92 protein-coding genes (1 of these 92 only partly in view) are annotated in these 115,343 nt (G+C 44.3%); 46 read left to right on the top strand and 46 right to left on the bottom strand.

All coding sequences use genetic code 11. The features are described from left to right. A protein-coding gene (locus A136_RS05645) for a TrkH family potassium uptake protein (protein ID WP_017061741.1) crosses the window boundary here: on the top strand, positions 1–295 show its 3' end. The gene continues 1,073 nt to the left of window position 1, outside the view; the window shows 295 of its 1,368 coding nt (coding positions 1,074–1,368); the start codon falls outside the window, past its left edge; the stop codon is at positions 293–295. Positions 296–393: 98 nt separating this feature from the next. Here A136_RS05645 and msrB read toward each other — a convergent pair whose 3' ends face one another. After that, complete coding sequence (gene msrB / locus A136_RS05640) at positions 394–1,536, bottom strand: peptide-methionine (R)-S-oxide reductase MsrB (protein ID WP_017064825.1); 1,143 nt, start codon at positions 1,534–1,536, stop codon at positions 394–396. A 200-nt stretch (positions 1,537–1,736) separates the two neighbouring features. Here msrB and A136_RS05635 point away from each other — a divergent pair, with 200 nt between their 5' ends. Further along, positions 1,737–2,135: an OsmC family protein gene (locus A136_RS05635; RefSeq protein WP_017064824.1), complete on the top strand. Its 399-nt coding sequence runs from the start codon at positions 1,737–1,739 to the stop codon at positions 2,133–2,135. Positions 2,136–2,301: 166 nt separating this feature from the next. Here the strand turns inward: A136_RS05635 and A136_RS05630 are convergent, their stop codons facing one another. The 4 genes from A136_RS05630 to phnW form a co-directional block, all read right to left on the bottom strand. Next, positions 2,302–3,372: an OmpA family protein gene (locus A136_RS05630; RefSeq protein WP_017064823.1), complete on the bottom strand. Its 1,071-nt coding sequence runs from the start codon at positions 3,370–3,372 to the stop codon at positions 2,302–2,304. A 440-nt stretch (positions 3,373–3,812) separates the two neighbouring features. Further along, complete coding sequence (gene phnX / locus A136_RS05625) at positions 3,813–4,631, bottom strand: phosphonoacetaldehyde hydrolase (protein WP_017064822.1); 819 nt, start codon at positions 4,629–4,631, stop codon at positions 3,813–3,815. A 92-nt stretch (positions 4,632–4,723) separates the two neighbouring features. After that, positions 4,724–6,145, bottom strand: a complete 1,422-nt coding sequence (locus A136_RS05620) for an aspartate aminotransferase family protein (RefSeq protein WP_017064821.1) — start codon at positions 6,143–6,145, stop codon at positions 4,724–4,726. Further along, positions 6,145–7,248: a 2-aminoethylphosphonate--pyruvate transaminase gene (phnW, locus tag A136_RS05615; protein WP_017064820.1), complete on the bottom strand. Its 1,104-nt coding sequence runs from the start codon at positions 7,246–7,248 to the stop codon at positions 6,145–6,147. Before phnW ends, A136_RS05620 begins: the two co-directional genes overlap by 1 nt. A gap of 366 nt (positions 7,249–7,614) precedes the next feature. Between phnW and A136_RS05610 the strand changes: the two genes are divergently transcribed. The 6 genes from A136_RS05610 (at position 7,615) to A136_RS05585 (ending at position 15,064) form a co-directional block, all read left to right on the top strand. Continuing rightward, a complete protein-coding gene (locus A136_RS05610) occupies positions 7,615–8,625 on the top strand; it encodes a putative 2-aminoethylphosphonate ABC transporter substrate-binding protein (protein WP_032546872.1) in 1,011 nt (336 codons plus the stop codon). A gap of 136 nt (positions 8,626–8,761) precedes the next feature. Next, a complete protein-coding gene (locus A136_RS05605; RefSeq protein WP_017064818.1) occupies positions 8,762–10,183 on the top strand; it encodes an FAD-dependent oxidoreductase in 1,422 nt (473 codons plus the stop codon). A 227-nt stretch (positions 10,184–10,410) separates the two neighbouring features. Next, entirely contained in the window at positions 10,411–11,520 is a 1,110-nt protein-coding gene (locus tag A136_RS05600; RefSeq protein WP_017064817.1) for a putative 2-aminoethylphosphonate ABC transporter ATP-binding protein, read from the top strand. A gap of 21 nt (positions 11,521–11,541) precedes the next feature. Beyond that, positions 11,542–13,251 carry a putative 2-aminoethylphosphonate ABC transporter permease subunit gene (locus A136_RS05595; RefSeq protein WP_017064816.1) on the top strand — a complete coding sequence of 570 codons (1,710 nt, stop codon included), beginning with the start codon at positions 11,542–11,544 and terminating at the stop codon, positions 13,249–13,251. Between the two features lie 68 nt (positions 13,252–13,319). After that, positions 13,320–14,024, top strand: a complete 705-nt coding sequence (phnR, locus tag A136_RS05590) for a phosphonate utilization transcriptional regulator PhnR (protein ID WP_017064815.1) — start codon at positions 13,320–13,322, stop codon at positions 14,022–14,024. A 137-nt stretch (positions 14,025–14,161) separates the two neighbouring features. After that, positions 14,162–15,064: a multidrug transporter gene (locus A136_RS05585; RefSeq protein ID WP_017064814.1), complete on the top strand. Its 903-nt coding sequence runs from the start codon at positions 14,162–14,164 to the stop codon at positions 15,062–15,064. Positions 15,065–15,198: 134 nt separating this feature from the next. Here the strand turns inward: A136_RS05585 and A136_RS05580 are convergent, their stop codons facing one another. The 3 genes from A136_RS05580 to A136_RS05570 all read right to left on the bottom strand — a co-directional run bounded on the left by A136_RS05580 (position 15,199) and on the right by A136_RS05570 (position 19,477). Next, positions 15,199–15,981, bottom strand: coding sequence for a siderophore-interacting protein (locus A136_RS05580; RefSeq protein WP_017064813.1), 783 nt, complete (start codon positions 15,979–15,981; stop codon positions 15,199–15,201). A 200-nt stretch (positions 15,982–16,181) separates the two neighbouring features. After that, positions 16,182–17,660 carry an MFS transporter gene (locus A136_RS05575; protein WP_069601584.1) on the bottom strand — a complete coding sequence of 493 codons (1,479 nt, stop codon included), beginning with the start codon at positions 17,658–17,660 and terminating at the stop codon, positions 16,182–16,184. Between the two features lie 446 nt (positions 17,661–18,106). Then, positions 18,107–19,477 (bottom strand): L-serine ammonia-lyase, encoded by a 1,371-nt coding sequence (locus A136_RS05570; protein WP_017068616.1) that lies wholly within the window; start codon positions 19,475–19,477, stop codon positions 18,107–18,109. A gap of 356 nt (positions 19,478–19,833) precedes the next feature. Between A136_RS05570 and A136_RS05565 the strand changes: the two genes are divergently transcribed. Continuing rightward, positions 19,834–20,712, top strand: coding sequence for a YdcF family protein (locus tag A136_RS05565; RefSeq protein WP_017064809.1), 879 nt, complete (start codon positions 19,834–19,836; stop codon positions 20,710–20,712). A gap of 4 nt (positions 20,713–20,716) precedes the next feature. On the opposite strand, the gene A136_RS23110 is transcribed toward A136_RS05565, so the two are convergent. Then, complete coding sequence (locus A136_RS23110) at positions 20,717–20,839, bottom strand: hypothetical protein (RefSeq protein WP_017059520.1); 123 nt, start codon at positions 20,837–20,839, stop codon at positions 20,717–20,719. A 38-nt stretch (positions 20,840–20,877) separates the two neighbouring features. Further along, entirely contained in the window at positions 20,878–21,138 is a 261-nt protein-coding gene (locus tag A136_RS05560; protein WP_017059521.1) for a putative hemolysin, read from the bottom strand. A gap of 302 nt (positions 21,139–21,440) precedes the next feature. Here A136_RS05560 and A136_RS05555 point away from each other — a divergent pair, with 302 nt between their 5' ends. From A136_RS05555 to A136_RS05510, 10 genes are all read left to right on the top strand, one after another. After that, a complete protein-coding gene (locus A136_RS05555) occupies positions 21,441–21,959 on the top strand; it encodes an NUDIX hydrolase (protein ID WP_017059522.1) in 519 nt (172 codons plus the stop codon). Between the two features lie 228 nt (positions 21,960–22,187). Beyond that, on the top strand, positions 22,188–23,951 hold the full coding sequence (locus tag A136_RS05550) for an ABC transporter ATP-binding protein (protein WP_017064808.1): 1,764 nt from the start codon (positions 22,188–22,190) through the stop codon (positions 23,949–23,951). Beyond that, complete coding sequence (locus A136_RS05545; protein WP_017064807.1) at positions 23,945–25,729, top strand: ABC transporter ATP-binding protein; 1,785 nt, start codon at positions 23,945–23,947, stop codon at positions 25,727–25,729. The genes A136_RS05550 and A136_RS05545 overlap by 7 nt, the downstream gene beginning before the upstream one ends. Before the next feature lie 235 nt (positions 25,730–25,964). Continuing rightward, complete coding sequence (locus A136_RS05540) at positions 25,965–26,231, top strand: hypothetical protein (RefSeq protein WP_017059525.1); 267 nt, start codon at positions 25,965–25,967, stop codon at positions 26,229–26,231. A 116-nt stretch (positions 26,232–26,347) separates the two neighbouring features. Further along, positions 26,348–26,782, top strand: coding sequence for a hypothetical protein (locus A136_RS05535; protein ID WP_017064806.1), 435 nt, complete (start codon positions 26,348–26,350; stop codon positions 26,780–26,782). A 509-nt stretch (positions 26,783–27,291) separates the two neighbouring features. After that, the gene (locus A136_RS05530; RefSeq protein ID WP_017064805.1) at positions 27,292–28,578 is read left to right on the top strand and encodes a sodium:alanine symporter family protein; all 1,287 of its coding nucleotides are present in this window, start codon (positions 27,292–27,294) and stop codon (positions 28,576–28,578) included. Between the two features lie 27 nt (positions 28,579–28,605). After that, a complete protein-coding gene (locus tag A136_RS05525) occupies positions 28,606–30,306 on the top strand; it encodes an FAD-dependent oxidoreductase (protein WP_017064804.1) in 1,701 nt (566 codons plus the stop codon). A gap of 67 nt (positions 30,307–30,373) precedes the next feature. Next, complete coding sequence (locus tag A136_RS05520; RefSeq protein WP_017064803.1) at positions 30,374–31,630, top strand: YeeE/YedE family protein; 1,257 nt, start codon at positions 30,374–30,376, stop codon at positions 31,628–31,630. A gap of 265 nt (positions 31,631–31,895) precedes the next feature. Then, positions 31,896–32,735, top strand: a complete 840-nt coding sequence (locus A136_RS05515; protein WP_017064802.1) for a tetratricopeptide repeat protein — start codon at positions 31,896–31,898, stop codon at positions 32,733–32,735. A gap of 161 nt (positions 32,736–32,896) precedes the next feature. Then, positions 32,897–34,153, top strand: a complete 1,257-nt coding sequence (locus tag A136_RS05510; protein ID WP_017064801.1) for a peptidoglycan DD-metalloendopeptidase family protein — start codon at positions 32,897–32,899, stop codon at positions 34,151–34,153. A gap of 147 nt (positions 34,154–34,300) precedes the next feature. Here A136_RS05510 and A136_RS05505 read toward each other — a convergent pair whose 3' ends face one another. Next, positions 34,301–34,621, bottom strand: a complete 321-nt coding sequence (locus A136_RS05505) for a heavy metal-binding domain-containing protein (protein ID WP_004730185.1) — start codon at positions 34,619–34,621, stop codon at positions 34,301–34,303. Between the two features lie 36 nt (positions 34,622–34,657). Beyond that, positions 34,658–35,605 (bottom strand): LysR substrate-binding domain-containing protein, encoded by a 948-nt coding sequence (locus A136_RS05500; protein ID WP_017064800.1) that lies wholly within the window; start codon positions 35,603–35,605, stop codon positions 34,658–34,660. A 91-nt stretch (positions 35,606–35,696) separates the two neighbouring features. Between A136_RS05500 and A136_RS05495 the strand changes: the two genes are divergently transcribed. Continuing rightward, positions 35,697–36,722: a DMT family transporter gene (locus A136_RS05495; RefSeq protein ID WP_017059531.1), complete on the top strand. Its 1,026-nt coding sequence runs from the start codon at positions 35,697–35,699 to the stop codon at positions 36,720–36,722. Between the two features lie 42 nt (positions 36,723–36,764). Here the strand turns inward: A136_RS05495 and A136_RS05490 are convergent, their stop codons facing one another. Next, complete coding sequence (locus A136_RS05490) at positions 36,765–39,788, bottom strand: HD domain-containing phosphohydrolase (RefSeq protein ID WP_029235257.1); 3,024 nt, start codon at positions 39,786–39,788, stop codon at positions 36,765–36,767. A gap of 321 nt (positions 39,789–40,109) precedes the next feature. On the opposite strand from A136_RS05490, the gene A136_RS05485 reads away from it, so the two are divergent. The 4 genes from A136_RS05485 (at position 40,110) to A136_RS05470 (ending at position 43,698) form a co-directional block, all read left to right on the top strand. Further along, complete coding sequence (locus tag A136_RS05485) at positions 40,110–40,856, top strand: phosphatase (RefSeq protein ID WP_017059533.1); 747 nt, start codon at positions 40,110–40,112, stop codon at positions 40,854–40,856. 144 nt (positions 40,857–41,000) lie between these two features. Continuing rightward, positions 41,001–41,396 carry a cytochrome b562 gene (locus A136_RS05480; protein WP_017059534.1) on the top strand — a complete coding sequence of 132 codons (396 nt, stop codon included), beginning with the start codon at positions 41,001–41,003 and terminating at the stop codon, positions 41,394–41,396. A 301-nt stretch (positions 41,397–41,697) separates the two neighbouring features. Continuing rightward, entirely contained in the window at positions 41,698–42,048 is a 351-nt protein-coding gene (locus A136_RS05475) for a hypothetical protein (protein WP_017064798.1), read from the top strand. Positions 42,049–42,159: 111 nt separating this feature from the next. Then, positions 42,160–43,698 carry a PepSY-associated TM helix domain-containing protein gene (locus tag A136_RS05470; RefSeq protein WP_017064797.1) on the top strand — a complete coding sequence of 513 codons (1,539 nt, stop codon included), beginning with the start codon at positions 42,160–42,162 and terminating at the stop codon, positions 43,696–43,698. 244 nt (positions 43,699–43,942) lie between these two features. Here the strand turns inward: A136_RS05470 and A136_RS05465 are convergent, their stop codons facing one another. Further along, the gene (locus tag A136_RS05465; RefSeq protein ID WP_017064796.1) at positions 43,943–44,131 is read right to left on the bottom strand and encodes a hypothetical protein; all 189 of its coding nucleotides are present in this window, start codon (positions 44,129–44,131) and stop codon (positions 43,943–43,945) included. Positions 44,132–44,289: 158 nt separating this feature from the next. Between A136_RS05465 and A136_RS05460 the strand changes: the two genes are divergently transcribed. After that, a complete protein-coding gene (locus A136_RS05460) occupies positions 44,290–45,117 on the top strand; it encodes a LysR family transcriptional regulator (RefSeq protein WP_017064795.1) in 828 nt (275 codons plus the stop codon). Between the two features lie 49 nt (positions 45,118–45,166). Here A136_RS05460 and A136_RS05455 read toward each other — a convergent pair whose 3' ends face one another. Further along, positions 45,167–46,099, bottom strand: a complete 933-nt coding sequence (locus tag A136_RS05455; RefSeq protein WP_017064794.1) for a LysR family transcriptional regulator — start codon at positions 46,097–46,099, stop codon at positions 45,167–45,169. 455 nt (positions 46,100–46,554) lie between these two features. Between A136_RS05455 and A136_RS05450 the strand changes: the two genes are divergently transcribed. Both A136_RS05450 and tdh read left to right on the top strand, forming a co-directional pair. Next, a complete protein-coding gene (locus A136_RS05450) occupies positions 46,555–47,748 on the top strand; it encodes a glycine C-acetyltransferase (RefSeq protein ID WP_017064793.1) in 1,194 nt (397 codons plus the stop codon). 110 nt (positions 47,749–47,858) lie between these two features. Continuing rightward, positions 47,859–48,890, top strand: a complete 1,032-nt coding sequence (gene tdh / locus A136_RS05445; protein WP_017059546.1) for an L-threonine 3-dehydrogenase — start codon at positions 47,859–47,861, stop codon at positions 48,888–48,890. 128 nt (positions 48,891–49,018) lie between these two features. On the opposite strand, the gene A136_RS05440 is transcribed toward tdh, so the two are convergent. From A136_RS05440 to A136_RS05430, 3 genes are all read right to left on the bottom strand, one after another. After that, positions 49,019–50,245: a DUF819 domain-containing protein gene (locus A136_RS05440; protein ID WP_017064792.1), complete on the bottom strand. Its 1,227-nt coding sequence runs from the start codon at positions 50,243–50,245 to the stop codon at positions 49,019–49,021. A 541-nt stretch (positions 50,246–50,786) separates the two neighbouring features. After that, entirely contained in the window at positions 50,787–52,709 is a 1,923-nt protein-coding gene (locus tag A136_RS05435; RefSeq protein WP_017064791.1) for a monovalent cation:proton antiporter-2 (CPA2) family protein, read from the bottom strand. Then, the gene (locus tag A136_RS05430; protein ID WP_010428887.1) at positions 52,709–53,326 is read right to left on the bottom strand and encodes an NAD(P)H-dependent oxidoreductase; all 618 of its coding nucleotides are present in this window, start codon (positions 53,324–53,326) and stop codon (positions 52,709–52,711) included. The genes A136_RS05435 and A136_RS05430 overlap by 1 nt, the downstream gene beginning before the upstream one ends. Before the next feature lie 306 nt (positions 53,327–53,632). Here A136_RS05430 and A136_RS05425 point away from each other — a divergent pair, with 306 nt between their 5' ends. Further along, positions 53,633–54,709, top strand: coding sequence for a threonine aldolase family protein (locus A136_RS05425; protein ID WP_017064790.1), 1,077 nt, complete (start codon positions 53,633–53,635; stop codon positions 54,707–54,709). A 102-nt stretch (positions 54,710–54,811) separates the two neighbouring features. Here the strand turns inward: A136_RS05425 and A136_RS23105 are convergent, their stop codons facing one another. Next, positions 54,812–54,937: a hypothetical protein gene (locus A136_RS23105; protein ID WP_017060906.1), complete on the bottom strand. Its 126-nt coding sequence runs from the start codon at positions 54,935–54,937 to the stop codon at positions 54,812–54,814. A gap of 247 nt (positions 54,938–55,184) precedes the next feature. Here A136_RS23105 and A136_RS05420 point away from each other — a divergent pair, with 247 nt between their 5' ends. Then, positions 55,185–55,619, top strand: coding sequence for a YccF domain-containing protein (locus A136_RS05420; protein ID WP_004730224.1), 435 nt, complete (start codon positions 55,185–55,187; stop codon positions 55,617–55,619). A gap of 104 nt (positions 55,620–55,723) precedes the next feature. Here the strand turns inward: A136_RS05420 and A136_RS05415 are convergent, their stop codons facing one another. The 3 genes from A136_RS05415 to A136_RS22800 form a co-directional block, all read right to left on the bottom strand. After that, on the bottom strand, positions 55,724–56,647 hold the full coding sequence (locus tag A136_RS05415) for a hypothetical protein (RefSeq protein WP_029235256.1): 924 nt from the start codon (positions 56,645–56,647) through the stop codon (positions 55,724–55,726). 195 nt (positions 56,648–56,842) lie between these two features. After that, the gene (yiaY, locus tag A136_RS05410; RefSeq protein ID WP_017064788.1) at positions 56,843–57,991 is read right to left on the bottom strand and encodes an L-threonine dehydrogenase; all 1,149 of its coding nucleotides are present in this window, start codon (positions 57,989–57,991) and stop codon (positions 56,843–56,845) included. A gap of 260 nt (positions 57,992–58,251) precedes the next feature. Then, positions 58,252–58,404: a hypothetical protein gene (locus tag A136_RS22800; protein ID WP_017060903.1), complete on the bottom strand. Its 153-nt coding sequence runs from the start codon at positions 58,402–58,404 to the stop codon at positions 58,252–58,254. 213 nt (positions 58,405–58,617) lie between these two features. Here A136_RS22800 and yjjG point away from each other — a divergent pair, with 213 nt between their 5' ends. Further along, entirely contained in the window at positions 58,618–59,292 is a 675-nt protein-coding gene (yjjG, locus tag A136_RS05405) for a pyrimidine 5'-nucleotidase (RefSeq protein ID WP_017060902.1), read from the top strand. A 173-nt stretch (positions 59,293–59,465) separates the two neighbouring features. Continuing rightward, the gene (yddG, locus tag A136_RS05400) at positions 59,466–60,398 is read left to right on the top strand and encodes an aromatic amino acid DMT transporter YddG (RefSeq protein WP_017064787.1); all 933 of its coding nucleotides are present in this window, start codon (positions 59,466–59,468) and stop codon (positions 60,396–60,398) included. A 47-nt stretch (positions 60,399–60,445) separates the two neighbouring features. Here yddG and A136_RS05395 read toward each other — a convergent pair whose 3' ends face one another. Then, positions 60,446–61,342, bottom strand: a complete 897-nt coding sequence (locus A136_RS05395) for a cation diffusion facilitator family transporter (RefSeq protein ID WP_017064786.1) — start codon at positions 61,340–61,342, stop codon at positions 60,446–60,448. Between the two features lie 288 nt (positions 61,343–61,630). On the opposite strand from A136_RS05395, the gene A136_RS05390 reads away from it, so the two are divergent. Continuing rightward, on the top strand, positions 61,631–61,981 hold the full coding sequence (locus tag A136_RS05390) for a hypothetical protein (protein WP_017060899.1): 351 nt from the start codon (positions 61,631–61,633) through the stop codon (positions 61,979–61,981). Between the two features lie 57 nt (positions 61,982–62,038). On the opposite strand, the gene A136_RS05385 is transcribed toward A136_RS05390, so the two are convergent. After that, entirely contained in the window at positions 62,039–62,917 is an 879-nt protein-coding gene (locus A136_RS05385; RefSeq protein ID WP_016797108.1) for a LysR family transcriptional regulator, read from the bottom strand. A 161-nt stretch (positions 62,918–63,078) separates the two neighbouring features. On the opposite strand from A136_RS05385, the gene A136_RS05380 reads away from it, so the two are divergent. The 3 genes from A136_RS05380 to A136_RS05370 all read left to right on the top strand — a co-directional run bounded on the left by A136_RS05380 (position 63,079) and on the right by A136_RS05370 (position 66,540). Further along, the gene (locus tag A136_RS05380; protein ID WP_017064785.1) at positions 63,079–63,678 is read left to right on the top strand and encodes a class I SAM-dependent DNA methyltransferase; all 600 of its coding nucleotides are present in this window, start codon (positions 63,079–63,081) and stop codon (positions 63,676–63,678) included. Between the two features lie 338 nt (positions 63,679–64,016). Further along, a complete protein-coding gene (locus A136_RS05375) occupies positions 64,017–65,582 on the top strand; it encodes a YjjI family glycine radical enzyme (RefSeq protein WP_017064784.1) in 1,566 nt (521 codons plus the stop codon). 43 nt (positions 65,583–65,625) lie between these two features. Then, positions 65,626–66,540 carry a YjjW family glycine radical enzyme activase gene (locus A136_RS05370; protein WP_029235255.1) on the top strand — a complete coding sequence of 305 codons (915 nt, stop codon included), beginning with the start codon at positions 65,626–65,628 and terminating at the stop codon, positions 66,538–66,540. A gap of 75 nt (positions 66,541–66,615) precedes the next feature. On the opposite strand, the gene A136_RS05365 is transcribed toward A136_RS05370, so the two are convergent. The 5 genes from A136_RS05365 to yccS form a co-directional block, all read right to left on the bottom strand. Continuing rightward, positions 66,616–67,527, bottom strand: coding sequence for a LysR family transcriptional regulator (locus A136_RS05365; protein WP_017060895.1), 912 nt, complete (start codon positions 67,525–67,527; stop codon positions 66,616–66,618). 75 nt (positions 67,528–67,602) lie between these two features. Continuing rightward, the gene (locus tag A136_RS05360; RefSeq protein ID WP_029235254.1) at positions 67,603–68,865 is read right to left on the bottom strand and encodes a hydroxymethylglutaryl-CoA reductase; all 1,263 of its coding nucleotides are present in this window, start codon (positions 68,863–68,865) and stop codon (positions 67,603–67,605) included. A gap of 161 nt (positions 68,866–69,026) precedes the next feature. After that, positions 69,027–69,347 carry a hypothetical protein gene (locus A136_RS05355; RefSeq protein ID WP_017064781.1) on the bottom strand — a complete coding sequence of 107 codons (321 nt, stop codon included), beginning with the start codon at positions 69,345–69,347 and terminating at the stop codon, positions 69,027–69,029. Positions 69,348–69,468: 121 nt separating this feature from the next. Next, on the bottom strand, positions 69,469–69,654 hold the full coding sequence (locus A136_RS05350; RefSeq protein ID WP_017064780.1) for a hypothetical protein: 186 nt from the start codon (positions 69,652–69,654) through the stop codon (positions 69,469–69,471). 332 nt (positions 69,655–69,986) lie between these two features. Then, positions 69,987–72,170 (bottom strand): YccS family putative transporter, encoded by a 2,184-nt coding sequence (gene yccS / locus A136_RS05345; RefSeq protein WP_017060891.1) that lies wholly within the window; start codon positions 72,168–72,170, stop codon positions 69,987–69,989. A 177-nt stretch (positions 72,171–72,347) separates the two neighbouring features. Here yccS and helD point away from each other — a divergent pair, with 177 nt between their 5' ends. Both helD and A136_RS05335 read left to right on the top strand, forming a co-directional pair. Further along, entirely contained in the window at positions 72,348–74,423 is a 2,076-nt protein-coding gene (helD, locus tag A136_RS05340; RefSeq protein WP_017064779.1) for a DNA helicase IV, read from the top strand. An 87-nt stretch (positions 74,424–74,510) separates the two neighbouring features. Then, positions 74,511–74,861 carry a VOC family protein gene (locus A136_RS05335; protein WP_017060889.1) on the top strand — a complete coding sequence of 117 codons (351 nt, stop codon included), beginning with the start codon at positions 74,511–74,513 and terminating at the stop codon, positions 74,859–74,861. Between the two features lie 117 nt (positions 74,862–74,978). Here the strand turns inward: A136_RS05335 and A136_RS05330 are convergent, their stop codons facing one another. Together A136_RS05330 and torT are read right to left on the bottom strand one after the other, a co-directional pair. Continuing rightward, the gene (locus A136_RS05330) at positions 74,979–75,434 is read right to left on the bottom strand and encodes a methylglyoxal synthase (RefSeq protein WP_017064778.1); all 456 of its coding nucleotides are present in this window, start codon (positions 75,432–75,434) and stop codon (positions 74,979–74,981) included. 60 nt (positions 75,435–75,494) lie between these two features. Continuing rightward, the gene (gene torT / locus A136_RS05325) at positions 75,495–76,523 is read right to left on the bottom strand and encodes a TMAO reductase system periplasmic protein TorT (RefSeq protein WP_029235253.1); all 1,029 of its coding nucleotides are present in this window, start codon (positions 76,521–76,523) and stop codon (positions 75,495–75,497) included. A 92-nt stretch (positions 76,524–76,615) separates the two neighbouring features. Here torT and torS point away from each other — a divergent pair, with 92 nt between their 5' ends. Beyond that, positions 76,616–79,621 carry a TMAO reductase system sensor histidine kinase/response regulator TorS gene (torS, locus tag A136_RS05320; RefSeq protein ID WP_017060885.1) on the top strand — a complete coding sequence of 1,002 codons (3,006 nt, stop codon included), beginning with the start codon at positions 76,616–76,618 and terminating at the stop codon, positions 79,619–79,621. 135 nt (positions 79,622–79,756) lie between these two features. On the opposite strand, the gene A136_RS05315 is transcribed toward torS, so the two are convergent. Genes A136_RS05315 through A136_RS05305 form a run of 3 tightly spaced genes read right to left on the bottom strand, consistent with a single transcriptional unit; the run spans position 79,757 to position 83,797 of the window. Further along, entirely contained in the window at positions 79,757–81,337 is a 1,581-nt protein-coding gene (locus A136_RS05315) for a hydantoinase/oxoprolinase N-terminal domain-containing protein (protein ID WP_017064777.1), read from the bottom strand. 4 nt (positions 81,338–81,341) lie between these two features. Then, complete coding sequence (locus tag A136_RS05310) at positions 81,342–82,466, bottom strand: DUF917 domain-containing protein (protein ID WP_017064776.1); 1,125 nt, start codon at positions 82,464–82,466, stop codon at positions 81,342–81,344. Positions 82,467–82,471: 5 nt separating this feature from the next. Beyond that, on the bottom strand, positions 82,472–83,797 hold the full coding sequence (locus A136_RS05305; RefSeq protein WP_017064775.1) for a cytosine permease: 1,326 nt from the start codon (positions 83,795–83,797) through the stop codon (positions 82,472–82,474). 93 nt (positions 83,798–83,890) lie between these two features. Here A136_RS05305 and A136_RS05300 point away from each other — a divergent pair, with 93 nt between their 5' ends. Continuing rightward, positions 83,891–84,829 (top strand): LysR family transcriptional regulator, encoded by a 939-nt coding sequence (locus tag A136_RS05300; protein WP_017064774.1) that lies wholly within the window; start codon positions 83,891–83,893, stop codon positions 84,827–84,829. Between the two features lie 101 nt (positions 84,830–84,930). On the opposite strand, the gene A136_RS05295 is transcribed toward A136_RS05300, so the two are convergent. From A136_RS05295 to A136_RS05285, 3 genes are all read right to left on the bottom strand, one after another. Beyond that, positions 84,931–87,285 (bottom strand): fatty acid cis/trans isomerase, encoded by a 2,355-nt coding sequence (locus A136_RS05295; RefSeq protein ID WP_017064773.1) that lies wholly within the window; start codon positions 87,283–87,285, stop codon positions 84,931–84,933. Between the two features lie 229 nt (positions 87,286–87,514). Beyond that, positions 87,515–89,179, bottom strand: a complete 1,665-nt coding sequence (locus A136_RS05290; protein WP_017064772.1) for a VRR-NUC domain-containing protein — start codon at positions 89,177–89,179, stop codon at positions 87,515–87,517. A gap of 57 nt (positions 89,180–89,236) precedes the next feature. Then, complete coding sequence (locus A136_RS05285) at positions 89,237–90,475, bottom strand: L-lactate MFS transporter (RefSeq protein ID WP_017064771.1); 1,239 nt, start codon at positions 90,473–90,475, stop codon at positions 89,237–89,239. A gap of 594 nt (positions 90,476–91,069) precedes the next feature. On the opposite strand from A136_RS05285, the gene A136_RS05280 reads away from it, so the two are divergent. Continuing rightward, entirely contained in the window at positions 91,070–91,450 is a 381-nt protein-coding gene (locus A136_RS05280; protein WP_017064770.1) for a hypothetical protein, read from the top strand. 180 nt (positions 91,451–91,630) lie between these two features. Here the strand turns inward: A136_RS05280 and A136_RS05275 are convergent, their stop codons facing one another. Next, a complete protein-coding gene (locus A136_RS05275) occupies positions 91,631–91,975 on the bottom strand; it encodes a YajD family HNH nuclease (RefSeq protein ID WP_017064769.1) in 345 nt (114 codons plus the stop codon). Between the two features lie 284 nt (positions 91,976–92,259). Here A136_RS05275 and yghU point away from each other — a divergent pair, with 284 nt between their 5' ends. The 3 genes from yghU (at position 92,260) to A136_RS05260 (ending at position 98,327) form a co-directional block, all read left to right on the top strand. Next, the gene (yghU, locus tag A136_RS05270) at positions 92,260–93,117 is read left to right on the top strand and encodes a glutathione-dependent disulfide-bond oxidoreductase (protein ID WP_017064768.1); all 858 of its coding nucleotides are present in this window, start codon (positions 92,260–92,262) and stop codon (positions 93,115–93,117) included. Positions 93,118–93,389: 272 nt separating this feature from the next. Further along, the gene (locus tag A136_RS05265) at positions 93,390–97,874 is read left to right on the top strand and encodes an SslE/AcfD family lipoprotein zinc metalloprotease (protein WP_017064767.1); all 4,485 of its coding nucleotides are present in this window, start codon (positions 93,390–93,392) and stop codon (positions 97,872–97,874) included. A 129-nt stretch (positions 97,875–98,003) separates the two neighbouring features. After that, positions 98,004–98,327 (top strand): DOPA 4,5-dioxygenase family protein, encoded by a 324-nt coding sequence (locus A136_RS05260; protein WP_017064766.1) that lies wholly within the window; start codon positions 98,004–98,006, stop codon positions 98,325–98,327. A gap of 165 nt (positions 98,328–98,492) precedes the next feature. On the opposite strand, the gene fruA is transcribed toward A136_RS05260, so the two are convergent. The 3 genes from fruA to fruB are packed head-to-tail and all read right to left on the bottom strand — an operon-like array spanning position 98,493 to position 102,371. Beyond that, entirely contained in the window at positions 98,493–100,235 is a 1,743-nt protein-coding gene (gene fruA, locus A136_RS05255; protein ID WP_017064765.1) for a PTS fructose transporter subunit IIBC, read from the bottom strand. Between the two features lie 15 nt (positions 100,236–100,250). Beyond that, positions 100,251–101,228, bottom strand: coding sequence for a 1-phosphofructokinase (gene pfkB, locus A136_RS05250; protein ID WP_017060871.1), 978 nt, complete (start codon positions 101,226–101,228; stop codon positions 100,251–100,253). Positions 101,229–101,237: 9 nt separating this feature from the next. Next, positions 101,238–102,371 (bottom strand): fused PTS fructose transporter subunit IIA/HPr protein, encoded by a 1,134-nt coding sequence (gene fruB, locus A136_RS05245; RefSeq protein WP_017064764.1) that lies wholly within the window; start codon positions 102,369–102,371, stop codon positions 101,238–101,240. A gap of 372 nt (positions 102,372–102,743) precedes the next feature. On the opposite strand from fruB, the gene cra reads away from it, so the two are divergent. Then, positions 102,744–103,748, top strand: a complete 1,005-nt coding sequence (gene cra, locus A136_RS05240; RefSeq protein ID WP_029235252.1) for a catabolite repressor/activator — start codon at positions 102,744–102,746, stop codon at positions 103,746–103,748. 56 nt (positions 103,749–103,804) lie between these two features. Here the strand turns inward: cra and A136_RS05235 are convergent, their stop codons facing one another. The 4 genes from A136_RS05235 to nirB all read right to left on the bottom strand — a co-directional run bounded on the left by A136_RS05235 (position 103,805) and on the right by nirB (position 110,361). Further along, positions 103,805–105,595 (bottom strand): bifunctional protein-serine/threonine kinase/phosphatase, encoded by a 1,791-nt coding sequence (locus A136_RS05235; protein WP_017064761.1) that lies wholly within the window; start codon positions 105,593–105,595, stop codon positions 103,805–103,807. 167 nt (positions 105,596–105,762) lie between these two features. Continuing rightward, a complete protein-coding gene (locus A136_RS05230) occupies positions 105,763–107,232 on the bottom strand; it encodes a NarK family nitrate/nitrite MFS transporter (protein WP_017064760.1) in 1,470 nt (489 codons plus the stop codon). Positions 107,233–107,375: 143 nt separating this feature from the next. Beyond that, a complete protein-coding gene (gene nirD / locus A136_RS05225) occupies positions 107,376–107,720 on the bottom strand; it encodes a nitrite reductase small subunit NirD (protein WP_017064759.1) in 345 nt (114 codons plus the stop codon). Between the two features lie 58 nt (positions 107,721–107,778). Beyond that, the gene (gene nirB / locus A136_RS05220) at positions 107,779–110,361 is read right to left on the bottom strand and encodes a nitrite reductase large subunit NirB (RefSeq protein WP_017064758.1); all 2,583 of its coding nucleotides are present in this window, start codon (positions 110,359–110,361) and stop codon (positions 107,779–107,781) included. Between the two features lie 472 nt (positions 110,362–110,833). Here nirB and A136_RS05210 point away from each other — a divergent pair, with 472 nt between their 5' ends. Continuing rightward, complete coding sequence (locus A136_RS05210) at positions 110,834–113,431, top strand: molybdopterin oxidoreductase family protein (RefSeq protein WP_032546871.1); 2,598 nt, start codon at positions 110,834–110,836, stop codon at positions 113,429–113,431. Between the two features lie 241 nt (positions 113,432–113,672). Beyond that, the gene (locus A136_RS05205; RefSeq protein ID WP_017064755.1) at positions 113,673–114,608 is read left to right on the top strand and encodes a hypothetical protein; all 936 of its coding nucleotides are present in this window, start codon (positions 113,673–113,675) and stop codon (positions 114,606–114,608) included. Positions 114,609–114,955: 347 nt separating this feature from the next. Here A136_RS05205 and A136_RS05200 read toward each other — a convergent pair. Next, positions 114,956–115,343, bottom strand: a 388-nt coding sequence (locus tag A136_RS05200) for an IS110 family transposase (RefSeq protein ID WP_017064754.1), incomplete at its 5' end; no start/stop codon positions are given.

Here is a 115,343-nt window from a genome sequence, read left to right as displayed (position 1 = left end):
AACAAAGTCATTGGCCATTATTGTGGTAAGTGGGGCGTTATTAACCACCGCGATGTTTTTGTTAATGCTTACTGAAAAGGCAGCGTTTGATCGAGTCATGTTTGAGGTGATTTCAGCCTTTGCAACGGTTGGCTTAACCGCTGGCTTAACCGCGAACCTGACTGAGCCAGGTAAATACATCATGATTGTTGTTATGGTGATTGGACGTATCGGTCCTTTGACCTTGGCTTATATGCTAGCTCGCCCAGAACCTTCCTTGTTGAAATATCCAGAAGACACGGTGTTGACTGGTTAATTAGGTTCACGGGCTGATAAATAAAGCTCTGTAAATAAAAACAAAGCCAGCGATATGCTGGCTTTGTTGTTATAGGCTGTTCGTTAAATGCTGAATGCTTAGCCCTCAAACATCTCAACGTATTCCTCATAGCCTTCTTCTGCTAATTTATCCGCTGGGATAAAGCGCATTGCGGCTGAGTTCATGCAGTAACGTAACCCTGTTGGTTTTGGACCATCTTTAAATACATGTCCCAAGTGAGAATCACCAAACTTACTGCGAACCTCTGTTCTTGGGTAAAGCAGTTTGTAGTCAGTAGTTGTGACGACATAAGCCTCGCTGATTGGCTGTGTAAAGCTCGGCCAGCCTGTGCCTGACTTGTATTTGTCTTTTGAAGAGAACAATGGCTCCCCAGTTACGATATCAACGTAAATACCTTCTTGCTTGTTATCCCAGTATTTGTTGTCAAATGGGCGCTCAGTAGCGTCTTCTTGCGTTACATCGTATTGAAGTGCTGTAAGCTTCGCTTTGATCTCTGCATCAGACGGTTTTACGTATGTTTTAGCATTCGCTGTCGCATTCTTACTGTCGATTATCTGACGTAGTGTTTTAGGGTTGTCCTTTCTATCATCACCGAAGATCTTATCTAGGTACTGATCGCGGCCAGAAGCATAGCGGTAGTAGTTATAACGAACCTTACTCTTCTTGTAATAATCTTGGTGGTAATCTTCTGCTGGCCAGAACTTCTCAAATTCAATCAGTTCTGTTTTTAGTGGTTCACCAAAGATATTAGCTTTGTCGATTTCCATCATGAAGTTCTGAGCAACATCTTTTTGTGCTTGGTTATGATAGAAAATAGCTGGTCGATAATGACGGCCTCGGTCTACAAAAGAACCTTTGTCATCGGTTGGGTCGATGTGTCGGAAGAATTGGTCAAGAACCTGTTCGTAGCTAACCACATCAGGGTTATAGGTCACGTTGATCACTTCGATGTGACCTGACTTGCCTGAGGATACTTGTTTGTAGGTTGGGTTTTCTAGTTCACCGCCAGAATACCCAGAGATAACGTCGGTCACGCCTGTCAGTTTTTCTAGATCGGATTCTGTACACCAAAAACAACCACCAGCCAGTGTCGCGATTTCAGTTTTACCTGAACTAGCCGTTTTATCCATTGTATTGGCAGTGCCAGTCTGGCTTACAAACAGCGAAATCAGTGGTAGTGTAACCACGAGTGATACCAATATTTTAGATAATTTATTCATAGATACCTCATCTTGACGTTTTTCTCATTCGATTTTGAATGTACGAATAGAGACAGGTTTTAGATGGAAAAAATTACACTATTCATGAAAAAAATATCTCAAATAGAAAATCTTGCTCATAAATGCCGCCAGTAGTAGGGTGTAGGCATTGATATAAAATACCAAATAATGATGACGTTTTCGTACATCTAAGGAACAACATGCAAGCAGAAGTTAAATGGGTCGAAGGCTTTAAATTCCTCGGTCAATCTCAATCAGGCCATTCTATTGTTATGGATGGAAGCGGCGGTGCTACTGCGCCAAGCCCGATGGAAATGGTGTTAATGGCTGCTGGTGGCTGTAGCTCTGTTGATGTAGTGGACGGTTTGAAATCTGCGGGTCAAAGCATCACTGGTTGCAATGCAAAGCTTGAAACCAAACGTCGTGAAACAGCGCCGAAAATCTTTACTGTGATTAATATTCACTTTGAAGTGTCTGGTGACAACCTTGATCCTGAGCAGGTCGCTAAGGTGTGTGCGGATTCATTAGAAAAGTACTGTTCTGTATGTCTAATGTTGGGTGCTGGCGTAGAGATGACTCATAGTTGGGAAATCGTCTAGTCTTCTGATTGTACAGCTTGGCGGTAGGCTAATCTTTACGGCTTACGGCTTACGGCTTACGGCTTACGGCTTATCGCTTACGGTTTTTAGGCATAGCCAGACAAAGAAAAGGGCGGAGCACTTTAAAGTGCTCCGCCCTTATTATTTTAACTAAGGTAGAGTGCTATTATTCAGCAGCTTCTACGATAACTTCTTCAACTTTGACTTCTTCTTGGTATTCAAAACCAGGGATCGTTGCGTCAACACGACGGTTTTGAGCACGACCTTCAGCTGTAGCGTTTGATGCAATTGGATTCTCTTCGCCTTCACCTGACGCTGTAATACGGTCTGCTTCAATGCCTTGCTCTTCGATGTATGCGGCTACAGCAGCAGCACGTTTCTTAGAGATCATTAGATTATACTCAGCTGCACCTGTTGAGTCGGTGTGACCAACAACATCAACTGATGATTGAGGGTGAGCTTTAAGTACTTCAACTAATGGCATTAATGCAATTTTACCATCTGTAGACAGTTCAGTACTGTTTGTCTCAAACATACCTTGAGAGAAGCTCTCAGTTTGCGCTTTAGTAACAACCACGGTTGTCTTCTCTTCAACAACAACTGCTGGTTCTGTGATTGGCTCAGATGGCGCTTGAGTCACTGCTACTGCAGAAGCTGTTGCAGCCGCCGCTGATGCTGTGGTGTTGCCAGTACCGAAGTTGTAGCTAACACCAACTGATAGTAGGTTCGAGTTCAGGTCTTGAACGTAGTTGTCGTCGAAATCATCAAAGTATTGGTATTCAACACGTAATGCCCAATCAGAAGATAGTTGCTTCTCTACACCGATACCAGCAGAAAGAACGACGTCATCCTCGCCACCGTGTGAAATGTAAGCAGGACCTGCTTTAAAGAATACGTCAAACTCTTGTTGTACTGCTAGGCGGTACATTGGAGTTAGCGAGATTGCGATCAGTGGATCGCTGAACGCAGCTGTTGTGCCGTTCTTTGAAAAGCTTGTCTTGTAGTCGCCAAGGAAGTCTGAGCTTAGCTCAATACCAAACTTGTCATTAAAATTGTAGCCAGAGTAGATGCCTGCACCAATTGCATCATCATCACACTTTTCACCGCTTACGCATGCGCTGTCTAGCCAGCCCACGCCCACTTTTGCACCCACGTAAGTCGTTGCAGCAATAGAAGGCGCTGCTGCTAGGCCTGAAGCGGCTACAACAGCACACATGATTTTTGACAGTTTTTTCATAATTTTTTCCTTGGATTAACTCTTATTTTTATCTGAACTTACCAGTAAAACGATCACTTATTGGGTTACGACACTGCTTATAATAAGTAAATCAAGGTGTTGGTTCAGGTGAACCTGTTTCTTTCTCAGTACTTATATTGTTAATCTGATTGCGTATTGGAGTCAATGAAATTGTTAAATATTATATATTTAAGATGCCTTTATTGTTGATTTTATCATTTGTTGGAATGTTTATGTTTAAGCTATAGCCTAGCCTCGTCTATTTACCAGTGGCGCTACGGGTAATAAGTAAAAAACTTGCGCTTTATCATGCTTATAAAACAAAAATCCCCACCCAATATGTATAACTCGAATGAGTACATGATTGGATAGGGATTTGAATTAAAGCGATTAGAGATGTTTTTCACGTACTTTACGTCACGTGAACATCTCGCTTTTGCTTATGGGCGCTCTCCTGCCAGTAAACGCTGTTCAATATCTGCAATGACGCCTGGTAGGTCTGCAATGGTATCGATCAAGTAGTGCGGGTTTGATTCGTTTAGCCTAACGCTTGCTTTTTCACGTGCAGCTGTAAGTGTTGTCTCGTCTGCATCTAAATATTCTTGATACGTTAAGCCTGCTTCGTTACCTGATAATACAAGGCCTACTGTCCACATACCTGCGTTGTGACCTTCATCGATCCCAGGTGCTGCATCATCCACTTTCACACATGCTGAAACGCTGGTTACGCCAAGGTCGATTACGTTTTTAAGTGCCATAAATGGAGCAGGGCGACCGCCTTGAGGTAGGTCATCGGTTGCTACGATGTTGTCTGGGTGGTAACCGTAATCTGCAGCAGCAGGGATTAGCACATCCATCACTTCACGTGGGTAACCTGAACAAGATCCGATCTTCACGTTCTTCTCTTTTAGGTTATTGACCACTTCTATCGCATTCAAAATAGGTGCTGCGTGATCGGCTACTTTCGCTTTTTGAAGAGGCATGAATGCCGCGTAGATCGCGTCAACGTCTTCACTTGTCATTGAGCATCCGAACTGAGCTTTCCAACGAGCGTCAACAGCAGGGATTCGACCCACCGCTTGGATGTGATCCCATTTACCGATACCCATAGGTTCACGAGCTTCAGCTAAGTCGATGTCAAAGTCGAAACCTTGTTTGAATGCTTCAACGAAGATGCTAGTTGGAGCAAACGACCCAAAATCAACGATAGTGCCGGCCCAGTCAAAGATAACCGCTTGGATAGGTGATGTCGTGTTCATAATAGTGTCCTATTTTTGTGTCACTCCCAGTTCAAAGTTCTGGGAAACAAATGGTTGTTTAAGGTTATTGGTTTAAATGTTGATTTCGAGAATTAAAGGTATTCAAAATCTTTGCAGACTTTGGCTATCGCTTTTTCGAATACAGACAGAGCGACTTCTAGCTCGCTGCGACTGATGATCAATGGCGGGCTTAATTGAATCACGTTACCTTGTGACACCTTAAAGCTCAGGCCATCGTTCAGACATTGGTAAAGTACTGCTTCTGCTTCATCGAACGCTCGGTTTTTGGTGATATGGTCAGTGACCAATTCCACTCCCCAGAGCAGGCCGATGCCGCGAACGTCACCAATGACTGGGTATTTCTCTTTCATTTGAAGCAGTTGTTCACGCACGAATGCGCTGTCCGCTTGTACTTTTTCAAGTAGATTTTCTTGCTCAATCACTTCCATCGTAGCCAGTGCCGCCGCGCAGCCAATAGGACTTTTCTCGTGGGTGTAGTGACCAAGTGATACTTGCGCTGCCGTGTTGTATTTGTCTTTAGTGACCATGGCTGCAATTGGAACCAAGCCCCCGCCAAAACCTTTACCGATACAAAGAATGTCAGGTTCGATATCAAAGGCCTGGTGAGTGAACCATTCGCCACTACGACCCATACCGTTTGGAATGTCGTCGATGATCAACATGACGTTATGCTTATCACAAATCTCACGGATGCGCTTCCAGTAAGCTTTGCTTGGAACCTGAACGTCTGTGTTACGCACTGCTTCGGCAATGAAGGCTCCAATGCCACCTTCTTTTTCAATCACATACTCTAAATAGTCGGCATAGTGAACGTCGCATGCAGTTTCGTTTGCATTGACTGCGCTATTCTCGTTAAACGGGAAAGCGCCACGATAAGAGACGGCTGGTGGAATGCGTTCTACGCCAGCCATTAACGGGCCCATGCCTTCGCGGAAACAAGCTTCACCACCCACTGAAATTGTGTCCAGTGACGCGCCATGGAATGAGTCCCACAGTGAAACGACCTTGAAGTTGTTGGTGACATGTCGAGCCAGTTTGAGTGCCATGCCGATAACCGAAGTACCACCCGGTGCAAACAACACGCGGTTCAACTCACCACCGCAGATCTGTGTCAGCTTTTCAGCGCATTGAACGGCTGTTTCATTGGTAAAGCGACGTGGTGAAAACGGCAATGAAGCCATTTGTTGAGTCACTTTATTAATGATATGTGGATGGCCATAACCCAATTGATGAACATTGTTACCGTGAAAGTCCATGTACTTCTTGCCCGTCGCATCTTGAATGTAGATGCCTTCAGCTGCTTCAAGTGTGTCTAGACAAGGCGTTGACATCGCTTGATGAAGAAATACGTCAGAGTCACGTTTTAACATCGCTTGAGTCGCATCATCGTTTAGCGACTCGTTCCATTTCTCACGCGCTGGCGTGGTGTTCACATCGCCTTCGCTTCGAAAGTGTGTCGCCTTTAGAACAGAATCTTGATTGGCCATCGTCATTATTTGATGTCCCAGTACATAGCATTCTTAATTGCGCCAATTAGAGCTTCAATGTCTGACGGATACACTTCACCGATGTTACCGATTCGGAAGCAGTCGGCGTTTGAAACCTTGCCCGGGTAAATCACAAAACCTTGTTCTTTCAAACGGTCATAGAATTCCTTGAATTGGTAATCGCTATGAGTTGGAGAATAGAAAGAGGTGATAATCGGTGAATGAAGGTCATCATTTAGCAGAGGCTCAAAACCAAGAGAGCGCATACCTGCAACCAATGTGGTTTGGTTGGTTTGGTAACGATTATGACGAGCTTCGATACCGCCTTCCTGTTCCAGTTCAAGCAGGGCTTGGTAGAAAGCACGCACTGTGTGAGTCGGAGAGGTGAAGCGCCATTTACCATGGTTGCTTTCCATGCAGTACCATTGGTCAAACAGGTCAAGGCTTAATGAACGAGCCTGGCCTTTGCATTTTTCCAGTTCCGATTGCTTCGCAATAACAAAGCCGAACCCCGGTACACCTTGAATACACTTGTTTGCTGAGCTGATCATGTAATCGACACCTAAGTCAGCGATATCCATAGGGATGCCACCAAAGCTCGACATTGCATCGAGAATGACGGTTTTGTTGTGCTGTTTTGCCAATTTGGCAATGTCTTCAATTGGATTCAGCATGCCTGTCGTGGTTTCACAATGCACAATCGCAACGTGAGTAATGTCTGAATCCATGGCCAATGCCGTTTCCATTTCGTTCAAGTCAGGCTGTGATGTTTCACCTGGGGAAACGACATGGCATGGAATGTTTAAATATTCTGCGATTTGAGCAATACGAGCACCATACGCACCGTTATCGACCACAAGAAGCTTATCGCTGTTAGAGATAACGCTACCGATTGTTGCTTCTACCGAAGCGGTGCCGCTACCTTGCATTAATACGCTTGTATATCCCGCTTGCTTAGTCGCTAAAGTCACTAGCTTGCTACGAATCACTTCAACAACGTCTTTGTTGTATTCATCATCCCAAGTACACCAATCTTTTAACATCGCTTGGCGAACGGTTTCAGAAGTAGATAAAGGGCCCGGTGTCAGCAGTAAGTATTCGTTTCTCATGTTCAACTCTCGTGATTTTAATTTTGGACTATACCAATATTTAGAGCTACTTTAACAACCAATTTAAACGGTCGTAAATAGCCCAAACATCATTTTCACAAAAGCTTCATATTAAAAATGGTCACTTGTCTTGAGAAAGTTTTCGATCTTTAAATTGCCATTTTTCGTTCATTTAATCGTCACAAAAGCCAGTTAGCTTAATAATTGAAATCTGGTACATACCAATGTGCGGGTGTGTGCCAACAACTGGAATGAATTTTTGAATATAGGTGCCTCTCGATAGGGCTTCTAGCTTTAACAACTTTAACTTTGGCAATTTTTAATTTTGGCAGCTTCTCACTTTAGAGTAGGGCCTGACTGGAGAAAATGATGAAAAACCGTTTTATGAAAGGATCACTTGCAGCATTAGTCACACTATTAGCTGGTAACGCTTATGCGGCACAGGAAGTGACGGTTTATACCGCTTTTGAAACTGACATCTTAGCGAAGTACAAAAATGCTTTTGAAAGCGAAAACCCAGACATCAACATCAAATGGGTTCGTGATTCAACCGGGATCATGACGGCAAAATTATTAGCTGAGAAAAACAACCCTCGTGCAGAAGTGGTGTGGGGCCTTGCGGGTTCTTCAATGGCATTGCTTAAAGAAGAGGGCGTCCTGAAACCTTATACGCCTCAAGGTGTAGAAGCGCTGCGCTCAAACCTCAACGATCCGCAATCTACTCAAGCTTGGTATGGCAACGATGCATTCTTCAATGCGGTTTGTTTCAACGAAGCGGTAGCGAAACAACTTAACTTACCAGCACCTAAATCTTGGGATGACCTAACCAAGCCTATCTACAAAGGCCACATTGCGATGCCAAACCCAGCGTCTTCTGGTACGGGTTATATGCAAGTGTCTGCTTGGCTACAAAACATGGGTGAAGACCAAGGTTGGAACTACATGCAGAAGCTAGACCAAAACATCGCTCACTACACGCACTCTGGTTCTAAGCCATGTGTTCAAGCGGGTATGGGTGAAGTCGCTATCGGTATTTCTATGGCGAGCCGCGGCGCTAAGCTGAAAACTCAAGGTGCACCACTTTCTGTGATTACGCCTGAAGGTATCGGCTGGGAATCTGAAGCGGTAGGTCTTGTGAAGCCGTCTGATGCTGCGCAACGCGTGGTTGATTGGTCTATCTCTAAAGCAGCAAACGAGCTTTACATCGAAATGTACCCAGTTGTTGGTCACCAAGATGTGACGGCAACAATTGAAAACTTCCCTAACGTCGAAAAGAACATGGCAAAAATGGACTTTGCACGTATGGGCAGCGAGCGTGCAGACGTATTGAAAACATGGTCTGAGAAGTTTGACGCTAAATCAGAGCCAAAATCTTAATCTATCGAGCTACTCAGTTAATTAACTATTTAGCTATTTAACTGTTTAGTTCATTAGAAGTTAGAAATCAGTAAAGGAAGGCTTCGGTCTTCCTTTTTTAGTTTTACGCCTTTAGGTTTTAAGTAAGGTACAACAAATGACAAAGCACTACTCATATTGGTTCAAGCAAGCGTTGGAACAAGAGTTTGGCAACATCCATGCGGGGCTAGATTCGGCTAAGCCGCTCCAAAAAGACGTCAACTGTGATATCGCCATTGTTGGCGGTGGCTATACGGGTTTATGGACGGCGATTTTAATCAAACAACAGCAACCAGAAAAGCATGTTGTCGTGATTGAAAAAGGCCTATGTGGTAGCGGTGCTTCTAGTGCGAACGGCGGTTGCATGCTGACGTGGTCAACTAAGTATCCGACGCTGAAAAAGCTCTATGGAAAAGAACAAGCGAAATGGTTGGTTAAGGAGTCGGAAAAGGTTATATACGAGATCGAAGCCTTCTGTAACGAACACAAGATTGACGCGCATCTATATCGAAGCGGTACTTACTACACGGCGACTAATGAAGCCCAAAAGGGTGGAATGGAGCCTGTTGTTAATGAGCTGGTTAAGCAGGGTATCAATAGCTGGAAGAAGTGCGACAATTCTTTGGCTGATAAAGCGGGATCTGAACGCCACATTGAGGGTTACTACTCAGAAGCTGCGGGTAGTGTGCAGCCAGCGTTATTGGCGAGAGGCTTACGCCGCGTTGCGATCGAATTGGGTGTCGAAATTCACGAAAACACAGAAATGACATCACTCGACTATGGCTCTCCCGCTCGAATTCAAACCAAAGGCGGGTCAGTATTTGCGGATAAAGTGATTTTGGCACTCAATGCGTGGATGCTCGATCACTTCAAAGAGTTCAAACGCAGCATTGTGGTTGTCTCTTCAGATATGGTGGTGACCAAGCCCATTCCGGAAAAGCTCAAGCAATTTGGCCCAGAGAAAGGGGCGGCGGTGGTAGATTCGCGTATCTTTGTCCACTACTACCGAGATACCCAGGACGGACGACTCATGTTGGGCAAAGGCGGTAATAAGTTCTCGTTTGCCAATCAAGTTGAAAGCATGTTTAACCAAACGACCAACTACCTGCCGATTCTCAATCAATCGTTTCAAAAACTGTTCCCTAAATTGGAACAAAGTGAATTCGATTACAACTGGTCAGGAGGCTCAGATCGTTCGGTCACCGGTCTGCCATTTTTCGGTAATCTAAAAGGCCAAGGCAACATCTATTATGGGCTTGGTTATTCAGGCAATGGCGTTGCTCAAACCCGTATGGGCGGAAAAATTTTGTCAGCAATGGTACTCGATATCGACAATGCATGGACACGAAGTGGTTTAACCAAAGGCCCATTAGGACACTTCCCGCCAGAGCCATTTCGTTGGGTAGGTGCGATGATGGTGCGTGATGCGGTACGAAGAAAAGAGAACGCGGAAGATTCGGGTAGCAAGCCATTGTGGCTAGATAAACAGTTATCCAAACTCGCAGGTGCGGCGGGCAAAGCCGACAAGGTTGAATCATAGATTAATCTAGCGTTTAAATTAGAAGTTTACATTTAGGCTCTCAGTGATTTATGGGCAAGTCACTGAGGGCTTTCAACGTTGAACGAACTTTTAATGCTGAACAAATAGCAATCTTTAATGCTTATTATATCTGCAATATAACTGTCATTTAGCTTCTATAAATTTGTCACTCAACTGCAATATTCTCAGTTTAAATTTGGTATATACCATATAGAGAGTGCTGTAGTATGAGCAACCAAACTTATTTGAATATTGAAAACGTTGTAAAGCAATTTGGCCAATTTACAGCGTTAAAAGACATCTCCCTATCGATAGATAAAGGCGAGTTCGTCTGTTTTCTTGGCCCGTCCGGCTGTGGAAAAACCACCTTATTACGTGCGATTGCAGGTCTAGACTTGCCAACTTCAGGTTCCATTGAGCAGAACGGTAATGATACGACCTTCTTGCCACCAGAAAAGCGCGACTTTGGCATCGTGTTCCAATCTTACGCTTTGTTTCCAAATCTCACTGTGGAAGAAAACATTGCGATTGGTCTGAAAAACCAAGGCATGTCGACCAAAGAAACCCTTGAGACGGTTGAGTCTTGGTTAGAGACCATTGGCTTACCAACGTCTGGTCAGAAATTTCCAAATCAGCTATCTGGTGGACAGCAGCAGCGTGTTGCTCTGGCTCGCGCATTAGCCTTGTCTCCAGGCTTGTTGCTACTCGATGAACCGCTTTCTGCGTTGGATGCGAAGGTAAGAACACACCTACGTGATGAGATCTGCCAACTGCAACGCAAATTGGGTATCACCACTATTATGGTGACGCACGACCAAGATGAAGCGTTAACGATGGCAGACCGTATTGTCGTGATGAATCATGGTGTTATCGAGCAGGTCGGTGCTCCTCAAGAGATCTACCAAAAACCTGTCAGTCGTTTTGTGGCTGAGTTTGTTGGTAGCATGAACTTTATTCAAGCTTCTGTTGCGGCTCAAGGCAAGATGCGTATTGCTGAGTCAATGCTGCCGTTACCTGGCTTAGATAATCTCACGCCAAATCTGGGTGATGTTTTTGATATTGCCGTTCGTCCAGAGCAAATCCAGTTTGTTAATCGTTTTAGTGAATCCTTGCCAGTGAGAATCGTATCAAGCGAATTCTTAGGGGCGTTTTATCGTGTTGAGTGTCAATTGCAACATGACTCAACGGCGAAAGAGATCATCGTTGATGTACCCGTCAAAGAGTTCAACCGATTGAAGCTGCGTCGCAGTGATATTCGTTACGTGGCGTTTGATCAAGAAGGCCTTAGAGCTTACTCATCGAAAAGCCTGCAAGTGATGAAAGACGAGGCGGCGTAATCAATCATGGAATCGACTCAAATGATGCAATCTAAGCTGCTAATTCAACGACGAGTACAACCTTTTCTGGCTCGGTTAAGCAAAGACAACGTAATTCTATTTGGGCTGTTGGCCTTTTTGTCTGTGGTCATGACGTTGTTTATCCTGATGCCACTGTGGGCAATGTTGAAAAAGAGTGTTCAGAACGCAGACGGTGAATTTGTAGGTTTACAGAATTTCGCTACGTATTTTGCGTCTCAAAGCCTGTGGCAATCGGTAGGTAATACCTTCACGCTTGGATTGCTAGTGACCGTAATCGTGGGTGTCTTGGCGTTTGGTTATGCCTATGCGCTAACTCGTTCATGCATGCCTTTTAAGGGGCTTTTTCAAGTACTGGGTTCTGCGCCTATTCTTGCTCCGTCACTGCTTCCTGCAATCAGTCTTATCTTCTTATTTGGTAACCAAGGTATCGCTAAAGAAGTCTTGGGGGGCAACTCGGTTTATGGTTTGATTGGTATCTCACTGGGCTTGATATTTTGGACGTTTCCACACGCCTTGATGATTCTGACCACCTCATTAAGAACCTCTGACGCTCGCCTTTATGAGGCAGCACGTGCACTCAATACTTCATCGTTAAAAACTTTCTTTATGGTGACGTTACCTGCGGCAAAATACGGCTTGATCAGTACCCTGATCGTTGTGTTTACGCTGGTGGTTTGTGACTTTGGTGTGCCAAAGGTGATAGGTGGTAGCTACAACGTGTTATCGACTGACATCTTTAAGCAGGTGGTTGGTCAACAGAACTTCTCTATGGGTGCAGTAACCAGTATCTTGCTGCTATTACCTGCGTTGCTTGCGTTTACCGTTGACCGCTGGGTTCAAAAGAAACAAAAGAGCTTGTTTGATACTCGTTCTGTCGCGTACCAACCTGAACCTAGTTCACTACGTGATGGCTTATGTTTCCTTTATTGCACCATCATCTCTGCTGCTGTGGTTATTGTGTTGGGCATGGCGATATACGGTTCGATGGTCACCTTCTGGCCTTGGAACAAAGCGCTGACGCTAAACAACTACAACTTCGCAGAAATGAGTACTTATGGTTGGGCGCCATTCTTCAACTCCTTAACGCTTGGTGCTTGGACTGCGGTTATTGGTACTGTTCTGATTTTCTTAGGTGCATACTGCATTGAGAAAGGTCGCGCCTTCGGTCCTGTTCGTCAAGCGATGCAAATGCTCAGCGTTGTTCCGATGGCCGTTCCGGGTATGGTGCTGGGTTTGGGTTATATCTTCTACTTCAATGATTTGAGTAACCCACTTAACTTCTTGTATGGCACGATGGCGTTCTTGGTGATTAATACCGTGGTTCACTACTACACGGTAGGGCACATGACGGCGTTAACGGCATTGAAACAACTGCCTTCCGAAATTGAAGCAACAGCGGCTTCGGTAAACTTACCGCAATACAAGCTGTTCTTTAAGGTGACGGTACCCGTTTGTCTGCCTGCGATTTTAGATATTGCGACATACCTGTTTATTAATGCACTTACCACGACATCTGCGGTAGTATTCTTGTATTCTACCGATACGATACCTGCGTCAGTTTCAGTACTGAATATGGATGATGCGGGACAAACGGGTGCAGCAGCTGCCATGGCGGTGATGATCATGATATCGGCAGCGAGCGCGAAGTTGATTCATATGTTAATCAACAAGTTATTCGAGAAGCGCACCCAAGCTTGGCGCAAACGCTAGCGAACCATTTTATATTGCAGTTGGCCAAGGAATGGCTGACGACAAGAACAAGAATAAAAGGAAATGAAGTGCAGTACGTAAAAATCAAAGACGTCATCGTAGAGCAGATAGAGTCGGGGATGTTAACACCACGACAGAAGCTGCCTGCGGAGCGCAAACTGGCTGAATCGTTTGATACAACACGAGTTACGTTACGTGAAGCCTTGTCTTCACTTGAAGCGGAAGGACGAATTTATCGAGAAGACCGACGTGGTTGGTTTATCTCTCCAGCGCCACTGCGCTACGATCCAACACAAACGCTGAACTTCACGAATATGGCTTTGTCGCAGAATCGTAAGCCGAAAACAGAGTTGGTGGCGGCGAAAGGCATTTTAGCGACCAAGGAAGCAACTAGGCTTCTTGAGCTGCAACCTTTTTCGGACGTTTATCGAGTAGACAGAGTTCGTTATCTTGAAGACAGGCCCGTTGTGTATGTGACCAACTACATTCGACCAGAGTTGTTCCCTAACTTGCTTGATTATGACTTGTCTAAATCGTTGACGGACATCTACCGCGAACACTTTGGTGTGGTGTATCAGAAGATCCGTTATCGAGTGAGCACAACGTCTTTGCTTGGCGAAACCGCGCAAGCTCTGCGTGCGACTTCTGGTTCTCCTGCTATGGTGGTTGAGCGTGTTAATTACAATCAAGACGGTGATTTGATTGATTGCGATATTGAATATTGGCGTCATGACGCGATCAGCATCGAGTCGATCGCACAGCTAGAGCGCTAGTCATACGTTATAACGTTGGCATATCTGCAATTATGCAGGATTGCCCAATTGAAACGCTCAAAGGTCTCTTATTCGGAGGCCTTTTTTATCACCTGTTGTCAGCCGTTGTGCTAATTCATCAATAATTTAGGAATGAAATGGAATTCTCTGCGATTGTAATCGTGATCATTTCGGCTTTGCTTCACGCGGGTTGGAACGTTCTAGGTAAATCTAATCAAGGCTCGGGCTCGTCATTCTTCTTAGCCTCTGGCTTTGCCGCCGCAGCGATATTGACGCCTTACTTGATCTGGTATGTTCACAGCGTTGGACTGTCAAATATCTTACTTCCATTTTGGCAACTGGTTTTCTTGAGTGGGATCTGTCAAATCATCTATTTGATTGGGTTAGGCGCGGCCTATAAACAAGCTGATATCGGTGTGATTTACCCAATGGCACGGGCACTGCCCGTGTTGATGGTGGGTTTAGGCACGGTGTTGATAGGCTATGAGCTGTCACCCAATCAATGGTTTGGGTTCACCTTGATTACCTTGGGTTGTTTGTTTGTACCACTTAAGAAGTTTTCAGATCTTAGGTTAAAAGCGTATCTCAACCTTGGCGTACTGTGGGCGTTGATCGCGGCCATTGGTACCACGGGCTATTCCATCATTGATAAAGAAGCGCTTTTGTTACTCGATCCTTTGAGCACACCAGTTATAACTAACAAGCACACCGCGATTTTCTATCTAGGCATTCAGTTTTGGGCAATTGTGATTCCGTTGAGTGTTTGGTTATTCGTAACCAACCAAAGAATCGAGTTTACTAATGCTTGGATACTGCGAAAGAAAGCCACGCTTGCAGGCATTATGATGGCTTCGACCTATGGCCTCGTATTATTTGCGATGACCATGACTGAAAATGTCAGCTTGGTTGTCGCTCTAAGGCAAGTAAGCATCATCTTCGGAGTAGTGATGGGGATCTACTTTTTAAAGGAAAAGTGGCACGCGACTCGCGGTGTAGGCGTATCTCTAATTATTGCTGGCTTAGTTATCTCATTGACTTAAAAGATCGCCTGAGTGATTGGGGATTTGTGAATAGGTATCTCTATTAAGTTAAATGAAAAAACGCCCTTAGCGAAACAAACTTCGTTAAGGGCGTTTTCTCTTTATTTAGTAAGAAGCTGTAGGTAGTAAAAGACTTACCCCGCTAAATCTTGAGCATCTTGCTGTTTCAACACTTTGTGGCCATCTTCAGTGACACCACGTTTCCAGTAGCTGCTGATGTAGATGTTCTCTTTCGCGACTTCTTTTTCGTTGCGGAAGTATTGTCTTAGCTCACGCATGCTTTCAAATTCACACGCTGTCCATATTGAAACCTGACCTTCTAACCATTCTGTGTTGCGCACGGTTTGTGAAAGTGACTCTGAGGTTTCATCTTCAATCAACCAGGTTACTTTGATACCTTGAGGAGTCTCAAGTACCTGCTTATCTGCTGCTGAGTTGATCTGAATGATAGCGTGACCAGTTGCTGTTTCTGGGAGCGTTTTTACTTTTGCAGAAAGCGCAGGTAGGGACGTCATGTCTGCAACTAAGAAGAACCAGTCTGACTCTAGGTTAAGCCCCTGAATTAAAACAGGACCAGCCACTGAAATAGTGTCACCCACTTTCGCGTTCATTGCCCACCTTGCAGCAAAGCCACACTGCAAATCTTTAGTGATGTGACGAACGAAATCGACTTCAATCCACTGCTCTACAGGATTGTACTGACGAATGGTGTAGGTACGCATGGTTGGGCGCTCACCTTCGTTTAGCTGGCTTAAATCAGTCGTGCCAAGTGGCGAGAATAAAAGCTTGATGTAGCCGCCGGCACATTCTGTTGGGTATTTACTTAATCCCTCACCGCTAAGCGTTATGCGCTGCATGTTTGGAGTAATTGTTGAGGTTTGAGTAACGGTTAATGTGATAGGGCTAGGCTTGCTCATATAAGGCTCTCTTAGATTTGGATTTCCACATCATAATCCTGAACTAAAAAACACTCAATACTAATAGTTATCATTTACTTTTATTTACACATGTACTACCTAACTTATACGACAGATCCTATTGAGAAACGGATCCTACAAAAAAGAGCCCTTTAGAAAACTAAAGGGCTCTTAGGATTGATTTTACTCAGCGAACAGAATTAGCTGTTTGCTTGCTCTAGTTCAATCGTTTCTTCAGCGGCTTTCGCAGCTTCTAGCATCTTACGAATAATGAACGATGCTGCCATTGCGATACCTACCATCACGACGGCAAGAACAGTCAGCATTTGGAAGTAATCACCGTAAACCGTTTGCACGATCTCTTGTGTGATCTCTTGACCTTTCTCTAGTGCAATAGACGTTGAGAATACCGCGCCAACAATGCCTGATAGTGCGATAGCAACAGAGAACAAGCTTACTGAGAAGTTTTCAATGTGCTTAGGTGCAACAGACAGGATGAAGGCTACAACCATTGAACCTACAATCACTTCACCGAATGCTAGGAAGAAGTGAATCGCTAGGAAGACTTCTGGGCGGATCAGAACATCGTCACCAACTGTCGTTACTGCCATCGTAAGGATACCGAAAGCGATAGCCGTAAGGATGAAAGAGAAACCGACTTTGGTTGCAGTTGAGAAGTTAATGTTTTTCTTTTCTAGGCTAGAGAAGATACCCGCGATGATAGGACCAGCAACCATACACCATAGTGGGTTCATTGCCATTGAAGCTTCAGGTGCAACAGGGATAAAACCAAATAGATCGCCACGCATTGTGTTGATCGCTACCATTGTCATCGAAGTCATCATCTGACCGTAGTACACGAAGAAACATGTCGTCAGGAATGTGATGATTAAAATAGTGCCCATTTTCAGCATGTCTGATTTCTTCGATTTCAACATCAAAGAAACAAAGTAGACGATTGCTGCACCGCCAATTGCGTATACGATGTTTTGGCCAATATCCATGTTCGAGAACATGAAGAATACCAAGCCAATCATAGCGGCAGAAAGACCAAGGAACGCTGCCCAGTTTTTAGTGCTTACTGGTTTTTGGTCGATTTCAGCACTTGCTTCAACAAGGCCTTTGCGAACAAAGATCATCATCAGAAGCGCAGCACCGGCTAGAACCGCTGAAAGAAGGAAACCACCGTGGAAACCAACAACAAGTACTAGCATTGGGAACAGGTATTGGCCTAACAGAGCACCAATATTGTTTACTGAGTAGTTGATTGGGTAGCAGTTCTCAAAATCTTCTTGAGTTTTGAACGTGCGTTTGTAAAGACTTGGGTAAGAAGGGGACATCAAACCACGTGCATAACTTGCTAACGCAATACCACATAATGCCATCGGAACATTGGTTGCTGCTGCACCAAGTACCAGTAGAACGTAACCACTTGCGAACCCTAGGAAGGCAATGGTTAAAGATCGGTAAGCGCCTAAAAACTTGTCGGCGATAAAGCCACCTGCGATAGCAAATAGCGGTCCGATTGCAGAGAAAGCACCAACAACCATCATTGTGTCGGCTTCATTGTAGTTAAGATCTTCAAGGAAGAAACGAGTCAAGATCACCATGACGCCATAGAACGAAAGTCCAAACATCATTTGGCAGAACATCATTGATTTGTTTAATCTATTCCACATTATTTTATTCTCACATTAGTATTAAGATGTAGTGTAATAACCTAATTATAATACCATCACTAGCAATACATAAAATGAAACATGCATCCCAAACAGAACTTTACTCGATATACCTTTTCTTATGAGTGCATTGATATTTCTCATGAATGAAATTTGCAATGTTAGATTTTGATAATGGATGCATAACTGTGAGAAATTTAACTACCTTCATTTGTGGCTAAGTAATGAACGGATAAAGGAAAAGTTAACATTGGTCATCTTGTAAAATGTTCAAGTGAGTGTCACTTTCAATTGGCTGTTGGATTTTAGCCAATAAAAAAGCCAGCTTGGTGGCTGGCCTTTGTTTGGATATCGAAAACTAAGTTTACAATAACGGTTCTGAGTGAGGCGATTTCTCGTCGTGCGTGTCAACTATTCTCTGTATCTCGACTATTCACCGCAACTAGCTATTCACACGGTGGTGCCATGTGGATCACGGCTAGGCCGCCTAGAGAAGTTTCACGGTACTTCTTGTTCATGTCTTTACCTGTTTGATACATGGTCTCGATAACCTTGTCTAACGAGATAAGACACTTGCTGGTACGTTTCAACGCCATGCGCGATGCATTGATGGCTTTCATTGCACCCATTGCGTTACGTTCGATACATGGCACCTGAACAAGTCCGCCGATCGGATCGCATGTCATGCCCAGTGAGTGTTCCATCGCGATCTCAGCGGCAATACAAATCTGTTCGTTGCTACCACCACGTAGGGCAGTTAGGCCTGCTGCGGCCATTGATGAAGAAACGCCGACTTCACCCTGACAACCTACCTCTGCGCCAGAAATCGAAGCGTTGGTTTTGTATAAGATGCCGATTGCACCAGAGACAGCCAAGAAGTCTTTAAGCTGCTTAGTGTCTAGCTCTTTGATGAAACGATGGTAGTACATCAAAACCGCAGGAATAACGCCAGCCGCACCATTAGTAGGTGATGTCACGACCTGACCGCCCGCTGCATTCTCTTCACTCACGGCAAAGGCAAATAGGTTAATCCAATCCATGATCTCCATTGGATCGTTTTCAATCGAGGCATTCGCTTCAAGCTTTTTAAGCAGAGCAGGTGCTCGACGAGTGACTTCTAGGCCGCCATCAAGGATGCCTTCCGTGTCAAAGCCACGCTGCATACACAGAGACATCACCTTCCAAATTTGGTCGGCTTTCTGGTCAATCACATCCATACCTTGGAATGAAACTTCGTTACGTAGAATTAAGCCACCAAGGCTCAGTCCTTGTTGTTCGGATAGTTCAAGCAACTGATCAGCAGAAGAGAAAGGGAACTCAACTTGAGTTTCTGCTTCCTGTTTGCCGTTTTGTAGCTCATCAGCGGTTGCGATAAAGCCACCACCAATCGAGTAGTAGGTTTCCATATCCAGAAGGCTGCCGCTTTCGTCAAAGGCAGAGATAGTCATACCATTTTCATGCAACGGAAGGTTGGTCTTGTGGAAGAGCAGATCGCTTTCTACATCGAAATAAATTTCATGGTTACCGCTAACCAATAGAGATTTATCTTCAATCGCCTTACGCATCGCTTGGTTAGCACTGGTGATTTTAATGGTGTCGGGGCGGTTACCTAGCAAACCTAACAAGGTCGCTCTGTCTGTGTGGTGACCAATACCCGTCAATGATAACGAGCCGTATAAGTCGATTTGAATACGCTTCACTTGCTTAAGCTGAGCATCAATTTTTTGGGTAAAGTTAAACCCAGCGATCATTGGTCCATTTGTGTGGGAGCTGGATGGCCCAACCCCAATTTTGTAGATATCGAAAATAGACAGCATAGTAACTTCCTGTGAAGACGGTTCGATGGACGAACTCTGTGTAAAATTTGTATTTAGTTAGTTGCACTTCTTTGAGTGAACCTGTTCTTTGGGTGAAATAGTTATGCGATTGAGCGTATTCATTGATTGAAAGGGCTCTTTTATCGACCAGTGCTAACAAGCATAGAGCGATGAAATACAAGAGCGTGCTATGTTTGCTGTAAAGCGACACGTTTATTCTTGTATTACCTAAGATGTCGCTATCAATAGTGAGCATTATTGCGAGCAACATATAAGAATTTCAAAATACTTTTGTTAACAAGTATTGTATACATAATTCACTCCATCTAATCCCCAAAACGAGACTTGAACATAAAATGAGCATTAATCACCTCCTTATTGTGCTGGGTAAGCGACTTAATGAGAATAAATTGACTGATGAAGGAATCAGTCGAGTTGATGCTTTGGTTGAGTATCTGGCGGAGCCTTTGGTAGAAGAGTCGAATCAGCAAACTGCGGTAGCATTTTGTGGTGGGCTAACAAAAGGGCAAACACTGTCTGAAGCCGACGCGATGCACCAGTACTTTAGAAAGCTTGAAAAGCAGCGTGAACATCCGTTTTCTTTAGGGGCGATTTTGCTCGAGCAGCACTCGACCAACACTGTCGAGAACATACAGAACTTGGCCTCAGAGATGATTGCAAGCGGGCTGTTTACTCGCGGGCAAAGTGTGCAAGTGACATTCGTTTCGAATGACTACCATTTACAACGTATATTCGAGATTCAATCGCTCATGGGCGAGCAAGGTTTGCTTAAAGTTCTCATCGAGAAGTGTTCCGCACTTGGGGTAGAGCAGCAAATAGATCGCAGGTTGGAGGCTCATGTTGCGGTGCCATACCCACATCAAAGTGCTCAGGGGCAATTGTTTCTGTTGATGGACGTACTGACGACCTACCGAGTTTATCTTGAAGGTGTTTGTGCGGGCGCATTTAAGCGAGATTTAGAGTTGGTTAGACGAGAGCCAGAAAGACTGTCTTTGGAAGCATTGATCACTGCCAAAGAGCTCGTTGGACGTTCATCTGACTTTGACATTGTGGAGAGTTTACTCCCAGCATTGGAGCGCTGTATCCAGCAGACTTCAGTGGGTACCGATGTAAAAAAAGTCAGGGAATACCTAGCTCTACTAGATACTAACCTGACTTTATTGAATCGTTATTTAGATCCGGAATCGGATCACACACATCGCTGGTGGCGATAGGTGATTATTTCTTTCTCGTGATGCCAATAACGGTCTTTAAACTCGCAAAGGCAATCAGACAGTAAGCTAGAAGCTCAGTGCCTTCTTCAGCGATGTTTTTAACCGCTCGAACGTAATCATCGCCCATAACATTGTGCCAGAAGGCTCATGTGTTTTTTACAGTGATTAACTTTGGTTTTCTGAATCTTGCTCATGGTTATTGCGGTAGTACTCCCACTGTTCAATGCGCTCGCCGTCATCGAATACACAGTAAGTTGTACGCTGATTGTTTTCAGTAACCGTGTCTAATTCACCGTCTTGTTGAACACAATAAACCGCTGCTGGGTTAGCGACTGAAACACGTTGGCCCTCGCTATATTCTGCATAGTCGTTTGCACAACCGCCTAATACAACGGCACATACAGCCATCAAACCAATTTTCTTCATGTCTATCTCCTACGTGATAACTCTATAATCGAATGCGTTAAGTTCTACAGAACCAAATGAGAAGCTCTATGAAATTAGTATATTTTAGATTTCAGAAAAGGTTGTCCTAATTTGGTCAAGATATTGAAATAGGTTGATATTTCTTCATGTTTAACGACTTTTTGAGTGTTAGATCAAGCTAAGTGTATTCAAGTTACCGTAGGAATATCCCCGTCCGATCCGTTCTGGTTAGCGGTTGTGAACCTCGAATCTATTGATGATTATGATATGATGCCGCCAAATTCAGTAGAGCAGTCAGAATCATGAGACACCTAAAAACAACCATCCATCCTGATATCGACCATCTAGACAATAAAACGGTCTATAAGCGCAACGCTGCCCGTGCCATTGTGTTAGATGGTGAAGACATTCTGATGCTGTATACAGAGCGTTATCACGACTACACCATTCCTGGTGGTGGTTTGGATGAAGGGGAAGATGTGATCGCAGGTATGGTTCGTGAACTCGAAGAAGAGACTGGCGCGAAGAATATCCATAGCATCAAGCCGTTCGGCATTTTTGAAGAGTTTCGTCCTTGGTACAAAGATGATGCAGACATGATGCACATGATTTCTTACTGCTACTCATGCAAGATCGATCGTGAGCTTGGTGAAACGGCTTACGAAGATTATGAAGTGAAAAACGGGATGAAACCGGTGTGGATGAATATCCATGAAGCGATCGCTCATAACGAAAAGACCATGGCAGAGAGCCCTAAGAAGGGCATGAGTATTGAACGTGAAACCTTTTTGCTGCATTTGATTGCCAAAGAGATGCTTTAGCCGTTATCAATACTAGCCTGCTAAGCTATTTATTTGCCGCCACTTTTGGCGGCAAAATTGTTTCTAGCAATGCTAAAATTTAATAGCGGAAACTAATTATTGAATATGGTTGATATTGTCAACTAAGTGTTTTTGATGTATCTTTACCTCAGCGATGAACCTATCTAGCTTAACTGCCCGGTTATATCGTTAAATCTCGCTGTGAGCCTGCCCTAAACAAAGAATACTATGAATAAAAGACAGTTTATTGCCCATTATCTGCGCATGAATCGCACCTCGTACTTATTGGCGATTGTGTTCATCTTTCTCGTCAACTGGTTACAAGTAGAGATCCCTCGTTATATCCAATTGGCGATAGATTTGATTGATGATGCCTCTTCAACTGGCCACCAACAGCTTCAAACCTATGTTTGGATTGTGGTCGGGATGTCGGTTGCCATGGTGGTGGTGAGAATTCTGTCTCGTATCTATGCGCTTAATCCGGGGCGAATTACAGAGGCCGCACTTAAAAGTACACTTCTACAAAAGTTGAATCGCTTACCGAGCAGCTTTCACGAACGCTTTGCTTCGGGTCGACTGATCTCGATTATCAACAATGACCTTAGTGGCATTCGACTGATGTTTGGTGTCGGCTTCTTGCAGTTCTTCAATGCCTTGCTTGCGTTGTCGTTGACGCCTCTTTACATGTGGCGCATATCGCCAGAACTCACACTGTATTCGATCATTCCTATCTCAATCGCTTTTGTGATTTTCCGTGTGGGCTTCAAGCGTATGAAAATACTGCATTTAGAGCACATGAAGCGCCTACAAAATCTGTCTGCTCAGCTAATGAGTTACCTGTCTGGGATTGATCTCATTAAGAGCCAGCAGATGTCACCCTGGGTGAAAGCTGAAACTGAAAAACTGAACCAGTTATTGCTTGAATGCCGCCTTAAAATTACACGCATTCAAGTCTTCTTTATGCCGGTACTCGACTACGCCAATGACCTGATGAAAATCATCATTCTTGGGCTTGGTGGCTACATGTTAATGAGACAGGAACTCACACTTGGTGAGATTACCGCCTTTCTGACTTACTCGGTTTTGCTCGCTATGCCATTGATGCAACTTGGCAGAATCGCGACCATTTATCAGCGTGGCATGGTAGGTATTCAAAGTGCACAAACCATTCTTAATGCCAAAGTCCCGGAGCTTGATGAAGATAAGCTGACTGAACTAGATGTTGAATCACTGAAGGGAAAAACGTTTTCTGTTCGCAACCTCAGCTTCAGCTATTCAGGTGAAGAACGCGTGATTCTCGATGACATCAGCTTTGATATTCCAGCAGGTAAGAAAGTGGGTGTGTTAGGCGGGATCGGAGCGGGTAAAACGACATTAGTGAACTGCTTAAACCACCACTTGGATGTACCACAAGGTTCTGTTTTCCTTGGTGAAAGAGATGTCACTAGCTTCTCACGCAGTGACTTACGCCGTTACGTGAAAACCGTGACTCAAGACCCTTACCTGTTTTCAGCAACCGTCGAAGACAATATCCGCTTTGGTAGCCTAGATACCGATTTGGCAAAGAGTCAGGTTGATGAAGTGCTAGAGCTCAGCCAGTTGGCTAGTGATGTGACACGTTTTGAACACGGCGATCAAACCTTAGTCGGTGAGAAAGGGATCATGTTGTCAGGTGGTCAGAAGCAGCGCTTAAGTATTGCGCGTGCTTTATTGCAACCCACCGACCTGATCATCATGGATAACGTTCTATCGGCTGTCGACTATGAAACAGAACGTAAGATCTTGGAAGGTTTGTTTAAACGTTTGGAAAATCAATCGGTTCTTGTGGTTTCACACCGCGTTAATGCCCTTGAATATATGGATGAAGTCATCGTGTTGAACGAAGGTAAAGTGATCGCGAAGGGCGACCACGCCACGTTATTGAAAACCTGTGATTACTATTACGATACATGGCAACTACAGCAGAATGAAACGGAGGCAGCAGCATGTTAAAACGTGTTGATCTCAAGTACCTCAAGCACTTTTTTAAGTTTGCTAAGAAATACAAAGGCTCTGCGATTCTGGGCATCGCTATGCTTCCTCTTTCTGTCATCACGAGCTTGTTGTTCCCTTGGCTGATCATTCAAGTGATCGATGTTCACCTGAGTCACGGGGATATGGATGGACTGCTCGAGTACGTCTTCTATCTCGTTGCCGTGCTGGTGGCGAGCTATGTGGTGGATACCACCTATTCGTACAACCTACGTAAAACCGGGCAATACACGATAACTGACATGCGCTCAGTGTTGTTTGCTCGCGTGCTCAAACTGCCACGCAGCTATTTTGATAACACACCGATTGGCGTAACGCTTTCACGATTAACCAGTGATTTGGAAACCATCGGCGAGACGTTTGTTCAGTCGGTTGTCGGGCTAGTTAAAGACAGCATCAATACCATTGCTCTGTTAGTGATGATGTTCTTTATTGATTGGCAGTTAACGATGATTGTATTGATCATTATGCCACCAGTGATGTATTTGACGGTTTATGTACGAAACCGACTTCGTGCACTCTATAAGGTGACTCGTTCTTCGTTGGCTCGCGGTATTGGCTTTTTACAAGAAGTCTTATTTGGCATGAAAACCGTTCAGATGTACCGAGCGGAAGAGCAAGTCGAGCAACGCTACCAAGGCTATACCGATGAGTTTTTAAGAGCGCAGAAGAAGATCAATAAATACGATGCGATTTTGTTCTCGTTTATCTCCGGCATCACTTCAATCACTATCGCGATTATGATCTGGTATGGCTCTGAGCAAGTGATAGAAGGAGCGCTCACCTTGGGTGTGCTGATTGCGTTCATCAATACTTTAGAGAAAGTGTTTGTTCCGATCCGAGACTTTACTTCGCAGATCGCTTCGATTCAGAGTTCATTTGCAGCGTTTGACCATATTGAAGAACTGTTTGTTGAGCCGACTGAAGAGGAAGGGCGTAACCTGCTGCCATCTAACAAGGTTGAGAAACAGCTTGAACAGTTTGTGAGCCTAGAGTTTAAGAACGTAAGCTTCCGCTACAAAGACGACTCTCCCTACGTTCTAAAGAATGTCTCGTTTGTATTGGAGAAAGGGCATCAAATCGCCCTTGTGGGTTCGACGGGTTCGGGCAAGTCGACGATTCTGCGTCTGATCTCTAAAACCTACCAAGATTATGAAGGCAGCATTTTGTTGAATGGAATAGAGCTGTCACAGATCTCAAGTGAAGACTCTGCTCATTTGTTCTCAATGATGATGCAAGACGTGCACTTATTTGAAGAGACCATTCAATTCAATATCGCGCTGGGCAAAACGCATCTATCTAGAACTGAGGTTGAACAGGCGGCGCGCTATGTTTATGCCGATAAGTTTATTGAACAATTGCCACAAGGTTATGACTTCCACTTGGAAAAGAACGGCTCCAACTTGTCTGTAGGGCAAACACAGCTTATCTCGTTCGCTAGAGCGGTTGCACAGGGTGGTCAATTGATGATGCTTGACGAGGCGACCAGTTCGGTAGATTCAATCACCGAAGACCTGATTCAAAAAGCAATGCAGCGCCTTTTCAAGGAAAAAACTGTGATTGCGATTGCACACCGTTTGAGTACCGTTCGTCACTCAGATACGATTTTGGTGTTGGAAAAGGGTGAAATTGTTGAGCAAGGTAATCATCAACAGCTGGTGGCACACAATGGTATTTATGCTGGCTTGTTACAAGAATCGATTGTAGAAACGGGCGATTCTCAAGTAACGGTTGCCTGATCACCTCAAATCAGGTTTACCGTTATCGATACTATGAATTGGTGTTGCTTATGTTTCACCAAATTCTATTCTTTTCTAGTATTCCCAGTAGCTTAGGGAAAATAAAACATATTTTACGATTATTAATATGTTATGATCTCCCTACTACTAAAGGGGTGTCTTAGGGCATCGGGATGTATGCAAGCAAAAAGAACCGGCTTGTGTCAGTCACTTTCTGGCGAATATGGAATCGAAAATGTTGTTGGAAGAAGTTGTAGAAATTATCGAATTAACCGACTCAGACCATTTATCTCAAGCAATGGAACTGTTTAACGAGCATGGTTTTGTTGATGCTGAGTCTTTACCTTTTATGAATGTTGTTTTTGAAACAGCACCAGATCAACTTGCGAAGAAGCTGTCGCAGATTGGTTTTAAAGGTTTAGTGCAAGTCGAAAAGAATGAAGATGCATCAGGCTTCACCATTATTGATGCTGACCGTGTTCTGCTAAAAGATTCTGCTTAGTCGAAAGGCTCTGCTTAGCTGCAAGATTCTTCTTAATAACAAGAATAAGATTCAGCTTAGTGAAAAGACTCTATCCAGTTCAGTAACACCCGTTATGATTATTTGAGGTTAACACAGTGACAACAGCAACCGTTTCATCAACAGAACAACATATTTCCAACGAACATGCGCTTTTAGGTGCATCGTTATTAGCGTCTCAAAAAGTTGAGTTGGCTCTGTTCAGTGTGATCTCTAAATTAGCTAAAGCCCTATCAAAAGAGCAGCAACAGTCATTAGGTTTGGATTTGGATACCTTTTTAAGGGAGAAGCCAAGTGAACAAGCCTCGACTCTGAGCCGCTACGAAAATACGTTTGGTGAACAACTTCCTTTGAAGGCTAATGAACTCAACGATTTTATTTATCATCGAAACTTGGTCACTCGTGGCTTTTGGCGTGTGACTGGTGCTGATGTTAAAGGCGGTGAGAAACTTGCTAACCCAGAGCTTTATTTAAAAGAGTTCTTGGCTAAATGTGAATACTGGCAAGTGATGATTGATACTCAAACCAAGTAATCAAATTGAAATAAGAAAGCCATAGCGAACATGCTATGGCTTTTTTGTGGGTGGTGTGGTGAGCACGGTACTAATACCCATCGTAGTTAATAACGGGTTATTCTAGCTTGTTAAAAATCTCGATAACTGCGTTAGGGTTTTGATTGTAGAATACCTACTTATCGAAAAGCACTGCCTTGTTCTCAAGCTTTTTTCTTACGCTATTTATGGTCACTTACCGTGATGGTATAAGAGGGGAAGTACTAGCTAAAGGTTGTCGATAAGGGCGATATAGTTATATCTGAGGGCGGGTTATGTAAAATAATTTCAGTTGGTAGTTGCCTTTAACTTTATGTCAGGAGACTGTTAGAAGTTGATTTGACACAATGAAAATGCGTATATCACTTTACCCTAAATTAGTAGTTTATTATATTGCACGGCGAATTGAACGAGGTAAACCTCGTAGCAGCGAAAGGATTTCGGTGTGTTATCAAAAAGGAGCTAAATCGCAATACAAGGGCTAAACTTCGATGATCGCATTTTGGGTAAACTACGTAAGTGATGCCTTGTGGGCGGCCTTTTTACCGCTTCTTATTCTTCTAGGTTTATACATTAATTTTCGTATGCTCAAGATTCGAAAAGTTATCTCACCACAAGATGATAGCCCTTGGAAGTTTAGTAAAATCAGTAGTGCTTTATCCATTTCACTCGCGTCAAAAACAGGGACGGGAGCCATTATTGGTGTCTTAGCGGCAATGTGGCTTAGCTCGCTTAATGGAGCGGGTGGTGAAGGAATTGTACTTTGGATTGTGATTGGTATGCTGGTCATGGTCCCAATTACTTATTCTGAAGTATTGTTCACGCAAGTTACTCGCCTGAATCCACGCCAATTTATCGCTAAGTATTTTGGTCATTCAGCGTCAAAGATCTACGCGCTTGGTTTAGTTGCCTTGTATGCTTTTGGTTTTGTTGGGTTTCAGTTTTCGGGCGTCCAAACCGTTGTTCGCTTGTTTTCAGAGCAGTTCTTTTCTTATGAGTTTACTTCGACATCGGCACTTTTTGGTATTGTCGTACCTATCCTCTTAGCGGTTAGTTTAGTCATTTTTACCAAGAGCCATCAAATTTTTGTTAGTACACTTTCGTCGATGATTTTTAGTTTAATCGTTGCTTACGTACTGTTCTTTTGTGTATTCGTCCTTAAAACATCGGATTTTGTTCTCGACTATCTATCTATCGTATATCACGATTTTATTCAGTTACGCTCCGCAGGCTTCGGTTTACCATTAGGATTGATTTTTGGCTTTCAGCGTATCATTCAAATCAGTGAGACCTCGTTAGGCACTGCAGCTTTATCTAGCTCTGAGCGTCTTAATTCTCCTCGTCGCGAAGCTATGGTTCAAAGCCTGGCGACAATTATCAGTATTTTTATCGCTGTAATAATCACGAGCTATATTTTTTCATATGGTAGACATCATTTCAGCGACGTCCAATTGGTTGCCGACGGCTTCAGCCGAATTAAAGGGTTTATTTTTACCGCATACTATGTGACGGGAGTGCCCGGTGCAGCTGTCGTTCTGGCGTTTTTCATCATCTCTGGTTTTACCACGATTTTAGGATCCTTCCACTACGTTAATACCAGCTTAAATCTGCCGATAAACGCACGTATCGTTACCTACCTTATATTAATCAGTGCTTCAGGGAGCTTAAGCGTTGCGAACTTTGGCGTGATCTTCGACGCCTCTAATTTGCTGATGTTCTTGGTGGGAGCTATCAACCTAATTGCAATTTCGCGTTATCTACGCCATTCAAATTTTTAAATTACAACTATTTACAAGGTAATTATTATGAGTAAAAAAATTCTAATTGTTGGCGGTGTCGCTGGTGGTGCTTCTGCAGCCGCTCGACTACGTCGTCATAGTGAAGAAGACCAAATAGTGATGTTCGAAAAAGGGCCTCATGTTTCTTTTTCAAATTGTTGCTTACCATACCATCTCAGCGGCACTGTAGAGAAAGCTGAAGATTTGGTGTTGATGAGTCCTGACAAGTTTGCTTCACAATACCGAATTGATGCGCGAGTCAGCCAAGAAGTGGTTTCTATCAACCGTCAAGAGAAAACGGTTACGGTCAAGTATGTATTGACGGGTGAAACTTACCAAGAATCTTATGACAAGTTGATTCTATCTCCTGGTGCGAAACCTATTGTGCCAGCGATACCTGGAATTGAGAAAGCGAAAGTGTTTTCTATCCGTAATGTGGTCGATATTGATCGCTTAAACCAACATATTAAAGGAACAAACCCTAAAAATATTACGGTGATTGGTGGCGGTTTTATTGGAGTTGAGACAGTAGAAAACCTGCAAGAGGCGGGTTATAGCGTCACGCTTATCGAAGCCATGGATCAGATAATGAAGCCGTTTGACTACACTATGGCTCAAATTCTACATAAAGAGATCTATCAACACGGTGTCAACTTAATTGTTGGCGACAAAGTGGTTGAGTTTGATGAAAACACAATTGTGTTGGAGTCTGGACGCAAGGTTGAATCTGATGTGACCGTTATGGCTATCGGTGTTACACCAGAAACTCATCTGGCAGTAGATGCGGGTTTAGATCTTGGTGAGAAAGGCGGAATTAAAGTTGATCAAAACTACCGTACCGCAGACGAAAACATCTATGCCGTTGGTGATGCTATTGAAGTTTACGGTTACCTATTTAATGATACTTTCTTGTTGCCTCTTGCTGGACCTGCGCAAAAACAAGCTCGTGGTGTAGCTGATCATATTAATGGCATGGCGATAGATAATCGCGGATATATTGGTTCTTCTGTCGTTAAAGTATTCGGTTACAATGCCGCTGCGACTGGTATGAATGAAGCGTTTATTAAAGCGAACAATCTAAACATTAAATATCAAACAGTTAAGCTAATCCCTAATGATAAGGTTGGTTTGATGCCTGAATCATTTGGTGCACACTTCAAGTTAATTTTTGAAGTACCAACAGGTCGAATCTTAGGTGCGCAGGCAATTGGTATTGGTAATATCGATAAGCGTATTGATGTTATTGCAACAGTGATTAAGTTTGGCGGAACTATCTACGATCTAAAAGATCTTGAATTGTGCTACGCGCCTCCATTTAGTACGGCGAAAGATGTCGTGAATTTTGCTGGCTATGTTGCCACCAACTTGATGCGCGGTGATTTTAAGCAAGTTCATGGGGCAGACGTTCGTCCACTAGTTGAGCAAGGCGCGTTAATTGTTGATGTCCGTGAAGCTGATGAATTTGAATTAAGCCATATCAAAGGAGCGGTGAATCTTCCATTAAGCGAAATTCGTGACCGTACTAACGAGTTGCCAAAAGACCAGCCGATTTATATTCACTGTCGCAGCGGCCAACGTAGCTATAACGCTGTATTGGCACTACAGAAAATGGGCTTCAATGATGTTTATAACATTTCTGGTGGCTTTATGGGATTGAGTTTCTTTGAGTATTTCAACGATATGACAACTGATCGCAGCCCTATCGTTACAGACTATAACTTCGACTAAACCTATTGATTATCAATTTCGTCAGTCAAAACACTGGCTGACGAAATTGCCCGACTTAGATAATACTATGAACAAACAACAAAATATTTTAGGTGCCATCATTGCTGTTCTAGCAGTGTTAATTGGCGGTGTTTTTTTACAAACAGAAACTCTTTTCTTTCGTTTACTTGTAGGTATGGGGCTGGGTTACGCTTTAACTCGTGGCTTTATGGGATTTGCTGGCAGTGTGAATCGTGCGTACCGTGGTGGCTCAACCAAGTTAATGCAAATTTTAATGTTCCTGTTTGTAGTAACAGCCATTATTAATGCGGGTTTCCTATTTACCAGTGATCCTAAAGATTATGATTTGTGGATCAACCCAATCAACTTCGGCTTGGTTTTAGGCGGTATTTCGTTTGGATTTGGCATGACGTTCTCTTCGTGCTGTGCGTCTGGCGTAATGACAGATCTGGTTACCGATCTTCCTCGTGCGTTTATTACTCTGATTTTCTTTGGGTTAGGCGTCTATCTTGGTTTCCCACTACAAAGTTCTCAAGCTTGGATCACCGACTCAATGCTTACTAGCTCGAGTTACACGAGTGGTGTATTTTTACCCGACCTATTTACTTTTGATGGGCTGAATGGGTATTTAGGTGCGATTGTATTGACGACTATATTGGCGGGTGTCGTCGTCTACTTATCTAAAAAATATGAAGACAAGCGTCGTGCTACCGGTACATATAGTGGTATCGATACTGAAGTAGAACAAGAACAAGAACAAGAACAAATCAAACTTCAAAAAACAAGCCATCGTCCATTTAAACTGCTCAGCACAGAGACGTATCACGCAATGTTTGTCACACCTTGGTCTATGAAAGCCAGTGCGACCATGATTGTTGTACTGTTTACTTTGATGCTTGCTGTCTCACAAAGCGGTTGGGGTGCATCAACACCATTTGGTATTTGGGTTGGTCAAGCGATGACGTTATTTGGCGTTCCTATAGAGCAAGTTGCGGCATTTGCTGACCGACCTGTTGGGATGTTTGCTTTGCCATTCTTTGAGCATCCTATTTCAGTGCAAAACTTTGGTATCGTAGTCGGGACTCTAGTTTGTGTATTACTTATGGGTCAACTCAAGTTCTCGTTCAACTATTCAGCAAAACAGATGGCCTTGTTTGCTATGGGTGGTTTACTGATGGGCTTAGGTACTCGTTTTGCTAATGGCTGTAACGTAGGAGCGTTGTATACTCCAATTGCAAATTTATCACTTTCTGGTTGGGTATTTTTCGCCTTCCTAGTCGCTGGTGGTATTTTGGGCAACCGCGCAGCAGCTAAAATTGGCTAATGATGGTCATTGGCTAATGATAGTCAACAGGCCCTAGTCCTAGATGAAAGCGGAGGTTAGACCTCCGCTTTATTTATAGGTATTAAGCCGAAATAGGTAGGAGATTAATTCTTACAGATTAATGATATTGCTTTAGGTGTTTTATATTTATCAATGATGCTTTAGAGTGTTAATTCCAATATGGTGACGGAAAACTGGTTGGCTATCTCGATGGTTTTTCTATTACGATATATAGTTACATGAATATAAACCAAGGAATACATTAATGCTTCGAATCTTATTGGTTGCAGTTATCTCGGTGTTTAGCTCGATGAGTTTTGCAAGCGAAGAGGATAAATACTCTGAACAGGAGTATTTGGATAGACCGCTGATGGAACGCTATATATTGGATGAGCTGAAGCAACTGCGAATGGAACAGCAAGACCTTGAGAGACGTCTCACTATTCAGATGACGGATCGCGAATTGACTGTAGCGGATAAATCGCTGAACTACGCCAATGTTACCGTAACCTACTTCTTCTACATTATTGCTGGTGTGGCCTCTCTTATCGCGCTGGTGGGTTGGCAATCCATCAAAGAGCTTAAACACACAACTCAAGACATGGCTGATAAGCGACTTAATTCTATCGCTCAAGACTATGAGAAGAAGTTTAATGTTCTTGAACGGGATCTTAAGCGCAAGACCAGAATCATTTCCGACAACAACCGCGAAATTGAAATTATCAATGAGATTCATAACCTATGGTTGAGAGCACAGAACGCACAAACGGCAGAGCAAAAAATTGAAATCTACGATGAAATACTGAAGGTTCGTCCTGGAGATTTAGAAGCACTTACTGCCAAAGCTGACGCTGCTATGGATATACAGGAATACCACTGGGCAATGAGTCTTTGTAACCGTGTATTAGAAGTCGATGACCAAAATGCTCATGCCTTGTATCAACGTGCTTGCGCCTATGCTCGATTAGGGGCAGAAGGTCAAGCTATCGATGACTTAGAGCGCGCTATTGAAGCCAGTGGGTCCATGAGAGAGCTGCTAACTGAAGAGCCGGACTTTGAGATGCTGCGAGGCTTAGAACGCTTCGAAGTACTTCGTGAAGAGTAATATGAGGTAAAGATCCGTGTTAACTAAGGTGGTGGGCTTTGCATGCTCACCATACTTTCACACCTATCGCGCTATGGTTTCTTACATTTCATTTATTTTTTTGATTTAATTGTTATGTTATAACACTTTCTAAGTTCCTCGTTATAACCGCTAAGTATTTTATGAAGTTCCTCCGTATTGGTCTGATCGTTACTGCGATCAGCGCATTTTCCCTTGCTGCTTTGCTCTCTTTTCACTCCAAACCAGCACCAGAAATCTCTATCAAAATAACACCTTACCAAGGTTCTCAACCTAATGATAAGGAAGTCATCGACTCGCAAGCGACTCCCAACTCTTTGGTTAAGGTCCATTATTTTGTGAAAGTTGGCGATACGCTAAGCAACATCTTTTCGTCATGGCAACTGCCATATGGAACCGTTCAAAAGGTGATGGAAGCGGATCTGGAGTCTTTGAAACTCGACACAATAAAACCTGGTGACCATCTAGAGTTGCTTTTGGATAGTGACTCAAAACAGCTTGTGGAGCTGATTTATCACGAGAGTTTGGTTGAGCAAGCAGCCTTTACTCGAAACGATGATGGTAGCTTCACCTATAAATTCCACGAGATCCCAGGCGAATGGAAAGAAAAACTCTATGCGGGTAGTGTTCACGGTAGCTTTTCAACGTCAGCCTACAAAGCGGGGTTAACTACTAACCAGATAGCCAATATCACCCGCACACTAAAAGACAAAGTCAACTTCGCTCGAGAGCTGAGAGCTGGTGATAGCTTCAATGTATTGGTCAAAGAGCAGTACACGGATGATCACCTAACGGGTAAAACAGAAATTCAAGGTATCTCAATTCAATTAAGAAACCGAGAAGTCGCAGCTTTTCTAGCACCAGATGGTCTTTTTTATGACAGAGAGGGAAATAGTCTAGAGCAAGCCTTTGATAGATACCCAGTCGACAGAAAATTCCGAAGAATCACTTCTTCGTTTAATCCGACACGAAGACACCCAGTAACTGGGCGAATCTCACCGCACAATGGTACCGACTTTGCGACACCTGTTGGTTCACCTATCTACTCAACTGGTGATGGTCGTGTGGTGGCACTTCGTGACCACCCGTATGCTGGTAAATATTTGGTGATTGAACACAACAGCGTATATACGACGCGTTATCTTCACTTGAGCCGCTTCTTAGTTAAGAAAGGTCAGCAAATTAAACGAGGTCAGAAAATTGCGCTATCGGGTGCTACTGGCCGTATTACTGGCCCGCACTTGCACTTTGAGGTATTGGTTCGTGGTCGCGCCGTCGATGCAATGAAGGCGAACTTACCAATGGCAAGCTCAATTATGCCTAAAGATAGAAAAGAGTTTTTGGCTCGAATTGCCTCTTTTGATGCCATGATTTCTGAGCCAGAAGATCGTGCGAGTTAGAGATATTCAAGCCTAGTTTGGCAGCGAATACAATAACGCCCCTTAGTTAGCGATTTAGCTAAGGGGCATTTTTAGAGAATCACACGATTAAGCGAATGAATCCGTTATTCGATGGATAGAGCTATTGAGCGATGGGTTTGCCACTGGCTAAGCAACCACCACCGCAGTGCCACTAGCAGACACCATCAACATGCCATTACCTGTACCCAAGACTTCATAATCGATGTCGACACCCACCACCGCGTTGGCACCCGCTTCAATCGCTTTCTGTTCTAACTCTTTGAACGCGTAGTTACGTGCTTTTTCTAGTTCTTTCTCGTAGGTGCCAGAACGTCCACCCACAAAGTCACGAATTCCTGAAAACATATCTTTGAAAACGTTCACCCCTAGAATGGCTTCTCCGGCAATAACCCCTTTGTAATCGACAATGCGTTTGCCTTCGACTGATTGTGTGGTGGTAATAATCATAATGGCCTCTTGTAAGCTTGCTGAGCTGTCACTCGCTTATTGATTGATAGTTTGGTCTTGCTCTTGAATGTCATCGTTCAGTGCTGTCTCTGAGCGTGTGAATTCATGTCTTAACCATGTTCTCAGTTTTAGCACACTTTCTTGTTTTAATTTGTTTTTTGGGCAAACAAAGTAAAAATCTTGGTGCGGGTTAGCAACCGGTTTACCCAATTCGACAAGCATCCCATGGCTGATATCATCTTTCACAAACAAGCGATGCGTTACTAGTACGCCTAACGAACGAATTGAAGCTTGCACCGCTTGAATGGAGACATCGAACGTCAAATTGCTATGGAATGTGGGCATTGGGATTTGGTAATTGTCGCACCACACTTGCCAGTCGTGTTGCCGCCTGAGGTTAAAAACGCCAATGGTCGGGTTTTGTTTGACGAGTTGTTCGACGCTCAATCCGGTCTGGTTTTTTAATATCGTAGGGCTACACACCAAGACCAGATCATCGTCGCCCAGTTTCTCGCTGTAATATTGTTCCCACTCGTTGGGTTTGCCATGTACAAGCGCAACATCGACCCCTTCCTGCTCGATATCGAAAGGGCCAGTTAGCGTCGAAATGCGGATATCAAGTGAGGGAGCGAAGGCTTGGAAGTCGGGAACTCGTGGGATCCACCAGTGCATCGCTAGCGAATTGACCATGTTGAGGGTAATGCGGTGGTCGTTAGGCGTTCTGGCAAGCTCTTCGGTCGCCTCTATCACTTGCTCAAGTGCGGGAGCAACTTTGCGGTAATATCGCTTACCTGCGGCATTAAGAACAACACGACGACCGACTCGTTGAAACAGAGGCTTGTTGACCAGTTGTTCTAACGACTTTATCGCTTGGCTTACCGCAGAGTGACTGACGTACAATACCCGCGCGGCGTCGGTCATGCTGCCAGTCTCAGCAACAGCAATGAAAGCATAAACGGATTTAAGCGGAACGAGTTTTTTCATTGGTAAGTTTTCCTTACAGTTATAGTTAATATTACTCGCTATTTTTCATTACGTCACGCCTCTAAAATAGATGTCATAGGAGGTGATAATTATGTCTGATATTACCAAGGCGACGACTTTCATGTTGTTGTCGACGTTCAGTTTGTCTTTAAGTGGCTTGATGGCCAAGTATCTATCTGAAGTGATGCCCACTTCGTTACTCAGTTTTGTGCGTTTTTTGTTACCCAGTCTGTTTTTATTTCTTTTCCTGACCTTTTACAAAATCAGCAAGCCGACACGAGAAATGTGGAAACCTTTGGTGATGCGGGCGATCTTTATGGTGGCGTGTCAGTGGTGTTTCCTTACTTCACTGCAAACCTTAACGCTAGTTGAAGGGGTCGTGTTGTTCAGTACTGGTCCTCTGTTTATTCCATTGTTAGAAAAGTTAATATTTAGAACCAAGATTCATACAACGACGATAGTGTGTTTAGCTGTCACCTTTGTTGGCGTAGTGATGATGGCGGGGGATTGGTCGCAGTTTGAGTTGGGTTCGGAGTTCTTTAGACCTGCGCTTCTGCTTGGGCTTCTCGCGGGGGTATTTAATTCTGGCTCGCAAGTGAGTTTGTACCGAGCGTCTAAAACCAGCCTGACTCCGGCAGAGCTTAACGCGTGGACCTTTTTAGTTGCGGCAATTATTGTGATACCAATGGTGGTGTTTACTTCTGTTTCTGCGGTGCCTGATGTACTTGAAAGTGCAGAGAAAGGAACCTTGTCGGCGTTGCTGTCTTTTGACGATTTACGCTGGATTGTTCTCGGATCACTTGGTCTTGCACTGTTTACCATCAATACCCAAATCTTCCGTTCCAAGGCGTATAAGCTTGCAGACAGTGGCTCCCAGTTGGCACCTCTGATTTTTACTAACATGCTGTTTAGCGCGCTTTGGCAGGGCTTGTTCTTTGATGATGTGTTTTCTACACAGCAGATGATTGGCATTAACCTGATTGTCGTGGCGAGCATCACCAATACATTGCTGGCAAAAAGACACAGCAAGGCGAAAGCCAAACAAAAACCGCACACCACAGTGGCTGTAGCGACTGTAGTGGACGTTGCGGTATTGGACTCGGCAGCTAAAAGCTAACCATTGAGTTATGGCTTATCCTCTGAATGGTTAATTTAAAACTTAGAACAATGAGCGTATGTATTCTTTTACTCGGTCGATGTGTTCGTGCGGGTCAATCTCGCAGCGTTGGTTCATTTCTAGGAATCGCTCAGCGTATTTATCGTAGATTTTGTTTTCCAAAAACAGTAAATACAACTTGGGATCGATATGACCGCTGGTGGCCATGTCGGTCATGATGTTGAGTGATTCGCTTAAGAGTTTACCTTTCTTATAAGGGCGATCACTAGAGGTGAGCGCTTCAAAGACATCAGCAATTGCCATTGCTCTGGACGGCAGAGGTAACTGGTCTTCGTTTAAGCCTCTTGGGTATCCCTTACCGTCGATACGTTCGTGGTGTCCGCTGGCGATATCCGGAATGTTTTGAAGGTAAGGCGGGTAAGGCAACTTGTTGAGCATGGTGAAGGTTTGGATAATATGATCGTTGATCATGAAACGTTCTTCATCGTTTAGCGTACCACGGCGTACTTTCAAATTGTGCAGTTCACCTTGGTTGTATTTAACTTCTCCGGGCTTAAGTACAAACGCTTCTTGCCATACATCGGCAGGGTTAAAGCCATTGTCCCAAGGTATTTTATGCTCCGGTTTGTCGGCAAGCAGAGGCTCCATGACAGGCAAACCCTTTTCCTGACTTGTTGGCTCAGTTCTCTCTTTCTCAATCGACTCTTTTTGGGTGTTAAATCTCTCTTTTTCAGACCAAGACAAACCCAATTGATCATCCAGTGTACGTTTCCATTGGCGTTTGGCTATTTGATCTAAGCGTTCTAGCTGCTCTTCCGTCATAGATTCGCCGCCAAGATTACACTCAGCAACGAAGGCAAACTCCTCATCCAGTTCAGACAGGCTTTGTTCGAGTATTTTGAGTTGTTCTTCTTGTAGTGCACCGTTCGCCATCGCTTTCCAGTAATCGGTTTCCGCTTGCTGTTTCAACAACTCAAAACGCATTCGCACTTCGTGGATTCGGTCGTAAATGGTTTCCAGTTTTGTTGCCTTATCTACCACATATTCAGGCGTGGTCACCTTGCCGCAGTCATGAAGCCAAGCGGCGAGCATCAACTCTTCCCACTGTTTACTGTCCAATGAGAATTGCGGGTAATAGCGGTCATCATCTATGGTTGCTTGAGTTAGCCATTTGGTGAGCTCAGGCACTCGTTGGCAATGCCCGCCCGTATAAGGTGACTTGGTATCAATCGCCGATGCAATCAGCTCAATAAAGGCATTAAGCATGTCTTTTTGTTGCTGCATTTGGTCGATGTTGTCTTTCGCTATTTCCGCAAAGCTGAGCAACTCTCTTAAAAAGGCGTGCTTGTCTGCCTGCATCTTGGTAATTGGTCTCTCATAGCCAATTGCCACAATCCCTACCAACAGTTTCTCTCGGTTTAATAGTGGAAATAGGTACAGGTCTGAATTGAAGATCGAATCTTGGTAATAGTTGAGAACATTGTCTTCTCTGTTTAAATGGATCGTCTCACCAGATCTAAGCTGACACAGCAACCAAGGCGTGTGTTTGATGAAGTCATTGATGTCGGCCTTAAAAGGAAGAATGGCAAGGTTGGCTGCCGTATCAAACACGTCTTTCTCTTTGGATTGAGTGAAAAGGACAATGGTTTCTGCTTTGGTAATTAAATAGCTTTGATGAGCAATGTTCTTGGCTAAGATCGAAAACTCCTGATTCCCGGCGGTGTCTCGAAGTAGGGTAATCAGATCATGAAGCGTGTGTTCCATTAGCTCAATCGAGTGGGCGAGGTTAGCCACTTCTTGAATCATGCTTTTGGGATAATGAGTACGCCTGAAGTCGAACCGAGCGATGTTGTCGGTGAGTTGCATCAGCGTATTGAGCGGCTGAGACAGTCGATTAGCAACAAACCATACGATAGCGAAGCAGATGAACAACATCCCAATCGCGACCGCAACTTGCTTGTCTCGCATCGAGATAAGATCAGCGAGCAGCTCATTGTGTGGCGTCGCTTCTGCCAAGTATAAGGTGACATTTTGAGTCAGTTGAACCGGCGTTAGCGTTAGTGCCCAAGTGTTTAAGTTGTACTCAACGTTTTTTAGATTGAGGTTAAACTTCTCTTCATCAGAGATAAGCGGCGCAATAACGGACGCTTTCAATGCTTCCATCTGTTCACGTTTGGGCACATTAAAGAAGCTTTGGTCTTGCTCACTGCCAGAGAGATTCCCCGTCGTTTGGTTGTTCGTTTGCTCAGTTTTACTTGTGTCATCAGATTGGGAGTCAGGCTTGGGTACTGATAGCTCAAGTTGATGCTGACCGAGAAGATTAAAATGTTGATCGAACAAGGCGAGTCGGGTTTGCGGAGAATAAGCTAATTCACTGATCTGAGAAGAGAGGGAACTCAACGTAAAGTCGGCACCAACCACATGCTTGCCATCGGCAGAACGCCTAGAGAGTGTAATGCCATTGGTTTGCAGGAAATAGAATAGATAGGGCTCAGAGAGTTGTATTGAGCCATCAGGCTTTGCGTTACGAAACCAAGGACGAGTGGTGGGGTTGAACTTACTCTCTGCTTGTCGAGTATTGATCACTTGATGTGCGCCATCAAGATAGGTAATAAAGTTTTCACCGTCTAGATTGGTGCTGCTGACCATCATGGTCGCTTTAGCGGGCGCGCTGTTTTCGGCTCTCTGTTTATTGGTGCTTAATGGACGAAAGATTCTGAAGTCACCATCTTCAGAACCATAAAATAGAGCGACCAAATTGGTGTTTTGCTTGAAGATGATATCGACCGAAGCAAGCCAAGAGTCTTTTTCGACAGCGGAAGCTTGATGAGCAACAAACGGGCTCACCGCCATCACATTTAAGGTTGTGATAACAGGGGCAATGGCTTGTTTAAATACTGATTCCAGTTTGTCGCGGTGCTCATTACTGATCTCGCGCACTGTGCCTAGCAGCAGCTCTTGGGAGTGCCGATAACTAATCGAAATCAATACCGCACCGACAAGTGTTGTCAAAATTAGGAAAAGGCTAGTGATGTGGATACTCAGCGGATATCGTCTTCTTCTCATCTAACACTCCAGTTTGTAGGCTGGCTTAAGTATTGACGAACTTGGGTAGGTTGCAAAAAATTGGCGCAATTACCGAGTGTTTGCGGTTCGACTTAGATAAGAGCAAGCGCTGGCTGGCTCTGGTTAGCCACGTATTCCCGTGTCGTGTAAATGAACCAGTAATAAACCTTTATGTTTGGGTGCTAATTGTCACTTTCAGCTGATAAACTGGCCGAATTGTTGCCATTAGGCATTCATTTTCTGAAGTATTCTTTTCCTGAAAGAGATTCAGAGTTACTTTCTGAAAAACGTATTTTGACCGAGCGAAGAGGGCATTGATTCATGGAACTCAAAGTAGATACTCACACCCACACATACGCAAGTGGTCATGCTTACAGCACATTGATCGAAAACGCCAAGTCGGCAAAGCAAAATGGTTTAGCCATGTTTTGTACTACTGATCATTCAGAATCAATGCCGGGCGCGCCACACTATTGGTTCTTCAGCAATCAGCGTGTGCTCCCTCGTTTTATTGAAGATGTCGCAATTATTCGAGGTGTTGAGTCAAACATCATGAACACACAGGGTGAAATCGACATTCATCCGAGTGTGGATAAGAACTTGGATTGGGTGATCGCGAGTTTTCATGAGCCAGTATTTCGCCCATCGGATGTCGCTACCCATACAGAAGCATTGTTGAATGTGATTAAGGGCGGTCGAATTGATGCGCTTGGTCACTTAGGCAATCCTAATTTTGATTTCGATTTCGAAGCCGTTATTCAATGTGCGGTTGAGAACAACGTGGCGATTGAGATCAACAACACCACACTCAAAGGCAATAGCCGAGTTGGCAGTGTTGACCGCTGCTATGAGATTGCAAGAATAGCGAAAGCGAAGGGTGCATTTATTACAACAGGCAGCGATGCGCATTTCTGTTTAGATGTCGGTGGCTTAGACTTAGTCGCAGCATTGTTAGATGAAGTGGGCGTAGATTCGAGTAAAGTGATTACCCATTCGCCAAAGCAGTTCCTAGCCTTTTTGGCCTTGCGCGGTCGTAATGAAATCCCAGAATATTCAGATCTTGTTTAAGAGAATGTCGGCGGGTTTGCATTTCGACACAATCAATTTTTGTGCCTGAAAGATTTTTGTATACACTAGCCGAAAATAATAAAGTCGAAGTGCCACAGTAATGACGGCTCTAACTTCAAAGACACCGCTTCACCTGGAGAAACAATGAAAACTCGCTCAATCCTTTTATCTGGCTTAATCGCTGCTTCAGTATTGTCTGGCAACGCATTTGCTAATGTAGACCTTAAGAAAAACATGCAAGAAATGAAGCTTGCGTTCAAACAAGCGGCAGAAGCTCAAAGCATTGAAGAGATGCAAAAGCCTATCGTTCGTTTAGATACGCTAGTGGCAGAGCTGAAAACGGGTGTTTACCCAGTCGAGAAAGAAGACAACTTCATGGAAGGCTTCAAAAAGATCAGTGCATCACTGGATAGCATTGAGCAGAAGCTAGACCAAGGTGACTTAGCGTCGGCACAGCAAGAACTTCGTACTATTGATGGCCTTCGTGAAGAGTACCATGAGAAGCGTAACCCAAGCATCTGGAGCAAGATCTTCGGTTAATTCGTTAATCATGAACGTTTGCTAGATAGGTAACAAAGAGCAAACCTCAAGATTCGATTTCTAAAACGCCGCCTTACATTACCCTCTTTCGAGGAAGGTGTAAGGCGGCGTTTTTATTGTCTCTTTTATCGAAAGCCTGCTGCAAAGAGATGAGTATTACTTTCTTAGTTTTAGTGTTGTAACCAGTATTTAACGAAAAAGAGTGTGCGTTAGCTTCAATTTTTTAACTTGCTGTTAATCTTTACGTTTACCTATATTCCAAGTCCCTCATAATAAGGGAAATTTATAAAGACTTGGAATAATGCGCCGAACCTCGTTCAACTTCTTCATGTTACTTGCAACAGCATTAAGCTGGGCGCTAGTGACATTAATGCCTGTTATCAATGCTCATGGTAATAGTGCGGGAGTATGGGCGTCGTTATGTACGGTCAATGGCTTTGAATTGGTTCAAATCGAAGAAGGCGAACCTAATACTCATAAAGGAAAGCCGTGTCCGTTTAGCCATTTTTCCACGTTTCACCAAGATGAACTTCCCACTACACTACTGACAACTCGACTGAGTTCTATTGTCTCCGACAGCTACGCTTTTTTGGCTCTAAGCGAACGCTACACGAGGCAAGCCCCGCGCGGCCCTCCCTTTGTTATTGCTTAAACCTAACCCATTAAAATAATTAAAAAATAAAGTATTAAGTAAAGTTAAACATGCTCAGATTACTTTCTGATTTTTCAGAAGGTATGTTTGCGTGTGTCAAAGGAAATTATAATGTTGAGAAATGAATCTCAAACCCCTGCGAAAGCACAAGCAACTTCGCAGTCTAAAAGCAGTGCAACAACCGGTTCGAAAACCAATATAAAAAGCAAAGACCGCAATAAAACCCTCTATTTCCTCACATGGCGCTGGCACTTCTATGCTGGGCTATTTGTTATCCCGTTTATGTTAATGCTGAGCATTACAGGTTTGGTGATGCTGTTTGATGATGAAATCGAATTGACTTTCCACCACGAAGCCCTAGAGATTGTTGCATCGGGCGAGCCGATTAAAGTGTCACAACAGTTAGCTGCAGTACAACTTCAATACCCACAAGGTTCGGTTACCCAGTTTGTTCCGAGCAAAGCTCCTGATCTGGCTAACCGCTTTTCGGTAGCACTTGTAGACGGCACATCGGTCTTCGCCACGGTAAATCAATATACGGGCGAAGTGGTCGGAGAGATTCCGCGTAGCGACAGCCTGTACCAACTCGCGAATGACATTCACGGCACTTTGTTGATTGGTGATTGGGGTGATTATCTAATTGAAGTCGCAATAAGCTTGTCTATTCTGTTGCTCATCAGTGGTATTTACTTATGGTTACCTAGAGATAACGCGAGCCGCGCTGGTTTTCTTAAGCTTCGATTTGGTTCAGGAACGCGTATTTTAATGCGTGATCTGCATGCGAACATTGGAGGTGTGTTATCGCTCGTTCTGTTGTTGTTTATTCTGTCTGGATTGGCATGGACAGGTTTTTGGGGCGGTAAGCTTGTTCAAGCATGGAGCACTTTCCCTGCTCAAATGTGGGACGATATTCCGCTGTCTGATAAGACGCACACATCGCTTAACCATGGCTCAGAGGAAGAACTTCTATGGAATCTAGAACAAACACCGCTGCCGTTGTCTCAAGATAAGCCTGCAAAACATGTACATCACGTGGAAGAGGCATCTGAACCTCATGATCACTCTAAGATGGGCGAAGACCACTCTCAACATGTTATGGCAGCAAGCAGTTTTGGTATTGATGATGTTATCGAAAAAGCACGAGCTCTCGGTTTCACGCAATACAAGGTGAACTTCCCACGTTCAGAAACGGGGGTTTACACGGTGACAGCCAATACCATGGGCGGTGACATCATCGATCCAACGCAGGATCGTACGACACACCTCGACCAATACTCAGGTCGTATTCTGGGTGAGGTGACATGGCAAGATTATAACTTCATTGCCAAGACGTTAGCTGTGGGTATTTCATTGCATCAAGGTGACATCAGCATCATCAACAAACTTCTAAACGCTCTGTTCTGCTTGGCGTTTATTGTTGTGTCGGTGACCGGCGGAGTGATGTGGTGGATTCGCAGACCTTCAGCAGGCCAACGTAAGCTTGGCACGCCACCTAAGTTCGGTGATGCTGGCTTATGGAAAGCAGGCTTAGGCACAGTCGTTGTTATTTCAGTACTGTTTCCACTTGCGGGTGCAACGATTGTGGCTGCGATGCTATTGGATTGGCTGCTGTTTTCGCGTGTTGAAAAGTTAAAAACTGTTCTTAATTAGTTCATTGATACACAAACTGACCTTCTTTGTTTGAGAGGGTCAGTTTCATGATTAAGAGCATATGTTCAACTTTGATTTTTTTAATAAAAAATTAGTTCTAACTGATAGACGATGATAATTAATACCGTTCTCGCTGTGGTCCATCAGGAGTTGCGACAATGTTTGTGACATTATGCATTAACACATAAGAAACTATATTGAAGTCTAAATGGTTTATTTTTATTTAGTGAATTAAATTGATCAATTAATCTAAACCAAGGTCTCGTTTCATGTGTTCACTAAAATCAGACGTGTTTCGAACATTGATTTTATCCTTGTTGTTACGGAAATTTATTTCATCACCAAATAGCGTAACAAAAACTTTTGTATAAAATTTTATAATGTTATCTATCAAGTTATATAATTTTTTTGAAATTTGTTTTTCTTTTTTCATGGTATGTACCCGTATATAGTTTATGGATTTAATTTTTAAAATATGTCTATTACTTGAATATTATTTCTAATGCCACTTCCCCCCTTCGACTAAATGTAGTTATACTAAGGAGACATTTTAAATACAACGTGACCCAGAGTTGCAAATAGGTAACAATCATGGAATTGATGAACAATGAACTAATCTGCTTTGCAGCAGTTTGTAAGCACCTTTCCTTGACGGAGGCTTCCAAGGAACTGGGAAAGTCGAAGGCTCAAGTCAGTCGTCAACTAGCAGCCTTAGAGAAGCAAATTGGAGTGACACTCGTTCACAGAACAACAAGACAACTCGTTCTGACTGATCACGGAGAAAGTATCAAAGAGCTTGCCATCGAAGCTTTAGATAATTTACAAGCGTTGAATTACAGAGCGAAATCACTTAGTGATTGTATTGGTGGGAAGTTTAAAATAACAATGCCTAACTCAGTCGCCTCTTCTATTTTCGGTGAAATTCTTAAAGGCCTTAAAGAACGATACCCAGCCGTGAACTTTGAAGTATCATCAAATAATAATGTTGAAAATTTATTGGAAAGCAATATCGATATTGCAATTAGACTAAATAACGTTGTTGATGAAACATTGATTGCACATGAAGTTGGAAACTATAATGATATTGTAATCTCACAAATTGATAATACTAAAAATAACACGTTATTAATTTATAAAAGACACTCTAATAAAGAGGAGATAAAGCAGAGGTATAGTGATGTAATTGAAGTTGATAATACATCTATTCTAATGAACTTTGTTTCTAAAGGCGTAGGCGTGGGTGTGATTCCGAATTATCTTATGAAAGGAAGTCAAATAAATAAGAACATCCATATTACGCAGGTTTTTGACACAGAAAGATCCATGTATATTGCCTACCCTTACCAAAATCCACTGCCGAGAAAGTTGGTCGAAATTTCAGCATTTATTAGAATGGAACTGGATAAGATTTTGAATTAATAATCCTTTTAGTTAGTCTGACATTGTGAGCAGCAGATCTCTATCAATATTACTTTAGTTCCCTGGCTAACTTATCACCTAAGTGCTCCATGGCGTAATCAATGAATACACGCAGTCGAGCGGGCATGTACTTGGTTTGAGCAAACTGCATCGCAATCGCACCATGGTAATTACTCTTGATGGTCCAATCTTCCAACACTTGTACTACAGACCCTTCAGCCAACGCATCTTGAATCACGAAGTCATGGAAAATACCGACGCCTAGACCTTCTTTCACACCTTTCAGCCGCATCTGCGAGTGGTTAACTGCGTAACGTCCACTGACGGGTACTGTGTGAAATTCATCATCTTTAAGAAAATCCCAAATGTGATCTTTGTCTGTCTCTGCAAGATACAAACAGTCGTGTTCAGACAGCTCGGTAGGGTGGTGAGGAATCCCCTTGGCATCTAAATAGTCAGGGCTTGCACACAACACGAGGTTTGTTTTTCCTAACTCTTTCAATACTAAGCTTTCGTCGGGCTTATCAGTCAGGCGGAAAGCAATGTCGATGCCTTGACGTAAAATATCGATGTCGCCGTCAGCCGCTCTCAATTTAAGTTGGATTTCTGGATACTGATTTAAGAATGGAACAACGAAAGGCTGCAATACCGAATTCAAGAAGGCTTCAGGCGCCGCTACCGTTATCGAGCCTGCAGGTTCGGTATGGTCGGAGGTAGACAGTTCAACGGCTTGTTGCGCTGCGTTGATCATCACCACACTCTGATCATAAACCAATTGACCCGCTTGCGTAATGATAAGGGTACGAGTGGTACGCTCAAACAGTTTCACCGATAGCGCTTTTTCCAAGCGGGTGATGAGCTTACTCAAGGCTGATGGTGTCACGCCTAACTGTTTTGCTGCAGCCGTAAAACTACCTTCGTTAACCACCAAAATGAACGAGGCGAGATCCGGAAGCAGGGCGATGAGTTTTGGGTTAATCATAAGTATCCAGTTAAGCTAGTTTCAACGATGAACTTAATGGTCATTGTGAGCGATTTACTTTGATTTGTGAATCAATTTCATTAATTGATTGACGTGATTGCTCTGATAGGTTGTTGTGTTTGAAGCTCATCTGTATAGCGGCGTTGCTGCTGCGCATTCTGAGATGAAAAATTGAGATTTGATATGAAAGCGAAATTAGACGGAAATTATAGCTAATTTGGCGTTTAAAAAAGCAGGTGAAGGGCGTTAATGTGCCCTATGTCACTGGGATGAACTATTATTAGTGCCTGTGATTCATTAATGTTTTTCCAACTAAAGGGATAATCGGAACGGGGATGTTCAACTAGAATATAGGCATAAGTTTTACAGTGTAAATGATCGTGTTGAGATCGTTTACATCCCTACATAAAGCGGCGCGCGATGCTGCTAAATTATAACTAGGAAGGAATGAGACAATGTCTTCTGCATTTTACCAACAGATTCAAACTCAAATCGAAGAAGTTAAAGAAGAAGGTCTTTACAAGTCTGAGCGCATTATTACTTCTGCACAAAAAGCAGCGGTTTCTATCTCGACTGGTGAAGAAGTACTAAACTTCTGTGCAAACAACTACTTAGGTCTTGCTAACCACCCAGCTCTTATCGAAGCAGCTAAAGATGGTATGGATCAGCACGGTTTTGGTATGGCTTCAGTACGTTTCATCTGTGGTACTCAAGATTCTCACAAAGAACTAGAGCAAAAGCTTTCTACGTTCCTAGGTAAAGAAGACACTATCCTTTACACATCTTGTTTTGATGCAAACGCTGGTTTGTTTGAAACAATTCTAGGTAAAGAAGACGCAATCATCTCTGACGCACTAAACCACGCATCTATCATCGATGGCGTTCGTCTGTGTAAAGCAATGCGTTTCCGTTACTCGAACAACAACATGGAAGAGCTAGAGCAGCAACTTATCGCTGCTAAAGAAGCTGGCGCTCGTCACACACTAATCGTAACTGACGGTGTGTTCTCAATGGACGGCGTAGTGGCTAACCTTCCTGCTATCTGTGACCTTGCAGACAAGTACGATGCACTAGTAATGGTTGATGACTCTCACGCAGTGGGCTTCATGGGCGAAAACGGAGCGGGTACTCACGAGTTCCACAACGTTGTAGACCGTATCGATATCATCACTGGTACTCTTGGTAAAGCAATGGGTGGCGCTTCAGGCGGTTACACTTCTGGTAAGAAAGAAGTGATCGACTGGCTACGTCAGCGTTCTCGTCCATACCTATTCTCTAACTCTGTTGCTCCTGCAATCGTATCTGCGTCTATCCGCGTTCTAGATCTTCTTGCGGAATCTGGCGACCTACGTACTCAACTATGGGAAAACTCTGCTCACTTCCGTACTCGCATGGAAGAAGCTGGCTTCACTATGGGCGGTGCTGACCATGCAATCATCCCAATCATGCTTGGTGATGCAAAAGTAGCGGCTGAGTTCGCAGAGCGCGCACTAGAGAAAGGCATCTACGTTGTAGGTTTCTCTTTCCCTGTAGTACCAAAAGGTCAAGCTCGTATCCGTACGCAAATGTCTGCTGCACACTCTCGTGAGCAACTAGACCGCGCAATCGATGCGTTCATTCAAGTTGGTAAAGACATGGGTATCATCTAATTTTAAAGGGATGCCACGAGCATCCTTTAATTAGATAGAGCAACACCCAGTAGAATATATAGATTTTTGATTCTCGCCTTACAGTTAGGCGAGATGAACTAGGTAACATTATGAAAATTAAAGCACTTTCTAAGCTAAAGCCTGAAGAAGGCATTTGGATGACCGAGGTTGAAAAACCTGAAATGGGTCATAATGATCTTCTTATTCGTATTAAGAAAACCGCAATTTGTGGTACTGACGTACATATCTACAACTGGGATGAGTGGTCACAAAACACAATCCCAGTCCCTATGGTAGTAGGTCACGAATACGTGGGTGAAGTTGTTGGCATTGGCCAAGAAGTTCGTGGTTTTGAAATCGGCGACCGTGTATCTGGCGAAGGTCACATCACATGTGGTCACTGTCGTAACTGTCGTGGCGGCCGTACTCACCTTTGTCGTAACACAACAGGTGTTGGTGTTAACCGCACTGGTGCGTTCTCTGAGTTCCTTGTGATTCCTGCGTTCAACGCATTTAAGATCCCTGCAGAAATCTCTGACGATCTAGCTTCAATCTTTGACCCGTTTGGTAACGCAGTACACACAGCACTTTCTTTCGACCTAGTTGGCGAAGACGTGCTAATTACTGGTGCTGGCCCAATCGGTATCATGGCTGCAGCTGTTGCTAAGCACGTTGGTGCTCGTCACGTTGTAATCACTGATGTAAACGAGTACCGCCTAGATCTTGCTAAGAAAATGGGTGTGACTCGCGCAGTAAACGTGATGGAAGAGAAGCTTGAAGACGTAATGTCTGATCTTGGCATGACAGAAGGCTTCGATGTAGGCCTAGAAATGTCTGGTAACCCATCTGCGTTCAACAGCATGCTGACTAACATGAACCACGGCGGTAAGATCTCTCTACTAGGTATTCCACCATCAGACATGGCAGTAGACTGGAACCAAGTCATCTTTAAAGGCTTGGTTATCAAAGGTATCTACGGTCGTGAGATGTTCGAAACTTGGTACAAGATGGCTTCACTAATCCAATCAGGCCTAGATCTAACACCAATCATTACTCACCACTACAAAGTGGACGACTTCCAGAAAGGCTTCGACATGATGCGCTCTGGTATGTCAGGTAAAGTAATTCTTGATTGGGAATAAGCTTTAGCTGAGTAACAAGATATTAGAAAGGCGACAGTTTTTACTGTCGCCTTTTTTACATCTCGGAACTCAAGAAAATGGGCGATATGATCAAGGTTCAGTTGCCCATTTTTTACAGCAATGAGTTGTTAACCCAATGCAGCAGCCTGCATGATTAGGCCACAGATGTAAGCGCCGTATGTACCGAGTGCGTAACCAAGTACAGCCATTAGAATACCTACTGGAGCTAATGCTGGGTGGAACGCTGCCGCTACGATAGGAGCCGATGCAGCACCGCCGACGTTAGCTTGGCTACCTACTGCCATGAAGAACAGTGGTGCACGGATTAGCTTTGCCATCACAATCATGATAATCGCGTGGATGGTTAACCAAGTGATACCGATGAAGAAGTAGCCTGGGTTATCCAAGATAGCTGTGATATCCATCTGCATACCAATAGTGGCAACTAGGATGTAGATGAATGCAGAGCCCACTTTAGATGCGCCACTGTGCTCAAGGCTGCGTGTTGATTTGAAGCATGAAGCAATGAGTGCAAACGTAGTCACCATTACGATTAACCAGAAGAATCCAGAAGTCAGGCTGTATTGCGCCAGTTCAGGAGCGTTAGTTGAGATCCATGGTGCGATAATGTCGCTAAAGAAGTGTGCTAAGCCCGTAAGGCCAAACGCAATCGCAGTGATCTTCATTAGATCCGTTGTCGTCGTCGGACGCGCGTTTTCTTCTTGGTACTTAGATACGGTTTCTTTTAGGTCTTCGATAGATGAAGTATCGGCTTTTAACCATGCATCAATCTTCTTCTGACGACCTGCCATGATAAGCAATATTGCCATCCAAATATTGGCACAGATTACGTCCACAGTAATCATCGCAGAGAACAACTGATCGTCAACTTCAAATACTTCTTTCATTGCAGCTTGGTTTGCACCGCCGCCGATCCAAGAACCAGCCACCGTTGTTAGACCACGCCATACATCACCCGATACAAGGCCAGGATTTATTTGGTCGATGATCAAGATAGCCAATGGGCCGCCAATGATAATACCGACAGTACCGGTTAGGAACATGATGACGGCTTTTGAACCTAGTCCAAAGATCTTGCGCAGATCTGCAGAGATGATCAGTAGAACGAGTGCACTCGGAAGTAAGTAACGGCTTGCAACAAAGTACAGTTTAGAATTCGAAGCATCGATTATGCCGAAGCTGTTTAATAAAGAGGGAACAAAGTAACAAAGCAATAGACCCGGAACGAACGAGTAGAATTTTTTCAGTGCGCTATTTTGGCTACTTTCCGTGATAAAAACACCGCCAAGAATAACAGCTAACATGCCCATTATTACAGCATCATTAGTAATCATTATTATATCTCCTTTAAGGTGAGCGCAGAGGTCTCACTTTTTGAATTGCAGGACTATACCGATAACCGCTATTCGTTACAAATTGTAACGATAGACATGTTTTGAAATGTTTATGTTAATTTTAACGGGTTGAATTTGTGAATGCGGCGCAATACTTATTTGTGTGGTGAATGGTTGGGTTAAGGCTTGTGCAGCGTATTTAGATATGTGCAATGTAACTCAAGCCTTAGAGGGTGGTCGCTATGAATTGGGGCGATGATTGAACGACTTAAATGAGTGCATATATAGCCATGTTTATGGTGTGGTTTATGCGAGGTTGGAATGTTTCAATAATGTAAAAAGTGAATTCACTTTTGCCATGTGGTCAGAAATTAAAAATTTTAGCTAGATCACATAAATCTTTCGGATTACGAGTTCTAGCACCCGCTACTCATGCCCATTTGACGTTTTGTAGGGGTTCAATGAAAGAAAAAGCGGCCTAAATAGCCGCTTTTGATGGTTGCCTAGTATGGTTATCTAGCGCCGTTATTTAGAGTTCTGCTTAGGACTCTTCTTCCTCAAAGCCATCTGCATAGCCTTTCGGTGGCGGTGTCCAACCACGTTCGGAGCGAGAATGCTTGTCTGAACGGTCTTTTTTCATGTCTTCTTTCATCGCTTCTTCCAGGTGAATGAAGATCTGTCGGTAGTTATTGTCGTAGCGTGGATTTTCTTCGGCTTCAGACCAAGCTTGATAAAGCTTTTCAGATTTACGACTTTCGACACGTTGATACGTTGATTTTTGCTGTTCAACAAAAAATGGATGATGCCCAAGAGAACGCAAGGCTTGTGCGCCCATCTCAAGTGCTGAATGGTACGTTTCTGATTCCACAAAATCGGCGCCGGCTTCTCTTAAGCGATAGCTATGACCACGGTCAAATGCACGCGCCAAGATTTTAACTTTTGGATACGTGTGTTTTACGTACTTCACTAATTCGACGCTAGAATCTTGATTATCGATAGCAACAACAAGCATCGCGGCTTCTTCGATACCCGCGGTATGCAACAAGTCGTGACGAGTAGCATCACCAAAGTAAGATTTAATATTGATGGAGCGTAATAAGTCCACTTGGTTTGCTTGATGATCCAATACTACGGTATTGACGTCATTTGTTACCAACAAGCGGTTTACGATCTGACCAAATCGGCCGATGCCTGCAATGATAACGGTACCTTTCTCTTCTATTTTGTCTTCTTCTCGATCGTTCGATTTTTGCTCGTAACGGGGCAGAATGACTTTATCAAACAGAATGAACAGACCAGGAGTTAAGAACATAGAGAGGGCAACAACCAGTGATAGTGTTTGAACAATATCCGCAGGTAATACATGGTTCTGTGCTGAGAAGCTGAGTAGTACAAAACCAAATTCCCCCGCTTGAGCCAAGCTCAATGTAAATAGCCAGCGGTCGCTGTTTTTGATTCTGAAGATTAAAGCCAGTGTAAACAACACCAAGGCTTTCAGCGCCATCACGCCAAGAGTTAAGCCAATGATGAGTGCGAAATCGTTAAATAGAACGCCAAAGTTGATACCTGCGCCTACCGTGATAAAGAACAATCCAAGCAATAACCCTTTAAACGGGTCGATGTTAGATTCCAGTTCGTGCCTGAACTCACTGTTGGCAAGTACCACACCTGCTAAGAAAGTACCTAGGGCAGGCGACAAACCAACAAGGCTCATTAGCGCGGCAATACCAATCACCAACATCAGTGCAGTTGCAGTGAAGATCTCGCGTAAGCCAGAGCTCGCAACAAAACGAAACAGTGGCCGACTTAGATAATGTCCACCGACGACCACAATCGCAATTGAAGCCGTAATAACAAGTCCGTATGCCCAACTTGGCAAACCTGCAACTAAACTGAGTTCATCATGGTGTGCAGCGGTTTGGGCGGCACTTTCTGCCAAAGCAACCAATTCAGGAAGAGCCAACAAAGGGATGAACGCCAGCATTGGGATAACGGCAATATCTTGGAACAAAAGTACCGAGAAAGCGTTTTTACCGCCTTCCGTTTTAGACAGGCCTTTCTCATTGAACGTTTGTAGAACAATGGCTGTCGATGAAAGCGCAAAGATCAAACCGATAGTTAAAGCAATCGTCCAAGGTTGACCAAAGAACTGTGCAATTCCCATCACGATAGCGGTCGTACCACCAACTTGAAGGCCACCAAGCCCCATCAATCGGTTTCTCATCGCCCATAGCATCTTAGGTTCAAGTTCAAGCCCGACTAAGAACAGCATCATCACTACACCGAACTCGGCAAAGTGCTGGATGGTTGTTGTCTCTTCGCCAACCAATCCAATGATGGGACCAATCACAACGCCAGCGATTAAGTAGCCGAGAACTGATCCAAGTCCAAGTCTTTTGGCAATAGGGACCGCAATCACGGCTGCAATTAAATAGATAAATGCTTGTAGAAAGTATCCCGTCATTATTTAACCTCTGCCATCAATTCTTCCACAATATGGTTCAATTTTTCTGCCTTGTTGGCTCTTTTGATGTTGATATCACCTGCAACCAAGGCCTGTAAAAGCGTTCTGTAGCTATCGACATGTTGTTGAATACGGTTTTCTTCTAAAGCGGTACGAGATCCAAAAAGCGCAAAAGGCGCAAGATAGTTCATCCCACATAAAGACGCGGTTTGTTCAATTGGGTGAAGCAGTTCTCGAATAGTGAAGTGGTTGTAGCCATCACTTTGGTAAGCATCCTTTTTACCGCCAGCAGTGATGCAACACAGTAAGCTCTTACCTTGTAACTCGTTGCCATCGGTTCCATAGGCGAAGCCATACTCTAGAACGAGATCTTGCCACTCTTTGAGAATTGCCGGTGTGGAGTACCAATATAAGGGGAACTGAAAAATGATGATGTCATGGTCCAATAGGCGTTTTTGCTCACGATCGATGCTGATCTTGAACGTTGGATATTCGGCATAGAGGTCGACGCACGTGACACCGTCAACGCGTTTTGCTTGCTCAAATAACGGTTTGTTTGCTTCAGAACGATGTTGAGAAGGGTGTGCGAATAGCACTAAAACTCGATTTTTCGACATATAGCCCTCTTTGTATATAAACGAATAATACCTATTGGGATTATAGATATACAATAATAGAAGAATGCTTGAAGAACAACGAATTAGCTAATAGTGATTGTTTTTTCATTATCTCATTTCGTATAGTTTACCTTGTTTTAAGGCACTGTATTGTTTATACAATTCAATACTTCGAAAGGATATGAGCTTGTAAAACTAAATATTCGTTAATAATAAAAGCTAACATTTTTACTTTATGTCACCTTAACGTTAGAACGAAACCATTCGACAACTTTTCATACAATGATAACGAACAAAGGAAAGAGTATGAGTACAGATCTGCGTCAACAATGTGATTTTTTGCTTTCTGGTCACTTAGAACCAACTCCGGCACAAACATTCGCTCAGATGGCTCACTGGTGTGAAACAAATAATGTTACTCACGATAGCTACGGTGATGGCGAGTTTATTGAGAGTTTTGAAAAGAAAGTGGCAGATCTGCTCGGTTATGAAGCGGCTGTGTTTGTTATTACGGGCACCATGAATCAACCGACTGCACTAGAAATTGCGTGCCAAGAGAAAAGAAACCCAGTAGTGGCGATGCATGAATCGAGTCATATTATGCGTCATGAACGCCAAGGGTATCAGCTCCAAAACCGATTCAACGTACTTCCCGTTGGCAACGTATTTCGCACTTGGAATGTTGATGACTTAAAGGCGTGGCCTGATGAGATTGCAGCCGCTCTATATGAATTACCCATGCGTGAAATCGGCGGCCAATTACCAGAATGGGATGAGCTTGAAGCGATCAAGCAGTACTGCAAAGAACAATCAATTCACCTTCATATGGATGGTGCGCGTTTGTGGGAATGCGGCGCCTATTACCAAAAGTCATACAGCGAGATTGCTCAGGGCTTCGATAGTGCTTATGTTTCGCTGTACAAAGGTCTCAATGGCCTTGGTGGTTCGTTATTGTTGGGCGATAAAGCTTTTGTAGCGAAGGCATCGGCGTGGATGAAGCGCCAAGGTGGTAACGTGTATCACCGAACGCCTTATGTGGTATCTGCTGCGATGCAGTTTGATGAGCGATTAGAACTGATGCCAGCTCTGTATGAACGCACCAAACAGGTTTATCAAATATTACAAGATTACCCTCAGTTCACCGTTAATCCGCAGCAACCGCAGGTCAACATGCTTCACCTATATTTACCTGTGAGCTATGAAGACGGCATTATTGTGAGAGATAACATAGCGAAGAAACACAAGATTTGGATAGGAAACCCAGCGATCAGTGAGTTGCCAAACCAATGTAAGATTGAATGGTATGTAGGGGATAACCTACTAAATTTGCCTGATCATGAGCTGATAGACATTCTAGATTTTATTAGCGAAGAGCTGATTTGATTAACGAAGAGCTGGCTGAAGAAGAACTGATCTAATTGGAACTGAAATGGATACAGGAAAGGGTTCTTATATCCATTTATATAGCTAGGATGTCCGGCTCTGTTACATATACTGGTTGATGTACACATCAACTAAGAACATGAACACTGGAACAGTGCTGAGAAGTCCGAAGAAGACGATTGGCACCCAGTTTTTCATTTTCTTTTTAGGTTGCTCAGTGTTATTCATAAATTCGGCCTTAAATTCGTTGTTGAGTCTGTTTAGCTTTTTGGTACTAAAAATCTAAGTGTATGGTATCAAATAAATGGGTTTAGCCCTATGTAGATTTAGAGAACCGTGGTGTATATCAATCACATAAAATGTAAGTGATTCATAAACGGTTCATAAAGGTTCAACAATAATGAACCTATTACAACAATCATTGCCTTACTCGGCATATTAAATAAATAGCATTCAAAGATTTGGAGAATACAGAATGAAAACAATAGGAAACATCATTTGGTTTCTGTTCGGTGGCGTATTTATGGGACTAGCTTGGTGGTTCTTCGGACTGCTCGCATTCCTAACCATCGTTGGTATTCCATGGGGTAGAGCATGTTTTGTTATGGGTAACTTCTCATTCTTCCCATTTGGTCAGGAAGCGATTTCGCGTGATGAGCTAACCAATGAAATGGACATCGGCACGAGCCCGCTAGGTGTGATTGGTAACGTTATTTGGTTCTTATTTGCGGGGATCTGGTTGGCGATTGGTCACATCATGTCAGCAGTAGCGTGTTTCATTACTATTATAGGTATTCCGTTTGCGATTCAGCACCTTAAGCTCGCGGTTATCTCATTGGCGCCAATCGGTAAAACCGTTGTCGACAAGCGTGAAGCAGAAGCGGCACGAGTAAGAAACTACAAGGGTTAAGACTACAGTTTAAGCCTTATATAGAACTGAAAAAGCACATCACATGATGTGCTTTTTTGTGCCTCGTTTTCTATCTAACGATGCCCCAATCTCACAAACACTCACTAGACATTGTTGAACAAGACTTCAAGCCTAAGGGTGATGTTGGCTTCTTCGGTGTGTTTCTCATGAGGTTCTCGTTCCCATTGATAACGAGGGATGAGTTCGTAGAACAGCCACTCTTTCCATACGTTTTGTCGGTAGGTAACCGAAACCTGAGCGTATTCGTAATGATTATGAGGCTCATCCGTTGCATTAATCGTGGCGCTATATTGAAGTGCTTGGTCTTGGGCAAGGTAGTGATACAAGGTTAGCCCTGTACCATAGTTCCAACCTTTAAGGTCGTCGTTATATCCTGCAAAGCTTGACCATCGAGCCAAGAAATCATCACTTAAAGAAAGATCAAAGTCGATGTCGGTGATCTCACCAGTCTCTTGTTTTTCTTGATATACACGTTGGGTCAGCCTGAATACTGCATCTGTGGTGAGCGGGTAGGTAAAACGATAGCGAGCCTCTATTCTTGGGCGTAATGTCGCTTTGATATTGAAACTACTGTAACCCTTGGCATAGGCGTCATAACGAAGGCCAAGTGCATTTTCTAACTCTTCAGAATCTTGTGGGAAGAAGTCTAAGAATTCTTCATCGCCAACAGACTCGTAGATTAGCTTAAGCCTTTTGCTGACAAAGGGTAAATGCAGGCGTGCGTTGAGCTTGGTGGAATAATCCACGTCACCGCCCTCAGAATAGATGAAATCATTATACCAACGTACAGAGGTTCCGGCTCTGGCGTCCTCGGTAATACGGTCATCCACAAAGAAGTTATCGAACCATATTGCGGGCTGACAAAACTTGCTGTTTAGGTAGTGGTAAGCTTTTTCGACGCGCGTGTCTTCTAACGGTTGGCTGTGACACTCATCCTGTTCCTCCGCGAAGGCAGAGTGGGAAACGAGCGATGCTAATAATGAGGAGTTAACTATCCAACGACTCAATGGAACCTGTTTGTCATTCTATGTATCAATAGTTTGACTATAACTAAGCAGTTATGACAATGCGACTTTTAAAGAGATTTATCTTAATCAGTGGCTATTCAAAACAGAGACTTGAATAACATATGGCAGGTAAAGAAAACGGGCTCAGTAGGTGAGCCCGTTTGTCGATAAGTTTATAAGTGACTTAATGGCAGATTACATTGCCGCTTCGAAAATCGCAGAGATTTCTTCGTGGGTCGCTTGTTTAGGATTAGTAAAACCACATGCGTCTTTCAGTGCGTTGTCAGACAGAGTAGGGATATCTTCTAGCTTTGCACCAAGTTGCGCGATACCTGTTGGGATGTTCACGTCGTTTGCAAGTTGAACAATCGCGTTGATCGCAGCTTCTGCGCCTTGTTCAGCTGTCATGCCTTCAACATTCACACCCATTGCTTTTGCCACATCACGTAGACGCTCAGGACAAACTTGTGCGTTGTAGCGTTGAACGTGTGGAAGCAAGATAGCGTTACATACACCGTGTGGAAGGTCGTAGAAACCGCCTAGTTGATGCGCCATTGCGTGAACGTAACCTAGTGAAGCGTTGTTGAAAGCCATACCCGCCATGAACTGTGCGTAAGCCATTTGCTCACGAGCTTCAATGTCTTCGCCGTGCGTAACCGCTGTTCTTAGGTGTGCTTGCACAAGCTCGATTGCTTTGATTGCTACAGCGTCGGTAATTGGCGTTGCTGCGATTGAAACGTAAGCTTCGATTGCGTGCGTTAACGCATCCATACCAGTTGCAGCAGTTAATGATGCAGGTTTAGCAAGCATCAACTCAGGATCGTTTACTGAGATAAGCGGTGTTGTGTGCTTATCAACGATAGCCATCTTAATGTGACGAGCTTCGTCAGTAATGATGCAGAAACGAGTCATCTCAGATGCCGTACCAGCCGTGGTGTTGATAGCGATCAATGGCATCATTGGCTTTTCAGATTGGTCTACGCCTTCGTAATCTGCAATCTTGCCGCCGTTAGAAGCAACCAGAGCGATACCTTTTGCACAGTCGTGTGGAGAACCGCCACCTAGAGAAACAACGAAATCACAATCGTTGTCAGTCAGCAATTCAAGACCATCGTTAACGTTCGTGATGGTTGGGTTTGGTTGAGTGCCATCGAATACAACTGCGTCTACGCCTCGCTGGCTAAGAAGGTCTTGTACCTGCTTAACTACACCAATTTGATTCAAGATCTTATCAGTTACGATCAGACCTTTTTTAAAGCCTTGAGACTGAATACTATCAGCAGCATCCTTCAGACAGCCAGTACCCATGAAGTTGATTGTAGGGATGTAAAATGCAGTAGACATTGGAAAACTCCGTTAATTATGATTTTTAATTTCCTACATGTTGTCGGCATTCAAGTGGTCGACCATTGATCTGGAACAACTTTGAATTTGAACTACCACTTTGTGGCTAGTCGTTGTGATAGGGCTCATATAGCAATCGTTTTCATGGTTTTTGGCTGTGTTGATTGTCAGTAATAGATCGCGATAAATCGACTAAATTAGAGACAGTATGGAGCTCTATGACAATGAAAAATAAGGTTTTTCATTGAAAACTCTTCTAGTTAGGCTGGTGTCGACGTTTTATCTGAGTCATCGCTGCATTCAATTTCAGGTTCTTGTGACTCTTCAGAATCAAGCGTGTCTTCTGACTCCTCGTCATAGTATTTGACAAGAAAAGGGGTAAGCATGACAGACGATGGTAAAAAGTGCTTCATAGTACCTCCCGGTACCTAAGTGTATTTATTGTATGGTATTGGTTTAATATGTGGCAAAATTTGCGATACATCATGACTTGTGGCTTGTTTTCTATAAATTATTAGAACTATATTCAGGCTCACAAAATTGGTAGTAGAATGAACATCTGGTCTTTGAGCCAATGAACAACTAAAGATAAACGCAGCTCAACAGCGTGATTAATAGGAAATAAAATGAAGTACGACTGGATATTCTTTGATGCAGATGAAACCTTGTTCCATTTTGATGCTTATCAGGGAATGAAGCTGATGTTTTCTCGTTTTGGTGTGGACTTCAACGAACAGGATTATTCCTTTTATCAAGAAGTTAACCTACCACTATGGGTAGACTATCAAGATGGTCGCATTACGGCTGATCAACTGAAACACACGCGCTTCGAAAGCTGGGCTGAGAAATTAGAGACAACAACCGCTGCTTTAAACAGTGCATTCTTAACAGCGATGGCGGATATCTGCTCTTTATTACCGGGTGCACAAGAGTTGATGGAGTCTTTAAAAGGCAAAGTGAACATGGGCATCATCACTAACGGTTTTACAGAGCTGCAGTCAATTCGTTTAGAGCGTACAGGAATGACGGATTACTTTGAGCACGTGATAATTTCTGAAGAGGTTGGGGTAGCCAAACCGGATGCACAAATTTTTGAATATGCCCATAAGCTGATCGGGTTACCATCTAAGCAACGAGTATTGATGGTCGGAGATAACCCACATTCCGATATTCTAGGCGGATTAGATTTTGGTATTGAAACCTGTTGGTTAAATAGTCAAGAAAAGGCAACGCCAGCCGGAATTAACCCTCATTATCAGGTTAAGTCTCTGGCTGACCTGCAAGCTCTTTTACTAGCATAATTGCTAATTGCTAATTGCTTTTAGATTTTTGAGTGAATGATTGATAGCCGAGTACAGTTATGTGCTCGGCTACTTATTTTTACTTACTGCAACTTATCGATAGTGGCGTTTAAGCCTACCTTTGCTTTAAGCTCGCTTTGATTACCCCATTACAATAAAAATAAGGAAGAGGCGTGCTGAAATCTCATCGCCATAGCTGCTACGGCATTGCTGCCATTTTACTTTGGAGCTGCTTAATCGCGCTGTCTCGTAGCGTATCAGAACAACTGGGCCCAATTGGTGGCGCCGCCAGTCTTTATACAGTGAGCTCACTGTTGTTGGTCTGTGTTATGGGGTTACCTAAGCTGTCGCGGTTTTCTAAGTCATACCTGTTGATTGGTGGTGCTCTGTTCGTTTGTTATGAGATCTTCTTAGCTCTGGCTTTAGGAATGGCAAACAATAGACATCAAGCCTTGGAAATGGCTGTCATCAACTACTTATGGCCAGCACTGACGGTGTTATTTGCGGTGCTGCTGAGCGACAAGAAAATTAACTGGTTGGTTTACCCAAGTATCTTCTTGGCCTTCTTTGGCGTCGCTTGGAGCATCAGCGGCGATCAGGGGCTTTCTGTTGAACAAATCGCTGCCAATGTTGCTACTAACCCAAAAACTTATTCAATGGCGTTTTTCGGCGCGATTATTTGGGCGGTTTACTGTAATTACACTCAGAAAGTGGCGAAAGGGCAGAATGCGATTGTGTTGTTCTTTATCGCAACGGCAATCACCTTGTGGATCAAATACGCATTGAGTAACGAAACCGGCATGGTGATGACAACCAGTGCTGCGATTGACTTAGTGTTGGCAGGCGTGTGTATGGGCGCAGGTTACGCGCTTTGGAATACAGCGATACTTGGCGGCAATATGGTCTTCTTGGCGACCATGTCGTATTTCACGCCTATTTTTGCGACCTTACTGTCTTCTATTATTTTGGGTTTGTCATTGAGCATGACGTTTTGGCAGGGCGTTTGTATGGTAACGATTGGCTCTTTAGCTTGCTGGTGGGTAACCAGAGACAAAAAGCCGACGGTTACGGCGTCGGCTTCTAAAAAGGTTCAATCAGAGTCTTAGTCAGCGAGAGGTTGATTGGTTAGCTCTTGGTTCTTAACTCTCGACTCTTAACTCGCGATATTGAGATTCAATTGAAGCTCATAAGGCATCTTCGATAAGCGTCGCTTAAGTTGGCGGCGCGTACGTTCAATATCATCGACCGCAATCGCTTGTTGGTCGTTGGTATGAATATCAACATTGATTCGTAATTCTGGACCAACCTTAGTCACACCCATCAGCTCCAAATCTTGCTCCGCTTCTTTGTCTACCGCGACAACGTTCTTATCTACCGCATCACAAATATCTTTGTTTGCCGACATCATAAGCAGTTCGCGCATCGCCTCACGTAACATGTCGAAAGGCACTTTGATGAAGTAGAAAGACATTAGCAACATCATCATTGGGTCGGCATACACTGCGTATTCTGCAAGCGGAGAAAAAGTAATTAACCAAGCCGCTACGAAACCCGCTGTTACCGCTACACTCAGTAGCGTATCCATCTGCCACTGCTTAGATTCAGCCTGAATCAGACCTGAAGAAATACGTTTGCTCTTATTCGCGATGTACCACCAAGCGTAACCACAACCCAACACGTTGAAAATACCAAACAGAGTTGCAATAGAAGCATCAACTTCACGGCCACCCGTCATTAGGGCACCAATCGCAGAGTAAAGTGAATAACCAACCACAAGAAGAATCACAACGGCTTTGATGGCAATAACAATCGGTTCGATAATTGCTCGACCAAACGGGAACTCAGTGTCCGAAGGGCGATTGATGTATTTCGAGGCAGCTAGTGACAATAAAGTTAACAGTAAGCTGATAAGAGAATAGACACCGTCAAATACTATGACCAGAGAGCCAACGAGAAGACCCAACACCAATCCGCCAATTGCGAAGCCTGATGCTAAAAGGGCTGAGAACAATAGTACTCGATTTTCGTTTTGGCTTTTCCTGTCACACATAATATTTTCCAGATGTTTTTGATAACTTCATTGTTCTAATAATGAGCTAACTTTACAAACTTTATCTGATGATGTTTATATGTCTTATTTAATTCTAACATATAAATCAATATAATTCAGTGACTTAAGATAAGGGTGTGGTGTCAATAAAGTTGACGTTGAGTGTTTTTTGGTGATGGTGTGCAACTGAAATAGGATCGTTTATGATTAATAAAACACATTAGTCGCTAAGGTCTTATTGGTCTTCTAGATTTGACTGCGACTGCGATGGACAAGGAGTGAATTAATATGAAGTTTGACGATATCAGTGATAATGAGTTGTGGGCGATTGCTAACCCGATCATGGATAATCTGATGGATGGTTCAACTAAGGTTGATCATGAACAGCACTGTCGAGATTTTACGCAAAGGATGAAAGACATTGTTACGCCAGAATATTTAGAAAAGGTGTGTCACCATTATCAGCACAGTAATGGCTTTTTTGCTGAGCGTGAGCAAGTTGCTTTATTTAGACGTTCAGACTCCATCGCCTTTGTGTGGAAACAAGCTTACACCATCGCCAAAGGTGAGTTTGTCGCTGAAATGGTATTGGTTGAAGAAGACGGACGCTATTTAGTGGATCACGTGATGGTCTTTTAGGAGTAGTGCTGTTTGTGGTTTTTCCCTTTGTTATCGACGATAAGCAATAAGCGCGAGCTAGAAATCAAACAAATAATCACTAAGCTGGTCGGCCAACCAATTCATTCCTGGGTGCTCTGCCATGCCAGCCGCGGTAAACATACAGTAGTCTTCTTGTGTTAAACCGTAGGTGTGTTTGATCACGGCAAGCTCTTGTTCACGCAGTAAATGGCGAATCAATGGCTCAGGCATTACGCCCCATGCTTCTTCACGTAGAATCGTATCCAACATAAAGTCGAAGCTAGAGAAGCCAATGTAACGACGCGAGAAGGGCTCAAGCTCAGGATTATCCTTTTCATTAAGATAAACCATGGTTGCTTGCATCGAATTTCTCAGTACTTCATCAGACACTCGTCGCATCGCACTCAAATCATGTCCTTTCTTACATACAGACATCATTCGAATCTTACCAAGCGGGTTGTAGATAATTCTTGGGTCATCGACGCGTTCGTAATCGACACCAAATGCGAAGTCGACTTGCTGAGTTTCAACTAGGTTAGCTAAGTCACCGCTCGATGCGAGAACGAAGTTGAATGAGGTAGAAGGGTACTTGTTATTTAAGGCGTGAGATAAGTCCTGCCACATTTCATCGGGTAGGGAGTCATCTCGTGCTATCCAAATTTCTGCGTTGAATTCGCCCGAAACATGCAAGCAGGTTTGTTTAATACGCGCGGCTGTCACCAACATGCCTTCGCAATCTTTGTAAATCGCTTTACCCGCTTCTGAAAGCTCAACGTGGTTTCCGCTGCGGACGAACAGCTCGACATCTAACTCTTTTTCCAAGGCTTTAATCGACATGCTGAGTTTGGTTCGGTTGCATTCTAACTGGCGTGCAGCTTCAGAAACTGATCCTAAATCAGCAACGGAACAAAAGGCTTGGACTTGAGAAAGGTTCATTTCATTTCCATATTGAGCGGGGGTTGGTGCATATTATCTGAATATTGTGCTGACTATCTTAGAAATAGTCCATCTTTGCATGATAACTCTATGACGAATTGACTAATTTGGTTTACTCTGGGGAAGTTCCGAACCTACAAGAAGTAAAGATGGAGGCCATGATGGCGAAACAATGGGACGAATACGCCGTTGATTGGGATAAAGATCCCGCAACTGCAGTATTCGCACAATCCGTATTTGACCAGTTAACACAGCTCGTTGATTTAAACGGAACCCGTGTCCTTGATTTTGGTTGTGGTACAGGACTACTCAGCCAGAAAATATCTCCTTTAGCAAAAGAGATCATCGCACTTGATATCTCTGAAGGGATGATTGAAGAGTTAGATAAGAAAGAGTTACCTAACGTTGAACCGGTAGTTGATATTTTATCGCGCGGACTTGCAGCGCAGCATCCAGCATTCAGAAACCAGTTTGACCTAGTGGTAGCCTCTTCGGTGTGTGGTTTTATCCCGAACCTACAAGACACAGTCAGTCTGATTTACACGCTGCTTGAAAACGACGGTACGTTTGTACACTGGGATTGGTACTTGGAAAGCGACAGTGAAGACTACGGTGTAAGCCAACAGCGCTCAGAAAATGTATTGAGTGCAGCGGGCTTTGCAGTAGTTGAAGTCTCTACACCGTTCTCGATTGACACTCCACAAGGAGAGTTAAAGGTATTAATGGGTGTTGGACGTAAACAAGCGCTTCCAGATCTGTAATCGTGTGTATGCCTTGAGCTAGCATTCAGAATGCTCATTTAAACTACTAAACCCACATTAACGACTCTAACGTCAGTTATGTGGGTTTTCTCTTTTTGGCGCTATTGTTTTAAACAGAACGAATTAGCGCTTTCTCATTTCTTCACTACTAACTCTGGTTTCTTTATTTCTCTATTTCTCTATTTCTCTGTTTCTCATCTCGCTCATAGAAAACTCAACACCGCTAATTTACAAATTATTTATTTCCATTTTGGAAATGTAGTCTTGCATACATTTCATTAGTGGAAATATAACGGTGAGATATAAAATAAGCCCATAACAACACTAAGGGTTTAATCATGAGCCACCAATCTGCGTCATCTACTTCTTCACCACTTTCAGAGCAACAACAACGCTTTAGCAATATCATTTCAGATGCCAACCTGTCACCAAAACAGAAGTCGAGCTATCTTGCCTTAGAAGCTGAAGCCAGCTTACCGTATATGCCGGTAAGCAAAGAAGTAGAGCAAGCCTTACAACAAGGTGTGCTGTGTGACATGTTTGAAGGGCACGCCCCATTTAAGCCGCGCTATGTACTTCCAGATTATTCTAAATACTTACATCAAGGCTCAGAGTATTTAGAGCTTAGCGCGGCAACCAACTTCGATGAAGCATTGAACATGCTTACCATCCTTTACCACCATGTTCCGTCTGTCACTTCAATTCCGGTTTACCTAGGTCAGTTGGATGATGTGTTGATGCCTTTCGTGGGCGACTTAACAGAAGAGCAGGTATACCAAAAGATTAAGCTGTTCTGGATCATGTTGGATCGCACACTGCCAGACGCCTTTATGCATGTGAATATCGGCCCGACAGACAACATTATCTGCCGTACGATTTTACGTGTAGACGCTGAATTGAAGCAGGTCGCGCCAAACTTAACCTTTATGTACGACCCAGCCGTGACACCTGATGATCTACTTCGTCATGCGGCGAGCAACATCTGTGAATGCAGTAAACCACATATTGCAAACTATCCAGCGCATGCCGAGGCTTACGGCGATAAGCGTTTTGGTATTGTGAGCTGCTACAACTCTCTGCCGTTAGCGGGTGGTTCAAACACCTTGGTGCGTATGAACCTTAAGCAAGTGGCGTTGAAGTCTGAGGACAGTGCTGATTTCTTACAACAAGTATTGCCGAACTACAGTGGCATCATGGTTGAGTTGATGAACGTTCGAAGCCGCTTCTTACATGAAGAGTCTAACTTCTTCGAAGGCTTCTTAACCAAAGAAGGTTTGATCGAAGAGGATCGCTTTGCGCCAATGTTTGGTATTTACGGCATGGCGGAAGCAGTCAACATCTTGTTGGAGAAAGAAGGTCAAGCAGGGCGTTATGGTCACGATGAACTGGCGAATCAGCTTGGTCATCGTATCTCTGAAAAGCTGGCTGAGATCGTTGAACGCTCTGAAGTGAAATATGGATTAGAAGGTAAAGCTCTGCTGCATGCTCAAGGCGGTATTAGCTTAGATGAAGATGTGACGCCGGGTGTCCGTATTCCTTATGGTACCGAACCGGATCCTGTCTCTTACGTTCGTGCAACCGCGGGTCACCATAAGTTCTACACCTCGGGCATCAGTGACATTCTGACCATCGACGAAACAGTGAAATCTAACCCTGAAGCGATGTTTAACCTGTGTAAAGGCGCGATTCAAGCGGGTTACCGAGAGTTCACGGCTAACGTTGCATCAAATGATTTGGTTCGTGTCACGGGTTACATGATTAAGCTATCTGACATTGCCAAATATGACGAGCAAGGCTCACGCACCAATACCACCTTTTTAGGTGCCGAAGCTGCGAAGAACACGGGCATATTAGAGCGTAAACCACGCGTGGCGAGTTTAGAGATGTCGCCGACATACGAATAGCTTTAACGTGTGTTATGCGTTTCGAATACGAACAATGTGAATTATGAAAATTTCTGATTTAACAACTCAAATGGCTAGGGTTAAAAATAATAAGACAGAAAAACAAGCGAAGGTCAGCCGTGTGCTGACCTTTTCTTGTGTTGATGGACCGGGAAATCGCCTAGTGCTGTTTCTACAAGGGTGCAATTTCGATTGTATAACCTGCCATAACCCACACACTATTAATCACTGTAACCATTGCGGAGATTGTGTGAGTGGCTGTCCAAGCCGTGCTTTAAGCATGGTTGATGGCAAAGTGAAGTGGGACCCAGCAGCTTGCACCAACTGCGATAAGTGCATTGATATCTGCGATCATAAGTCGAGCCCGAAAGTCACTACAATGGCAGTCTCTGAGGTGCTTGAACTCGTCAGGCATAATCAGTTTTTCTTGAGTGGCATTACCGTTTCTGGCGGTGAAGCGACCATGCAGTTGCCGTTTATCATAGAGCTGTTTCAAGCGATTAAACGTGATCCACAGTTAGCGCATCTCACGTGTTTTATTGATAGTAATGGTTCGCTGTCACTTCAAGGGTGGGACAAGGTGTTGCCTTATCTTGATGGCGCGATGATTGACCTAAAATCATGGCAATCGGAAACACATCAATGGTTAGTGGGTAGAGGTAATCATAGGGTGTTTGAAACCATTAACTACTTAGCAGATAAAGGAAAACTGCACGAAGTTAGGTTGCTACATATCCCAAATAAAAGCGATCTTGAGGACGAAATTGAACAAGTGGGGCGTTACTTGAAGACTCTACCAAGTGATGTTCGAATTCGACTCAATGCGTTTCAGCATCATGGTGTCATTGGCGACGCGTTAGATTGGCCGAAATGCACCGAAAAACAGATGCAGAGCTTTCACGATAAGCTCTACACCATAGTTCAAAGACCGATGCAAACTCCTGAGGTTTATACCTAGTCTTTAGATTTCTTAGGCGGTCAATCAGGCTTCTAAGAACGTTAACTTTCTAAAGATATTAAGTCTCTAAAAATATTAAGCTTCTAAAAACAGGTCACACAACCATTTGATCGCTTGATCATTCATGTTGGGTTTATTCCACACCAAGCTGTACGCCACCTTACCGTAATCAAAAGGCAAGGGCTTGCTCACTAAGCCCTGAGCTTGTTTAGCATGCTCAGCCCACTGTTTAGAGCAAGTGAACAGGAAAGGTGTGTGGTGACACAACACAGCCGCAGCGCCGAAGTCCGCGACCGATATTGCCATCTCTCTTGGTTGGTGGCATTGAACCAAGTTTTGTTCAAAGTAAGGCTGAGACAGTTCGTTATCTAAAATCCCAATGTGCTTGTAATCTAAGTAGCCTTCTACCGTCAGTTCTTGCTGAGCGAGAGGGTGGTGTGCGCCCATCAAACAAACCATTTCATCTGGAAGAATTGTTTCCCAAACCAGCTCTTTGTTATCGGTCGGCGGCTGAGATATATCATGAGGCAACAAGATCAAATTGACCTTGCCACTGAGTAAAGCATCGAAGCCGAGCTGTTGTTTCGAATAGATGTTGAGCTTCGCGTTTGGCGCCAGTTCAGTAGTGATTTTACTTATCTTAGAGGCAAATACTTCGAAGGTACTTTCACGCATCGAAAGTGAAAAACTGCCTTGGTACTCTTGAGGGGTAAAACTCTTTTGATGAAGCAGTCCATTCATGCTTGAAAGAATTGCGTGAACAGTGGGCGCTATCTTCAGAGCAAAGGGAGTCGGGATAAGCTTGGTACCATCTCGATAGAAAAGCTCATCATTCAGGATGTCACGCAACTGAGACAGGGTTTTGCTTACACTCGAAGGGCTGACACAGAGTTGCTCTGAGGTCTGAGTGACGCTGTGGGTGTTCAGCATAATATGAAGCGCAGTGAGGTGCTTAAGGCTCACCCTAGATAAGTGTAAGTAATCCATTTATGACTCACGCATTCAGATTGGCTTGTGATTTTGCATGAACGACAAAATCGAACAAGCCAAATTGGATAAAGGTTATTTACGAGCTAGCTTATGGTGCGCTCGTGAAAAGTGGCCTGCGCAAAATGCGCCCACAATCGATAGTTCACCCGCTAAACACAGTGCAGCACAAACTTCAGCTAGGGCTTGTGATTTACCGTTACCATGCAGCCCAAGTAAATCTAAACAGGCTTTTTGACTTGGCAAGCCAGTACCACCGCCGACAGTCCCCACCATTAGGTTAGGCAGTGTCACGCTAGCGTATAAACCGCCTTCTTTGTTGAGTTCCATACGCGTCATACCAATCGCTGACTCGGCGACACAGGCCGCGTCTTGGCCACAAGCGATGTAAAGTGCCGCCAGTGCATTCGCATAATGGGCGTTGATACCGATAGTGCCGCTCAAAGCGCCACCGACTGTGGTCATTTGGCCAAACTGGACCATCTTCTCTGGTGTCGTGTGTAGGTACTTCGCGACAAGCTCTGCAGGGATATTAACCTCAGCAGTTACCTTTTTGCCACGAACGCTGCGCAAGGTTTGGGTATTGGCTTTCTTATCGCCTGACAAGTTGCCATCAAGGAAAGCGTGGTCAGGCTTAACTGGCGTATTTTCGATGATGTACTCAAACACGGCATTGGTTGCGATGGTCACCATATTCTGACCAGAAGCGTCTCCGGTTAGAAATTCGAACACCAAGTAAACATGGTTACCTTCGATGTTGATATTAATGTCGGTCAGCTTGCCGTGTGATGTTGTTGATTCTGCCAAGATCTTGAACTGGTCATACTGTGTCACAGCCCAAGCCACAAACTGTCCGGCTTCAACTAATCCTTGAAATGCAAAGCCAGGAGTACGTGTTACGCCTTCATTGAGCAACATAGCACTTGCGCCACCACAAGCCGTAATCAGCTTAGAACCACGGTTATAAGACGCGACAAGCGCAGCTTCTGTGGTCGCGAGTGGTACGAGGTAATCGCCCGTAGCAAATAGGCCATTGACTCTTAAAGGGCCAGATATTCCCACAGGGACTTTAACGGTGCCAATAAAGTGCTCAATGTTTTTCTCATAAGCTTGGAACTGACTTTGTGTATGAGGGTCGAGCAGTTCTTGCTGTGAATCTGCATTATCGAGCGCTGTCCAGCGACGTGTGAGATTCTTTTCTGTCAGGTAGGGGCTAGGTGTCAGCTTATTTACTGGCTTTTCAAAATGAGGCTGAAGCTTTTTTTCTAATTCGTCTGCGGAGATGTCGCCTCCTAAAATAGAAACATAGTCACGGCGATGCAGATTTAGTTTTGGCATAAATAGTATGAAGTAAAGTTTGTGCAGCAAATTGGTTTGCGCTGATTCTACCGAGTAATAAACCAGAAACAAGCGCCTGATATAATGAGTTACAGTTTGTGTGGTTGTTGAAGCAAAAAGCAGCGAAGTTTCGCGAAATATAGGCTGTATTTGAGCGAAATTTAGATATGAATGTCGAGAAGGCTACCGATGACTTCGTTTTGACGATCAACCACACTTGCACCAACGCGGTTATAACTTGCGCTTTGTGTCAGTTTAATCAAGGAATCGGTTGAAGATGAAGCAGGTTCAGGTTCTTTGTCTTTAAAGGAAATGGCTTGTTCAGGCTCTATTTGATTAAAGCTGAGATCGCTACCTTCGAAAGTGTCGTCGGATTCTAGAGCGTGTTTGGAGGCTTGGTTGAGCTCGATTGCGGCTTCTTCAGCCATGTTGGTGGATTGCTGAATAATGGCGTAACCAGATTGAATACCAGATATCGACATATCAGAACCTTTTATTGACGTATGGAATGAGTCTAGGCGGACGATATTTTGAGCGCAATGATGAACAGATGAAATTTACGGTAAAAATGTGAACTTAAGCTAAAATAGTGATGTCTGTCTATTAACTGAACAGGTCATTTAGCGCGTTTAACTCTTCATCAGTAAGCAAAGAAGGCTTCTCTGTTTCAAGGTTGCCGTCGATCTCACCCTGAAGTGCTTTTAATTGTTGTGGGCTAAGAAGCTGTATTTGCTGCTTAAATGCTTCAAATTGCTGTGTATTCATAGTGTGACCTTTGTTCAAATTCATATGCTCTTTAGAGCATAGCCTACTGATTCAGGAAATCAAACAAGATTAAGTGAATTTTAAATGATGTTTGAAGTTTCTTGAAACTAAGACAACTATAAATTCCTGTGGTCGTTTTTTGTCCGAGAAATGTTAGGAAAAGTTAAGGCTTGGTCAATCAAAGTCAGAAAATTCCTACAATGTAAAAACGCCTTCAACCCTTGTGGCACAAGGGTAGGTAAGTGATTTCTCTACCCAATTAGGGGTATGGGTAAAGCAATGTATAAATATTTGTTATGATCAAAAGATAAGCAATTGGCGTTATCTTTTTGTTTTTACGGTATTTTGTTTGTTGCTCAAGAAGCTTCTGTTTCAAACGACTTGTCGATCTTAACCTTAACTGCAAACTTGGTCGCTAAGGTATGCAGTTCTGGAAGCATGCGATAGATCAAATGGAGCTGTTGTAGAACCATTTTGACAGAATTCTCATCTTCTTCTCGCCATTCACTCAAACGTTTATCCAGCTCCGGGTCATAAGCGTTTTTCACTTCACAATGCTCTTTATGAGAATAGAGCTGATCATTTAGAGCGTCGAGATGCTGGTGGATTACTCTGTGCGCATCTAGCACCAGTTTGTGTGTCGCTTCATCATCAATACGCGTTCTGTGAGCACCCAGAGCCGAGATATAGCTAAGCAGAGCATGATTGAGTGTTAAGAATCGGAAGCTCTCATCTTCAGAGGTACGGTACTTACCCGGTTCAACCAACATGCTACTGATGGCGGCAGTCAGGTTTGCGTCATTATTATGAGCGCTACGACGAGCGATACGATAGTTTAGGCTATCTTTCTTACCGACACGGTATTGGCCGATGATCTGAGCGAGATAGTTCTTGTTGGAATCGAGCGCATCCGCCATCACTTTGTGCAGTCGCTTCGATTGCCAATCAGGCAACACATAAATGACAGCAAGCACGGCGAGAGCACAACCAATAAAGGTATCCGCTAACCTTGGCAATACTACCGCGTAGCCTTCACCTAATTGGTTAAAGCAGAAGAGCACAAGCAGTGTGATAAAGCCGGTCGCAAACCCGTAGTTATTGATTCGAAACGCAAAGAACATCACGCCACTGATCACAATGAACACTAATTGGCTCTCTTGCGACGGGAAGAAAGTCAGTAACGGTACTCCGATCAATAAGCCTGCGACCGTGCCAATGACACGCGCCGTCAGTTTTTGACGGGTTGCACTGTAGTTTGGCTGACACACAAACAGTGTCGTCAGTAGAATCCAATAACCTCGTTCGATATCAAAACCCTGGATAATCCCGTAGCCCAGCGTCAAAGTGATCGCCATGCGAATCGCGTGGCGGAATAGCATAGAATCGGTGTGCAAGTTAGCTTTGATCTTGTGCCACATTGCCGTCAAAGTATGAGGGTTGGTATCGTCCAATACACCTTCTTCAATCTTCTCTGCATCTGGGTTGCTGATATTCGAGAGCTGTTTTTCAACGGTTGCTAGGTTATTGAATAAGTAATCCAACTGGTTCAGCAGTGATTTCCATTTAGGATTATTCTGTTGGTGCAGATGATTGAGCGAAGACATCAGCTCATCGAGTGCCAATACAGACTTGTCACCATGCTGGTATTCAGCGCCAACTTTCAACGAGCTCGCCACTTCTTTACACGCAGTGGCCTGCGCTTCCAGTAGATACTTAAATCTAAACAACACGTCAGAGCGCTCAAAGTGTTTTGCTAGCTCTTGATAGCGATAGTGGCTAGAGCTGACGCGTTCATGAATATCTTGTGCGATGAAGTAGGTGTTAAGAAATCGGTCACTAGGGCCGTCAATGTGTCCGCGCTTAGAGCGATTAAGCAGCGTCGCTTTACACATGTTGAGTGCGTTAACGGTACTCGCGTTGAGTTTGGCTTCAATGATTCGGTGTGGCTGGGGAATCAAGTCAGAAACGGGGTAGAAGAGTTCCGCTTTTGAATCGATGTAGTTACCGATTTGATCGAATACCGTGGCTAAGTTTTGCTGCACGGGTTGCATTGGCCACACTATCTGCCAAATCATCGACATGAAGTAGTACCAAGCGGCGCCAGTTAACAGTAGAAGCGGTTGAAACCAAAGGTTGGTGCTCTCGTGTGCACCAAGCATGGTATAGATGGCAACCAAGAGAGAACCAAACGCGATACTCGCGTATTTAGGGCCAATTGCCCCGAGAATGATAAAAGAGAAGGTTGAAACAAAAAGCCCGATCGCGAACAGCCAAGGCGTATCGAAGAGAAGCTCAATAGAGAAAGCCGCAACGGCGAAACAGATAAAGGTCAGCGTGAGTGCTTTCAAGCGCCCGGTAAAGCTGTCATCACTTTCCGCAAGAGCCGCAGCAATAACGCCTAAGATCAAAGGCGTGATCAGTGTGTTTTGTCCATAATACCAAGCAGGCACCACCACGCCGAGCAGAGTGATGAGAATTAATACGCTGTAATTTATGGTTTTATTCGCCCAATAGAGGCGTAATTTGGCTGAAAAGTCCACAGTCGCTCACTTGACACACTAAAAACCATAATCCTAACAGAAATCAAGCACAAGAATTTGATACTTATCCATAATTGCCCGTAGGTGGTCATGAAAGCGTCGATAAGATATGAGATATTATTAATTCTCATTGCATCATGATATAAATTCAATATTCCCAATTAAGAGCACACTCCAATGCAGCTAAGCGCTAACAAGACTGCACAGTTTTTTATTCAAAATGAATATCATCAGGTTGAACTTGATGGTCCACGCTTGCTGTTATCTTCAGTAGGCAGTGAAGAGCGTATCCCATTTACTATTTGGAGTGGCAAGATCGCGATAAAGCGCGGATTGTTCTGGGGATCGCTACAATTTTTTGCTAATCAACAAGATGGAACACAGCGCAGTTGGTTAGTACAAGGCTTACCTTGGGATCAATGCCGTCAATTTGCACGCGCGTCAGTTAGTGCTTATCAGAAGTGGCACGACACTCAATGTGAACAATTGGCTGAACACGTACCTCAGTGGGAAGCTGAATTAACACGTCTTGAGCAATTACCAGCCTTTCTACCGCATTCTAAGGTCAATACTTGGGTTGATATGGTCAACTCAGGCTTAGAGAGTATGACAATGACGCTAGAAGAGGCCGCACAACGCATGCCAAACCGCATCGCAAGAATGCAGCCATGGTTATCTGAAACGGAAATCAAGCAAGCTGAAAGAAACCAGCAATGGCTAGAGACCGAGCGAAAAAACTGGGAAGTGTTGTTTGCGCAATGTGAGTCGTCACCACTGAACTTATCGCAGCAATATGCGGTGTTGATGAATGATGATCACAACCTTATTTTAGCGGGTGCAGGCTCGGGTAAAACCAGTGTTCTAACGGCTCGCGTCGCGTATTTACTGCAAAGCCATCAAGCTCAAGCTGAAGAGTTGCTATTGCTCGCTTTTGGTCGTGAAGCGGCAGAAGAGATGAAGCAACGTCTCGACAGCAAAATTGGTTTATCAGCAGAGAAGGTGCAAGTCAGCACTTTCCACCAGTTGGGTTTAAAGATACTGAATCAAGTTGAACCCGAACGTGTGGTTATTTCTCCTTTAGCGCTCGATGACAACCAACGCCAAGCATGGTGCATTGATTGGTTGAAGAAGCACTGGATGACACCGACCAACTTTAAACGTTGGCAAAAGCATTTGTCTAAATGGCCAATCGCTTATTTAACCGGTGACGATGAGCTTGGTAGCCACGTTTCAAACCTCAAATTGATCGGTTGGCTTGAAAAGCAGCTAGAACAGTTGAATGCGTCGGGTTTAACCAAAAAAGAAGTACAGCAACAGCTGATTGATCACCGAGACTATACGCGCCTCAACAGCGAGCTTTCACTGTGTTGGCCATGTGTAACCGCGTGGCAAAAGGAGCTGAAAGAACAGAATCATATCGACTTCTCAATCATGATCAGCCGAGCGACTCAGTATGTCGAGAAGGGCAAGTTTATCTCACCTTGGAAGTTCATCATGATCGATGAATACCAAGATATCTCACCTGATCGTCTTGCCTTGGTTGAAGCACTGTGTAATCAGTCTAAAGCCGAGCATCAAGCCTCTATTTTTGCAGTAGGCGATGACTGGCAGTCGATTTACCAGTTTGCAGGTGCGGATGTGGATTTGACCACGGGCTTTAAGGATCGCTTTGAAAGCTCGACCATTCATCACCTAGATACCACTTATCGCTTTAACAATCAGCTAGGTGCAGTTGCCAATCGCTTTGTACAAGAAAACCCAATTCAGATTCCGAAAGAACTGAACAGCTTCAAGCAACAGAAGCAGAAGGCGGTGTACAGTGCGCCAAGTAAAGAAGTTGAGAAGATTCTTGATCAACTGAACCGTCAATCCAAAGGCAAAACCAATAAATCGGTGCTGCTACTTGGACGTAATCATTACCACAAGCCAGAGTTGTTGGAAGACTGGAAGAAGATCTTCACTTCCATTGATATCAAGTTCATGACTTGCCACGGCAGTAAAGGTAAAGAGGCGGACTTTGTCATTATTCTTTGTGTTGACGAAGGACAGTTCCCGACCAAGAAGAAACAGCTGCATATTGATGGCGCATTGACTGAATCATCAGACGCGTTCCCTTATGCTGAAGAGCGTCGTTTATTCTATGTAGCAATGACGCGGGCAAAAGAGAAAGTATGGATCACGCACAGTGGCGACGGCTCTGGCTTTGTGCAGGAGCTGCATGGTTCTGATTACCCAGTTGTTCGTAAAAAGTGATGTTACTTGACTTGATTGTCTAAAATTAGATCTTCAATCCCTGCCCTAATATCACAAGTCAGACGCATAAAGCATAAGGAATTTGCTATGGAACACGGCTCTATTAACTACATTGAATTTGCTGCGAAAGACATCTCAGCAACTAAGGCGTTTTTCAGCCAAGTGTTTGGTTGGAGCTTTGAAGACTATGGCCCTGAGTATTCTGCTTTTGAAGGCAAAGGCTTAATGGGCGGCTTCTATTTGGCGGATCTGGCGTCGAATACGGATAATGGCGCGGCACTGATGGTTTTCTATAGCCAAGATCTTGAGCAAACTGAGCGCGATGTGATTGATGCTGGTGGTCAGATAAACCGTGAGATCTTTAGCTTTCCCGGTGGCAGACGTTTCCATTTCAGAGAGCCAAGTGGCAACGAGATGGCAGTGTGGAGTGATAAGTAGAGACTCACTACACTGTTTATGATTGAACTGTTTAATGTCTGAAACGAGACATAAAAAAGCCTGCGATAAAATGCGGGCTTTTTAGTCTGTTCAGTAGAGATCACATTTAACGTGCGATTACGTGCGCTCTGCTAGATACGCTTCGTAGTCTGGGATTTCGATGATTACTTCTTCTTCAAGCAATGAAGAGTTAAACAGGAAGTTAGCGGTAGCGCGGTTAGTTGCCACAGGAATGTTCCAAACACTTGCGATACGAAGCAGTGCTTTTACGTCTGGGTCATGTGGTACAGCATTAAGCGGATCCCAGAAGAAAATCAGCATATCGATTTTGCCTTCAGAGATAAGCGCGCCAAGTTGTTGGTCGCCGCCCATTGGACCGCTGATCATGCTCTTGATTGCTAAGCCTGTCTCTTTACTGAGTAGAGAACCAGTCGTGCCCGTTGCGTAAAGGAAGTGCTTTTGTAGTTTTTCTTTGTTCTCTTTGACCCATCTTAGTAGCTCAGGTTTGAAGTGGTCATGAGCGACCAAAGCGATATGCTTGTGTGTTGGCATAGTGCGCGTTGTTTTTTGCATGAATGTTCCCTAAATTGTTGTTTCGTTTTTATTGTTTTGAGTTCTTCAGCCAATATAGCACTATGGATTCACACTGAATACCGGACGAAACTCAGAAGGTGACAATGAGTCGGCGATAATTTGATCTTTGAGAGTTGCAGGTGTCAGCGCTTCGATAATCGGTGCGCTGTGTTGCTCGTAAGGTTGACCGCGTAAGTAACTCGTGGCTTGTTTTACCGACAAGCGACCTTGCTCAACCATTTTATCGGTTGGCGCAAAAAGTACCTTGTTACGAAGTAAACCACGGTAGGTTCCGTGACTTAAGTAACTCGAAATTAACCCAATCTCTTCGGTTTTATCGGCCGCTCGTAGCTCACTGATCGCTGCTTCAATCGCGACGGCACTTCCGACTATATATTGGATATCCGGCTCCTCGATCACCTGTTGTACTAGGTTTCTTTGCAGTTCTTTATCGTTATCTGCCCAATAGCTGATCGCGATTTTGATATCACTCGACTTGATCGCATCATAAAACCCCAGTGCCACAGGCTTAGTGCCGCCACTTGCTTGTGGACCAAGTAACAGGGCGATAGGTGTTTCGCCTGATCCTTTCGGGTGTCGTTTCGACAAAAAATCTCCGACTTGGTATCCCATTTGGTACCAATCGACACCGACCGTACCTTTTAATACCTTCTGTTGTTCTTCATTGACGGTTAACTCATTTACCGTAGCAAACACAGGCGTCGAGCCAACCCAATCGCTGAGATTGTCATGATACGCATCGGGTGAAACCGTACCTAAAATAATGGCATCGGCTCCCCATTGCGTGCAAAGCACCAGTTGCGAGGCTTGTTTGGCCACGTTGGGGTAACCGCCAGCTTCCAATACTCTTAGCTCAACTTGCTGCTTTTCTGCTTCAGAGATCATTCCATAGTTTACCGACAACCAATAAGAGTCTTTGAGGTGCGGATAAATGGCACAGATTTTCTCTTTTTGTGATGTGGCATTGGCGGGCTTTATTGGGCTCAAAGGCTCACTAGCACCTGCGACAGTAGTTACTGAGGCCAGTAGTGAGAGAAGAATTATTGAAGCGAAAGGTCTAGATAGCATGAATTGCCGTTTTGTTGGTTTTAGATAAGAAACACTGCAAAATATAGCGTATTCTGCATGGGTAAAGAAGAACGTTTTAAGGTTTAGAGTTTATGTTGTTAGCTTCAGCGAGTATTGGACGCAAGCTGCTGGCCTCATTCTTAGTGATGGCACTGTTGGTTCTATTGTCTGCATTGATCGGTGTTTCTGGTTTTAGCTTTGTAGCCAAAACGGAAAGAAACGTCGTTGATTCGGCGCTTCCTGCCATGATCGAAGCTCGTCAGGTTTCTGAGTTGAGTAACCGTATTATTTCGTCAGTACAAACACTTTCTAATGCGAGAAACGAGGCCGAAAGAAAAGAGGCTGGCACCGTACTGTTTGACCAACTTGAGTCGCTTCTTCAACATATCAAAGAGCTTGGTGTCGACAGTTTCGATTCTCAGCTCCTCAATAAACTCGAAAACAATGTTCAAAGCGTTATTAACACACTGGCTGAGTTGGGTGTGTCGGTTGAGCGTAAGCTTTGGTTAAGCAAAGAGTTGTCGTCTCGTGTCGAAGAGATGCGCCTATTGGCCGAAGAGCTAGAGCAGTTGACGCGAACCCAAGTTTTGAACACGGCTACCATTGCGGTTGCTAACGTCACGCATATCTATGACCTGCTAGAAACCAAAGAAACGGATAAAGCCTACCAAGCCTTAGATGCGCTTGTAGAGGTTGACCTTGATTTGTCTGAGCGCCTACACGAATTGCATTTGCTGGCGTTCAAAATGCTTAACCAAATTGAAGAAACGCAAACCGTTACCAACGTAGAGCGTATTCATCAAATCCAATCAGAATTTGAATCCAACCTAAGAATCATGGCGCGCCGCGTTAAAGCGGTCGAAGATCCTACTCGTTCAGCGCAGATGTCTCAGCTTCTAGAAGAGCTCAGAAAACGCCAAGTCGTGTTCGATATTTCATTAGAACAATATGAGAACACCAAAAAGTCAGAGTTTCTGATGCAAAATACGTTGGAGCTGTTCTCTCAGCTGAATACAACGGTTAACCAACTGGTTGATGATTCAAACCGCAGTACCAAAAAAGCGGTTGATGAGCTGACCAGCACGTTGAATTTGGCTCAATGGTCACTGTCTGTGATTTCGGTTATTGGTTTGGTTATCGTTGCATTTATCGTGTGGCGAGTGGTGTATATCTCGGTTGTTAAACGTCTTACTGAATACTCATCGGCCTTGATGTCTATCGCACAAGGTCGCCTGAATATTGATATCTCGGTAAAGGGTAATGATGAGCTGGCTCATATGGGCGAGGCGATCATCACTGCCAGAAACACCGCGCAGGCGCTACAAGTGGTTGCGGTGGGTGAAGCAAAGGCGAAACGCGAACTTGAAGAGCACAAAGAACACTTAGAAGAGTTGGTCACAGACCGAACCTACCAGCTGCAAAAGACCAATGAGAAGCTGAACATCGAGGTAGGGAACCACGCTAAGGCTCGTAACGCCGCAGAACAAGCAAGCCGCGCAAAATCCGCTTTCCTTGCGACGATGAGTCATGAAATACGAACGCCGATGAACGGTGTATTAGGTACTGCAAGATTGCTCAAAGATACCGGGTTAGACCCGCTGCAATCCGGCTATGCAGACATCATTAACCGCAGCGGTAAGAACCTACTCGCGATTTTGAATGACGTGTTGGATTACTCAAAGATTGAAGCAGGGCATTTAGAAATCCGCACTGCTTCGTTTGATCTTCATCAGATGGTTCAAGATACCTACCAATTGATGGAAGGGCGTGCCGCTGAGAAGAAGCTGAACTTTGATTTCCATATTGAAAGTGATGTGCAACGCTATTGGCGTGGTGACGTAACGCGAATCAGCCAAATCTTGAATAATTTGGTCGGTAACGCGATTAAGTTTACGGAAAGTGGCTCGGTCGATATCTTTATCAGCTTAGATATCGAAGATGAAAATCGAGTGATGTTTGAAGTGTCAGATACAGGTGTCGGTATTGATGCTAGCGAACAAGCTTGTCTGTTTGATGCCTTTACCCAAACCGATAGCGGTCGCAACAAAACCGGCGGCACAGGGCTTGGATTAGCGATCAGTAAAAGCATCATGTTGGCAATGAACGGGGATATTGGCGTTCATTCTGAAGAAGGCGAGGGTAGCCAGTTTTGGTTCTCACTGCCACTTGAAGCCGGTGAGAAGATAGAAACGAAAGTACCGGTCATTGAAGCGTGTATTCGAGCTAAAGTACTTCTGATTGAAGATAACCCCGTAAACTGCATCGTTGCTGAAGGCTTCTTGCATAACTTGGGGCACGAGGTTGTGATTGCGACAACCGGACAAGAAGCGAGAGCCATATTCAGTGAGCAAGAGTTCGATATTGCGCTGGTGGACATTAACTTACCCGACTGCGATGGCGTCGAGTTAATTCAACAACTCAAAGACGATGCGCTTCAGCATAAAAGTGAAGAAGACGTAATTCGAAAAGTACCCCCAATGATCGCAGTATCGGCTCATGTGTTTAACGAAGAAGTGGAAAGCTATTTGTCGTCTGGCTTTGATGGATTCTTACCTAAGCCGTTAGAGAAGGAAGCATTATCGGAATTGATTGTTGAGCAGTTGGACGGTCACACGCTGTTGCTGCCTCAGCCGGATCCGTCAGATGCTGTTTGCTGTCAGCTAAACTCTAAACCTCAGGAAACCGAGCTAGACTTATCAGCATTGGCATTTGCAAGCTCGACACAACGAGCAAACCAAGACGCGGAACATAATCAAGGAGAACCGATTGTGCAGATGATTAACCCTAAGATTATCAAAGACGACTTGGCCATTCTCGGTCGAGAAAAAATAGTGCAGATTGTTGGGTTGTTTGACCAAAGCAGCCAAGTCACTCTCGATGAACTGATTGTGGCAAGTGCCGCTGACAACGCTCGTGAAATTAAGTCTTTAGCTCATAAACTGAAAGGGTCTGCCGGCAGCCTAGGATTATCTGCACTGTTTGCTTTATGCCAGAGCATTGAAGCGAGCGAGGATCCATTACTTCAATATCGCGATAATGCAGACTCATTACCTGAATTGGTGAAAGACTCGTTAGCAGCGCTCCGAGAGCAACTATAGAGTGGCTATTGGGCGGAAAGCCCCAAAATAAGAACAGAAAACAAAAAGCAGGCTATTTCTCCGTTTTAATATGAAGAAGTGACCTGCTTTTTTATTGTCGAATAAGAATCTAAGTAAGGCTTTCAAGGAACGGCTCTAAGCCATCTTGATATGTCCAGCAGCTTTGATCTTAACGTGAACCATATTGCCTTGTAGGTAGCTTAATGGAATCTCGCTGCGTTCAATGATCGCGACATTATCGCTGCATGCGCCAGCTTCAATCGCCAGTTGCTTTGATTGCGCTTCCAAGCCCTTTAAGGTCTCTTCACGTGATGCTGGGTCAATTGGTACGATCTTATCGAATTGACCTGATATTTCACCCAACGCAACACCAATCGCATTAGCCACTTCAAAGTGCTCAGGACGAACCACTTGGCTCACACCTTCAAAATGATCTGGGAATAGGGCACTACCACCACCAACCATGATTACGGGTACACTCGCCGCAGAGGTCTTCATCTTATCGATGCCTTCTTCAACATCCGTGACCATTTGTTGATAAATCTTGCTTGCTTGTTCGGCTGAAACACCAATCTCATCACTCAGTTGATGTTCTGCCTGCCACTGCATTTGTCCTGTTTTGAGTGCAATATCGGTGAGCGTAAGTTCATCACCACCAAAGCTACGCGCCGTTTGCGTCAAGGTATGGCCAACACTTTCTGGGCCTAGCTCTATACGCTGCTGTTCAAAGCGAACCTTGGTACCACCACCAATGGCTAACGCCAAAATATCAGGCATACGGAAGTTGGTTCTCACTTCACCGATTTCTACTGCTAAGCTCGATTCTCTTGGGTAGCCGTGAGTCAGTACGCCGATATCAGACGTAGTGCCGCCCACATCGACCACAATCGCGTCTTTTAACTTAGTTAAGTGACTCGCTCCACGAATCGAGTTTGTTGGCCCACAAGCCACGGTAAGAATCGGGTACATCAATGCGAACTGCTGTGACATCAATGTTCCGTCGTTCTGACCGAAATAAGGCGTGGTGTGGATTTCATGATTGATGAGTGCACTGCAAAAGCCGTCAACGAATCGTTTTGCTGTCCCTTGCAGAGCCGCATTGAGGATAGTGGCGTTCTCACGCTCTAAAAGCCCTAAACTGCCCACTTTATGGGATAACGATAGGTTCACGCCCGGAAGTTCTTGTTGAATCCATTCTGCTGCTTGAAGCTCCTGGTCGCCGTTGACGGGAGAGAACACTCCGCAGATAGCAATGGAATCCACTTGGCCTTTCATTTTCTGGCAGAGCTCGCGGATCTCAGACTCTTGAATGTCGGCAATCAACTGGCCGTCATATTCATAGCCGCCGTGTGCTTGGTAGAAGTGCTGACCAAGCAGGTTTTGCCACGCTTCACTCCAACCACAAAGGGGCGGGACGCTATCACCACTGGGAAGCGCTAAGCGAATCATGCCGACTCTGTCTAAGCCTTTTCGTTCAACGATTGCGTTGGTGCATTGAGTCGTGCCAAGCATCGCGTGTTTCACTTGCTGACCATCAATGTTTGCTTGGTTTAATAGCGCAGAAATCGCGTTGTCGATCCCTGTTGAAACATCATGTGTGGTTGCGGTTTTTACTTTGGCAATCACATTTAAGTCTGCGTCGAGCAGCACACCGTCGGTATTGGTGCCACCTACGTCAATGCCCAAACGGCAGTAATCAAGCGTAATGTTTGTCATGCGACTACCTCTTCAATGCAGACTTTAGTTGTTCAATGGTTTGATACTCGACGGTGTAGCCAAAGTAACCCGGGCCCGCGACTTCAATACCTTTGTCAGTGCGCCATTTGGGGTCGCAAGGGTAAGCGATAAGGTCGATGCGCTGCCCGTAACGAAGTTGTTCGGTTGTGATTGGCTTACCCGTTTCATGATCCAAGATCGAAATAAGATCCGGTGTTGATGCCAGCAGGTTATCTTGGCTCATGTCTGCGCGGCTTGTACCTTTGTGCGCGAGAAGTAATTCGTTTTGGAACTGCACAAACACGTTATCGACGCCGGTATCTTCAAACTGAGCCAGCTTTTCAATCACGACACCACCTGTTGCAAAACCACCATCGGTTTCACGTTGAATATCAACAATCTTGCCACTGATGATGGTATGGCCGCCGACAATGTCTAATACGGCCTGTGTGCCACTTTTATTGTTGTCGTTCGCCAGTCTAATCGCTTCACCAATCTTCATTGCTTGGGTCAGTGTCGCAGGCAGTGCACTGCGTTTTAGGTTCTTACCGTTCATTGGGTAATCGCACATTGCTGCAGAGCCACCCATCTGTTCGGTAATCGGCCTCGCAAACTTTTCAGACCAAATACCGTCAATCGGATAAAGCGTGACGACATTGCCACGCTCATCGGCCAATGTGTTCGGTGCCGAAGGGAGACCATCAAGAAAGAAGGTCACCATCTGAGCTTCTGGGAACGCACGTCCCATCGCATCACAATCGATCACAGGAATGTTCTTTTGTGCTGCAACGAGAATTGGAATCAATGAATTGAAGCCGCCTACTTCGATAGGAAACGTTGCCGCTACTTCAGTGCCGAGCGCTTTTTCCATCGCTTCGAAAGCAATCAACATTTGATCTTTCGAATTGAGTTTCTCTACTGCGACTGTTGGTGCGCCAATCATTGAAGAGGGCACTGTCATCCAATCGTCTTGCACGTCTTCTAAAGGAATCATGCGTACAGGGTGCTTTGCCGTTGCAATGGCTACTTTCGCCATCAAGGCACCGCTGTATGGGTCACCGCCGCCGCCAGTACCTAATACCGTCGCACCCAGCGCGATATCATCAATCATTTGTTCAGTAATAATCACAACTACTATTCCTTATCACTTGAAGGAGAAAGCTTCATTAGGGCGAGGTAAATCACACCAGCGGCAAGAATGCCGTCTAACGCCGAGATGCTGGTGAACGAAAACAGATTGAAAAACTCTGGTGCAGTACAAGCGCTGAATGCAGTACCAAATGCCCAAGAAGCCAAGCCTTTAAACATCCAAGCTGGAACTTGTTGGATGTTCTCAAAGCTCATTTTTGTCGAATCTAAAACATAATATTGAACGATGTAGACACCCGCAGCAGGCGCAATGGTTACGCTGAGTAGCATTAAGAAGTCGGTAAACTTGTTCACCATGCCGAGTTGTGCGATACCAATGCCGACGATGGTCATGATCACAACCAGAACAGGGCGCGGAATCTTAGGTAGAACCATCGACATGCATAAGCCGCCAGAGGTTAGGTTGCTACTGTTGGTGGTCCATTGTGCGAATACCAGTACTATAATGGCCGCCATGCCTAAACCTAGGGTGAAGAAGACTTCGACTAGGTCGTCGGTGCCGGTCATTTTGGTCAAGATCAATGCGATAAGAATGATGGCACTGTTGCCGACGAGGAAACCGATACCCGCTCCTAAAATCGCATCACGGCGTGTTTTGGCGTAGCGAGCAATATCAGGTGCAGCAACCGCAGCTAGAATCCAGATAGACATAACAAAAGAGATGGCTTGGCCAAGCGTCAAAGGATCTTCAATCGATGGCGCTGCGCCACCTTGATAATCAGCAGCCATAAACAAACCGATGGTAATCAACGTCACCATCAATGGAACAGAATAGGTACTGAGTTTGCCTAAAGCACGAACGCCATAGATAGCCGTCATCATCATTAACACACTGCCGCCAATAAGAGCGGTGAGGTGTGAAATTATGATGTCGTATTTCGCCAGTGCATCGACCATGATGAAAGCGAAGAAATCAGCCTGGAATGCGAACCAGCCGACTAATGAGATGCCGTTGATGAAGCCAAGAATTTTACCGCCGTTACGGCCAAATACCGCGCTGCTCACCAGCGGGGTAGACACGCCAGCTTGAAAGCCAATGTTGGCACACAGCATCGCGATGATCGCCAATAAGCCTGAACCAATAAACGTGGCAAGCAGTGCGTCTTCAAAACCAATACCGCTGCTTAGAATCGAGCCGAGAAACAGTCCCGAAATGTCGATGCCGATTGCCAACCAAATAAGGCTGATGACCCACCAAGATCGTTTGGCCTTCTCGGGAACGGGTTCCAACTCGAAGTCATCTATCTTTTTGTGGCTGTGTGTTGCTTCGGGTTTATTCACGTAAGCTTCTGCCGCCATAGTGCCATCCATGCATTGTTATTCCATAAGTGTGAATAAAGCATACTGATGTATTTATTGTTAATAAATGAATATAATCAGATGTAAACATAACAAAAAACAAATGTGAGTGGCAAAGTGAATCCAAACAATAAGTTAGATAAAAGAGACCTACGTAGATTAGAGCTTTTTTGTGAAATTGTTGAACAAGGAGGCATCAATCAGGCGGTCGCAAGCACTGGGATTAGTCAACCAGTGCTGAGTAATCAGCTTATTGCCTTGGAAAAAAGCTTAGAATTAACATTATGCCAACGTGGTCGACGTGGTTTTAAGCTGACTCATGAAGGTGAGCAAGTGTATAAATATGCGAACCAACTAAAATCGACCTTAACCGACTTCGCTTATAAGTTACGAGGTGTACAGACGGAACTCTCTGGGCATGTGCGAATTGGATGTTTGGATAACACCGTCACTTTGCCTTATAACCCACTTCCCAAAGCGATCGAGACGTTTTACCAACGCAGTAACAGTGTTGAGGTGAGTGTTGATGTCGGGGATTTCACCCAGTTGAATGAGAAGTTAGCAAAGAACCAGATTGATATGATGATAGTGGTTCTAGGGTCACATCAAAAATCAGCGTTTCAACATAAATACCCACTGTTTGAAGAGCACAGTTATCTGTATGCGCGTAAGGATCTGGCTGAGAAGATCATGGACAAGGATTTCTCATTGGATGGCTGTCGTATCAACATGGGCGGCTATGCCAAAGATGAGATGTTCCGATTACTGAATATTGAGCAGTACGATTCCGTAAAGCCTTTTGATGGCTGGCATGTCGAGTCGGGTGTAATTTTAACCTTGGCGGGCACACACCTGAGTTTTTTACCGTCTCATTTAATCGACCGTGGCCATTATGACCAAGCCTTGATTCCGCTTCAGCCCGAGAAGTGGAGCCTTAAGAGTCAGTTTTATGTGGTGTTGAAGCAACCTGTAGATTCCCTTTCCCCCGCCGCGCGTGCGTTTTTTGATGAGCTACACCAACCGGAAGCATTGGATTCAATATAGAGAACTCGTCGCTTCTCAATAGCACTTAAGATACTTTCTCATATACAAAAAATCCTCTGCCAAGACAGAGGATTTTTGCTTTTATGCTTTATGAGTGAAAACTAACGGTTCTCGAAGCGGTTGTAATCCAACAATCCGAACTCGATCGGTTGGTCTTGTTGATACCAACGATGCACGCGATCACTGAATGGCCAGAACTCGCTAGAACTGCGTCGTACCGCAAACTTATCCAGCAGCGCCACGTAGTCTTCTTCAGTGCTTAAGTTTTGCAGCGTTTTAACCAGAGTAGGAATCTCGCTCTCGGTTAATGATAGGTAAGCCGCAGGGTAGCTACCGACAACGCCTCGTACGAGGGTAAGGTCATCATTGGCGTAATCACGGTTACCTTCTTCATTAAACAAGCTAGAAATGTTGCTGTGCGCGTTATTGTGAATCATGGTGAACAGTTGCTCTTCGCCGTTTTCGCCTTCAATCATGATCATCACTAATTGAGGCACATGACGCAGGCCTTCGCCCTTTATCAAATTCACTTGGTTAAGCAGTGCTTCATTCTTCCTACCAAAACCTGTTTCAACAATCTCAAAGCGATTATCGAGAACAGGTGCGAGCTTATCTTTGATCATATCAAGCAGTTCGTGTTTCGGATCCGCCGTTTTGTAAACCACGCTGGTCGGCTGATCAAAAGGTGCAATGTTTCGCTGCAAATAGTCACTCAGTTGTGCGCTTTGGTTCTGGTACCAACTAGAGTGTTCAATGTGACGAACGTCTTTAGGAAGAAGGCTTAAGAAGTTACTCTCACCTTCAAGACGCAAGAAGTCCATGAACATGCGTGTAATCAGCTGGTGGCCAAAGTTGCCGTAAACATCGAAGCCTGCAACGAGAAGATAATGAATACGCTCTAGAAGAGCATAATCAAGAATCCACGCAGTCTTAGGTTGCGTGCCAACTAACCCTTGTACAACAGAGGCGCTATCGAAGTGCCTAAAGACGGTGAGAGCAGCATTCGGGTTGATGCCATCGCCATCCCAAATGATGCCAGTGTCTAGGTGGACGCCACTCTCGAACCATTGGTTAGTGAAGTCTGATTTCGCGTTTAGGTATTGCGCTTGTTGCTTTGCGTATCTTACCCAGTTGGTCACAGGTACGGTGTTACTTTTTAGTTCGCTAGGTAGCTTTAAATTTTTCTTTTGACTTGCGTAGAAGGCGTTGATTTCCGGAACATCGGCTTTCTCTGGGTCGATGAAGAAAACCCAAAAACGGTCGTTAATTACGTTCAAGGCAAGTTGACCACGACACACAGGTCCTTTGATGTAGGCCATGATGGTGTTTTGCGCGTTATCTAACATGAAGTTGAAGCGCGAGTTTACTGGCAGCGCTTCAAATGATGTCATTGGGTTTGCTGAAACATCGATGTCGTAACTAGGTAGTTGTTTTACTTCGTAATTTACGTCGACAAACCAGGTATTCCACTTTTGTAGACGCTCTTTATTAAGTGCGAAAGGCATGTGCGTTTTGTCGACGATAGTGCCTTGTTCTGGAATCAGACGGTAGTAAACACTGTCTACTTTTGGATCGTCATAAGGGCGACGAGTCGTGATGCGTTGTACCGCTTCACCTGGTGGTGTTGCAGAGCGAACAACAGTAAAGAAACGCGTTGGTTGAGCTAAATCAGAAAAATAGACATGAGATAAAAACAGGTGCTCGTAGATATAACGTGCTGAAAGTTGACTCTTATTGTCGCTCTTGTTTAAAAAGCTTTCGTAGACATTAACGAGCTCTTGTTCTGCATCAGTCAATGGAATGTGGTCGTTCATTAACGCGCCATTTTCCAACCAACTCATTAAAGTCGCGTATTCGGTTTTGTCTAAGTTTGGCATCCCATAAGGCATTCCCCAAGTTGGGTAATCTCTCTCGTATTGAGCGTATTCTTCAATGGTTGGGCACTGTTGGTCGCGATCGATTGAAAAGTCGAAACCTTCAAGCTGGGTTTGATCGGGCAGAGGGTGATTCTCTTTCTGGATCAACATACGAGAAACAAGACCAGCATCGAGGTTAGCCGTTGAGTTCTGCATACGCTCATTGAGGACTGGATGAAAATCCGCATCGCGCCACTCTTGCGTGGTTAACGCATCTTCAAACAAGCGAGTAGGGGCTGATGCCGTTAAGCGGGTGCCTTGATAAACGAGTGCCTTGCTCGCGCCTCGGTCTATACCTTCCACTGAAGACATTTTGAGTTGGCAAGGGGCGTCATAACAAGCGTGACAAACCACGCATCGGTTATCAATGATGGGCTTTACTTCGTCAATGAAGTGCTGCGCTTGAGCTGAAAGAATAGGTGCTTGGCGATCGCGTACTTGTTGTTCACCAAACAGTTCGTCGAAGTTTAAACCCGCGTAGACGGCACAACCTGAGAAGACGCTAACAAAAGCTAAAATGAAGAGTTTTTTCAAATTCATACGTATTTAAATATTAGGCATTTTCTATAATTATATCGAAAATGATTGAAAATGCTCATGTTCTAACAATTTTGTAGACAAGATCTTGATGGGACGAGTGACTTGTCGATGCGCGTGACTCGCTAGTGCTCAGAAATTGGTGTTTAGACTTAGCTAGATTTAAGTCCCAAGAGCTAAAAGCTAGCAGTTAAGAGTTAAGAGTTAAGAGTTAAGAGTTAAGAGCTAAGACTCATTGATTGACGTAACAAACAGAGAAGGGGACAGACAATCGCTCAAACTCTTTGATCCAGCGCCACTGGTTGTCTTGCAGTTTATCGCCAGGGCCTTTGACTTCAATCCAATGAAACTCATCGCCCTTAAACGCAATCAAATCCGGCATCCCAGTTCTAAATAGCTTTAAGTCACTCAATATCACTTTGAAGAGGTCTACAACCAAGGCATTTGGAATTGAAGCCATGCCATGTTCGATGAGTGCCTTAGGAAAATAATTCCAATGAACAAAGGGGTTCGCGATACCTTGCTTTTCATCATAAGTATCAAGAAAATGGTTCAGCCCATGTTTGGATATCGTCTGAAACACGGCTTCAATCTGTTCGGCTCGCTTGTCTACGAAATCTGAATGGTACAGATCCAATGGTCGATGTTGGTAACGATTGATAAAGGCGCCTTCAACGTCTGCGAAAATGACATCCCAGAAAGCCAAACCAAACAAGCCACACAGAAAACTGTTTTCTGAAAAATAGACGTCCCAACCTTGGTTCTCAAAATGCTGCTTTACCGCAAGCTCGACTCGAGTTTGGCTGAGGTCTAATTCCAGTTTTAACTCTTTGCAGCTCGGCTTTATGGTTCGTGAAACTTTGTGCCCCTGTTTCCGTAGCAGCCGGTCTTCAAGCTTAATAGCGATTTCCAACTCTGACACATCCGATGGAGTAGCTTTCATTTGCGTGACAATGTCACACATTAAGTCTAGCGTACCTTGCTTATCATAGATGCGTGCAAGTCGTTCTCTGCTCGGAGGAAGTGTAGATTGTCTGAACCAAAAGATTGCTTGGTCGTTTAGATTAAGCCTTTCAAGATCGCGAGCAACATCATTGATCAAACGCGATCGTTTTCTGGCAATACTTCTGTGTTCTGATTCTTCAGAAATCGCATTTAAAATCAGTTCCAGAAACTCGCCATCTTTGCGGTCACCTTCTGAATACAAGCGTTGAATATCGCGCATCTGGATTAATTGATTGAGCTGATCCCTAGAGGTGAAGAAGCGGCGTTGCTTGCTTAATGGGTAGTTCTCAAAGGTGTTTAGCCCAAGGTCGCTTAACACGAACTGACTTAAGTCTTGATAGGTGTTGGCAAAGAACAGCAACAGTAATACATCAATCACTTGAGATTCGATGACGTAAATACAGTCGAAAGAGAGGTTTTGAAATTGATCAAAAGGTTGCTGATCAAGCCGTAACAACAGCTCGTCTTTCTTGGCATTTCTATGGCTCTTAAGGGCGGGGAATACACTCAACAGCTCTGGTTTGGTGAGCAAGTGCAACCCGAGCTCGACCTCACTAATGGCGAGGTCATGCTGTTCTTCGGGATGACTTAACCCAATGAAGCCTGAGCTGTTTAGCTCTTGCAGTACGGTCTTTAGATCTGGGATCTCAACATAGTTGAGTTTATCGCTGCGAAACCAACGGCCTTTACGAGAAAGCAAACGAACCATCAGGCATTGGCTTGAAACAGAAAGACGTTTGTATGCGGACAACCAACGACATTCATCATCACTCAGAAGATCGGGGTAGAGCGTTTGAGCGTGTTCAACCAGTCGATTGAAGTTGTCGAGATAATAAGTGGGGGAGAGCTGAAGAGTGGTTTCGGTCGTCAATGGAGAAGTCGCTTGATACAAAAAGAGCCTAACCCTAAGGTTAAGCTCTTCAGTAACAAATTCAATCTTTTCTGTTGATTAAGCTTGTGATGCTTTTAGTTCAGCAACTTTAGCTTCAGAGATTGGTTTAGTGATGATTGCTAGAACAATACACACTGCCATCATAACTGCAGAGATTGTGTAAGCTAGGACGTAACCTTCGCCGTTTGACATTGAGAAGCCAACAACTGCTGCACCGATAGCGCCGCCGATACCCCATGCCGTGTAAAGCACGCCGTAGTTAGTACCGTAGTTTTTCAGGCCGTAGAACTCAGCAGTTAGTGTTGGGAATACTGCTAGAAGCGTACCGTAACCAACCGCTGCGATAGCCGTACCAATGATTAGCGTGAATTCAGAGTTGAACGTAGCGAATAGAGCCATGTTCGCGCCTTGAAGGATGAACGCTAGAAGTAGAGTACGTACGCCACCGATTTTATCTGCAAGCATACCTGCAGCAACACGGCCGCCTGAGTTGAATACTGCAAGGATAGACGCTAGGTAAACTGCGTTTGGCAGGTTAGCTTGAACGCTAGCAATTGTAGTGATGTTACCGATGATCATTAGACCAACAGATGCAGCGAATGCGTACATGATCCATAGAGAGTAGAACTGAGGAGTCTTCAGCATTACTTTCCAAGTTAGGTCTTCAGTCTTCTTAACCGCTTTAGGAGCTTGGCCTGCTTTTACTTTAGGCTCAGCTGGCGTGTAATCCGCTGGTGGGTTGTTGATTGTTGCTGCTAGAGGTACTGCGATTGCAAGTACACCAACACCAAGAATCATAAAGCTAGTTTGGATACCCATGCTGTCGATTAGCGCAGAAGTTACTGGTGCTAGGTAAATAGCCGCAAGACCGAAGCCTGCTGCGATAAGACCGTTAACCATACCTTTCTTAGAAGAGTGGAACCACTTCATTGCTGATGGAGACAGACATGCGTAACCGAAGCCGATACCTGCACCTGTTATAATACCGAACGTGATGTTCAGCATCATAGGCGTTGTAGCGAAACCAGAAGCAATCATACCTAGGCCTGTAAGCGCTGTACCTAGGATAAGGATCTTACGTGGACCCATACGGTCTTGTAGGATGCCCGCAACAAGAAGACAAACAGAGAATGTGATAGTTGCAATAGCGTAAGGTGAAGATGCTTCAGCAGCACTCCAACCAGCTTCAGTTACTAGCGCTTTGTTAAATACACTCCAAGCATACAAGATGCCAAGACAAAGGTTGATACAGAAGCCTGCTAGCAGGATACGTGTTGCTTTATCAATCTTGCTCATTTTTATTCTCAGTTTTGTCATCGGTTAGTGGAGAGCCACTTAACTAAAGACGGGTTATTGTGATTGTTTCTTCAAAATTAGTTTGCGTTTATCAACAGATAGCGCAAAAGAGCGCGGATTATAACCAATTAAAATGTGATTGGAATCTCTTTTTCCATTTTTGGTAAATTAAATTCAATTTGTTAATAAGTTGTTTTTCATTGGTTTTTGAAATGTTTTTAACACCTCTCTATTTTGTTCTTTTTCGCTCTGTCTTCTTATTATTTCAGGGATTTTGAGGTGATGGTTTTTGAATAGACGCGTATTGCGTGCGGATATCACAGAGTTACAAATAATTTTAATTAATTTCCAAGGTTAAATTTGTGTAACAAAATAAATCGTAACAGCGCTTTGTTCATATGAGACAAGGAGTAACGGAGTTTTATTAAAAACAGAATGTTAAGCAATTGTTAAGGGTGATTTTTGTTAGTACTTTTGCTTACATTTTGTTCGATTGGAGGGGTTGTGTTGTCCGTAAAAAGTGGGAAAATAGTATGCAAACTGAGATTCCAAATTTGAAAGGATGCGTTTCCAACTTATGGTGAGGCGAGTATTATGAAACTGTTTTTAATTTTATTGATGTCAATTTCTGGTGGTGTAGCGGCAGCTGACCATATTCACTCTTTCCTATTCGGCTTCTATGTTGCGGCTCTAGCAGTTGGTAGTTGCTACTGGCTTGCATTCCGCAGTACGCGTTTCCCACAGTTGGCATTAGTGCTATTGATGTGTGGCTTTTTTGCGAAAATTGCAGTGACTGTTATCGGTGTTTCTTGGGGTATCTCGAACGATATCATTCAATCGCCGTTCATTTTCTCATTGTCATACCTGTTCTTCTTAGTGGTTGTGTCTTACGTTTGGTTTGCATACCGCGATAAATTGACGCTAAAACAACGCGCTAAGAAGGTAGAAGAGTCTCGCAAGCAAGCGGCAGCATAATTCGATTTGATTCTTAAAAAGCCTTCTTCGGAAGGCTTTTTTGATCCTGCCTACCTGAACTCTATTATTTGGTTATGACGGCAGATAAAAGAAACCCCAGTATGGTGACATACTGGGGTTACTTGTTATGTATCTATTATCTAGCAGTTACCATCTACCAAAGACTACTCTGAAGGTGTGTTATTTCTTCATCATCTTAGCGAGATCGGCGAACGGGTTGTGTGTCGCTGACTGATGATCATCTAAACTCGCTTTTGCATCCACACCATAACGCTCATGGTCAGTGTATTTTGAATGCTCATGATCGTGACAGTACAGGCACAGTAGCTCCCAGTTGCTGCCATCTTCAGGGTTGTTTGTATGGTCGTGATCCACGTGGTGAACGGTAAGCTCTCCGAGGTTTGAGTAAACAAATTCGCGCGCACATTTACCACAAACCCAAGGGTACAGTTTTAGTGCTTTTTCGCGGTAGCCTTTCTCTTGGCGAGCATACGCTGCACTCGAACCTGTGAAATCAGAAGACATTGCCAAATCCTTATCAATTGTAATATCCCGATTTTATCACAGCTTTCTTGAAGCTGTCGGTATGTCGTTCGTAAAATCATTGCTAAATGATGCAGTGGACTTATCGATATTAGATTGAAGTTTGAATACAGACTTACCTTCTACACACTAACGCTTAAGCGGGTTATGTCTTTCTGGAATAAGCCATGCTTAACAGTTTGAAAATAAATCGTATTCAGGGGTTTTAACCGCAGGCATGTGACCTAATATCAGTTTGTGAGACCCTATATTAATAAGGAAATATCATGTCAGAACAATACACTCCGCCAAAAGTTTGGGTTAACGATACTGCTGGTGGTAACAAGTGGGCAAACATCAATAGTCCTGAATCTGGAGCTCGCTTTGATAAAGAGCTTCCTGTTGGTGACCATGCTTTTCAATTGTATTCTCTTGGCACACCTAACGGTCAAAAAGTCACTATCTTGCTTGAAGAGTTGTTAGCGGCGGGTGTTAAAGAAGCTGAATATGATGCGTACTTGATCAACATCGGCGAGGCTGATCAGTTCTCTTCTGGCTTTGTTGGCGTGAATCCAAACTCCAAAATACCAGCACTTGTCGACAAGTCTGGTGACGAAGACGTGAATGTATTCGAATCGGCATCTATCTTGATGCATCTAGCAGAAAAATTTGGTCACTTCTTACCAAAAGAAGGGGCAGCAAGAACGCAAACCATTAACTGGTTGTTCTGGGCACAAGGCTCGGCACCATTCCTAGGCGGTGGTTTCGGCCACTTCTACGCTTACGCGGATGAAAAGCAAGAGTACCCAATTAACCGCTTCGCAATGGAAGCTAAGCGTCAACTAGATGTGTTAGACAAACAGCTCGCAAATAACACATTTGTGGCGGGTGACGAGTTAAGCATCGCTGATATCGCGATTTGGCCTTGGTATGGTAACCTTGTGCTAGGCAAAATTTACGATGCGGCCGAGTTTCTACAAGTTGAGTCATACACCAACGTTGTGCGCTGGGCGAAGCAACTAGAAGCGCGCGAAGGCTTCCAACGCGGCCGAGTGGTTAACCGTTCATTTGGCGAAGAGTGGGAGCAAGTACCAGAGCGCCATTCTGCAGAAGACATTGACCGAGTTTTAAAGCTTAAGCCTTAGTTCTTTTTTGAACGTGTTTTTGGCAGATATACCCTATCGGTCTTAATGTTAATGGCTAATTGAAACGCCATATCTCAATCGAGATATGGCGTTTTTCCGTTTTAAGGTAGGGAGAGGTTTTGTAATTGGAATGAGAGTCTCAATTATCATTTTTTCTTATTCAATCGCTTATGAGTAATGGTCTTTGTGGTTAAGACAAAAAACAATAGTCATCGAGGTGGAGTAAATCTATAAGATAACGGTCCACTTTAAATTACGACTAACTTCGCTCAATGAAAAAAAACTTAATTGCGTTGGCTATCATATCCACGGCTCTTTTAGGGTGTAATCACGACTCACTAAGCTATAGTGGTGGCCCTGATACGGCTCCTCCAACAGATATTGTACCACCAACGGACATTCTTCCTCCGACAGATATTGTTCCACCAACGGATATTCTTCCGCCGACTGACATTATTCCACCAACAGATATTATTCCCCCAACAACTTACATCGGTTCACTGTTGTCGAGCGGGACGTTTGTTTCTGGAGATGTGTACTGTGACGGCATTCATCTTGAAAACGGAACGTTCAGTGTAAAACAAGGCGTGAGTTTTAGTTGTACCTTGGGTCACCTTACTTTAGGTGATTTCACGGCTCCTTTCCCCGAAGTCACAGAAAGCACGATTTCAAATGATGCGCTTCATGCGGCATTTGAGTTGACAGAATTACATGGAGACAACGTTACCAAGGTACTCGAATCAATTGATGTTTGTGAGACTGAAAGTGCTATCTGTCTAAAAGAGCTGGATGCTTTTGATATTGAGGATGTGTTCTCGCAGCTTGATGATCAAGATGCTGTCGATGCGTACTTTTCATCGAAAGAAGAAGAGTCTACAGATGAAGTAGGTAAGGCTCCTAGTTCACACGTAGACACAACAGTTGTTCCTGCGGTTGACCCTAATGCGGACAATAACCTTAACGCTGGTTTTGTTTCTGCAGACGCAGAGTCTACCTATGCTTATAAGCCAAGTGTTGAAGGTAAGGTGTTAACTCGCAGTAAGCTTACAGACGCTAATGGTAAAGCGATTTCTGGGATCAGTTTCTTTTCGGCTAACGCGACGGGCGTGACGGATGAAGAGGGAATCTTTGAGTACCTGTGGGGCGACAGAATCGTTTTTGGTATTGATACGTTTGAGTTTGGCTCCATTACGGGTAATCAGATTGCTTATAAATTGTCTGATGTGACCAATAATGTGGTTGAGAAAGCGAATATCCAGTCATTACTAGAGCGCTACGCGCTTGATCATGTAAGTCATTATGAGATATCTGAAGAAGTCCAAGGTACCTTTTCAAAGTACCCTAACGTTATAAATGAACTGATCAACCTAACTCTGCCAAATGGGGGATTAATAGAGGGTACAGACTTTGAACTTCCTAATGAGTTTGTTGGTCAGTTTAGCCAAGGGTTAACGGCAGTAATCGATGAGCAGCTGCGCCAAACGCCTCAGTTTATGGATTATGTTCGTCAACCTGCCGTTTTATCTATGGATTCTGGTCAGTATGTTACGGAGTCTCTGCAGCAAATCTTCCACAACGTCACCACATTCCATGTTTTCAATGACAATGGTAGTTTTTACGGTGCGACGGGGTATACCCGTGGTATGCGAGCTCTGAACATATCGAACAGAGCATTCCCTGTGATGATGCCAAGAACTGATAAAAACCGTCAGCTTTATTTTGGTGAGCAACAGGCTTGGACTCGTGAAGGTAAGCCTTACATCGCACAACACCCAAGTATCTCGATGCCTCCGATTCCTTTAGTCTCTGAAGACAACGCGACTTATGGTTTTCCATTCGTTACAGCAGGCGAGATAGGCAAAGGTAAAGTCGTGTTCATGGGTAATGGCTTATATCCAAGTATTCTGTCATGCCCTGAAAATTATTGGGCCAATCGAACATTGCATATCGATAGCAACAAACAACAGTGCACTGTTTCGAAGTTCGAAAACCTACTGCATGATGACCAAGGCAGCATGAGCTTGTTTTTCTCGAACTTGTTTGAGTGGTTCAATAATGGTTTGCCTATTGCTGGGATGAATGCAGTGACCAATATTGACCAAGCCTATTCGGCTTATCACCACTCCACAATGGGTAAGCAGTACACGTTTTTTGTTAGTCCTCAGTATGGTTTTGCGTCAGTAGAAAAGCGTGGTTCAGGTGACTTTGATGATTTGGATGCGAGTAATACGCCGATTTTGATCCTTCAGGCATACCCACCTAAGTTGGTTCAAGATGGCATGACTAACCAGTTTGTTGCTGACTTGGATAACCCGAACTTAAACCAAGACGATATTACGGCTCTTATTAACTATGTTAATGACGGTGGCAATATCTTGTTTATGGATGCGATTCAAACGACTAATCCTGAACCTGTTGGACGCTTGGCAGATGCCGTAGGTGTATCTCTTGGTGGTGAAAACGTTACCCCGACAAACCAAGCTTTCTGCGGTAGCTCTTATTACTGCCAAGCACCTTATCCTAATCTTCACGTGAAGAGTCAAAAGGAAATGGTGGTTCTTGAGCGTTTTCAAGATAACCAAGGAGAGCCTCCATTCACGGTAAATCAAGATGGTACGGTTGAGTGGATCAAAGATGAGTCCAAGATTAAGTTTGAGATCCCGACTTATGAGGTTACTAAGTTAGACGCTGAAGGGAAGCCAGTGCTTGATGCGTCTGGTGTAACAGTAATGGAGAAAAAATCCGCACGTATCTTTGTTGAATCGGCAGAAGAGCGTGAAGCGGCGATCAAAGAACTGCAATCTGCATTTGTTGGAACTGATCTTTGTACAAACGATTATGAATATGAATTTAACTGTATTGAGACTCGTTCTGGAGACGGTGTTACTGTTCGCGGTGCTTATTATCGCGCAGACTTTGATCGCTATGAAGTAAGTGAAGCTGTTGTTGGTAGCATGGTTAAAGCGGCGAACTTGGGCACTAACTTTACGGCGCTTTATGAGCATGAAATTTACTATAGAACAAAAGGTACTCAAGGTAAGCGTCTGTCTAACAGCGAATTGAATCAAGCGTTTGATAACCTGTCTGTTTGGATGTGGAATGACAACGCATACCATTTTGAAACAGAAATACAAGATGAGTTGGGGTTCAAGCAGGCTGTTCAGTTCCTTAACTGTTATACCGAAGACTTACATCAAACAGACACAATGGATGCACAGTGTCCTGTTGACCTAAAAGCGTCGTTAGTCGCTAATGGAATGATTCATGGCGAAGGTGAGTTATCTGGGCAGTTGAATCCTAGCTATCCATTAAATTACATGGAGAAACCTCTGACTCGTATTATGTTGGGGCGCTCATTCTGGGATCATGAAATCGTTGTTGATACCACAATGTATCCGGGTCGAACTTCAGGAGCATCTTCGTCAAGTTCGGTTCTTATCCAAACAGATGGCAAGGGCGTCACGTATTCGGCTGGGAACAATCAATCGACAGGTTTATGGGCTCCTCAGTTACAAGATGTGACGATTAGTAATGGTGTAGCTGCAACGATCACTGTGATGATGGCGGATGATCTGACAGGCAAGCCTAATCATGAAACCAGTTTGAAACGCCCTCCACGTATGCAAACCAGCTTTGACTACAATGGTTCGAGCTTAACTTTCAAGGTTCCATATGGTGGCCTTATTTACATTCAACCGAAAGTAAAAGAGCTTGGTGAAGTCTCGTTTAGCATTGATGGCGCGTTAAAAGCGGCTTGGTGGAAAGAGGGACAGTGGATTAACACTATTCAATCGGCAGACGCACCAATTGCAGAAATCGATACGGGTTCATTTATTTACACTACACCAATCAGGAATCTAGAATCCGCTGATTTGAACCAATTCGCAACAGATATGAATCGATTCGCTGAAGCGGCAAGTGACTTCTACGGGCGTGATGAGAAACAAAGCACTGGTTTACACCGTAGGTTCACTTATCCAGAACTGAATGCGTTCCGCCATCGTTTTGTGAATGACGTGCAGATTTCGATTGGCGCTGCTCACTCTGGCTACCCAGTGATGAATTCAAGCTTTAACGCAAATCGGACATACATTCCAACCAACCCTGTGAACGATTGGTTGTTGTGGCATGAAGTTGGTCACAACTTAGCATCAGCTCCTTTCCTTGCGGCTGGTAGTACAGAAGTGACCAATAACCTTCTTGCGTTGTATATGCAGGAGTTAGAGGGGCGCAATGCAAACCCTGAAATGGATCGTATTAAATCGGATATTAAGAAAGCACCTAAATGGCTAGAGCTTAATAATGAACATGCGTGGTCACATGGTGATGCAGGTTTACGATTAGTTATGTTTGGTCAGCTAAAAATCTGGGCAAAATCGAACTTTGCAATTGATGATTGGTATACACGCGGCGCAAGCCAATCTGATGTGTATGGTGAAGATGAAGGCTGGAACATGTTCAAACTTATGCACCGTAAAGCTCGAGGTGATAGAGAAGGCGACTCGAATACGAACTATTGTAGCGCTAGCGAGACTGGGCTTTCTGGTGGAGACTTAATGATGGTGTGCGCTTCTTATGTTTCGAACTATGACTTAAGTGACTTCTTTGTCGCTTGGAACGTGGGCGAAATTTCAATGACTAATGCTAATGGCTCAAAATCTTACAGTGGAGGCATCAGCGAGAAAGGTCGTAGTTTGATAAAGGAATTAAACTTGCCGAAGCCAAAGGATAGCCCTTTAAAGGTCGACTCTATCTAACAGGGACAACCATCGTTGCTTGAATCAAACGCCACACTTCACTTTAGTGTGGCGTTTTACAGCCATAAAAGAGATCTATGCGAAAAAGCAGGTTAAACTGCGCGTATCATAATTCTAAAGGATGGTGCCATGTACCACGGTCATATCTATTTCCCTCTGCGATTTGCAGAGCAGGCAGAAACACTGCGTCAGAAAATTCTATCGGAACGTAAAGATGTATTAGAGGTTTTTCCACTAATACAGCGTTTGGTTGGTCCACATAAGATGCCAATGTTTGAGATTCACTTTGCGAACAAAGAGTCGGGCATTGTTGAATGGCTTGAGCAAGAACGCGGTGATATGTCGGTGCTTATTCACCCTGTAACTGGCGGTGAAGAAACTTTGGATCACACAGTACGAGCGATCTGGCTTGGTCGTGAATTGGGTGTCTTTGAAGAAACGCTTACTAGCTAATCAAATATACCAATATTGCACTTAACTCATTCCGACCGGAAAATACATGAACAATAAAAAGGCTCCTCAAATGAGGAGCCTTTGTTTTAAGGAGCCGTTTTACCAAGAAACCGGTTATCAAGAGCCTCTGGTTATCGGGCTGAACCGTTAACCAGAGTAGGGGGATTAAGCCTCTGCAGTTACCTTAGAGTCACTCATCTTTTTAAGAGCCGCGTAACCAAAGCCTGTTACCGCTGTACCTGCTGCAATCGCCAATAGGTACATTAGAACTGGAGAGATAGCACCAGGAATCAGTAGTACGAATAGACCGCCGTGTGGAGCCATTAGCTGAGCACCAAACATCATTGATAGAGCGCCAGTTAGTGCGCCACCTGCCATACAAGCTGGGATAACACGCATTGGATCTTTCGCTGCGAATGGGATTGCACCTTCAGAGATGAAACATAGGCCAAGAACGAATGATGCTTTACCTGCTTCACGCTCGCCTGCTTCAAACTTGTCTTTCACTAGGAAAGTCGCAAGGCCCATACCTAGAGCTGGAACCATACCTGCTGCCATGATAGCCGCCATTGGTGCGTAAGTTTGCGAAGCCAGTAGACCAACACCGAATGTGTAAGCGGCTTTGTTTACCGGACCACCAAGGTCGAAACACATCATTGCGCCTAGAATCACACCTAGAAGAATCGCATTAGACGTACCCATGTTGTTTAGGAAGTCTGTCATTGCGCTCATTACGCCAGAAACAGGACCACCTACGATGTAAACCATCACAAGACCAGTGAACAAACTCGCGATAAACGGAATGATCAGGATTGGCTTGAGGGCTTCCATGGACTGTGGAAGTTGAACCTTGTCGGCAATGAATTTCGCTGCGTAACCTGCAATGAAACCTGCCGCGATACCACCTAGGAAACCTGCGCCCGTTGAGCTAGCCAGCATACCGCCAATTAGACCTGGAGCCAGACCCGGACGGTCGGCAATCGAGAATGCAATGAAACCAGCAAGAACAGGAATCATCAGTGCGAATGCAGAACCACCACCGATAGTCATCAGTGCTGCTGCCAGTGTGCCTTCTTCTTTAAACGCTTCGATACCGAATACGAAAGAGAGTGCGATGATCAAACCACCCGCAACAACCACAGGAAGCATGTGAGATACACCTGTCATCAGGTGCTTGTACACGCCTTTCTTCTCGTCAGCAGGCGCTGAATTTGAAGACGCTGTGTGTTGGTATGGTTTAGCTTCTGCGAATGCTTTTTCCATCTCTTGCTTTGTTTTCTTCAAAGCAGGGCTTGTTGTAGTTTTGTACAGCGCTTTGCCGTTAAAACGATCCAGAGGAACGTCGATGTCTGCTGCGATGATAACTAGATCAGCGTCTGCGATTTCTTGGTCTGTCAGTTGGTTTTTCGCACCTACAGAGCCGCGAGTTTCCACTTTGATTTGGTGACCTAGGCGTTTGCCTTCTGCTTCAAGCGCTTCAGCTGCCATAAAGGTGTGTGCAACACCAGTTGGGCAAGCGGTAATCGCTACGATTTTTTTGCTACCTGTAGCAGGTGACGTACCGGTCACTTCAACAGTGCTTTCAGCTTGAGAAGCGTCTAATACTGTTGCTTCTGCTACCGCTTTCTCTAGAAACGCTTTTGCATCTGCAGTGCATTCAGAGATAGCCGCTTGGTACACTTTCTTACCAACAAAACGTGCTTTATCAACATTTTTGTTAGCTGCGATAACTACAACGTCGCTGCTGTCGATAGCGTCTTGCGATACAGTTGAATCAGGTAACACGCTTGATTGACATTCAATAGCAGCGTTCCAACCTAGTGCTTTTGTCGCTTGCTCTAACAAGCCCGCGGCGATGATGCTGTTTGCTACGCCACTTGGGCAAGCTGTGATAATGGTAATATTCATAATAAACCTTTTGTCCTATTTGCTTGTGTCTAACTGGCTAGTTGGAGCACTAAGCGCCTGTAATTGGATATTTTGTAGTACTGAATCCAGCTCTTGTTGGCTGGTGATGCCCACGCCTACCTGTGAAACTGCTAGAGCAGATAGGGCGGTTGCGAATTTAATAAGTTCTGGTTTTGGCATCTGTTGCATTTGACCCCAACATAGACCAGCAACCAATGTGTCACCTGCGCCTACCGTGCTTACTACTTGCATGCGCGGTGGTTGAGCATGTAACCATTCACCTTGGTTAAGCCACATCACGCCTTCAGCGCCAAGTGATACCACGATATTCTCGATGCCTTTTTCACTTAGGGCTTGGCCCGCGTGTTGGCATTGGTCACGAGTTGTCAGCTCTGCATTGAACAGTTGAGACAGCTCTTCATCGTTTGGTTTGATTAACCATGGTTGTGCATTGATACCGGCTTTAAGTGCGTCACGGCTGCTATCAAATAGCACCTTCTTACCTAAATCGTGTAAGCGTTGAACCCAAGAAGCGCAAAGCTCAGGAGAGATACCTTGTGGCAAGCTGCCTGCAATGACGAAATAATCGTGCGTTTCAGCAAGTTCTAATAGGGTTTCTTCGAACGCTTTAATCGCGTCAGCATCAACAGGAACACCTGGGAAGTTGATGTCGCTTACTTGGCCTGAATTCTCTACCAATTTCACGTTAATGCGAGTTGCGCCATCAACACGGATGAAGCGGTCAGTTGCACCCATCTCTTCAAACAGTTGGCAGAACGCTTCTTCGTTATTGCGACCAAGGAAACCTGTTACGGTCACTTTCGCGCCAAGCTCTGAAAGAACTTTTGCGACGTTTACGCCTTTGCCCGCTGCATGCAGAGAGCCTTTGTTTACTAGGCTAACTGAACCTACATTTAGTGCGTCGATAGCGCCTGTCAGGTCTAGAGCAGGGTTAAGCGTTACGGTAACGGCTTTGATTTGTTTATCAGACATATCGACTCCTTAACCTTCGCCAAGGCCTGAAGCGATAGCTTTACCAATCGATTCAAGTGCTTGTGCTGCATCGTCACCTTCAGCAACAAACTGAAGCTGGTGGCCGTGTTTAACGCCAAGTGCGATGACTTTCATCAAGCTCTTCGCGTTCACTTCTTTTCCGTCGCCATCTAGGTTTGAAACGCGGATTGTTGATTCGAATTTCTTCGCTTCAGCAACCAACATTGCACCTGGACGAGCGTGTAGGCCGTGTGCGTTTTTGATTTTGAAGACTGCGCAGTTGTCGTCGTCTTGAGACGCTGTAGAAACCGCTTCACCTTTTAGAAGGCCAATCACTTGCGCTGCGTCAGCGGCTAACAGTTGTTGCTGTTTACCTTCAAAAACCATCTTGCTTAGGTTTGCCAGAATAGATTGGTGCGCGCTGTTGCAAGCTGCGAATGCTACCAATGCTTTAACTGGTGTGCCTTCGTATTCACAATGGTTCGCTGTTGAAACGAAAGATACGCCAGTGCGTGTTACGCCTTTGTCGCTGCCCAACAACCACAGGCCTTGGCCTAGGTGAGTTGGTGTTTTTGTTACTAGGTCAGCAACGAATGCGTTGTCTGTGCAACCTGTGTTCTTAAGTAGGCCACCCGCAACTGCAGACATTTGAATCATGTCGCTCGCAGGGAACAGTAGCTGAACTAAAGAAGCGTCTAGGTCGGCTTCAAGCTGAACTTCGCCGTTAAGTAGAGCGATGATTTCGTCTTCTGATGTCGCTTGCTTTAATTTCTCTTCAACACCGTCAGCTGCCAGAACTTTGGTCAGTTGCTTAAGGATGCCTAAGTGCTCGTCAGATTTAGCTGCAATACCAATTGCTACGTAAACACGGTTGCCGTCTGCCCAATCAATACCTTCAGGGAAGTGGTGTACCGCAACGCCTGTCTCTTTCACTAGGCCACGAGTATCCGTCGTTCCGTGAGGAATCGCGATGCCATTACCTAGGAACGTAGAGTTCTGGTTTTCACGGTTCAGCATTCCTTCAACGTAACCAGAGTCAACTAAACCTTTAGCTGTCAGGTCGCCAGCAATGTTTTGGATTGCTTTGAATTTGTCTTCGGCAGTTTGGCCTAGAGTGATGTCAGATTTTGATAATTTAAGCATGGTGCCTCTTTAGCGTATCGCTTGAGAATTTGTGTATCGCTACGATTCAGTCTAGAGCAATATTTGCCCGTTGCTTGCTCTTTGTTTTATCTTGCTGAATCGGTTCAGCATTTAGTGTAAAAAATTCAGCAAAGCCGATTTTGGTTTTCAAAATAGTTTCGCTGCGTGTCGTAATTTCAGTTTCGTTAATAACGAGAAGTTGAATCACAACAAATGACGCTCAATCCATTCAAAAGGATGATTGAAGTCACTTTTCAGATTTTGCTGAATCCTTTCAGCTTTTATACTGAATCGATTCAGCATATAATTCAACTAATCCAAGGATCAGAAGATTGGTTATATGATCCTACGCACAAAACACAGGTCACCCATATGACACTAGATGAGATTGCCAAACTAGCCGGTGTGTCGAAAACCACAGCCAGCTATGTGATTAATGGCAAGGCGCAGAAATACAGAATCAGTGAAAAGACACAGCAGAAAGTAATGGCAGTGGTGGAAGAATATAACTACCGACCAGACCATGCTGCTTCGTCGCTGCGCGCTGGTAATAGCCGTTCATTTGGTTTGATTATTCCCGATCTGGAAAACAGCAGTTACGCGCGTTTAGCAAAATTGATAGAGCAGAACTCACGTAAAGTGGGTTATCAAATTTTGATTGGTTGCTCAGATGATGACGCTGAAACCGAACGTAAAGTTGCGGAAGCGCTTGTTAGCCGTCGTATCGATGCCTTGCTGGTGGCGAGCTCAATGCCAGACGCCAATGAGTTCTACTTGAAGTTGCAAAACTCAGGCACACCCGTTATTGCGATTGACCGTCCTTTAGATGATGAGCATTTTGCCTGTGTGATCAGTGAAGATTTCGAGGCTGCGTTTGAACTGACCCACTCGATTCTTGATGACAGTATTCATAGTGTTGGTTTGATTGGTGCACTGCCTGATCTGAACATTTCACGTGAACGTCAGTTGGGTTTTGAAGCGGCGAATAAAGCACATACTCAACAAACAAGGCTAACAGACAACAAGCCGATGGTTGTCGGTTATGGCGAGCACTTTGACCGAGAATCAGGACGTGAGATTTTTGAGGGTTGGATTGCCAAAGGCACAGTGCCTGATGCGATTGTCACTATGTCTTACACTTTGCTAGAAGGTGTATTGGATGTGATGGTTGAAAAGCCAGAGCTGATCAAGCAAGTGAAACTGGCAACCTTTGGTGATAACCGTTTATTGGACTTCTTACCTTTTAAAGTTCATTCATTGCCACAGCAATTCGAAGTGATTGCAGACAGCGCCTTTGCACTTGCTTTGAACGCGTCTGCTAAACGTTACCAAGCGGGTATCGAGTTAGTACCAAGAAGCTTAGTAAAACGAGGCTAATTCCAGTTAGTTTACACAAGCTAGGTTGGACTTGGGCACTTAGCTCGAACCTGTAATTAATTTGAACTCAGCAATAAGCCCATTTCCACAATGGCAACAATGCCGAGCAACAAAGCCAACACTTTCCAAAACTGGATCGGGTTTCGGTTTATCAAAGGTTGCTTGGCTTTGCTTTTGACCAAGCTTTGGTTTGGTGTGTAAAGGTCTGCTACAAAATCCCCCAACACTTGATGACGTTCGCTTGGTGATTCCGCGCAGGCTTTTTGTAACACTAAATCCACCCAACTTGGTAAGTCCGCTCGTTTCTGAGTTATGGGTTGGTATTCCCATTGATGGTGGCGAGATTGTTTAAGCGATTGGGCAGTCATTTCAGAGTAGGGCAATGCACCGGTTAGCATCTCATAGCCGATCACAGCGATAGAGAACAGATCTGAGCTGGTGGTCGCGCTGTTGTGCTTGATGGTCTCTGGCGCTATGTAATTGACCGCGCCTAATGGTGTGTCGTCTTTGTCGGTGAGCTCTCCCTCTTCAAGGCCTCTCACTAACACCGCACCAAGGTCGATGATTTTTACCTCACCATCACGTTGAATCATGATGTTTTCCGGTTTTAAGTCTCGGTGCACCATGTCTGCACGTTGTAATACTCGAATGCCTTGTGTGATTTTTTCTAGTATGTCGCGCACTTCATTGAGTGACGGCTTTGGATTGTCGTACATCCATTGTCTTAGGGTGATGCCTTCTACCCATTCGCAGATTTGATATAAGAATTGCGAGTTCTCTGGCGTCGGGTAAACCTTCATTACTCTCTTGTTTTTTAACAAGATCCCCGCCCATTGTTCATTAAAGAAAGCTCTGAGTTGCGAAGGGCTATCGTGATATTGAACGGAAGGGACTTTCAGCACGAACTCGGTTTGTGTCTCTTTCTGCATCACACGATACACATGGCTTCTTGAACCTGCATACAACACCTCAAGTACCATGAAGTTGTCGATACTTTGCCCGAGCTTTAAAGCGGGTGGGATTGCCCGTTTAGCCAGCTTCTCATGGAATTCAATCAACGAAGGTTTAGGCAGATGGCTGACTTGCACAATCAAGCAGCTCACGTTGTCTGAGCTATTGTGGCTTAAAGCGGTGTTACAGATGGTTTGCGCTGCGTATTCGAAATCCGCTCCGGGTTTATCGATGTGTTCTTTGAAGGTGTTGGGAGATACAAACTCGTGCACGCCATCAGATGTCAGGATAAAGCAGTCGTTTTTCTTGATAGGCAGGGTTTGATAGTCAACGTTGAGTTGGTTGTCCATGCCTAAGGCGCGTGTAAGATAATGCTTCTGTCCCATATTTTTACGGGTGTGGTCGCGGGTCAGTTGGCGTAATTCTCCATCTCTGAGTAAGTAAATGCGGCTGTCGCCAACGTGGAATATATGTGCGGTGTTTGATTTTAATATCACGCTGCTGAACGTCGAAACGAGGGCATTGTGGTTCACTTGTTGTGCGGGATGAATATTAGAAACAGACGTGTTGAAGAGCCAAGAATTGAGGGACGTTAAGACCTTTTGCGCCGAACGTTGGATGCTCCAGCTTTGGGGAGTTGCGTAATAGTCGTCGATAAACTGCATCACGCTGGTGTGACTGGCTTTCTGGCCGTGTTCACTGCAACTTGCGCCGTCTGCTATGCAGGCAACACTGCCTTTCAACTCTTGCTCTGCGCGAGTTTTTGGGTGTTTTACAATGATGGCATCTTGGTTTTCATCTCGTACGCCTTGATTCGAATAACCACCAAACTTAAGCGTTAACTGGTTGTTGGATTCTGGCGTGATGACTTGCCCTTGGCTGAATGAAATTGTCATAACTGGTCTTCTTCTTAACTGCTCTTCTTCCCGCTTCCTTGACAGAACATCCTAGGAAGAACAAAAGCCCTAGTGAACTTAGAGCCTTTGAACGAAGCACCTAGCATTGATGTATCCGCTAAGGTGCTTCTCCCGATTCAATAATATCAATGCTTCATAGTACAGATCTAGCTTGAAACATTAATCAGCGTGACACTGCCATCGTCGTTTACTTCGGCGATTTGACCGTTAGGCTCTTCCATGAACAGTAGAGTCACAAAGCCAAGTACCGCTGTTGCAGCAATCACTAAGAAGAAGGTTTGGTAGCTCACGAATGACAACACAGTTAGGTAAACTACTGCACCCACGTTACCGTAAGCGCCCGTCATACCTGCAATTTGACCTGTCATACGACGCTTGATTAGAGGAACCGTTGCGAATACCGCACCTTCACCCGCTTGCACGAAGAAAGAACACGCCATCGCTGCGACAACCGCTAGCCATACAGGCCATGTGCTGTCGACTTGACCCATTGCGAAGTAACCCACAGCAAGACCAATCGTTAGAATAAGCAGTGTTGGTTTACGACCGAATTTATCTGAAATCCAACCACCACCTGGGCGAGACATTAGGTTCATAAAGGCATAAGCCGATGCAACCATACCTGCAAGAACCGGTGTTAATTCAAAGGTTTCAGAGAAGAACAGTGGCAGCATAGAAACCACAGCCAGTTCAGAACCAAATGTTGCGAAGTACAATACGTTAAGTACCGCTACTTGCTTGAACTTGTACTGGTGAATCTCAGGCACTTCTTCTTTAAATACGTTCTTGTTTACTTTCCAAACTTGCGACACTTCGTACAAGTAAAGTGCTGCTAAACCTGCATACACAGAGTAAACCGCCATGTCAGACAACATGTTGATGTTGCTTGGTGATAGCTTCCAAGTCAGTAGCGCTAAAGCGGCATACATAGGGATCTTCATAATAAGTAGGAAGAAAAAGTCACCCTTTGATGTCACTTCCATTGCTGTTACTTGAGCAGGCTTGAAGTAAGTAGAACCTTTTGGTGTATCTGACACGTTTTTGTAGAAGATAAACGAGAACGCTAAGCTCATTACGCCGGTAATACCGACCGCATAACGCCAGCCGTCTTCACCACCAAACGCTAGAGCGAGAGTTGGAAGTGTGAACGCCGCTGCTGCTGAACCGAAGTTACCCCAGCCGCCGTAAATACCTTCTGCAGTACCCAGTTCGTTGTGTGGGAACCATTCAGACACAAGACGAATACCGACAACGAAACCTGCACCAATGAAGCCCAGTAGGAAACGAGCGATTGCTGCTTGAATGAAAGAGTCTGCCAGAGCAAACATGAAACAAGGGATAGAACAGACCGCGAGTAGCGAAGAGTAAACCAACCTTGGGCCGTATCTATCGGTTAGCATGCCTATTGCGACACGTGCCGGAATGGTCAATGCAACGTTGAGGATCAGGAGGGTTTTGATCTCTTCAGTAGAAAGACCAAGCGTAGTTTTTACCATTTGCAGTAGTGGGGCAAAGTTGAACCACACAACAAAGGTAATGAAAAAGGCCATCCAGCTTAGGTGTAAGACCTTCATCTTACCCGTAAATGAAAGCAGCGAAAATTTAGTGTTATCCATGGTTTAAATCCTTTAAATCTGGAAAATTACCCGGTTTGTGCACCTGCGTTACTTCCGAACTTAGAACGCTTTTAATGTGCATAAACCCTGTGCCGAAATTGCGCACGCCAATAAGCGTTTGCATGATGGTGTCGGCGGTTTAGTTAACTGGCGATAGCAAGTGGTGTGAGAACTTGAACTTGTTCTCCTTGCTTGCGAACTTCAAATTTCACGAGCTTGAGCTCAGGCTGTTCAAGACATTCGCCAGTTTCTAAGTGGTAATGCTGCTTGTATAAGGGTGAGGCCACGTAAGGTTCTCCGCTTAATGAACCAATTATACCACGTGACATCACATTCGCCTTGCCGATAGGGTCGTAATTAGAGAGCCCATAAAGCGTGTCGCTGCGCTTGCAGTAAAAAATAGCCACTTGGTTATCGTCTACTTTGGCGCAAATTCCCCCGTTTGGGGTTAGATCGCTGGTGCTGCATACGGTTGTCCAATTTTCCATGACTTTCTCCTAGTCTAAAATTGAGTTTTTATTTTTTTATTGATGAACCTGATGAAATTTATGAAACCTCAGTCACTTCGATTTGGTCTGCTTTAGCGAGCTTTTCATCGCGTTTTGAATCGGAAGAAGAGCTCAAGCTCGGCTTAGGAAAACGCTGCTCTCGCTCTTTGATGAAAGAGAGGCTAGTGTCCATTTCTTCACTGTTGATGTAGTGCTGGAAGCGCTTCATCTTCTCAGGGTTTTCAATGGTGGTTTTCCATTCACACTGGTACTTCTCGATGTTGAGTGCGATGTCCGCTTCGAGTTCTTCAGCTACGTTGAGCTTGTCTTCAATCACGACTTGCTTGAGGTATTCGATGCCGCCTTCAAGGTTCTCCATCCATACTGATGTGCGCTGTAGGCGGTCTGCGGTACGTGTGTAAAACATCAGAATGCGGTCGATGTATTGCAGCAGTGTGGTTTCATCAAGGTCGGTAGCGAAAAGGTCACCATGGCGAGGGCGCATACCGCCGTTACCACAGATGTAGAGGTTCCAACCTTTGTCGGTGGCGATAATGCCAAAATCTTTTGATTGGGCTTCTGCACATTCACGAGTACAGCCAGAAACCGCAAACTTGATCTTGTGTGGTGAACGCAGGCCTTTGTAGCGGTTCTCAAGTCGAATCGCTAAGCCAACACTGTCGTCGACACCGTATCGACACCAAGTGCTACCGACACAAGATTTCACGGTACGAACCGATTTACCGTAGGCGTGGCCCGTTTCAAAACCTGCATCAATCAGCTTTTTCCAGATGATAGGCAGTTCGTTAAGCTGTGCGCCAAACAAGTCGACACGCTGACCGCCCGTGATTTTGGTGTACAGGTCGAACTCTTTAGCGACTTCGCCTAAAACAATCAATTTATCTGGAGTGATTTCACCGCCAGCAATACGCGGAACTACCGAGTAAGTGCCGTCTTTTTGCATGTTGCCAAGGTAGATGTCATTGGTGTCTTGCAGCTCGATATGTTGATCTTCAAGGATGTAATCGTTCCAGTACGAAGCCAGAATCGAACCGACAGCCGGTTTACACACAGTACAGCCCAATCCGTTGCCGTGAGAATCTAACAGCTCGTCGAAGGTCTTGATTTTGTTGACGCGAATGATGTCGGTAAGCTCTTGGCGAGAATAAGCAAAGTGCTCACAGATATCGTTAGAGACTTCCACACCTAGGTTACTTAGCTCGCTATCGAGAACCTGTTTAGCAAGGGCAGAACAACCGCCACAACCTGTTGAAGCATTCGTGGTTTCTTTCAATGCAGCCATCGTGGTGCAGCCAGCTGAAACGGCCTCTTTAATATCGCCTTTGGTCACATCAAAACATGAACAGATCACAGCGCTATCAGGCAGAGCTTCAACACCCATTGCCGAACCTGAATCATCGGCCACGTTAGGTAAAATTAGCACTGATGGGTTTTCAGGAAGGGGCATATCATTTTGCTTGATTTGCAGTAGCGAACCGTAGGCTTCTGCATCACCGACCAATACGGCACCGACAATTTTCGTGCCGTCAGCCGAGATGATCAAGCGTTTATAAACTTGTTCAATTTCATCGTTGTAGGTATACGATTGAGCGCCTTCCGTCTTGCCGTGTACTTCACCAATACTGGCCACATCGACGCCAAGCAGTTTGAGCTTGGTGCTCATGTCTGCACCAGTAAATGAAGCGTCGCTCGTTCCGTCAGAGACAATATGCGAAGCCGCGATTTTTGCCATCGAATAACCAGGGGCCACTAAGCCGAAGATCTTGTTATCCCAAAGGGCACATTCTCCAATGGCGTAAACGTTGTCGATATTGGTTTGACAGTGATTGTTGATCACAATACCGCCACGCTCGCCAATCTCGACATCAGAGCTTCTTGCTAGCTCATCTTGAGGGCGAATACCCGCAGAGAATACGATCATATCGGTTTCTAAATGGGTGCCATCGGCGAAGTTCATGCGGTAGCGAGCATTTTCGCCATCGACTATTTCAGAGGTCGCTTTCTCGGTGTGAACCTGCACCCCAAGGTCTTCAATCTTTCTGCGCAGTAGCGCACCGCCACCGTCATCTAATTGTACGGCCATCAGGCGAGGTGCAAATTCAACCACATGAGTTTCCAAACCAAGGTTTTTGACGGCGTTTGCGGCTTCTAAGCCAAGCAGACCACCACCAATCACCACGCCAGATTTGCTGACTTTGCTTGAAAGCTCGATGGCGTCTAAATCTTCGATGGTGCGATAAACGTGGCAGTGTTCTTGGTCGTTACCAGGAATAGGGGGAACAAAAGGGAAAGAGCCCGTCGCCAAGATTAGCTTGTCGTAACTTTCAACATGACCACTTTCAGTGATGACTTGTTGATTGGCGGTGTCTAGCTTGGCAACCTTCTGGTTCAACAAGTAGTTCACGCCGTTGCTTTGGTAATAATCTTCACTGGTCAATGACAGGTCATCAGCGCTTTTACCATTAAAGTAAGCCGTCAGCTGAACACGGTCGTAGGCCAGCCTTGGTTCTTCACTGAAAGTAATCACATCAAACTCATCACTGTCTGATTGCAGGATGTTGTCGATAAATTTGTGTCCAACCATGCCGTTACCAACAACGACGATTTTCTTCTTGCTCATAATCCATTCCTTATTCTCGGCGCCACCATTACTAGCATCTAATTTCTAGTCGTTAGCAGATGAATACCGGGTTGAGATTCCACTCAATTCATAATCATCAAGAAAAACAAAAATGTTTTTTCTAAGTCTTGGTTTTTAGTGGAGCAAGGAGGATGCCAGATTACGGTTCGTTCATTTGAATAAAAATTTATTTATAATTTTCAGTGGCTTAAAAAATAGAGGTAGCACACAATTACCCCTAAAGTGGTATGTAAATTTTTTGTTAGATTTATATAAATGAGCGTTTGTGGTGCAACTTTCTGCAAGATGGTGCAAAAATTAAGTTTCGATCTTGGTTAAGTTCTGTTTGGTTCGTTGTTGATATTTGTGTTTTTATTAAGTTGTTGTTTTTAGATGAAATTATTTGCTATTTATCAGCTGATATTAAGTGGCGTGTTATTTGCTTGTTTTCAGTTATTACAATTATGGATAATTGAGCGAGAAACGGATGACCGATTCAAACAGCGGCTGGATAAAATCGACCTGTGCTTATTGTGGTGTAGGGTGTGGAATAGAAGCGAGACCGACATCGCTAGGAAAACTAGAAGTGCGTGGTGATAAAGATCATCCATCAAACTATGGAAAGCTTTGTACTAAAGGGATCGCGCTTGGCGACACCGTCACGCCTTTAGGTCGTCTTACACAGCCTGCTCATATTCAGAATGAGCAAAAACAACAGCTGGATTGGAACAGCGCCACTCAGTTGGTCGCAGACAAATTCAATCAAACCATCGAAGAATTTGGGGCCGATTCGGTTGCGTTCTATGTGTCTGGTCAGCTGCTTACCGAAGACTATTACGTTGCCAATAAACTGATGAAAGGCTTCATCGGCAGTGGCAACATTGACAGTAATTCTAGGCTATGTATGGCTTCAACCGTGGTCGGGCATAAGCGAGCATTTGGCGCAGACACCGTACCGGTGTGCTACGAAGATCTCGAGCAAGCCGAACTCGTCGTGATTACAGGTTCCAACTTAGCATGGTGTCACCCGGTACTTTTCCAAAGATTAAGAGCCGCGAAACAAGCCAACCCTGCATTGAAAGTCATCGTCATAGACCCGCGTTATACCGACACTTGTGAAATCGCAGACATTCACTTGGCATTGGAATCAGGCTCAGACGTCGCATTGTTCAATGGTTTATTGGGTTACCTCGATGATAACGACAAGCTAGATGCAGACTACATAGAAAACCACACCCAAGGCTTTACTGAATCGATTCGATCTGCGACTCACTACCGTTATACAGAGTCAGGTTATACCGAATCAGGCTGGGGCGACAAAAGTGTTCCTGAGCTTACAGGGTTAACAGAGCAGCAGCTAAAACAGTTCTACAGCTTGTTTGCATCGAACGAGAAGGTGCTGACCATTTACTCTCAAGGCGTGAACCAATCGACACAAGGGTGCGACAAGGTAAACGCCATTATTAACTGCCATTTAGCCACCGGGAAAATTGGCAAGCCGGGCATGGGGCCATTCTCTGTAACGGGCCAGCCGAACGCAATGGGTGGCCGAGAAGTGGGCGGTTTAGCCAATACCTTAGCGGCGCACTTTGAATTTGGTGATCCGCAATCACACCAAACCGTCAGCGAGTTCTGGCAAACCGATAGCTTAGCCACACATGCGGGTTTAAAAGCGATTGACCTGTTTGATGCCATGAATGAAGGCAAAATCAAAGCCGTGTGGATCATGGCAACCAACCCAGTTGTGAGCCTGCCTGACAGTGAAAAGATCAAAGCGGCATTAGAGAAGTGCCCATTTGTGGTGGTGTCTGATTGTATTGCCGACACTGAAACCACTCGCTTGGCCGATGTGGTGCTGCCCGCACAAGGGTGGAGTGAGAAATCGGGCACCGTAACCAACTCTGAGCGTCGAATCTCACGCCAACGCCGTATATTACCAAGCCCAGGAGAAGCCAAACCGGATTGGTGGATCTTGAAAGAAGTGGCGCAAAAAATGGGATTCAAAGAGCAATTTGAGTTCCGTCACGAAGGTGAGATCTTCAAAGAGTATTGCGAGATGACAGCGCTCGGCAATGAAACGGGCAAAGCGCGTGATTTGTGCTTAATTGGATTAACCAAACTGGATGAAAAAGGCTATGGCGAACTCACTCCACAGCAATGGCCAGTGTTAGAGTATCAACCAGAGATCATTGAGCAACGCATGTTCACCAATGGCGAGTTCTTTACCGAATCAGGCAAAGCGCAGTTTATTGCAGTTGAGCACGACAAACCGATTGCCGATACCAGCCTTGAATTCCCACTTATCATGAACACAGGCCGAATCCGAGACCAATGGCACACCATGAGCCGCACAGGCTTGGCGGCAGGTTTAGGTGAGCATACCCCTGAGCCTTTTGTTGCGATGCACCCAGATACGGTTGCAGAGCTTGGCTTAGATGAATTTGGGCTAGATGCTTTCAACCACGCCACTATTAATCCAGTGGTGAAAGTACGCAGCGCACAAGGGGAGTGCCAAGCCCGCTTAGTAGTGACCAAAGAGATGCGCCGCGAACAAGTCTTCATGCCTATCCACTGGAACGCACCCACCGCCAAAGACAGCAAACCATGCGACCTAATCTTGCCTCATACCGATGCCGCATCAGGTCAGCCAGAATTTAAACATACCCCAGTGATGGTTGAACCGTGTGGCTATCGCAGCGAAGCCGCACTGGTCAGTGATAAGGTGATGGATTGCAGTGGCTTTGATTACTGGGTTCGCCAAAGAGTGGAGGGCGGTTTTCTGTATCGCATCTCATCATCTAAGAACCCAATGGAGTTGGTGATTCAGCTTGCCAACACCCTCGATGCATTACCAGAACCTAACGCGGAGGCGATCAAATCACTCCATTATCATGGCAATAAATCATTCAAGAACTACGGCTCTGCCAGGCTGGGTCAGTCTGGCGTAAAGCAAGCTTTCGTGGTGAACAGTAAGCTCGACCATCAAAGCATTGAATGGCTGGTGGAGTGCCTAACCCGAGAAGCCGATGAAGAGTTCGAAGCCGAATTTTTGAGAACTATGGCGAAGTAGTAACTACCTCTAACCTATTAATACCTAAAGTTAAGCGCCGACAATTACGTCGGCGTTTTTGTTTGAGAATACAACTTCCAAGATACAACCTTCATAGCCTGAACTGCGGCTTACTCACACATTAGGGAGTTTTCTGCATTTTGCAGAAACTATATGGAAAATTTCTGCTTTTCGTCATGTTTGATACAAAGATAAGTAGGTAAGATGATGTTATTAAGAGAGTTATTGGACTAAGTGTAGTGTGTCTTGGAAACTAGACAGAATTGTTTCAGGGACAAAATGCAGAATTATTCTGTCTAATATAGCTGTTAAATTACAGGAGGAAAATTTGGCTAAGGGATTAAATATAAACACAGTGGATATCACTGACATTACGCTTCCATTTAAAATCGAGCCGCTCGGTGAAAAGTCAGATGCTTTGGATGACTTTTGTATCAGGACAACTGAATGGGTTAACTATATAAGCGAGGTTCTTCTGTTTAGTCATATTGGGAGTAAAATGCCTATTTCTGACTATTCAGTTAAGCCTCAACTTTTTGCTCCTAGAAAACGTCAGAGTAATAACTCCAACGAGCTTCCGACACCAAAAATAACGATTAAAGATAAAAACTTTGACTCGATATCTAGAAACCTATCTAGAAATCTTTTCAATCATTCAGTGTCTCAATTAGCTACAAATTTTGAAATTTTCCTAAATGAGATCACAGAAGACATTCTGTGGAGAAATGTTGAACTACTTGCTAACGACCAAAAGCAGCTCAGTAACAAAGAGATTTTTGACTTAGGCGACTTAGAAGACATTAAAGATAATCTAATTCAAAGGAAAATCTTAGAGCATGCAATGAGTGCGTACCCTAAGAGGGTCGATAGTTTTCAGAAACTTTTCCATATAGGCATTCATTCTAAAAAGTCACCAGTTGAATTACCTATTGTACATGACCTTGTGGAAGTGAGAAATGTAATCCAACATAGTGATGGACACTGTTCTGAGCAATACCTTCAGCGACTTAGTGTATATAAAGATACTAGTTATGAACAACTCCTTAAGCGTCGGTATACCCAGCCTAAAATTGATTTTCAATGGCTATTGCAACTAGGTATCGATATGGTTGGTCTCGCTGAGTTTATTGATGCTGAAGCAGACCAAAAATGGGCAACAACACGTAACAGTGAATAGTAATTTAACAATCTGTTTAAGAGTGATTCGCAACGCGTGGCATTTTTACTATGCGTTGCGTTAAGTGTTTAAGGTGGTTTGCGGAAACATCGGTATGGCGTTGCTCACACCTTAACAGGGCTACATGGACTCCCTCTTTTGTCAACAATAGCTCCCGCTGACAACAGTGGATCGGACAGCAGCTCTACATTCGGTGTTTAATCGGAATCGTTCCGTCACCTTGATGATATTCGCTTGATGCCAGCCTCATTCGTTAAACAGTATTTATTACTTCCCAATTAAACAGGTTTAGGCATCTCGGTCTGGTCGTATTGTCATCATTTGCTATTGCTTTGACTCGGTGAGTGTTAACCGTTTACATAGTTAATCTTGTACTCTTTTCCTGTTGTTAATAATGCCCATATTATACGAGCATTTTTTGCTGCTAGGGCGACAGCTGCTCGTTTATAACCTCGTCGTTCAACGAGTTGATTTAACCAAATACTGTTGCGATCGGTTTTCTCTTTACATCGTGCAATAACGGCTCTTGCGCCATGAATAAGTAGAGTGCGAATATGTTTTTCGCCTCTTTTGCTGATGCGACCAAGATGAACATGACCACCTGTTGAGTATTGTCTTGGAACCAACCCTATCCAAGCGGCAAATTGGCGGCTAGAGCCAAATTGTTTGGCGTCATTGACGGTCGCGACAATGGCACTTGCACTGTGTTCACCGACACCTGGAATATCCATGAGG

Source organism: Vibrio crassostreae 9ZC13, assembly GCF_000272045.2.
GTDB classification, from domain to species: Bacteria; Pseudomonadota; Gammaproteobacteria; order Enterobacterales; family Vibrionaceae; genus Vibrio; species Vibrio crassostreae_C.
This window is presented reverse-complemented; position numbering and strand designations above follow the sequence as displayed.

Excerpts from the sequence above, each read along its gene's own strand:
- nirD (WP_017064759.1), bottom strand. The coding sequence starts at position 107,720 with ATGGAAAATTGGACAACCGTATGCAGCACCAGCGATCTAACCCCAAAC.
- A136_RS05370 (WP_029235255.1), top strand. The coding sequence starts at position 65,626 with ATGAAAATTTCTGATTTAACAACTCAAATGGCTAGGGTTAAAAATAAT.
- torS (WP_017060885.1), top strand. The coding sequence starts at position 76,616 with ATGTTGTTAGCTTCAGCGAGTATTGGACGCAAGCTGCTGGCCTCATTC.
- A136_RS05430 (WP_010428887.1), bottom strand. The coding sequence starts at position 53,326 with ATGTCGAAAAATCGAGTTTTAGTGCTATTCGCACACCCTTCTCAACAT.
- A136_RS05275 (WP_017064769.1), bottom strand. The coding sequence starts at position 91,975 with ATGTCTTCTGATTTCACAGGTTCGAGTGCAGCGTATGCTCGCCAAGAG.
- A136_RS05420 (WP_004730224.1), top strand. The coding sequence starts at position 55,185 with ATGAAAACAATAGGAAACATCATTTGGTTTCTGTTCGGTGGCGTATTT.
- A136_RS05280 (WP_017064770.1), top strand. The coding sequence starts at position 91,070 with ATGAAACTGTTTTTAATTTTATTGATGTCAATTTCTGGTGGTGTAGCG.
- A136_RS05560 (WP_017059521.1), bottom strand. The coding sequence starts at position 21,138 with ATGAAGAAAATTGGTTTGATGGCTGTATGTGCCGTTGTATTAGGCGGT.
- A136_RS05475 (WP_017064798.1), top strand. The coding sequence starts at position 41,698 with ATGCGCCGAACCTCGTTCAACTTCTTCATGTTACTTGCAACAGCATTA.
- A136_RS05435 (WP_017064791.1), bottom strand. The coding sequence starts at position 52,709 with ATGACGGGATACTTTCTACAAGCATTTATCTATTTAATTGCAGCCGTG.
- msrB (WP_017064825.1), bottom strand. The coding sequence starts at position 1,536 with ATGAATAAATTATCTAAAATATTGGTATCACTCGTGGTTACACTACCA.
- A136_RS05570 (WP_017068616.1), bottom strand. The coding sequence starts at position 19,477 with ATGCTGTCTATTTTCGATATCTACAAAATTGGGGTTGGGCCATCCAGC.
- phnX (WP_017064822.1), bottom strand. The coding sequence starts at position 4,631 with ATGAACACGACATCACCTATCCAAGCGGTTATCTTTGACTGGGCCGGC.
- A136_RS05470 (WP_017064797.1), top strand. The coding sequence starts at position 42,160 with ATGTTGAGAAATGAATCTCAAACCCCTGCGAAAGCACAAGCAACTTCG.
- A136_RS05515 (WP_017064802.1), top strand. The coding sequence starts at position 31,896 with ATGCTTCGAATCTTATTGGTTGCAGTTATCTCGGTGTTTAGCTCGATG.
- nirB (WP_017064758.1), bottom strand. The coding sequence starts at position 110,361 with ATGAGCAAGAAGAAAATCGTCGTTGTTGGTAACGGCATGGTTGGACAC.
- A136_RS05510 (WP_017064801.1), top strand. The coding sequence starts at position 32,897 with ATGAAGTTCCTCCGTATTGGTCTGATCGTTACTGCGATCAGCGCATTT.
- A136_RS05555 (WP_017059522.1), top strand. The coding sequence starts at position 21,441 with ATGAGACACCTAAAAACAACCATCCATCCTGATATCGACCATCTAGAC.
- pfkB (WP_017060871.1), bottom strand. The coding sequence starts at position 101,228 with ATGTCTGATAAACAAATCAAAGCCGTTACCGTAACGCTTAACCCTGCT.
- A136_RS05600 (WP_017064817.1), top strand. The coding sequence starts at position 10,411 with ATGAGCAACCAAACTTATTTGAATATTGAAAACGTTGTAAAGCAATTT.
- A136_RS05385 (WP_016797108.1), bottom strand. The coding sequence starts at position 62,917 with ATGAACCTTTCTCAAGTCCAAGCCTTTTGTTCCGTTGCTGATTTAGGA.
- cra (WP_029235252.1), top strand. The coding sequence starts at position 102,744 with ATGACACTAGATGAGATTGCCAAACTAGCCGGTGTGTCGAAAACCACA.
- A136_RS05315 (WP_017064777.1), bottom strand. The coding sequence starts at position 81,337 with ATGACAAACATTACGCTTGATTACTGCCGTTTGGGCATTGACGTAGGT.
- A136_RS05540 (WP_017059525.1), top strand. The coding sequence starts at position 25,965 with ATGTTGTTGGAAGAAGTTGTAGAAATTATCGAATTAACCGACTCAGAC.
- A136_RS05460 (WP_017064795.1), top strand. The coding sequence starts at position 44,290 with ATGGAATTGATGAACAATGAACTAATCTGCTTTGCAGCAGTTTGTAAG.
- A136_RS05530 (WP_017064805.1), top strand. The coding sequence starts at position 27,292 with ATGATCGCATTTTGGGTAAACTACGTAAGTGATGCCTTGTGGGCGGCC.
- A136_RS23110 (WP_017059520.1), bottom strand. The coding sequence starts at position 20,839 with ATGGGCGATGATTACGTTCGAGCGGTTAAAAACATCGCTGAAGAAGGC.
- A136_RS05605 (WP_017064818.1), top strand. The coding sequence starts at position 8,762 with ATGACAAAGCACTACTCATATTGGTTCAAGCAAGCGTTGGAACAAGAG.
- A136_RS05595 (WP_017064816.1), top strand. The coding sequence starts at position 11,542 with ATGATGCAATCTAAGCTGCTAATTCAACGACGAGTACAACCTTTTCTG.
- torT (WP_029235253.1), bottom strand. The coding sequence starts at position 76,523 with ATGCTATCTAGACCTTTCGCTTCAATAATTCTTCTCTCACTACTGGCC.
- tdh (WP_017059546.1), top strand. The coding sequence starts at position 47,859 with ATGAAAATTAAAGCACTTTCTAAGCTAAAGCCTGAAGAAGGCATTTGG.
- A136_RS05450 (WP_017064793.1), top strand. The coding sequence starts at position 46,555 with ATGTCTTCTGCATTTTACCAACAGATTCAAACTCAAATCGAAGAAGTT.
- A136_RS05455 (WP_017064794.1), bottom strand. The coding sequence starts at position 46,099 with ATGATTAACCCAAAACTCATCGCCCTGCTTCCGGATCTCGCCTCGTTC.
- A136_RS05505 (WP_004730185.1), bottom strand. The coding sequence starts at position 34,621 with ATGATTATTACCACCACACAATCAGTCGAAGGCAAACGCATTGTCGAT.
- A136_RS05485 (WP_017059533.1), top strand. The coding sequence starts at position 40,110 with ATGGAACTCAAAGTAGATACTCACACCCACACATACGCAAGTGGTCAT.
- A136_RS05545 (WP_017064807.1), top strand. The coding sequence starts at position 23,945 with ATGTTAAAACGTGTTGATCTCAAGTACCTCAAGCACTTTTTTAAGTTT.
- yghU (WP_017064768.1), top strand. The coding sequence starts at position 92,260 with ATGTCAGAACAATACACTCCGCCAAAAGTTTGGGTTAACGATACTGCT.
- A136_RS05520 (WP_017064803.1), top strand. The coding sequence starts at position 30,374 with ATGAACAAACAACAAAATATTTTAGGTGCCATCATTGCTGTTCTAGCA.
- A136_RS05490 (WP_029235257.1), bottom strand. The coding sequence starts at position 39,788 with ATGAGAAGAAGACGATATCCGCTGAGTATCCACATCACTAGCCTTTTC.
- A136_RS05585 (WP_017064814.1), top strand. The coding sequence starts at position 14,162 with ATGGAATTCTCTGCGATTGTAATCGTGATCATTTCGGCTTTGCTTCAC.
- yjjG (WP_017060902.1), top strand. The coding sequence starts at position 58,618 with ATGAAGTACGACTGGATATTCTTTGATGCAGATGAAACCTTGTTCCAT.
- A136_RS05365 (WP_017060895.1), bottom strand. The coding sequence starts at position 67,527 with ATGGATTACTTACACTTATCTAGGGTGAGCCTTAAGCACCTCACTGCG.
- A136_RS05380 (WP_017064785.1), top strand. The coding sequence starts at position 63,079 with ATGGCGAAACAATGGGACGAATACGCCGTTGATTGGGATAAAGATCCC.
- A136_RS05525 (WP_017064804.1), top strand. The coding sequence starts at position 28,606 with ATGAGTAAAAAAATTCTAATTGTTGGCGGTGTCGCTGGTGGTGCTTCT.
- A136_RS05335 (WP_017060889.1), top strand. The coding sequence starts at position 74,511 with ATGGAACACGGCTCTATTAACTACATTGAATTTGCTGCGAAAGACATC.
- A136_RS23105 (WP_017060906.1), bottom strand. The coding sequence starts at position 54,937 with ATGAATAACACTGAGCAACCTAAAAAGAAAATGAAAAACTGGGTGCCA.
- A136_RS05425 (WP_017064790.1), top strand. The coding sequence starts at position 53,633 with ATGAGTACAGATCTGCGTCAACAATGTGATTTTTTGCTTTCTGGTCAC.
- A136_RS05465 (WP_017064796.1), bottom strand. The coding sequence starts at position 44,131 with ATGAAAAAAGAAAAACAAATTTCAAAAAAATTATATAACTTGATAGAT.
- helD (WP_017064779.1), top strand. The coding sequence starts at position 72,348 with ATGCAGCTAAGCGCTAACAAGACTGCACAGTTTTTTATTCAAAATGAA.
- A136_RS05550 (WP_017064808.1), top strand. The coding sequence starts at position 22,188 with ATGAATAAAAGACAGTTTATTGCCCATTATCTGCGCATGAATCGCACC.
- A136_RS05575 (WP_069601584.1), bottom strand. The coding sequence starts at position 17,660 with ATGTGGAATAGATTAAACAAATCAATGATGTTCTGCCAAATGATGTTT.
- A136_RS05620 (WP_017064821.1), bottom strand. The coding sequence starts at position 6,145 with ATGACGATGGCCAATCAAGATTCTGTTCTAAAGGCGACACACTTTCGA.
- A136_RS05635 (WP_017064824.1), top strand. The coding sequence starts at position 1,737 with ATGCAAGCAGAAGTTAAATGGGTCGAAGGCTTTAAATTCCTCGGTCAA.
- A136_RS05390 (WP_017060899.1), top strand. The coding sequence starts at position 61,631 with ATGAAGTTTGACGATATCAGTGATAATGAGTTGTGGGCGATTGCTAAC.
- A136_RS05630 (WP_017064823.1), bottom strand. The coding sequence starts at position 3,372 with ATGAAAAAACTGTCAAAAATCATGTGTGCTGTTGTAGCCGCTTCAGGC.
- fruA (WP_017064765.1), bottom strand. The coding sequence starts at position 100,235 with ATGAATATTACCATTATCACAGCTTGCCCAAGTGGCGTAGCAAACAGC.
- A136_RS05355 (WP_017064781.1), bottom strand. The coding sequence starts at position 69,347 with ATGTCGATATCTGGTATTCAATCTGGTTACGCCATTATTCAGCAATCC.
- A136_RS05500 (WP_017064800.1), bottom strand. The coding sequence starts at position 35,605 with ATGAAAAAACTCGTTCCGCTTAAATCCGTTTATGCTTTCATTGCTGTT.
- A136_RS22800 (WP_017060903.1), bottom strand. The coding sequence starts at position 58,404 with ATGAAGCACTTTTTACCATCGTCTGTCATGCTTACCCCTTTTCTTGTC.
- A136_RS05260 (WP_017064766.1), top strand. The coding sequence starts at position 98,004 with ATGTACCACGGTCATATCTATTTCCCTCTGCGATTTGCAGAGCAGGCA.
- A136_RS05495 (WP_017059531.1), top strand. The coding sequence starts at position 35,697 with ATGTCTGATATTACCAAGGCGACGACTTTCATGTTGTTGTCGACGTTC.
- A136_RS05330 (WP_017064778.1), bottom strand. The coding sequence starts at position 75,434 with ATGCAAAAAACAACGCGCACTATGCCAACACACAAGCATATCGCTTTG.
- A136_RS05305 (WP_017064775.1), bottom strand. The coding sequence starts at position 83,797 with ATGGATGGCACTATGGCGGCAGAAGCTTACGTGAATAAACCCGAAGCA.
- A136_RS05350 (WP_017064780.1), bottom strand. The coding sequence starts at position 69,654 with ATGAATTTGAACAAAGGTCACACTATGAATACACAGCAATTTGAAGCA.
- A136_RS05375 (WP_017064784.1), top strand. The coding sequence starts at position 64,017 with ATGAGCCACCAATCTGCGTCATCTACTTCTTCACCACTTTCAGAGCAA.
- A136_RS05580 (WP_017064813.1), bottom strand. The coding sequence starts at position 15,981 with ATGAGCAAGCCTAGCCCTATCACATTAACCGTTACTCAAACCTCAACA.
- A136_RS05610 (WP_032546872.1), top strand. The coding sequence starts at position 7,615 with ATGATGAAAAACCGTTTTATGAAAGGATCACTTGCAGCATTAGTCACA.
- A136_RS05265 (WP_017064767.1), top strand. The coding sequence starts at position 93,390 with ATGAAAAAAAACTTAATTGCGTTGGCTATCATATCCACGGCTCTTTTA.
- A136_RS05395 (WP_017064786.1), bottom strand. The coding sequence starts at position 61,342 with ATGTGTGACAGGAAAAGCCAAAACGAAAATCGAGTACTATTGTTCTCA.
- fruB (WP_017064764.1), bottom strand. The coding sequence starts at position 102,371 with ATGCTTAAATTATCAAAATCTGACATCACTCTAGGCCAAACTGCCGAA.
- A136_RS05285 (WP_017064771.1), bottom strand. The coding sequence starts at position 90,475 with ATGAGCAAGATTGATAAAGCAACACGTATCCTGCTAGCAGGCTTCTGT.
- A136_RS05565 (WP_017064809.1), top strand. The coding sequence starts at position 19,834 with ATGAGCATTAATCACCTCCTTATTGTGCTGGGTAAGCGACTTAATGAG.
- A136_RS05235 (WP_017064761.1), bottom strand. The coding sequence starts at position 105,595 with ATGACAATTTCATTCAGCCAAGGGCAAGTCATCACGCCAGAATCCAAC.
- A136_RS05480 (WP_017059534.1), top strand. The coding sequence starts at position 41,001 with ATGAAAACTCGCTCAATCCTTTTATCTGGCTTAATCGCTGCTTCAGTA.
- A136_RS05230 (WP_017064760.1), bottom strand. The coding sequence starts at position 107,232 with ATGGATAACACTAAATTTTCGCTGCTTTCATTTACGGGTAAGATGAAG.
- yiaY (WP_017064788.1), bottom strand. The coding sequence starts at position 57,991 with ATGTCTACTGCATTTTACATCCCTACAATCAACTTCATGGGTACTGGC.
- A136_RS05440 (WP_017064792.1), bottom strand. The coding sequence starts at position 50,245 with ATGATTACTAATGATGCTGTAATAATGGGCATGTTAGCTGTTATTCTT.
- A136_RS05360 (WP_029235254.1), bottom strand. The coding sequence starts at position 68,865 with ATGCCAAAACTAAATCTGCATCGCCGTGACTATGTTTCTATTTTAGGA.
- phnW (WP_017064820.1), bottom strand. The coding sequence starts at position 7,248 with ATGAGAAACGAATACTTACTGCTGACACCGGGCCCTTTATCTACTTCT.
- A136_RS05295 (WP_017064773.1), bottom strand. The coding sequence starts at position 87,285 with ATGAATTTGAAAAAACTCTTCATTTTAGCTTTTGTTAGCGTCTTCTCA.